General features: G+C 67.7%; 101 protein-coding genes, 2 tRNA genes and 1 pseudogene (1 of these 104 only partly in view). 58 read left to right on the top strand and 46 right to left on the bottom strand.

What is annotated here, in order from left to right; all coding sequences use genetic code 11:
* Positions 1-1,739 carry the 5' portion of an autotransporter outer membrane beta-barrel domain-containing protein gene (locus tag FBZ88_RS20650; protein WP_145619034.1) on the bottom strand. It extends 1,258 nt beyond the left edge of the window, so 1,739 of the gene's 2,997 nt are visible here — the first part of the coding sequence; its start codon is at positions 1,737-1,739; its stop codon lies beyond the left edge, outside the window.
* 334 nt (positions 1,740-2,073) lie between these two features.
* Between FBZ88_RS20650 and FBZ88_RS20645 the strand changes: the two genes are divergently transcribed.
* On the top strand, positions 2,074-2,427 hold the full coding sequence (locus FBZ88_RS20645; RefSeq protein WP_145608244.1) for a hypothetical protein: 354 nt from the start codon (positions 2,074-2,076) through the stop codon (positions 2,425-2,427).
* 155 nt (positions 2,428-2,582) lie between these two features.
* Here the strand turns inward: FBZ88_RS20645 and FBZ88_RS20640 are convergent, their stop codons facing one another.
* Positions 2,583-4,445 carry a flagellin N-terminal helical domain-containing protein gene (locus FBZ88_RS20640; RefSeq protein WP_145619076.1) on the bottom strand — a complete coding sequence of 621 codons (1,863 nt, stop codon included), beginning with the start codon at positions 4,443-4,445 and terminating at the stop codon, positions 2,583-2,585.
* A gap of 686 nt (positions 4,446-5,131) precedes the next feature.
* Here FBZ88_RS20640 and FBZ88_RS20635 point away from each other — a divergent pair.
* The 4 genes from FBZ88_RS20635 to FBZ88_RS20620 all read left to right on the top strand — a co-directional run bounded on the left by FBZ88_RS20635 (position 5,132) and on the right by FBZ88_RS20620 (position 7,812).
* Positions 5,132-5,208 (top strand) — tRNA-Pro (locus tag FBZ88_RS20635).
* 70 nt (positions 5,209-5,278) lie between these two features.
* The gene (locus FBZ88_RS20630) at positions 5,279-5,584 is read left to right on the top strand and encodes an ETC complex I subunit (protein ID WP_145619033.1); all 306 of its coding nucleotides are present in this window, start codon (positions 5,279-5,281) and stop codon (positions 5,582-5,584) included.
* A gap of 50 nt (positions 5,585-5,634) precedes the next feature.
* Positions 5,635-5,711, top strand: a tRNA-Arg gene (locus tag FBZ88_RS20625).
* 142 nt (positions 5,712-5,853) lie between these two features.
* Positions 5,854-7,812 carry a cytochrome c/FTR1 family iron permease gene (locus FBZ88_RS20620; protein ID WP_246138777.1) on the top strand — a complete coding sequence of 653 codons (1,959 nt, stop codon included), beginning with the start codon at positions 5,854-5,856 and terminating at the stop codon, positions 7,810-7,812.
* A 30-nt stretch (positions 7,813-7,842) separates the two neighbouring features.
* Here FBZ88_RS20620 and FBZ88_RS20615 read toward each other — a convergent pair whose 3' ends face one another.
* Positions 7,843-9,597, bottom strand: a complete 1,755-nt coding sequence (locus FBZ88_RS20615; protein WP_186464519.1) for a DUF885 domain-containing protein — start codon at positions 9,595-9,597, stop codon at positions 7,843-7,845.
* 266 nt (positions 9,598-9,863) lie between these two features.
* On the opposite strand from FBZ88_RS20615, the gene FBZ88_RS20610 reads away from it, so the two are divergent.
* The 4 genes from FBZ88_RS20610 (at position 9,864) to FBZ88_RS20595 (ending at position 13,127) form a co-directional block, all read left to right on the top strand.
* Positions 9,864-10,373, top strand: coding sequence for a nuclear transport factor 2 family protein (locus FBZ88_RS20610; protein WP_145619031.1), 510 nt, complete (start codon positions 9,864-9,866; stop codon positions 10,371-10,373).
* A gap of 335 nt (positions 10,374-10,708) precedes the next feature.
* On the top strand, positions 10,709-11,527 hold the full coding sequence (locus tag FBZ88_RS20605) for a class I SAM-dependent methyltransferase (protein WP_145619030.1): 819 nt from the start codon (positions 10,709-10,711) through the stop codon (positions 11,525-11,527).
* A gap of 159 nt (positions 11,528-11,686) precedes the next feature.
* Positions 11,687-12,142, top strand: a complete 456-nt coding sequence (locus FBZ88_RS20600) for a VOC family protein (RefSeq protein WP_145619029.1) — start codon at positions 11,687-11,689, stop codon at positions 12,140-12,142.
* A 112-nt stretch (positions 12,143-12,254) separates the two neighbouring features.
* Positions 12,255-13,127 carry a class I SAM-dependent methyltransferase gene (locus FBZ88_RS20595; RefSeq protein WP_145619028.1) on the top strand — a complete coding sequence of 291 codons (873 nt, stop codon included), beginning with the start codon at positions 12,255-12,257 and terminating at the stop codon, positions 13,125-13,127.
* 152 nt (positions 13,128-13,279) lie between these two features.
* Here FBZ88_RS20595 and FBZ88_RS20590 read toward each other — a convergent pair whose 3' ends face one another.
* Together FBZ88_RS20590 and FBZ88_RS20585 are read right to left on the bottom strand one after the other, a co-directional pair.
* Entirely contained in the window at positions 13,280-14,197 is a 918-nt protein-coding gene (locus FBZ88_RS20590; RefSeq protein ID WP_246138776.1) for a DMT family transporter, read from the bottom strand.
* 181 nt (positions 14,198-14,378) lie between these two features.
* On the bottom strand, positions 14,379-14,747 hold the full coding sequence (locus FBZ88_RS20585) for a hypothetical protein (protein WP_145619026.1): 369 nt from the start codon (positions 14,745-14,747) through the stop codon (positions 14,379-14,381).
* Between the two features lie 271 nt (positions 14,748-15,018).
* On the opposite strand from FBZ88_RS20585, the gene FBZ88_RS20580 reads away from it, so the two are divergent.
* Positions 15,019-15,591 (top strand): flavin reductase family protein, encoded by a 573-nt coding sequence (locus FBZ88_RS20580; protein ID WP_145619025.1) that lies wholly within the window; start codon positions 15,019-15,021, stop codon positions 15,589-15,591.
* A gap of 187 nt (positions 15,592-15,778) precedes the next feature.
* Entirely contained in the window at positions 15,779-15,985 is a 207-nt protein-coding gene (locus FBZ88_RS20575; RefSeq protein WP_088873568.1) for a hypothetical protein, read from the top strand.
* Between the two features lie 41 nt (positions 15,986-16,026).
* On the opposite strand, the gene FBZ88_RS20570 is transcribed toward FBZ88_RS20575, so the two are convergent.
* Positions 16,027-18,081 carry a TonB-dependent receptor plug domain-containing protein gene (locus FBZ88_RS20570; protein WP_145619024.1) on the bottom strand — a complete coding sequence of 685 codons (2,055 nt, stop codon included), beginning with the start codon at positions 18,079-18,081 and terminating at the stop codon, positions 16,027-16,029.
* A 211-nt stretch (positions 18,082-18,292) separates the two neighbouring features.
* On the opposite strand from FBZ88_RS20570, the gene FBZ88_RS20565 reads away from it, so the two are divergent.
* Together FBZ88_RS20565 and FBZ88_RS20560 are read left to right on the top strand one after the other, a co-directional pair.
* Entirely contained in the window at positions 18,293-19,159 is an 867-nt protein-coding gene (locus FBZ88_RS20565; RefSeq protein ID WP_246138775.1) for a ferritin-like domain-containing protein, read from the top strand.
* A gap of 115 nt (positions 19,160-19,274) precedes the next feature.
* Positions 19,275-21,137 (top strand): DUF885 domain-containing protein, encoded by a 1,863-nt coding sequence (locus FBZ88_RS20560; protein WP_246138774.1) that lies wholly within the window; start codon positions 19,275-19,277, stop codon positions 21,135-21,137.
* Positions 21,138-21,402: 265 nt separating this feature from the next.
* Here FBZ88_RS20560 and FBZ88_RS20555 read toward each other — a convergent pair whose 3' ends face one another.
* Positions 21,403-22,005: a hypothetical protein gene (locus tag FBZ88_RS20555; protein ID WP_145619022.1), complete on the bottom strand. Its 603-nt coding sequence runs from the start codon at positions 22,003-22,005 to the stop codon at positions 21,403-21,405.
* 147 nt (positions 22,006-22,152) lie between these two features.
* Here FBZ88_RS20555 and FBZ88_RS20550 point away from each other — a divergent pair, with 147 nt between their 5' ends.
* Both FBZ88_RS20550 and FBZ88_RS20545 read left to right on the top strand, forming a co-directional pair.
* The gene (locus FBZ88_RS20550; protein ID WP_211102740.1) at positions 22,153-22,695 is read left to right on the top strand and encodes a GNAT family N-acetyltransferase; all 543 of its coding nucleotides are present in this window, start codon (positions 22,153-22,155) and stop codon (positions 22,693-22,695) included.
* Between the two features lie 124 nt (positions 22,696-22,819).
* On the top strand, positions 22,820-23,407 hold the full coding sequence (locus FBZ88_RS20545; RefSeq protein ID WP_145619020.1) for a class I SAM-dependent methyltransferase: 588 nt from the start codon (positions 22,820-22,822) through the stop codon (positions 23,405-23,407).
* Between the two features lie 134 nt (positions 23,408-23,541).
* Here FBZ88_RS20545 and prfB read toward each other — a convergent pair.
* The 4 genes from prfB to FBZ88_RS20525 form a co-directional block, all read right to left on the bottom strand.
* Positions 23,542-24,664, bottom strand: a protein-coding gene (gene prfB, locus FBZ88_RS20540) for a peptide chain release factor 2 (protein ID WP_145619019.1) whose coding sequence is annotated in 2 segments (ribosomal slippage) — positions 23,542-24,594 and positions 24,596-24,664 — 1,122 coding nt in all. Because the reading frame shifts where the segments join, the coding sequence is not laid out codon by codon here.
* Between the two features lie 187 nt (positions 24,665-24,851).
* Positions 24,852-26,348, bottom strand: a complete 1,497-nt coding sequence (locus tag FBZ88_RS20535; protein WP_246138773.1) for a methyl-accepting chemotaxis protein — start codon at positions 26,346-26,348, stop codon at positions 24,852-24,854.
* A 300-nt stretch (positions 26,349-26,648) separates the two neighbouring features.
* A complete protein-coding gene (locus FBZ88_RS20530; protein ID WP_145619018.1) occupies positions 26,649-27,302 on the bottom strand; it encodes an OmpW/AlkL family protein in 654 nt (217 codons plus the stop codon).
* Positions 27,303-27,417: 115 nt separating this feature from the next.
* On the bottom strand, positions 27,418-27,936 hold the full coding sequence (locus tag FBZ88_RS20525) for a hypothetical protein (RefSeq protein WP_145619017.1): 519 nt from the start codon (positions 27,934-27,936) through the stop codon (positions 27,418-27,420).
* A gap of 166 nt (positions 27,937-28,102) precedes the next feature.
* On the opposite strand from FBZ88_RS20525, the gene FBZ88_RS20520 reads away from it, so the two are divergent.
* Positions 28,103-28,489, top strand: a complete 387-nt coding sequence (locus tag FBZ88_RS20520; RefSeq protein WP_145619016.1) for a hypothetical protein — start codon at positions 28,103-28,105, stop codon at positions 28,487-28,489.
* Positions 28,490-28,500: 11 nt separating this feature from the next.
* On the opposite strand, the gene FBZ88_RS20515 is transcribed toward FBZ88_RS20520, so the two are convergent.
* Positions 28,501-29,193, bottom strand: a complete 693-nt coding sequence (locus tag FBZ88_RS20515) for a helix-turn-helix transcriptional regulator (protein ID WP_145619015.1) — start codon at positions 29,191-29,193, stop codon at positions 28,501-28,503.
* A 50-nt stretch (positions 29,194-29,243) separates the two neighbouring features.
* A complete protein-coding gene (locus FBZ88_RS20510; RefSeq protein ID WP_145619014.1) occupies positions 29,244-29,717 on the bottom strand; it encodes an OsmC family protein in 474 nt (157 codons plus the stop codon).
* A 147-nt stretch (positions 29,718-29,864) separates the two neighbouring features.
* Here FBZ88_RS20510 and FBZ88_RS20505 point away from each other — a divergent pair, with 147 nt between their 5' ends.
* Together FBZ88_RS20505 and FBZ88_RS30575 are read left to right on the top strand one after the other, a co-directional pair.
* The gene (locus FBZ88_RS20505) at positions 29,865-31,289 is read left to right on the top strand and encodes a sigma-54-dependent transcriptional regulator (RefSeq protein ID WP_145619013.1); all 1,425 of its coding nucleotides are present in this window, start codon (positions 29,865-29,867) and stop codon (positions 31,287-31,289) included.
* A complete protein-coding gene (locus FBZ88_RS30575) occupies positions 31,279-32,658 on the top strand; it encodes a sensor histidine kinase (protein WP_211102739.1) in 1,380 nt (459 codons plus the stop codon). Before FBZ88_RS20505 ends, FBZ88_RS30575 begins: the two co-directional genes overlap by 11 nt.
* On the opposite strand, the gene FBZ88_RS20495 is transcribed toward FBZ88_RS30575, so the two are convergent.
* The 3 genes from FBZ88_RS20495 to FBZ88_RS20485 form a co-directional block, all read right to left on the bottom strand.
* Positions 32,642-33,904 (bottom strand): MFS transporter, encoded by a 1,263-nt coding sequence (locus FBZ88_RS20495; protein ID WP_145619012.1) that lies wholly within the window; start codon positions 33,902-33,904, stop codon positions 32,642-32,644. The two genes, FBZ88_RS30575 and FBZ88_RS20495, sit on opposite strands and share 17 nt — an antisense overlap.
* Entirely contained in the window at positions 33,901-34,374 is a 474-nt protein-coding gene (locus FBZ88_RS20490; protein ID WP_246138772.1) for a MarR family winged helix-turn-helix transcriptional regulator, read from the bottom strand. Before FBZ88_RS20490 ends, FBZ88_RS20495 begins: the two co-directional genes overlap by 4 nt.
* A gap of 101 nt (positions 34,375-34,475) precedes the next feature.
* On the bottom strand, positions 34,476-36,254 hold the full coding sequence (locus FBZ88_RS20485) for a lysozyme inhibitor LprI family protein (protein WP_186464518.1): 1,779 nt from the start codon (positions 36,252-36,254) through the stop codon (positions 34,476-34,478).
* A gap of 162 nt (positions 36,255-36,416) precedes the next feature.
* Between FBZ88_RS20485 and FBZ88_RS20480 the strand changes: the two genes are divergently transcribed.
* From FBZ88_RS20480 to FBZ88_RS20450, 7 genes are all read left to right on the top strand, one after another.
* Positions 36,417-37,340: a hypothetical protein gene (locus FBZ88_RS20480; RefSeq protein WP_145619009.1), complete on the top strand. Its 924-nt coding sequence runs from the start codon at positions 36,417-36,419 to the stop codon at positions 37,338-37,340.
* On the top strand, positions 37,337-38,455 hold the full coding sequence (gene dprA, locus FBZ88_RS20475) for a DNA-processing protein DprA (RefSeq protein ID WP_246138771.1): 1,119 nt from the start codon (positions 37,337-37,339) through the stop codon (positions 38,453-38,455). The genes FBZ88_RS20480 and dprA overlap by 4 nt, the downstream gene beginning before the upstream one ends.
* 70 nt (positions 38,456-38,525) lie before the next feature.
* Positions 38,526-41,201, top strand: coding sequence for a type I DNA topoisomerase (gene topA, locus FBZ88_RS20470; protein ID WP_145619008.1), 2,676 nt, complete (start codon positions 38,526-38,528; stop codon positions 41,199-41,201).
* Positions 41,202-41,230: 29 nt separating this feature from the next.
* Entirely contained in the window at positions 41,231-43,567 is a 2,337-nt protein-coding gene (gene rnr / locus FBZ88_RS20465; protein ID WP_246138770.1) for a ribonuclease R, read from the top strand.
* Positions 43,568-43,960 (top strand): VOC family protein, encoded by a 393-nt coding sequence (locus FBZ88_RS20460; protein WP_145619007.1) that lies wholly within the window; start codon positions 43,568-43,570, stop codon positions 43,958-43,960.
* Between the two features lie 188 nt (positions 43,961-44,148).
* A complete protein-coding gene (locus FBZ88_RS20455; protein ID WP_246138769.1) occupies positions 44,149-44,532 on the top strand; it encodes a DUF983 domain-containing protein in 384 nt (127 codons plus the stop codon).
* A gap of 24 nt (positions 44,533-44,556) precedes the next feature.
* Positions 44,557-46,185, top strand: a complete 1,629-nt coding sequence (locus tag FBZ88_RS20450; RefSeq protein ID WP_145619005.1) for a S41 family peptidase — start codon at positions 44,557-44,559, stop codon at positions 46,183-46,185.
* A 6-nt stretch (positions 46,186-46,191) separates the two neighbouring features.
* Here FBZ88_RS20450 and FBZ88_RS20445 read toward each other — a convergent pair whose 3' ends face one another.
* Positions 46,192-46,554, bottom strand: coding sequence for a RebB family R body protein (locus tag FBZ88_RS20445; protein ID WP_186464517.1), 363 nt, complete (start codon positions 46,552-46,554; stop codon positions 46,192-46,194).
* 1 nt (position 46,555) lies between these two features.
* Positions 46,556-46,807, bottom strand: coding sequence for a RebB family R body protein (locus FBZ88_RS20440; RefSeq protein ID WP_145619003.1), 252 nt, complete (start codon positions 46,805-46,807; stop codon positions 46,556-46,558).
* Positions 46,808-47,144: 337 nt separating this feature from the next.
* On the opposite strand from FBZ88_RS20440, the gene rpmG reads away from it, so the two are divergent.
* Together rpmG and FBZ88_RS20430 are read left to right on the top strand one after the other, a co-directional pair.
* Complete coding sequence (gene rpmG, locus FBZ88_RS20435; RefSeq protein WP_040845325.1) at positions 47,145-47,312, top strand: 50S ribosomal protein L33; 168 nt, start codon at positions 47,145-47,147, stop codon at positions 47,310-47,312.
* 186 nt (positions 47,313-47,498) lie between these two features.
* The gene (locus FBZ88_RS20430; protein WP_186464516.1) at positions 47,499-48,269 is read left to right on the top strand and encodes a glycosyltransferase family 25 protein; all 771 of its coding nucleotides are present in this window, start codon (positions 47,499-47,501) and stop codon (positions 48,267-48,269) included.
* Positions 48,270-48,326: 57 nt separating this feature from the next.
* Here FBZ88_RS20430 and FBZ88_RS20425 read toward each other — a convergent pair whose 3' ends face one another.
* From FBZ88_RS20425 to FBZ88_RS20415, 3 genes are all read right to left on the bottom strand, one after another.
* A complete protein-coding gene (locus FBZ88_RS20425; RefSeq protein ID WP_145619001.1) occupies positions 48,327-49,775 on the bottom strand; it encodes a PleD family two-component system response regulator in 1,449 nt (482 codons plus the stop codon).
* A 64-nt stretch (positions 49,776-49,839) separates the two neighbouring features.
* Positions 49,840-50,223 carry a response regulator gene (locus tag FBZ88_RS20420; protein WP_040845322.1) on the bottom strand — a complete coding sequence of 128 codons (384 nt, stop codon included), beginning with the start codon at positions 50,221-50,223 and terminating at the stop codon, positions 49,840-49,842.
* A gap of 278 nt (positions 50,224-50,501) precedes the next feature.
* A complete protein-coding gene (locus FBZ88_RS20415; protein WP_186464515.1) occupies positions 50,502-52,376 on the bottom strand; it encodes an FUSC family protein in 1,875 nt (624 codons plus the stop codon).
* Between the two features lie 219 nt (positions 52,377-52,595).
* On the opposite strand from FBZ88_RS20415, the gene FBZ88_RS20410 reads away from it, so the two are divergent.
* Positions 52,596-53,504 (top strand): LysR family transcriptional regulator, encoded by a 909-nt coding sequence (locus FBZ88_RS20410; RefSeq protein WP_186464514.1) that lies wholly within the window; start codon positions 52,596-52,598, stop codon positions 53,502-53,504.
* Positions 53,505-53,513: 9 nt separating this feature from the next.
* Positions 53,514-54,410, top strand: coding sequence for a LysR family transcriptional regulator (locus FBZ88_RS20405; protein WP_145618998.1), 897 nt, complete (start codon positions 53,514-53,516; stop codon positions 54,408-54,410).
* On the opposite strand, the gene FBZ88_RS20400 is transcribed toward FBZ88_RS20405, so the two are convergent.
* From FBZ88_RS20400 to FBZ88_RS20385, 4 genes are all read right to left on the bottom strand, one after another.
* Positions 54,407-55,831, bottom strand: coding sequence for an efflux transporter outer membrane subunit (locus FBZ88_RS20400; RefSeq protein WP_145618997.1), 1,425 nt, complete (start codon positions 55,829-55,831; stop codon positions 54,407-54,409). The two genes, FBZ88_RS20405 and FBZ88_RS20400, sit on opposite strands and share 4 nt — an antisense overlap.
* 3 nt (positions 55,832-55,834) lie before the next feature.
* Entirely contained in the window at positions 55,835-56,770 is a 936-nt protein-coding gene (locus FBZ88_RS20395) for an efflux RND transporter periplasmic adaptor subunit (protein WP_411861217.1), read from the bottom strand.
* Positions 56,767-56,955, bottom strand: coding sequence for a DUF1656 domain-containing protein (locus tag FBZ88_RS20390; protein WP_088873598.1), 189 nt, complete (start codon positions 56,953-56,955; stop codon positions 56,767-56,769). The genes FBZ88_RS20395 and FBZ88_RS20390 overlap by 4 nt, the downstream gene beginning before the upstream one ends.
* A gap of 210 nt (positions 56,956-57,165) precedes the next feature.
* Positions 57,166-57,522 (bottom strand): hypothetical protein, encoded by a 357-nt coding sequence (locus tag FBZ88_RS20385; RefSeq protein ID WP_145618996.1) that lies wholly within the window; start codon positions 57,520-57,522, stop codon positions 57,166-57,168.
* A 317-nt stretch (positions 57,523-57,839) separates the two neighbouring features.
* Between FBZ88_RS20385 and scpC the strand changes: the two genes are divergently transcribed.
* Complete coding sequence (gene scpC, locus FBZ88_RS20380) at positions 57,840-59,357, top strand: succinyl-CoA:acetate CoA-transferase ScpC (RefSeq protein WP_145618995.1); 1,518 nt, start codon at positions 57,840-57,842, stop codon at positions 59,355-59,357.
* On the opposite strand, the gene FBZ88_RS20375 is transcribed toward scpC, so the two are convergent.
* Positions 59,346-60,911, bottom strand: coding sequence for a tryptophan halogenase family protein (locus FBZ88_RS20375; RefSeq protein WP_145618994.1), 1,566 nt, complete (start codon positions 60,909-60,911; stop codon positions 59,346-59,348). The two genes, scpC and FBZ88_RS20375, sit on opposite strands and share 12 nt — an antisense overlap.
* A 21-nt stretch (positions 60,912-60,932) precedes the next feature.
* On the bottom strand, positions 60,933-62,300 hold the full coding sequence (locus FBZ88_RS20370; RefSeq protein WP_145618993.1) for a cation:proton antiporter: 1,368 nt from the start codon (positions 62,298-62,300) through the stop codon (positions 60,933-60,935).
* Between the two features lie 132 nt (positions 62,301-62,432).
* On the opposite strand from FBZ88_RS20370, the gene FBZ88_RS20365 reads away from it, so the two are divergent.
* Positions 62,433-62,654, top strand: coding sequence for a type II toxin-antitoxin system Phd/YefM family antitoxin (locus FBZ88_RS20365; RefSeq protein WP_145608332.1), 222 nt, complete (start codon positions 62,433-62,435; stop codon positions 62,652-62,654).
* Entirely contained in the window at positions 62,654-63,145 is a 492-nt protein-coding gene (locus FBZ88_RS20360; protein ID WP_145618992.1) for a type II toxin-antitoxin system VapC family toxin, read from the top strand. Before FBZ88_RS20365 ends, FBZ88_RS20360 begins: the two co-directional genes overlap by 1 nt.
* Positions 63,146-63,166: 21 nt before the next feature.
* On the opposite strand, the gene FBZ88_RS20355 is transcribed toward FBZ88_RS20360, so the two are convergent.
* A complete protein-coding gene (locus FBZ88_RS20355) occupies positions 63,167-64,087 on the bottom strand; it encodes a cell envelope integrity EipB family protein (protein ID WP_145618991.1) in 921 nt (306 codons plus the stop codon).
* A 364-nt stretch (positions 64,088-64,451) separates the two neighbouring features.
* Here FBZ88_RS20355 and FBZ88_RS20350 point away from each other — a divergent pair, with 364 nt between their 5' ends.
* Complete coding sequence (locus FBZ88_RS20350; protein ID WP_145618990.1) at positions 64,452-65,129, top strand: GGDEF domain-containing protein; 678 nt, start codon at positions 64,452-64,454, stop codon at positions 65,127-65,129.
* Between the two features lie 25 nt (positions 65,130-65,154).
* Here FBZ88_RS20350 and FBZ88_RS31595 read toward each other — a convergent pair whose 3' ends face one another.
* The 4 genes from FBZ88_RS31595 to FBZ88_RS20330 all read right to left on the bottom strand — a co-directional run bounded on the left by FBZ88_RS31595 (position 65,155) and on the right by FBZ88_RS20330 (position 69,182).
* The gene (locus FBZ88_RS31595; protein ID WP_145618989.1) at positions 65,155-65,418 is read right to left on the bottom strand and encodes a ParE family toxin-like protein; all 264 of its coding nucleotides are present in this window, start codon (positions 65,416-65,418) and stop codon (positions 65,155-65,157) included.
* Entirely contained in the window at positions 65,418-65,642 is a 225-nt protein-coding gene (locus FBZ88_RS20340) for a hypothetical protein (protein WP_145618988.1), read from the bottom strand. The genes FBZ88_RS31595 and FBZ88_RS20340 overlap by 1 nt, the downstream gene beginning before the upstream one ends.
* A gap of 69 nt (positions 65,643-65,711) precedes the next feature.
* Complete coding sequence (locus FBZ88_RS20335) at positions 65,712-66,194, bottom strand: DUF1579 family protein (RefSeq protein ID WP_145618987.1); 483 nt, start codon at positions 66,192-66,194, stop codon at positions 65,712-65,714.
* 30 nt (positions 66,195-66,224) lie between these two features.
* Positions 66,225-69,182 carry a M16 family metallopeptidase gene (locus tag FBZ88_RS20330; protein ID WP_145618986.1) on the bottom strand — a complete coding sequence of 986 codons (2,958 nt, stop codon included), beginning with the start codon at positions 69,180-69,182 and terminating at the stop codon, positions 66,225-66,227.
* Between the two features lie 317 nt (positions 69,183-69,499).
* On the opposite strand from FBZ88_RS20330, the gene FBZ88_RS20325 reads away from it, so the two are divergent.
* Together FBZ88_RS20325 and FBZ88_RS20320 are read left to right on the top strand one after the other, a co-directional pair.
* Positions 69,500-71,656 carry a TonB-dependent siderophore receptor gene (locus FBZ88_RS20325; RefSeq protein ID WP_186464513.1) on the top strand — a complete coding sequence of 719 codons (2,157 nt, stop codon included), beginning with the start codon at positions 69,500-69,502 and terminating at the stop codon, positions 71,654-71,656.
* Between the two features lie 694 nt (positions 71,657-72,350).
* A complete protein-coding gene (locus FBZ88_RS20320; protein WP_145618984.1) occupies positions 72,351-72,956 on the top strand; it encodes an Nmad2 family putative nucleotide modification protein in 606 nt (201 codons plus the stop codon).
* A 7-nt stretch (positions 72,957-72,963) separates the two neighbouring features.
* On the opposite strand, the gene FBZ88_RS20315 is transcribed toward FBZ88_RS20320, so the two are convergent.
* From FBZ88_RS20315 to FBZ88_RS20300, 4 genes are all read right to left on the bottom strand, one after another.
* A complete protein-coding gene (locus FBZ88_RS20315; RefSeq protein ID WP_186464512.1) occupies positions 72,964-74,634 on the bottom strand; it encodes a MazG nucleotide pyrophosphohydrolase domain-containing protein in 1,671 nt (556 codons plus the stop codon).
* A gap of 89 nt (positions 74,635-74,723) precedes the next feature.
* Complete coding sequence (locus FBZ88_RS20310) at positions 74,724-75,734, bottom strand: nucleotide kinase domain-containing protein (RefSeq protein ID WP_186464511.1); 1,011 nt, start codon at positions 75,732-75,734, stop codon at positions 74,724-74,726.
* Between the two features lie 112 nt (positions 75,735-75,846).
* On the bottom strand, positions 75,847-77,667 hold the full coding sequence (aspS, locus tag FBZ88_RS20305; protein ID WP_145618982.1) for an aspartate--tRNA ligase: 1,821 nt from the start codon (positions 77,665-77,667) through the stop codon (positions 75,847-75,849).
* 152 nt (positions 77,668-77,819) lie between these two features.
* A complete protein-coding gene (locus FBZ88_RS20300) occupies positions 77,820-79,967 on the bottom strand; it encodes a TonB-dependent receptor (RefSeq protein WP_145618981.1) in 2,148 nt (715 codons plus the stop codon).
* Between the two features lie 311 nt (positions 79,968-80,278).
* On the opposite strand from FBZ88_RS20300, the gene rnd reads away from it, so the two are divergent.
* Positions 80,279-81,430 carry a ribonuclease D gene (gene rnd / locus FBZ88_RS20295; RefSeq protein ID WP_145608359.1) on the top strand — a complete coding sequence of 384 codons (1,152 nt, stop codon included), beginning with the start codon at positions 80,279-80,281 and terminating at the stop codon, positions 81,428-81,430.
* A gap of 156 nt (positions 81,431-81,586) precedes the next feature.
* Here rnd and FBZ88_RS20290 read toward each other — a convergent pair whose 3' ends face one another.
* The 4 genes from FBZ88_RS20290 to FBZ88_RS30350 all read right to left on the bottom strand — a co-directional run bounded on the left by FBZ88_RS20290 (position 81,587) and on the right by FBZ88_RS30350 (position 87,336).
* The gene (locus FBZ88_RS20290; RefSeq protein WP_145618980.1) at positions 81,587-82,309 is read right to left on the bottom strand and encodes a hypothetical protein; all 723 of its coding nucleotides are present in this window, start codon (positions 82,307-82,309) and stop codon (positions 81,587-81,589) included.
* Between the two features lie 366 nt (positions 82,310-82,675).
* Positions 82,676-85,201 (bottom strand): protein translocase subunit SecD, encoded by a 2,526-nt coding sequence (secD, locus tag FBZ88_RS20285; protein ID WP_145618979.1) that lies wholly within the window; start codon positions 85,199-85,201, stop codon positions 82,676-82,678.
* Positions 85,202-85,399: 198 nt separating this feature from the next.
* Positions 85,400-86,986: a RimK family protein gene (locus tag FBZ88_RS20280; RefSeq protein WP_186464510.1), complete on the bottom strand. Its 1,587-nt coding sequence runs from the start codon at positions 86,984-86,986 to the stop codon at positions 85,400-85,402.
* A gap of 62 nt (positions 86,987-87,048) precedes the next feature.
* Complete coding sequence (locus tag FBZ88_RS30350; protein WP_186464509.1) at positions 87,049-87,336, bottom strand: hypothetical protein; 288 nt, start codon at positions 87,334-87,336, stop codon at positions 87,049-87,051.
* 90 nt (positions 87,337-87,426) lie between these two features.
* Here FBZ88_RS30350 and FBZ88_RS20275 point away from each other — a divergent pair, with 90 nt between their 5' ends.
* Positions 87,427-87,945 (top strand): GNAT family N-acetyltransferase, encoded by a 519-nt coding sequence (locus FBZ88_RS20275; RefSeq protein ID WP_145618977.1) that lies wholly within the window; start codon positions 87,427-87,429, stop codon positions 87,943-87,945.
* Here the strand turns inward: FBZ88_RS20275 and FBZ88_RS20270 are convergent.
* The 4 genes from FBZ88_RS20270 to FBZ88_RS20255 all read right to left on the bottom strand — a co-directional run bounded on the left by FBZ88_RS20270 (position 87,897) and on the right by FBZ88_RS20255 (position 92,208).
* On the bottom strand, positions 87,897-88,781 hold the full coding sequence (locus FBZ88_RS20270; protein WP_145618976.1) for an alpha/beta hydrolase: 885 nt from the start codon (positions 88,779-88,781) through the stop codon (positions 87,897-87,899). The genes FBZ88_RS20275 and FBZ88_RS20270 overlap by 49 nt on opposite strands.
* Positions 88,782-88,808: 27 nt before the next feature.
* Positions 88,809-90,626: an ABC transporter ATP-binding protein gene (locus tag FBZ88_RS20265; RefSeq protein WP_246138768.1), complete on the bottom strand. Its 1,818-nt coding sequence runs from the start codon at positions 90,624-90,626 to the stop codon at positions 88,809-88,811.
* A gap of 157 nt (positions 90,627-90,783) precedes the next feature.
* Entirely contained in the window at positions 90,784-91,401 is a 618-nt protein-coding gene (locus tag FBZ88_RS20260; RefSeq protein WP_145618975.1) for a hypothetical protein, read from the bottom strand.
* 90 nt (positions 91,402-91,491) lie between these two features.
* On the bottom strand, positions 91,492-92,208 hold the full coding sequence (locus tag FBZ88_RS20255) for a fumarylacetoacetate hydrolase family protein (protein WP_145618974.1): 717 nt from the start codon (positions 92,206-92,208) through the stop codon (positions 91,492-91,494).
* A 195-nt stretch (positions 92,209-92,403) separates the two neighbouring features.
* Between FBZ88_RS20255 and FBZ88_RS20250 the strand changes: the two genes are divergently transcribed.
* The 3 genes from FBZ88_RS20250 (at position 92,404) to FBZ88_RS20240 (ending at position 94,697) form a co-directional block, all read left to right on the top strand.
* The gene (locus tag FBZ88_RS20250; protein WP_145618973.1) at positions 92,404-93,420 is read left to right on the top strand and encodes a patatin-like phospholipase family protein; all 1,017 of its coding nucleotides are present in this window, start codon (positions 92,404-92,406) and stop codon (positions 93,418-93,420) included.
* Positions 93,421-93,716: 296 nt separating this feature from the next.
* Complete coding sequence (locus FBZ88_RS20245) at positions 93,717-93,926, top strand: cold-shock protein (protein WP_040849967.1); 210 nt, start codon at positions 93,717-93,719, stop codon at positions 93,924-93,926.
* 192 nt (positions 93,927-94,118) lie between these two features.
* The gene (locus FBZ88_RS20240; protein WP_186464508.1) at positions 94,119-94,697 is read left to right on the top strand and encodes a MarR family winged helix-turn-helix transcriptional regulator; all 579 of its coding nucleotides are present in this window, start codon (positions 94,119-94,121) and stop codon (positions 94,695-94,697) included.
* A gap of 66 nt (positions 94,698-94,763) precedes the next feature.
* Here the strand turns inward: FBZ88_RS20240 and FBZ88_RS20235 are convergent, their stop codons facing one another.
* Complete coding sequence (locus FBZ88_RS20235) at positions 94,764-96,443, bottom strand: glycosyltransferase family protein (protein ID WP_145618971.1); 1,680 nt, start codon at positions 96,441-96,443, stop codon at positions 94,764-94,766.
* Between the two features lie 463 nt (positions 96,444-96,906).
* On the opposite strand from FBZ88_RS20235, the gene FBZ88_RS20230 reads away from it, so the two are divergent.
* The 18 genes from FBZ88_RS20230 (at position 96,907) to FBZ88_RS20145 (ending at position 113,405) form a co-directional block, all read left to right on the top strand.
* Positions 96,907-97,572, top strand: coding sequence for a flagellar hook assembly protein FlgD (locus tag FBZ88_RS20230; protein WP_145618970.1), 666 nt, complete (start codon positions 96,907-96,909; stop codon positions 97,570-97,572).
* Positions 97,573-97,633: 61 nt separating this feature from the next.
* The gene (gene flgE, locus FBZ88_RS20225) at positions 97,634-98,905 is read left to right on the top strand and encodes a flagellar hook protein FlgE (RefSeq protein WP_088873624.1); all 1,272 of its coding nucleotides are present in this window, start codon (positions 97,634-97,636) and stop codon (positions 98,903-98,905) included.
* A 12-nt stretch (positions 98,906-98,917) separates the two neighbouring features.
* Entirely contained in the window at positions 98,918-99,280 is a 363-nt protein-coding gene (locus tag FBZ88_RS20220; RefSeq protein ID WP_088873625.1) for a hypothetical protein, read from the top strand.
* Positions 99,277-99,804, top strand: a complete 528-nt coding sequence (locus tag FBZ88_RS20215) for a hypothetical protein (RefSeq protein WP_145618969.1) — start codon at positions 99,277-99,279, stop codon at positions 99,802-99,804. The genes FBZ88_RS20220 and FBZ88_RS20215 overlap by 4 nt, the downstream gene beginning before the upstream one ends.
* Positions 99,805-99,818: 14 nt before the next feature.
* A complete protein-coding gene (gene flgK, locus FBZ88_RS20210; RefSeq protein WP_145618968.1) occupies positions 99,819-101,555 on the top strand; it encodes a flagellar hook-associated protein FlgK in 1,737 nt (578 codons plus the stop codon).
* An 11-nt stretch (positions 101,556-101,566) separates the two neighbouring features.
* Positions 101,567-102,481, top strand: a complete 915-nt coding sequence (locus FBZ88_RS20205) for a flagellin (RefSeq protein WP_145618967.1) — start codon at positions 101,567-101,569, stop codon at positions 102,479-102,481.
* Between the two features lie 141 nt (positions 102,482-102,622).
* The gene (locus tag FBZ88_RS20200) at positions 102,623-103,450 is read left to right on the top strand and encodes a flagellin (RefSeq protein ID WP_004273368.1); all 828 of its coding nucleotides are present in this window, start codon (positions 102,623-102,625) and stop codon (positions 103,448-103,450) included.
* A gap of 73 nt (positions 103,451-103,523) precedes the next feature.
* A complete protein-coding gene (gene fliD, locus FBZ88_RS20195; RefSeq protein ID WP_145618966.1) occupies positions 103,524-105,233 on the top strand; it encodes a flagellar filament capping protein FliD in 1,710 nt (569 codons plus the stop codon).
* Between the two features lie 80 nt (positions 105,234-105,313).
* Complete coding sequence (locus FBZ88_RS20190) at positions 105,314-105,694, top strand: flagellar export chaperone FliS (RefSeq protein ID WP_145618965.1); 381 nt, start codon at positions 105,314-105,316, stop codon at positions 105,692-105,694.
* A 232-nt stretch (positions 105,695-105,926) separates the two neighbouring features.
* Positions 105,927-106,622, top strand: a complete 696-nt coding sequence (locus FBZ88_RS20185) for a sigma-70 family RNA polymerase sigma factor (protein WP_186464507.1) — start codon at positions 105,927-105,929, stop codon at positions 106,620-106,622.
* Entirely contained in the window at positions 106,612-107,037 is a 426-nt protein-coding gene (locus FBZ88_RS20180; protein ID WP_145618963.1) for an anti-sigma factor, read from the top strand. Before FBZ88_RS20185 ends, FBZ88_RS20180 begins: the two co-directional genes overlap by 11 nt.
* Positions 107,038-107,421: 384 nt before the next feature.
* Positions 107,422-108,723, top strand: coding sequence for a Xaa-Pro dipeptidase (locus tag FBZ88_RS20175; RefSeq protein WP_145618962.1), 1,302 nt, complete (start codon positions 107,422-107,424; stop codon positions 108,721-108,723).
* Positions 108,724-108,914: 191 nt separating this feature from the next.
* Positions 108,915-109,346 carry a protein tyrosine phosphatase family protein gene (locus FBZ88_RS20170; protein ID WP_211102737.1) on the top strand — a complete coding sequence of 144 codons (432 nt, stop codon included), beginning with the start codon at positions 108,915-108,917 and terminating at the stop codon, positions 109,344-109,346.
* A 49-nt stretch (positions 109,347-109,395) separates the two neighbouring features.
* Positions 109,396-109,719: a hypothetical protein gene (locus tag FBZ88_RS20165; protein WP_145618961.1), complete on the top strand. Its 324-nt coding sequence runs from the start codon at positions 109,396-109,398 to the stop codon at positions 109,717-109,719.
* 168 nt (positions 109,720-109,887) lie between these two features.
* Positions 109,888-111,102, top strand: coding sequence for a molybdopterin-dependent oxidoreductase (locus tag FBZ88_RS20160; protein ID WP_145618960.1), 1,215 nt, complete (start codon positions 109,888-109,890; stop codon positions 111,100-111,102).
* Between the two features lie 16 nt (positions 111,103-111,118).
* Entirely contained in the window at positions 111,119-111,454 is a 336-nt protein-coding gene (locus FBZ88_RS20155; protein ID WP_145618959.1) for a c-type cytochrome, read from the top strand.
* An 85-nt stretch (positions 111,455-111,539) separates the two neighbouring features.
* Positions 111,540-112,871 carry a lysozyme inhibitor LprI family protein gene (locus FBZ88_RS20150; protein WP_145618958.1) on the top strand — a complete coding sequence of 444 codons (1,332 nt, stop codon included), beginning with the start codon at positions 111,540-111,542 and terminating at the stop codon, positions 112,869-112,871.
* A 135-nt stretch (positions 112,872-113,006) separates the two neighbouring features.
* Positions 113,007-113,405 carry a hypothetical protein gene (locus FBZ88_RS20145; RefSeq protein WP_145618957.1) on the top strand — a complete coding sequence of 133 codons (399 nt, stop codon included), beginning with the start codon at positions 113,007-113,009 and terminating at the stop codon, positions 113,403-113,405.
* 71 nt (positions 113,406-113,476) lie between these two features.
* Here the strand turns inward: FBZ88_RS20145 and FBZ88_RS20140 are convergent.
* Positions 113,477-113,610, bottom strand: a pseudogene (locus FBZ88_RS20140) (ISAs1 family transposase); the annotation flags it as partial.

Genomic DNA, 113,610 nt, shown 5'->3' with positions numbered 1-113,610 from the left:
ATCTTGGTGCCCGACGCCAGCGAGGCGGCGCCGGAAACGTTGAACAGGGTGTTGGTGTTGTTGACCGGGTCGGCGGTGAAGTCGATCTCGCCGCTGGACCCCACGGTCAGGGAGCGCATGGTGATGGTGCTGGTGCTGCTGTTGCGCAGCTTGCCGTTGGTGACCGTGGCGGCCAGGGTGCCGTCGCTGGTCAGGGCGCCGGTGTAGACGGCGCCGCCGTCGATGGTCAGCGTGTTGGTGCCGCTGCCGAAGGACAAGGCGCCCGTGACCTTGCCCCCCGTCAGGTTGACGGTTGCGTCGCCCGAGCCCAGCAGGATGTCGCCGGTGATGGTGCCGCTGCTGGTGATGGTGACGCCGACGGTGTTGGCCCGCAGGTCCAGCGCCGTGGCCGTGCCGGTGATGCCGGTGTTGTCCGTGGATTCCGTAACGGTGGCCGAGATGGTGCCGCTGTTGGTGATCTGCGTGACGGTGCCGGACCCGTCGTAAATGGCCACGGCGTTGCTGCCCACGGCGGTGGTGGCACCGGCAAAGCCGGTGGCAAAGGCCGCGACGGTACCGCTGATGGTCAGGCCGTTGACGTTGGCGCCGCTGGCGATGGAAATGGCGGTGGCCTTCGAGGACTGCGAGGACACCGTGGTGCTGATGGTGCCGGACACCGTGATGTTGTCGGGAATGGTGGCGCCCGACCCGACCGACAGGCCGGTGGAATCCGCCTTGTAGGACACGGTGGTCACGGTACCCGTCAGGTTGATGCCACCGTCCACCAGCACCGTCCCGCCCAAGCCGCCGATCTGGACGCCGGTCGTGCTGAACCCGTCATAGACGCCGTTGGCGACGATGCCACCGGCCAGCAGCAGGCCGTGGGTATCGCCCGGAACCACCCCCAATTCGACCTCGCCGTTGGCGCTGCCGATCACCACCGCCGGGGCCGACCCGTAGGAGGTGATGGAGGAGGTCGATTCCAGGTTCAGGCCACCCGTCGAGGTCGAGGCGATGCGGAAGGCGGCACCGCCCTGCAACTGGTCATTGGCGGTCAGCGCCGCGAAGCCGGCCGTGGTCGTGGGACGCGTGGTCGAGAGGTAGCCGGTGGACGTAATGCTGCCCGAGACGCTCACCTCGCCCTGCGTGACACCATCCACCGCCACGCCGACCGAGCCCGTGCCCAGCACGCTGACCGTCCCGGAAATGAAGAGGTTGCCGGTCGTGGCCGTGGTCCGGATGCCGTAGGAATTGTTGCCGGTCACGGAAACCGTGCCGCTCATCGTCAGGTCGCCATCCATCTGGGACGCGACCAGGATGCCGGCGCTGTCGTTGCCGCGCACCGTCAGGGTGGCCGAGGTGTTGATGGCGCCGGTGAACACGCCGTCGCCCGAGACCCAGATGCCATAACGCCGCTCGGCCGAGGTCAACGGGATGGTGGAACTGACACTGCTGTCGGTCAGCGTCAGGGTGCCGCTGACGGCGACGCTGCCGGTGGTACCGCCCTTCACCAGGATGCCGGTGGTATCGTCGCCGCCGGTGATGGAGATGGTGCCGGAACTGCTGACGGTGTTGTTACTGTCCAGCGTCACCGCGGTGCCGCTGGATGGGCTGACTGTGCCCGTGATGGTCAGGTCGCCGGCCGAAGAGGTCGCCACCCCGGTGGTCCGGGTGTCGGAAATCGTCGTCGCCGCGTGAAGATCGGTCAGGGCGGCGAGGCACAGGGGCGCTGCGGCCACCGGCGCGAGAAGGCGCTTCATTTGCTGGAAAATCCTGCCTGTTCAGACGAATAACGGACATTTGGCCGGGGGACCGGCGGGAAGGGACGGAACTGGGCCGGGTTGTGGACGGCCGGGTTGCGGGCGGGGGAATGCGGCCCATACGGACCTGGTTACACGGCCCGGTCGTCCAAACCCGGCGCGCCATTTTGAGAAAAATTCCCGCCGTCACGGTGATCGGCCAATTTGCCGCAGCCCGGCCTGCGCCTATCCTTCCGGACGGCGGGACGCGATGGGCCTGGGATATTTGCAACTGGCGGCGGCGCGCAGACCTGGCGTAGAGTTCCCGCGCCCCAGCCTGCCGGAACGCGAGCGCATGAAGGAACTACGCTGCATCGTCTTCACCGACCGCGAGGTGGTGAGCGCCATCACCGAACGGCGACGCAAGCTGAACGACGCCTTCCCCGACGGGGATGTCACCAGCCTGGAATACACGGTCAACCGCGGCGTCAGCGCCCGCCTGTCCGTGACCCTGAACGGTGCCGCCAACGACGTCACCATTCCGGAACAAGAGCTGCAGGCGGCCCTGGTGGGCTATTGCATGTCCCGCAACGTTCCGCTGCCCGTCGTGGCCGACAAGGCCCTGTACGTCATCAAGGGACGGGCCACCCTGATGATCACCATGAATTTCAAGAAGCCGGCGCGCCTGGTCGTTTTGGGAGTGGAATGACCCAAGCGATTCCTCAGGCTTGAGCGCAAAATGAAAAAGGGCGGCCCGCTGGGGACCGCCCTTTTCCTTGTGCCCGCCGCTGTCCGGGACCGGGGCGGCGGGAGGGGCATCGGGTGGCCTTTTGCCACGCCGCCGCCCGCCCCCGCCGTCGCCGATTAGAACAGCTTCAGGATGGCCTGCTGGCTCTGGTTCGCCAGCGACAGGGTGGTGACACCCAGCGACTGGCGGGTCTGCAGGGTCAGCAACTCCGCGCCGGCCTGGTTCTGGTCGACCTGCACCAGGCTGTCAGCACCGTCCGACAGGACGTTGTTGAAGGCGTCGGTGAAGTCGGACCGGGTCTGGATGACGTTCAGGTTGGTGCTGAGCGTCTGGCCGGCGGACCGCAGCTGGGTGGTGGCGTAGGTCAGCTGGGCCACCGCGGCATCGATGTCCGACCGGTCCAGGAAATCGTTCTGGGCGTAGTCGAGACGCAGGCCCTGGCCGTCGGTGGTGACGTTGGTGGATTTGACGCTCAGCGAGTTGGTGTTGGTCTCGTTGAACTGCACCGACAGGTCGTTCTGGGTGTTGGCCGGCGTCTGCTGCGACGTCGTCATGTTGGCGGACCGGTTGGCCGAGGCCGCCTGCATGATCTTCGTCGAGTCGACGTTGATGCGCACCGTGCCGGTGGTGAAGGACATGGCGTTTTCGCCATCCGTCAGCTTGCCGCTGCCACGATCATTGGCGCCCGACCGGGTGATGGACACGCCGTTCAGGTCGGTGGCCGTGACGGACAGATCCACATCCTTCTCGATGGTGGAGGTGCCGTTGCCCGCCGTGCCCAACCCTTCCAGCGTGGAACGGTCGACGGTGAAGGACACGACCGAGCCCGAGGAGAAGGACACGGAGATGTCCTTGGTCAGGGCGTTTACGGTCGAGCTGCCCAACGTGAAGCTGTTGGACGTGCCATAGGGGCTGGCCGCGGTGATCTGGAAGGTGCCGGGCGTCGAGGAACTGACGGTGAAGCCTGAGATCGAGCTGCCCGGGACGGAGATGGAGTTGGTGATGAGGTTCTGCAGGTTGGTCGCGATGGCGGTCTGGCGCGACGTGGGCGACGGGTTAGCCACGTCACCGGCCGAGGCGGTGTAGCTGAACGTCCGGCCATTGATGGTGACGTTGAAGGTATCGCCCTCATCGATGTTGCCGGTGATGTTCACCTGCGATATCTGCGGCGTGCCCGAGGTGCCGGCGCTCACCAGGCTGTTGGTGGCGCTCTGGGTATTGTCGAAGAAGGTGATGGACCGGGACTCGCCGCCTTCGGTGACCACGGCCGTGCGGGTCTGTCCCACGGCGCCACGGATTTCGATCGACACGTCGGAGAAGTTGCCGGCCGTGCTGCTGAGCTTGCCGGACACCTTCAGGCCGAACAGGCCACGGGCGTCTTCCGCAGAGGCGATGTCGCCGGCGTTGCCGGAGATGTCGCCCGTGCCGGATACGCGGATGGAATAGGTGTCCGAGGTGGTGACGTTGGTCACGCGGCTGTTGGACAGGCCGGTGATGGAGTTCACCGTGGACCGCGACGTGGAGGTGGCGTCGAAGGTCTGGCCGCTGCCGGCCAGCAGGTTCTTGCCGCCGTAGCCGCTGTCGGCGGCCAGCTTGTCGATCTGGTCCTTGATGTCGTTGAACTGGGCGGCCAGCGACTTGCGGGTCGCGATGGCGCTGGGGTCATTGCCCAGGTTGGAGTAGGCCGAGGTCGTCAGGCCCTTGGCCTGGTCGATCAGCTTCTGGATGGAGGTGATGCCCTGGTTGCCCGCCTTGATGGTGCTGATGGCCTGGCCCATCGCGTCCTTCAGGGTGGACAGGTCGCTGGCACGCTGGTTCAGACCTTGCGCGGCGAAGAAGGCGGTGGGGCCATCCAGCGCGCTGTTGACCTTGTTGCCCGTGGACAGTTGCGCCTGGAGCTTGTCGATCGAGCTGTTGGTGTTCTGCAGCAACAGCAGGTTGGAACGCATTGCCGAAGAGAGGGCGACTTGAGAGGACATCATCTATCTCCTTTTGAGCTGCCGGAGGGCGGCCGTTTGGGCCGGTCTGATCCTTCTGGCGAGAGCAAGCTGCTGGTCCCATGCCATCGAAGAGCACCACCCGCCCGCTGCCGGGGGGGCCTAAGTCCCCGTCTCCGGGCGGCAACCCGTTCCTGCCGGGATGGCGGGACGGATTGGTCCGGGGTTGCCCGGGGGCGCTACGCTGGCATGGTCGCCATCAACCTCCTCTGATGGACGGTTAGGTTCGGCCGGCTAACCGCAGAAACCGTGCCAACAGCCCGTGGCGATATTTACACGTCTGTAAATAAAGGAATTTTTTGGTCTCGGACCGCTGGCCGCGACAGGAATGCGAACAATTGGGGCGGTCGGAATTTCCCGCCGCCCGGTCAAAATTGCCGGGTGAAGCAGCCCAAGGCGGCCGGGATTTCCTGGTTGCCGGCCCGGAATTGGCGCCGCATGCGCCCTGTCGGGCCCCGGATAGGCCGTGGTCCCGGGGCCTGTGGCCGGCCACCGGCCGTCGCCGTGGCGCTTTTTGCCGGGCACATCACCACTCTCTCGTGCGTTGAGTAGCCGGGATTTCAGCTGGAAAGCCGGGCGCGCGGCGGGTCAGGGTTGCCGCGCGCCGGGCCGCTTTCCTGATTGACCATGGCCCCGCGAACCGCGTAAACCCTAGCTCGCGATGGTTTCGGGGCGTAGCGCAGTCTGGTAGCGCGACGGTTTTGGGAACCGTAGGCCCCCGGTTCGAATCCGGGCGCCCCGACCATCGCCCGGACCGGCGCCGGCACGGCGACGGCAGGCAACAGGTGTTTCGTTCAACCGGGGACGTTCCAGAGATGCAGGTTCGTATCTATCAGCCGGCCAAGACGGCCATGCAGTCCGGCCGGGGCAAGACCCATGCGTGGATCCTGGAATATGAACTGGCCACCGCCCGCCGGCCGGAGCCGCTGATGGGCTGGACCAGCTCGGGCGACACCCTGAACCAGGTGAAGCTGACGTTCGACAGCGCCGAAGAGGCCATCGCCTACGCGACGCGCAAGGGGTGGACTTATGAGGTCATCACCCACAACGACCGCATCGTCCGGCCGAAGAACTACGCCGACAACTTCCGCACCGACCGTCCCCGCGTCGGCCGCTTCTGATCCCCTCCTGATATCGGGCGCCCCGGTCCTCGGGCCCGGGGCCGCCTCCGGGCCCCATAGCTCAGTTGGATAGAGCAACCGCCTTCTAAGCGGTAGGTCGCTGGTTCGAATCCAGCTGGGGTCGCCAACCCGCCGGACCCGCCCCGCATACCTTGCGCGGCGGGTCTTGTCGTTTCGGGCCGCTGCAGTGAACGGGCCCATGGCGCATCCACAGGGCAGACGCGCGCTCACCAATGCTTGCAAAGAGGCCGGCGGCGGAGTTACTGAGAATGACTCGCACTTCTCAGCCGGGCCGCACCATGGTCAGACCGCGCCACCTCTTCACCGTCGCCTTCATGCTGCTGGGCCTGGCTACCGCCCTGCCTGCCCGGGCGGCGGAACCGGCCCCGGCGCAGACCATCTGGCGGCTGCTGGACTATGTGGCGGTGGATTACGCCGGCGCCGTGACCGACGGCCGGGTGACCAGCGAAAGCGAATATGCCGAACAGGCGGAGTTCGCGGCTAGCGCGCGGGAGCGGATGGCCGAGCTGCCGCCCACCCCCGCCTTGCCCCGCTTGCAGGCCCAGGGCGACGCGCTGAAGGCCGCCATCGCCGCCAAGGCGCCACCGGCCGAGGTGGCAGGCCTGGCCCGCGCCCTGGGCCGGGATCTGCTGGCCGCCTACCCCGTGCCGCTGGCGCCCAACACCCCGCCCGACCTGGCGCGGGGCCGGGCCCTCTATGCCGAGAACTGTGCCGCCTGCCATGGCGCCACCGGCCATGGCGACGGCCCGGTGGGCGTCACGCTGGACCCCAGGCCCGTGGCCTTCAGCGACGCCGGGCGCGCACGGCAGCGCAGCGTCTTCGCCCTGGAACAGGTGATCGAGCAGGGGCTGGACGGCACACCCATGGTCAGCTTCGCCCACCTGCCGGCCGACGACCGCTGGGCCCTAGCCTTCATCGCCGGCGGCTTCGCCTTCACCCCCGGCGACATCCAGGCGGGTGAGGCGCTGTGGCGCGCGCGGCCGGACCTGCGCGCCCTGTTTCCCAATCTGGAGGCCCTCACCCAGACCTCGCAGGCCGCCCTGGAGGAAAAGGTGGGCGCTGGCGACGCCCAGGCGCTGCTGGCCTATCTGCGCGCCCATCCCGACGCGGTCATGCCCAAGGCCAACGACAGCCTGGCCATTGCGCGCGCCAAGCTGGGCTTGGCCGTGAAGGCCTATGAGGCCGGCGACGCCAAGGCGGCGGGCGACCTGGCCCTGGCCGCCTACCTCGACGGGTTCGAGCCGGTGGAGCCCATCCTGAAGGCGCGCGACGGCGGCCTGATGACCCGCGTGGAAAGCGCCATGGGCGCCTTCCGGGGCGTCATCGGCCAGGGCCGGCCGGCGGACGAGGTGCGGGCCCAGGCCCAGGCCATCACCGGCCTGCTGACCGAGGCGGAGCATGCGCTGTCGCCAACCGCCGCCAGCGACGCCTCCACCTTCGTCGGCGCCTTCACCATCCTGCTGCGCGAAGGGCTGGAAGCCTTGCTGATCGTGGTGGCGATGATCGCCTTCCTGCGCAAGGCCGGGCGCGCGGACGTGCTGCGCCATGTCCACCTGGGCTGGACCACCGCCCTGGCGGCCGGCCTGGCGACGTGGGCCGTAGCGACGTACCTGGTGTCCATCAGCGGCGCCAGCCGGGAACTGACGGAAGGCCTGGGCTCGGTGTTCGCCGCCCTGGTGCTGCTGTCAGTGGGCGTGTGGATGCACGGCAAGTCCCAGGCCGGCGCCTGGCAGCTGTACATCAAGGAGAAGCTGTCCCACGCCCTGTCGCGGCAGTCGGCCTGGTTCCTGTTCCTGCTGACCTTCGTGGTGGTCTATCGCGAGGTGTTCGAGACCATCCTGTTCTACATGGCGCTGTGGGCGGAGGGGGCGCACATGGCCGTGCTGGCCGGCGCTGGGGCGGCCGTGCTGCTGCTGGCCGCCATCGCCTGGGGGCTGCTGCGCTACAGCCGCCGCCTGCCCATCGGCGCCTTCTTCGCCTGGAGTTCCGGCCTGATGGCCGTACTGGCCGTGGTGCTGGCCGGCAAGGGCGTAAAGGCCCTGCAGGAGGCCGGCTGGCTGGACGTCATCCCCCTGGCCCATGTGCCCAGCGTGGAGATCGTGGGCCTGTTCCCCACGGCGCAGACCGTGGCGGCGCAGGCCGCGATGGCCGCCGCCCTGGCCGTCGGCTTCGCGTACAACGCCCTGCGGGCTGGTCGGAAAGCCTAAGGCTTTCCCCCTCAAGCGCCGGGCGGCGGGTTACGGCTTCGCCCCCTGCCGGGCCAGCCAGCGGCCCATCTGGTCGTGCAGGATGTCCATGGGCATGGGGCCGTCGTCCAGCACGGCGTCATGAAAGGCGCGGATGTCGAAGCGGGCGCCCAGCGCCTGCTCCGCCCGTCGCCGCTCCGCCAGGAACTTCAGCTCTCCCACCTTGTAGGCCAGGGCCTGGGCCGGCCAGGCGATGTAGCGCTGCGTCTCACCCAGCACCACGCGTTCCGGCAGGGCCGTGTTGTCGCGCAGGCAGTTGGCGGCCTGTTCCGCACTCCACCCCTTCCAATGGATGCCCACGTCCATCATCAGGCGGCAGGCGCGCCACATGTCGAAGGACAGGCGGCCGAAACGTTCGTAGTCCGTGCGGTAGACGCCCATGTCCTCGCCCAACTGCTCGGCATACAGGGCCCAGCCCTCGATGAAGGCGGTGGGTTCGTCCTTGCGGCGGAAGGCCGGCAGGTCCGTGCGCTCCTGCCCCAGGGCGATCTGCAGGTGGTGGCCGGGCACGCCCTCATGCAGAATCCAGGACGGCAGGCCAAACAGCGGGTCGCCGAAGGATTTGGCACCCACCACCACGCGGCCGGGCACGCCCTTCACCGGGTCGCCCAGGTCATAGCCGCTGGACGAGCCCTCCTGCTCCGGCGGCTTTTGCCGGATGGTCCAAGTCAGGCGCGGCAGCTTGCCGAACCACAGGGGCAGCAGGCCGTCGATGCGCTTGCCGATCTCGCTGGCCTTTTCCACGTAGGTCGCCAAGTCCGGGGCGTAGAACTGCTTATCCGTGCGCAGCTTGGCGATGAACTCGGGCAATGTGCCGGTGAAGCCGGTGGCCCGCATCGCGGCCTCCATCTCACCCCGGATGCGCGCCACCTCCCGCTCCCCCAGCGCGAACACGGCATCCGGTGTCAGGTCCGTGGTGGTGGAGCGGCGCACGGCGTAGGCGTAGTACTCCCGCCCGTCCGGCAGGCTGCTGGCGCCCAGCGTGTCGCGCGCATGGGGCACGTAGTCCTGCTCGAAGAAGGCCACCAGCTTCGCCTGCGCCGGCTTCACCACCTGGGTCACCGCCGCCAGGGCATCGGCACGCAGGGCCGCCTGACGCTCGGCCGGAATGGTCGCGGGCAGGACCTTCAGCGGCCCCAGCAGGGGGCTGGCCTCAGCCGGCTGGTCAGCCGCGATCTTCAGGATGTTGAGGACGGACGTGGCGGTGGGGCGCGGCTGGACGAAGCCGGTTTCCAGCCCGCGCCGCATGTTGGCGATCTGCTGGTCATAATAGGTTGGCAAGGCCCTGAGGCGCGCGATCCAGGCCTGGGCATCCGCCTCCGTCCGGATGACGGTGGTGGCGGCGGCGTAGTTGGCGGTGTTGAAGAAGCCGTCGCCATTGTCGAAGGGAATGCGATCCTCATCGAACCTGGCACCGTCCACCAGTACGCCCAGACGCCAGTCCAGCAAGCGGCGGGTCAGCGCCTCCTCCCCATCGGGGGCCGAGGGCGGCAGCCTGTCCAGGCGGGCCTTCAACGCGGCATAGCCCTGGGCGCGGCGGTCGGCGGCGGCCTTGCTGACGTCCGGCCAGCCGGGCCCGTCGGTGCCGTCCGTCTGACGGGCCAGCGCCTCATAGTCGGCGATGACGGCGTCCACGCCGCCGGCGGGCTTGGCGATCGGGATGCCGGGCTTGGCCCAGGCGGAAAAGCAGACGGGAGATACCGCCGCCAGAGTGAACACCAGCGCCACCGCGGTACGGTTCATCATCGCCCCCTGCTGCCCGTCATTTCCCCGCAGGGTCGATGATGGGATATTGTATGTCAAATATTTTATACTATCGTGCGACGACGCGCCCAGGCCCGGGCCCGATGCATCGATCCGTATAAGCGGCATGGCCCCAACCCTTCCACGCCACCACCCCAGAGTCGCCACAATGCCCGTGCAGGTAAAGGGGCGACGCGGGGACGGGCGCGTGATGGGAATCGCCCTGCCCGCCCGCCTTCCCCCGTCGCCCAGTCCCCGATGAGGAAGAGATGCGCCTGACACTCCGTGCCCTGGCCCTGGGCGTCGCGCTGGCCGGTTCCGGCCTGGCGTCGTCCCAGGCCGCCCCACCCCCGGCCAACCAGGCGGCCGGCGCCACCAATACCCGCATCCCCGACAGCGCGGCGGAAGGCGAGGCCAACCGCCAGACGGTTCTGTCTTTCTACGACGCCTTCTTCAACAGGCACGACCTGTCCGCCGCCGACCGCTACGTCGCCCTGGACTGCCGGGAGCATACTCCCGGCCTGGCCGATGGGCGCCGCGCCCTGCAGGACAGCTACGCCACGTTCTTCCAGCATCATCCCGACGCCAAGGTGGAGGTCGTTCGCAGCATTGCTCAGGGGAACCTGGTCGTGCTGCATGTGCACGCCATCCCCGGCCCGGATACCCAGGGCACGGCGGTGGTCGACATCTTCCGGGTGCTGGACGATAAGGTGGTGGAGCACTGGTCCGTCAGCCAGCCGGTGCCGGCCAGCGACCCCGACGGCAAGGGCGTGTTCTGAAGCCCACCTCTCTTGCCCCTACCCAGCCTGCCCGAGGCGACCCGCGTCTGGGCCCGCATCGGCCTGCTGCCCACCGTGGCCGCCTGCGCCACGACGGGCGTGCTGCTGAACGCTTTAGGCATATAGCCGTACATTCGCGTCAAGATTGGGAATAGCCATCTCGTGGTAGTGCCGATGAGGCCTATCTCAACCGTCCGTCTTTCCATCCCTCCGGCCATGCCGTAGCATCTCTGTTAGGCAGGAGGCGCCCATCGCCCGCCGGCTCAGCCGCCGCTGATTACGGGAAGCAGCGCCCGCGCCCAGCAGCTTTTCCTCAATAGGAACAGTGGGTGAAGATGCCGAATACGGAGATCCCGCGCGCCAGCTTGGCGGGCCAGCAGGTTTTCCCCTTTTCGCCACGCGACAGCGGGTATCACGAAACGATCGACGGGCGCCTGATTGCCGTGTGCAACGTATGCGGGACGCATGGGGATATTGTCGGTTTCCGTGTGGATGACCAGCGGGAGTCGGGGTTCTGCACCGCGTGTGGCTCATTCTGCCGCCAGCGCCAAATGATGAAGGTCTTCCGCGCCCTGACAGGACAAAGCGAAAGCGGGCCTCTTGATCTGCCCGAATTCTTCACCGTTTATAATACCGAGTCCCGGCGCGCCATGCATGACCTCTTGAGCCGCCTTCCCGGTTACGTCTGTTCGGAATATTTCGGCCCTGACATCCCCGGTGGACCTCATGTCGGCGCTGTGCGCCATGAGGATCTCCAGCATTTATCCCTGCCATCCGGCGCCTTCGACGTGGTCCTGTCCAGCGACGTCTTTGAGCATATTCCCGACCCCTACGCCGCCCATCGCGAGGTTTTCCGAGTGCTGAAACCGGGCGGGAGGCACATCTTCACCTTACCTTATCATGTGGGCGAACCGCTCGACGACGTGCGGGCCTTCGCGGCGGGTGGGCATGTCACGTACCTGAAAGAGAAAATATTCCACGGTGATCCGGTTCGGCCCGACGAAGGCGTGCTGGTTTGGACAATTCCCGGCCTGCAGATGTTCGTCAAATTGGCCGAAATCGGCTTCCGGCCGGCCATGTATCATCTTCACGACCCCCAGCACGCCATCATCGGGCCATGGTCCCTGGTGTTCGTCGCGGAAAAGCCCCGCTGATCGCCCGCTCGCGCCCGCATGGTTTCCTTTCGCGGACGATGGGGCCGCAATCAGGAAAGGTGCCCGCGTGAGGGGGCTGACCCAGCACGTGTTTCCTGATTTGACAACAGTTTCCGTTGATGGAAACTGTCAGCCATACCGTGATGGCGGAGGCCTGTGATGGCGGCCCATGACCGCGGCGGCATCATCCCCGCCCTTTATTACCGGGACGCGACCGCAGCCCTGGGGTTTCTTGAGGCCGCCTTCGGCTTTGCTGTGGAGGTGCGCGTCACCGACACCGGGGGTCGGGTGCAGCATGCCCAGATGGTTTTGGGCGAAGGGCGCATCCGACTGGGTCCGCCGGGCTGGGACGACTGGGTGAAAAGCCCGTCGCAGGTGGGCGGCGCCAACACCCAAAGCGTCCATGTGGCGGTGCCCGACGCCATTGCCCATTGCGCGCGGGCCCGGGCCGCCGGCGCGGTGATCGTGGCGGAACCGGCCGAGCAGTTTTATGGCGACTTCACCTACCGCGCCCGCGATCCCGAGGGGCACGTCTGGACCTTCTTCCAGCCCGTGCGCGACGTGCCCATCGCCGAGATGGAGGCCAACAGCGGCCTGAAGATCACCACGCGATGAGCGGTGACGGCGCCGCCGGCGACGACGCCCGCGCCCGCCCGTATCGCCTACGGGCCGGTCCCTTCGACGACTTGGCCGACTGGCTGCACACCATAGCCGGAAACTCTGCTTCATGAGCCCTGACAGTCCGCCACCCAAGGCGCCCAAACCGCCCCCCGGGCTGACCCATCCGGGCCTGACTGGCGTGCCGGAGACCATGCTGTGGACCCTGCACAACCGGGCGGCGGAGGCGATGCGGCCCAACGCCCGTTTCCACGACCCGGAGGCGGTGCGCATCTACCAGGCCCTGGCCTACGACTATGAGCGCCACTTCGGCCGTGCCGACGGGTCGCACGCCATGCGCGCCGCCGCCATCGATGCCATCCTGCGCCGCTGGCTGGAACGGCATCCGGACGGCACCATCGTATCCTTGGGCGAGGGGCTGGAGACCCAGCGCCACCGCGTGGACAATGGGCGCCTGAATTGGCTGACGGTGGATTTGCCGGAGGGCATCGCCCTGCGCGACCATTTCCTGCCACCCGCCCCCCGCGTGCGCCACCTGGCGGCCGACGCGCGCGACCCCGCCTGGATGGACGCGGTGACAGGCGATGGCCCCGTGCATATCGTCGCCCAGGGGCTGTTCATGTACCTGCCCGAGGCCGACGTGCGCCGGTTGGTGGCCGCCCTGGCCCGGCGCTTCCCCGGCGGGCAGCTGGTCTTCGACACGGTGCCCGTCTGGCTGTCGCGACTGACCCTGCGCGGCCTGCACCGCACGCCGCACTACCGCATCCCACCGATGCCCTGGGGCATCGACGCCGATGCCGTGGTCCCCACCCTGCGCGGCTGGTCGCCCCAGGTGGCGGTGGTGGAGACGCTGGACTATCGCATGCCGCGCGGCCTGCCCCGCCTGATGGACACGCTGTTCCGCCTCACGCCTGCCCTGCGCCACAAGCTGCCCGGCCTGGTGCGGGTGGAATTTGCTGGTTATAACAGCGGCACGAGATAGCGACTCGTGCCGCTGTAGCCTGCGACTGCGGTGCCGGAGATTTCTGGGGAGCCGAAGGCGGACTGGAAATCGAGGACAAGCCAAGGCCACGGATGTGGCCGCCCGGCGCCTGAGGGGCGCATTTGAGCGGTCACGATCAAATGCCGCACGTATTAGCTGGCCGTCGCCGGGGCGGCGTCCGCCTCTGGCTTGCGCCAGGTCTTAGGCCCCAGCACCAGCAGGTTGCCGGCCACCGCCAGCGCCAGGCCGATGAAGGCCGCCGCCGACCAGTGATAGCCCTCGAAAACGGTGGAGATGATCAGCGCCAGGATGGGGATCATCACGGCGACATAGCCGGCGCGGTCCGCCCCGATGCGGCCAATCAGGGAGAAGTAGGCCAGGAAAGCGATGACCGAGCCGAACAGGGCCAGGTAGCCCAAGGACGCGGCGTAACTGAGGCTGGCCGGAAAGCTGAAGACGGCGCCCCGGGCCAGGGCCACCCCCACCATGAGGACGGCGCCGAACGCCATGCTCCACGCCGTGGCCGGCAGCAAGGGAACGCCCAGCTTGGCCCCGCGCTGCACACAGATGCTGCCCAGCGATGAGCTGACGTTGCTGAGCATGACCAGGGCCAGGCCCACCGCCGCCTTGCCCGTCAGGCCGTCCACCCGCAGTTCAGGCAGGAACAGCAGCACGACCCCGCTCATACCGACCAGCCCGCCCAGCAGCACCAGGGGGCGGATGGGCTGGCGCAGGAAGATGCGGGCATTCAGCACGTTCATGAGGCTGAGGGCCGAGCCCGCCACGGCCACCAGGCCGGACGGCAGCCGTTCGGTCGCCAGGTAGACCAGCAGGTAGTTGGTGGAGAAGGTGAAGGCGCCGACCAGCGCCACCTGCCGCCAGGCGTGCCGGGGCGGGATCACCTTCTGCCCCCGCGCCACCAGCCAGCCCATGAGCAGCACGGCCGCCAGGCCGAAGCGATAGGCCACCGACACGGCCGGATCCACGGCCCCCAACTGGAACTCGATCACATACCAGGTCGATCCCCAGATGAGGACGGCGGTCAGGTACAGGCCCAGGATGGGGGACATGGCGGCAACCCGTGAACGGCGATGCGGCCGGCCACCGCCGGCGCGGGCGGCAACGTTAGAGCGAGGGGGGCGCCCGGCCAATCCGTTTCTTGTGCCGGTGACATTTTTAAAAGCGGGAGATGCCGGCACCGCCAAACGGCGCGGCCGGCACCCCGATCCCGTACTGTACGATACGAATGGATCAGCTGCCGCAGCTGGGCGTCACCGCACCCGTCGCCGAGACCTGGCGGTTGGTGGTGACCCTCACCTGCCCACCCGAGGCGATGGACATGTAGCCCGGAACGGCGCCCGCCCAATGATAAGCGCCGTCCTTGAGCGGCAGGTTGGTTCCCAGCCGCACCGACGCGCCACCGCCCGGCGGCAGGTAGTCGATGGTCACGGCGGTGGCTGGCAGCTTGGGCGTGGAGGTTACGGTGCCGTCGACGGACAGCAGGCAGGATGCCGCCGCCGTCGGCGCGTTGACGACGATGTCACTGTCGGCCGCCCAGCATGCGGCCGGAACAAGGAACGAGGCCGCGGCGCAAACCGCGGCGAATACCGATTTCCGCATAATTATTTTCCTTCCATATCCTGCCGGGAATAGGGCTTCGTGAACCCCACCCTGTGTCGGCATGTTATCCATACCTATCCGGCGGCAGAGGCCCCGTCGCCGGCCACACAACCGTACGGTAGGGGCCGCTTATTTCCTTCTTCCCTTATTCTTCCGCCCGCCTTTGCGCAGATTCCCGTTAAGCGCGCAGCGGCGCGCCCATCAACGATGACGTCGGCCATCGGATGGGTTACCTCTGGCGTGCGCAGCCCACCGCCAGAGAGGCAGACCCTTGGAAATCGCCCCCATCCAGCCCGTCGATCTCGCCAAGGCCTATCGCCTGCTGAACCACGGCCCCACCGTGCTGGTCTCTGCCCACCATGGCGGTACGGACAACGTCATGGCCGCCGCCTGGGCCTGCCCGCTGGATTTCGACCCGCCCAAGGTGACCCTGGTGCTGGACAAGGCCACGGCGACCCGGACCCTTGTGGAAGGCAGCGGCGTCTTCGCCCTGCAGGTGCCGACACGGGCGCAGGCGAGCCTGACTCGCGGCGTGGGCGGCGAAAGCCTGGCAGACGCACCCGACAAGCTGGCCCGCCATGGGGTGGAATTGTTCCGCATGGACGGTCATGTCCCGCCCCTGGTCGCCGGCTGCGCCGCCTGGCTGTCCTGCCGCGTCATTCCCGAGCCGCACAACCAGCAAACCTATGACCTGTTCATCGGCGAGGTCGTGGCCGCCTGGGCCGACGCCCGCGTCTTCAAGGACGGGCACTGGATGTACGAGGTGGCCGATCCCGCCTGGCGCAGCCTGCACCACGTTGCCGGCGGCCATTTCTACGCCATCGGCGAACCCGTCAGCGGGTGAGCCCTGCACCCGCGCGATGGCTTAACCATTACCACTTGCGAAAAATTCAAAGAGACCCGCCCGGTCGTTAGCGACCTGTTCATCTTCCCGGGCGTAAAAATAACGTCATGAGCCGCAACGCGCTGCTTCCCGCCTTAATCCTTCCACAATAAAGGACGATGGTTAGGGAAGTTTAGGAGTAAGGACCATGACCGCCGTGTTCAATAAAGATCGCCTGGTCACTTTGAGCCTGTGGGTGCTGCTGTTGAGCATCGCCTGGTCCCTGCCGGTGATCAGCTACATGCGTTCGGAACACGAACGCGCCCTGGTCAAGGCCGGCCACTACTATAAACCCGCCTTCCCGGCCGAGTTCTACGTGAACCAGCAGCCCTCCAGCGCCGTCACCCCGCGCTAAGTATTCTCCCGCGCCCCGACAGTCCTTTCAGTTGACGCGCACTACCAGGCAACACGGGCTCCGGCGGAGATGATCCGCCCCGGGGCAATCGCCACCAGGCCATCGATGCGGCGTCCTGATTCCACCGTGCGGTCGAACAGGTTCTCCGCCGTGGCGAAAACCGCCAGATAATCCGATATCCGCCAGGTGCCCGACAGGTCCACCGTGACCGTGGGCGCCAGCGAGCGGCTGTTCAGTCCATCTTCATATTGCTGGCCGCTGGCCTTCACCCGCAGCGCCGTGGTGAAGGCGGACGACGGCGTCCAGGTCAGGTCCGCCGTGCCGGTGTGCAGCGGGCTTTGCGCCAGGCGCTTGCCCACCAGCGCCGCGAAACCGTCGGCGCGCAGCACCGTCGACCTGCTCCACAGATAGCCCAAGGTGGCATCCAGCGTGGGGTCCAGGGCCCAGGTCGCCCGCATCTCCGCCCCCTCCGCGCGCACCCGGTCCAGGTTGCGGCGCTGGGCGAAGGTGCCACCAGCCGGCACCACCACGCCGAAACCCGGCACCGTTCCCGGCTTGGTGGTGATCAGCACATTGTCCACGGCGTCGGTCACACCGTCGTGATACGCGGTCAGGCTGACCGTGGGACCATGCGACGGCGCCCAGGTGACCCCCGCCTCCGCGCCCACCATGCGCTCCGGCTTCAGCTGGGCGTTGGCCTCGATGATGTCGTTGCCCACGCGATAGGGGCGGTAGAGTTCATTGATGGTCGGCAGGCGAAAGCCGGTGTAGGCGGCTGCGCGCAGGGTCCAGTCCGGGCCGGGCCGCCAGTCGGCGCCCAGCCGCGCCGTGGGCAAGGCGCCGCCCCGGTCGTCGTACTGGTCGTCGCGCGTCAGGGCGCCCGTCTGAATGGAGCGCTCCACCCGGTGGCCGTCGCCCGTGCTCCAGCCATCCAGGCGCACGCCGCCGTGCAGGTCGACAACTGGCGTCAACGGCCACGTCTGCTCGGCATAGACGCCGCCCACCACCTGGTCGCCGCCGGCATCGCGATCGCGCTGGAACACCCCGGCCACGGGCTGGAAGCGCTCATGCGTCGCCCCCTCGGCCCAGCGCAGGTCGGCGCCCAGCACGGTGCGGCGTCCCCCGCCCTCCTCAACCGTGGTTGACAGCGATCCACCGGCGGCCGTGGCCGGCACGCGGTACTGGTCCAGGGCGGGCGTTTCCGCCGTGCGGGTGGCGTTGACGGAGGAGAACATGTTCTTGAAGACATAGCGGCGCAGGTACAGCGTGCCGTGCCAGGGCAGGCCCAGGGGGCCATCCTCATCCGCCAGGCGCAGGCTGCCCTCCAGCGCGTCGGTGCCGTTCTCCTGCAAGGGCGTGCCGTTGCCGCGGTGCTCATGGAAGGCGGAGAGGGTGCCGGCCAGCGCCAGCGGCCCGGCATCGCCTTGCGCCTTCACATCCACCCAGGCGTCATCCCAGCCGGCCTGGGTGTCGATGGGGCCGCGCTGGTCGGATCGCACGAGATAGCTGCCGTCGCTGCGGCTGGCATGGGCCACGACCGAGACGCCGCCGCCGGCGGCGCCGGCCGTTCCCTCCGCCAGGCCATTGCTGCCGGCGCGAACCTCGCCTCCTTGCAGCGGCTTGGTGGTGATGCGGATGACGCCGTCCAGTGCCTGGTTGCCCCAGGGGCCGGCGCCGCTACCCTCGGTCACCGCCACGCTGGCGATGGCGGCGGTGGGCAGGCGGCTCCAGTACACCCAGCCGCCGAAGGGGTCGTTGACCGGGATGTCGTCGACCAGCACCAGGGTGCGCCCGGCGCCGTTGGGGCCCAGGGCGCGCAGGGAAATGCCCTGTGATGTGGGGTGGGCGCTGGTGCTGCCCGTCCGGCGAAACAGGGAGAAGCCGGGCACGCTACGCAGCGCCTCATCCAGCCGCCGCTCGGGTGCCGCGTCCAGCCAGGTGCCGTCCAGCTGCAGGGTGCCGTAGATGCGCTCGGTGGCGGCGTCGGGCGGCACGCGGCCGGTGACGATGATGGTGGGCAGCTGGTCCGCATCCCCCGCCCCCCAAGCAGCCGCCGGCAACAATGCCGCCGCCAGCGCGATCCCCGCCCGCCTCATGACGATTTACTCCCCGCATTGTCCCCCCATGTCCGGGGCTCGACGGCTTAAATGCCGCCCGGGGCCCTGTCAAATCCCGACGGGGGGCGCGGACCCCTTGACTTCCCCCCACCGGATGGCGTCCAAAAACGCCATGGCACCCTACCATGTTCCAGACCCCGCTTCGGCCGATACTTTAGAACCATTCCAATATGGTTCAGCCGAGCAACCGTTGCCCTCCAGCCTCGCAGCGGCCGCCATCCATGTGCTGACCACGGCGGCGCCGACGGAAAAGGTGCGGCTGACCCGGCTCTATGCGGCGGCCTGGCGCGGCGGATCACTGCCGGATCTTCCCGGCCCCACCCCGCCGGACCGGCCGGCGCGGCCCGGGCGGCCGGAACTGAAGCTGCCCCGCGACATGCCGAAGCGGCGCAAGGCCGGCAGTGTGGCGGGCCGCGTGGCCCTGCTGCACGCCCTGGCCCATATCGAGCTGAACGCCATCGACCTGGCCTGGGACATCGTCGCCCGCTTCACCACCTTCCCCGACGGCACGCCGGTCCCCCGCGCCTTCAAGGACGACTGGGTGACGGTGGCGGATGAAGAGGCCAAGCACCACGCCCTGCTGGCCGCCCGCCTGGCCACGCTGGGCGCGGCGTACGGCGACCTGCCGGCGCATGACGGGCTGTGGCAGGCCAGCGAGGTCACGGCCCACGACCTGGCCGCCCGCCTGGCCCTGGTGCCCATGGTGCTGGAGGCGCGCGGCCTGGACGTGACCCCGGCCATGATCGCCAACCTGAAGAAGGTGGGGGACGAGGACAGCGCCGCCGTGCTGCAGATCATCCATGACGAGGAGATCGGCCACGTCGCCGCCGGCCGCCGCTGGTTCGGCGTCATCGCCGCCGCCGCAGGCGACGACCCGGCGGAACACTGGCGCGCCCTGGTACGCCAGTATTTCAAGGGCGACATCAAGCGCCCCTTCAACGACGCCAGCCGCATCCGCGCCAACTTCCCGCCCGACTGGTATGAGCCGCTGGCGCCCCTGGAGACCATCCTGGCCGGCGGCCCCCCCCAGACTGAACGCCCCGTTACCATTCGGTAACAAACTCATCTTGGGCGACGCCCACCGCCCTTGCTACCATCCGCGCCATTCGACCGCCCTCGCGGTTCCCGCCATGTCCGCTGCCCGACAGCCCCATCACGGTATCAAAACCCCCATGACCGCTTCCTCCTCCCGTGAGACCATGACCCGCCGTACCCTGCTGCGCCGCGGCCTGATGGCCGGTACCGCCCTGGTGGCCCTGACGGCCGCCCCTGGGCTGATCGCCCAGCCCGCCGCGGCGGCCGAGCCGTCGGAGACGGAGAAGGCTCTGAACGCGTTCTTCGAGGATTGCTGGAACGAGGATCTGGCCCGCGACCCGCAGCAGCGCACCGTGCTGGGCCTGCCGGGCCCGCACGACAAATGGACCATTCCCGACGACGCCCATCTGCTGGAGAACTTCCACCTGGCCGAACAGCGGCTGAAGACCCTGAAGGGCTTCAAGGTGTCGGAGCTGTCGCCCGGCGCCCAGGTCAGCGCCCGGCTGTTCGAGAATGAGCTGCAGCAGACCATCAGCCAGTATCCCTGGCGCAACCACAGCTATGTGATCAGCCAGCTGACCGGCCCGCACACCGACATCGCCAGCTTCCTGATCACCTACCACGCCGTCGGCAGCGCGCAGGACGCGGAAGACTACGTGGCCCGCCTGGTGGGGATCGCCCCGCTGATGGACGCCTACATCGCCCGCATTGGCAAGCAGGCCGACATGGGCGTGCTGCCGCCGGCCTTCGCCTTCAAATCCATCCTGGAGGCGGCGCGCAACGTCATCACCGGCAAGCCGTTCACGAACGGCGCCACGGAAAGCAGCCCCCTGCTGGCCGACTTCACGGAGAAGGTGACCGCCCTGAAGCTGGCCGACGCCGAACAGTCCCGCCTGATCGCCGCCGCGGAAAAGGCCCTGACCGGCCAGGTCCAGGCCTCTTTCCAGAAGCTGATCAGCACCGTGTCGGCGCTGGAGACCAAGGCCACCACCAGCAACGGCGTCTGGGCCCTGCCGGATGGCGAACGCTTCTACCGCTCGCAAGTGCAGCTGATGACCACCCTGCCCCTGGACCCGGCGGCCGTGCACGCCCAGGGCCTGAAGGAGGTGGCGGCGCTGCAGGATGAGATGCGCGCCATCATGACCAAGGTGGGCTTCAAGGGCGAACTGCGCGCCTTCTTCGATTACCTGCGCACCGACAAGCGCTTCTTCGATCCGGCCACGCCGGAGGGCCGCGCCACCCTGCTGAAGCGCGCCACCGACATCATCGACAAGATGCGGTCGGACCTGGACCGGTTCTTCCTGACCAAGCCCAAGGCCCCCATCGTGGTCAAGGCGGTGGAGCCCTTCCGCGAGAAGGCCACGGCCAGCGCCTTCTATGAGCCCGCTTCACCCGATGGGTCACGGCCCGGCGTGTTCTACACCAACCTGTACGACATGTCGGTCAACCCCATCCCCATGCTGGAGAGCCTGGCCTATCACGAGGGCATTCCCGGCCATCACATGCAGATCGCCATCGCGCAGGAAATGGCCAACCTGCCCACCTTCCGCCGCTTCATCTGGAACAGCGCCTATGGTGAGGGCTGGGCCCTGTATGCCGAGCGCTTCCCCAAGGAGTATGGCTATTACCAGGACCCCTACTCCGACGCCGGCCGCATCGCCTCGGAACTGTTCCGCGCCGCCCGCCTGGTGCTGGACACCGGCATCCACCTGAAGCGGTGGACGCGGGAACAGGCCATCGCCTACATGAACGACAACACGGCCAACCCCGAGCACGACAACATCACCGAGATCGAGCGCTACTTCGTCTGGCCGGGCCAGGCGCTGGCCTACAAGATCGGCATGAACAAGATCCTGGAACTGCGCGAGGCCGCCAAGACCAAGCTGGGCACCAAGTTCGACATCCGTGCCTTCCACGACACGGTGCTGACCTCGGGCTCGGTCAACCTGCCGGTGCTGGAGGCGCTGGTGCAGGATTGGGTGAAGCGCACGGCCGCCTGAGACCGATTTCAGGCGCCCCGGATTTGGGACGGCCATGCCAAACAGCCCGCCGTCCCGGCCATATCCGGTATGCGTTATATTATCACATGAATTAATGGCACTGGGCGCCGGGTCAGGGCACGGTGCCGCGTAATAGGGGAAAGGGCAGCCCAACCAAACGTGGCGCCCGATCCGACGAGAGCTTTGGCAGTTCACGGCATGCGTGGGGGCGGCATCCCGATCCGGGGCCGCCCCTTCGTGTTCTGGCCCTGGCCGCTGTCGTGCCCTACAGGCAGGGGTTGGAAACCGGCGGCCGGGGCACCGACAGCGCCGCCGCCAGTTCCGCCCGCAACTTGTCCAGCGACGCGGACCGCAGACCGCCCAGCATACGTTGGGCGTCGCCACCACCACATATCTTGGCCTGGGCCTCCGGTCCCCGCAAGGCGGCAGCGTCCCGCTGCTTTTTCAGCCGCGCCTCTTCCGTTGCCTTCAACGCGTCCTTGGTGATGGGCGTCAAGCTGTTGGCGACCACGAAATCGTCGAGCTGGTCCAGGCCCTCATCCATGAAGCGGCGCAGCGCGTCATCCCCGTCCTGGCGGCAGGTATCCAGACCCTCGCGCAAGGCGACATAGATTCCCCGCAGGCACAGCACGGCACCGTGGCCGCTGCGATCCTCCACCATCGTCTGCGGCTTGCCGCTGCCATCCCGCCATTGGCGGGCGACGACACCGCCGGCATAGGTGATTTCCCGCGTCTCATTTCCCCTGGCGTCCCGCCCCAAGCGCACGGTGGCACTGGCGGGAACCGGAACATCCCCCCAATCATCGGACGGCGCCGTCCCCGCCTGTGCGATCGTCGATAGGCCGACACCCAACAGTATGGTCAACATCAGAGCGCGCACGGTTTCCTCTCCACCCCAAGACGAAAGACTTCTTCGCCTGCGCCTGGTTTGTGTCGGTAAGATGGTGATCCCATCCAGCTCTGCCCGCGTCATTTTGTATCGTATGCCCAGAGGTCCCGCCCAAAGATGGATGCCATGCCTGAGATCCCGACACTCAAGACCGGACGCCTGCTGCTGCGCCCTTGGCGGCCGACCGACCGTGACGCCTTCGCCGCCCTGGCGGACGATCCCCGGGTGATGGAATTCCTCACCCCCCTGGACCGCGCCGGCAGCGACGCCCTAGTCGACCGCGTGCAAGCGCACTTCGTCCACCATGGCTTCGGCTATTGGGCGGTGGAGGTGCCGGGGGTGGCGTCCTTCATCGGCTTCGTCGGGCTGGGCACCGTGGGGTTCGAGACCGCCTTCACCCCGGCGGTGGAGATCGGCTGGCGGCTGGCCAGCGCGCATTGGGGCCGAGGTTATGCCACCGAAGCGGCGCGGGCGGTGATGCACGCGGCCTTCACCCGCTTCGGCCTGGACGAGGTGGTGGCCCTGACCGTGCCGGCCAACCGCCGGTCGCGCGCCGTCATGGAACGGCTGGGCATGGCCCATGACCCGGCGGAGGATTTCGACCATCCCCGCCTGGCCGAGGGCCACCCCCTGCGCCGCCACGTGCTGTACCGCAAACGCCGCCCTTGAACCGCCGGCTGGCTGGCCGCCGGGGGTGGCGCCGACAAGATCCTGGACGCGCCGCCGCAACCGGCGTAAGCGCTCTCCGTCCGCTGCGGCATACCGCTGCATCGGACGCCTGGGAGGGAATGGGATGGATCAGCGGACACTTGCCGCCTACGACACCGCCGCCGGGGCCTACGCCGAGGACTGGCACAGCCAGCCGGCGCCATCGGACCTGCACGACCTGATCCGCCGGCACTTCGCGCCCGGCCAGCCAACGGTCGACATCGGCTGCGGCAGCGGACGGGAGGTGGCGTGGCTGGCGGCCAACGGCTATCCGGCCGTGGGCTATGACGCGTCGGAAGGCTTGCTGGCGCAGGCGCGGGCCCGCTACCCCGGGCTGGATTTTGGCGCCGCCCGCCTGCCCGACCTGGCCGGGCTGCCCGACCGCGGCTATGCCAACGTGCTGTGCGAAACGGTGATCATGCACCTGGACACGGCGTTGATAGACGCGGCCGTGCGTCGCCTGGCCAGCCTGGTACGTCCGGGCGGCACCCTCTACCTCAGTTGGCGGGTGACCCGGGGCACCGACGCGCGCGACGGCGCCGGGCGCCTCTATGCCGCGTTCGACAGCCACCTGGTGCGGGACGCGTTGGCCGGTGCGTCGCTGCTGCTGGATGAGGAGGCGACCAGCGCCTCCTCCGGCAAGACCATCCACCGTCTGGTCGCGCGGTTCTGAAAAGGGCGCCTTTGAAAATGATAAGGGCCGGTGGATCACTCCACCGGCCCTTCATTACGCACTCAAAACAACAACAGCGAGCAGCGGCTTACGCCTCCGCCTCATCGAACCTTTTCCCCTGGGCGGGCGGCGGCTTACGCCTCCGCCTCATCGCCCTGCCCCTTGATGCGGTGGGCCAGGGCGGCCTGCAGGAACTCATCGATGTCGCCATCCAGAACGGCGCCGCTCTGGCTGGTTTCCACGCCGGTGCGCAGGTCCTTCACCATCTGGTAGGGTTGCAGGACGTAGGAGCGGATCTGGTGGCCCCAGCCGATCTCCGTCTTCTGCGCTTCCAGGTTGGCGGCGGCCTCCTCCCGCTTGCGCAGCTCCATCTCATAGATGCGGGCGCGCAGCATGTCCCAGGCCTTGGACCGGTTCTTGTGCTGGCTGCGTTCCTGCTGGCAGGCGACCACGATGCCCGTGGGCATGTGGGTCAGGCGCACGGCCGAGTCCGTCTTGTTCACGTGCTGGCCGCCCGCGCCCGAGGCGCGGTAGGTATCGACGCGAACGTCCTTCTCGTTGATCTCCACCACGATCTTGTCGTCGATGACCGGGGTGACGGAGACGCTGGAGAAGCTGGTGTGCCGGCGGGCCTGGCTGTCGAATGGACTGATGCGCACCAGGCGGTGCACGCCCGATTCCGTCTTCAGCCAGCCATAGGCGTTGTGGCCCTTGATCTGGATGGTGGAGGATTTGATGCCCGCCTCTTCACCGTTGGTCTCGTCCAGCAGTTCCACCTTGAACTTATGCTGTTCGGCCCAGCGGCTGTACATGCGCAGCAGCATCAGGGCCCAGTCCTGGGCCTCGGTGCCGCCGGCGCCGGCGTTCACTTCCAGATAGCAGTCGTTGGCGTCGGCTTCGCCTGACAGCAGGCTTTCCAGCTCCAGGGCCGCCGCACGCTTCTGCAGGGCGATCAGGCTCTGCTCGGCGTCGGTGATGATCTCCTGGTCGCCTTCCAGCTCACCCATCTCGATCAGCTCGATGCCGTCGTTCAGGTCGCGCTCCAGCGCGCGATAGCCTTCGATGGCGGTTTCAAGCTGGGTCTTTTCCCGCATGATCTTCTGCGCGCGGTCGGAATCGTCCCACAGCTTGGGGTCTTCCGACAGGGCGTTCAGTTCGTCGTAGCGGCGGAGGGCATTCTCCCAGTCAAAGATGCCTCCTTAGCAGCGTCAAGGACTGTCGCACAGCCTCGACGACCGCCTCGATCTCGGCCCGCATCGCGGTCCTCCTCGTCTCGGGTCATGAAATGGTCTTGTAACGGACCGCTTAGATAACCGCTTGGACGCCCGATTAGAACCCTGCATTTCGATGGGGGGGCTTGCGACGCCCGCCCCCTGGTGACGTGCAAAAAAGGGCGCCCCCGGGGGGACGCCCTTCAAGGTCCGGATCAACCAGGTGGGTCCCGTCAGGCGACCATGGCCAGCGAGGCCTCGTTGATCCGGCGGGTCAAGGCGTTGGCGCCATTGGTGGCGTCGGCGATCTTGGTCAGGCTTTCGCTGATGCTGGAAACGCCGTCGGCGGCGGTCTGCATGTTGCACGAGATGTCGCGGGCCACCGCGTTCTGTTCCTCCACCGCCGCCGCCATGGCGCCGGAGATGGCGTTGATGCGGTTGATGATGCCGCCGATGCCCTGGATGGCGCTGGCGGATTCCGTGGTGGCCAATTGCACCGTGCTGATCTGCTCGGCGATCTCGCCCGTGGCCTTGGCCGTCTGGTTGGCCAGGGCCTTGACCTCGCTGGCGACGACGGCGAAGCCTTTGCCGGCCTCACCGGCGCGCGCCGCCTCGATGGTGGCGTTCAGGGCCAGCAGGTTGGTCTGGCTGGCGATGTCGCTGATCAGCTTCACCACCTCGCCGATGCGCTGGGCGGCGCTCAGCAGGCCGGAGACGGAGGCGTTGGTCAGGTTCGTCTGATGCACCGCGTCCTCGGAAATCTTGGAGGCTTCCGCCATCTGGCGGCTGATCTCCTCGATCGAGGCCACCAGCTCGGTGGCGCCGCCGGCGATGGCCTGCACGTTGCCCGAGGCGATCAAGGCGGCGTTGGAGGCGTGGCTGACCTGCTCATCGGTGACGGTCATGGCGCCGGCCAGGCCGTTCAAATCCTGGGAAATCACCTTCTGCGTGGCGGCGCGGCGGTCGCGCGCCTCGACCTGCTCGGTGATGTCGGTGGCGAACTTGACCACCTTGTAGGGCTTGCCGCTGATGTCGAAGATGGGATTGTAGGTCGCCTGGATCCACACGGCGCGGCCGCCCTTGCCCAGGCGCTTGTATTCGGCCGACTGGAACTCTCCGCGCTCCAGCGCCGCCCAGAAGCGACGGTACTCGTCACTGGCCTTGCAGGCCGGGTCCACGAACATGCTGTGGTGCTGGCCCTGAATCTCCGCCAGGCTGTAGCCCAGGGCGTTCAGGAAATTCTCGTTGGCGGTCAGGATGGTGCCGTCCATCTTGAACTCGATGACGGCCTGGCTCTTGTGGATGGCCTTCAACTGGCTGCACAGGTCGTCGTTCCGCGACCGGCGCTCGGTGATGTCCGTCGCCAGCTTGATGACCTTCACCGGCTTGCCGGTGACGCCGAATACCGGGGTGTAAGTTGCCTGCAGCCAGACCTCGCGGCCGCCCTTGGCCACGCGCTTGTACTCGGCGGTCTGGAATTCACCGCGGGCCAGGCTGGCCCAGAAGTTCCGATACTCGTCGCTGTTCCGGTAGGTCGCGTCCACGAACATGCTGTGATGCCGGCCCTGGATCTCCGCCAGGGTATAGCCCATGGTCTTCTGGAAGTTCTCGTTGGCCGTCAGGATGGTGCCGTCGAGTTTAAATTCAATGATGGCCTGAGAGCGGTTGACGGCATCCAGAATGGACTTCAGATCAGAGCCCGCACCCTGTGAAAACAACCCGTTCATCATGATCGACCCCGATCTTCTCATTATTGCGCGTGGCCAGGATTTCCCGACCGGACATGCAGAAATTAGGGCCGTATCCTTAAGTTTCTCTTAAATGCACAAGACTACAAACACCCTGCATAATTATTTAAAAACAACGACTTAGCACGTCGTTCACATGCCATTCATTACTAACCTGAAGGATTGGGTCGCCTTACGGTTGAAGTCGTTTTACTGCTAACGATCTGCGCCAAAAACGGCTGGGCCGCCCCACGCTTGGTGGGACGGCCCAGCCTTTCAACAACCGATAGGGTGATGCGCGCGTCAGAAGCGATAGCCCACGCCAAAGCCGACCAGCCAGGGGTTGATGTCAACGTCCGCCTTGATGGGCGTGCCCAGGCCGGCGTTCACCGTGGCCGTGGTGTTGAGCATCAGCTTCTTCAGGTCCAGGTTCAGGGACCAGTGGTCGTCCAGCTTGTAATCGACGCCGGCCTGGAAGGCGTAGCCGAAGGTGTTGTCGTACTTCAGGCCCAGGGCATCGCCCTTGTCGACGCCGTAGAACAGCGTGTAGTTCACACCGACGCCAATATAGGGGCTGATCTTCTCATGCGGCATGAAGTGGTACTGGAAGGTCAGCGTCGGCGGCAGCAGCCAGACATTGCCCAGGTCCACCTTGCCCAGCGGCGTGCCCGACGCCTTCACATTGTGCGGCGTGGTGCCGGCGATCAGTTCCGCCGCGATGCTGTCCGTGAAGAAGTAGCTGAAGTCCACTTCCGGCACGATGGCCGTGCTGAGGTCGGTGTGGCCGGGAATGCCGGCGCCACCCAGCGACAGGGAGCTGCCGACGTCCGGCGCCACCACAAGGGCGCGACCGCGGATCAGAAAATCACCAGCGTCGGAGGCATGAGCCGCCGGGGGCACACCGTAAATCCCAGCCAAGAGCGCAGCGGCAGCCACCGTGACGGACAAGAACTTCATCACTTACCCCTCCTTGAACAGTGCGGCCGGCGAATGTTCCACCACCTTGACGCCGCACTTATTTTTCAATGAGAGGAGTTTTATTGGACTTCTGGCCGCCTATCCCTGACCTGTATCAATCGGCATCTTCCAGCGACGCAATACGGACCGGCGGAAAGGCCATGACTGGATCATCGCCTGCGCCGGCAACCAGGGCCGCCGCGATGGCGTCCAGGTCGGCGCCGTCCAGCCGCGTCAGCCCGACGGGCAGGCTGAACCCCCAGCCCATGGCCGCCAGCGCCCCGTCCAGCACGGCGGCCAGCGGCACCGGCCGCGACGGCAGATAGGCGACCGGCACGCAGGCCCACGCCCGGCCGGCGGCGTCATGCTCGACATACATCCCACCGGGCAGGACATGGCCCACCGCCAGGAAACAGGAGCCGCCCAGGGCGTCAGGGGCGAAGCAGGCCACACGCTGCCCCGCCGCCACGCGGCGCAGCACGCCGTCGTGGCGGACCGGCAGACGCACGTCCCCGGCCGCCCGGCCCCGGCCGATGGCACCGACGGAGGCCACCCACACCCAACCCGGCATACCGGTAGCCAGGGACATGGCAGGCGGCAGACAGCGGGAAGCGGGGGCGGTTTCGGGGGTCATGGCGGCGCTCCATCGACGGATAGATCTGCATTCTAACGCCGCCCCCTGACAGATCCTGTCAGCAGCATCGCCACCCTCGCCAAACCATTCGGCAGACGGTAGGGTCCCTGCCTTTCGCGCACCCGCTCGATACGCGCCTAGCTTGATACCCGCCTGGGGGAACAGCATGCTTTTCCGGATCCCAATACTGGCCGGCCTGGCCGCCGGCGCCGTCACCCCCGCCTGGGCCCATGATTGCCAGCCCTACCAGCCGGAGCCCGTGACCCTTACGGGGGAGATCACCCTGCAGCACGGCACCCGCAGCGGCGCCAAGGGCGTGACCAATGAAGACTACTACGTGCTGACCCTGCCGCAGATGATCTGCGTGGCGGGCGGCACAGCGGAAACGGATGAGGACGTGGAGTCCATCGACGCCCTTCAGCTGAAGCTGCCCCAAGGCGTCAAGCCCCCGCTGGGCCGCCGGGTGGCCGTGACCGGCACCCTGTTCCACCGCCTGGCCGATGGCCATACCGAGGTGCTGCTGACCTACGACAGCGGCAAGCCCGCGCCGTAAGGGGGGCCGGCCTACGTCTCCTCCGCCGCGTCCATCTCCGCCTTCCAGTCGGCCAGCAGGGCGTGGCGGCGGCGGGGATAGCGGTCGGCCTGCACCGTCACCTCGACGATGCGGTCGGTGCGGAAATGGCGGAAGGCCTGCCGCGTCTCGCACCACGCCGCCACCATGCGGATGCGTTCCATGAAGGCCAGGGCGAAGGGCCAGATGGTGCGGTCGCTGGCCCGCCCCTGCCCGTCGGTGTAGGCGATGCGCAGCTTGCGCTCCGTCCGGATGGCGCGGCGGATTTCCGTCAGGTCGCGCGGCTCCGTCACGCTGGGCTTCAGCGACACCGGCACCAGGCCGCTGTCCTCCGCCAGTGCCTTCAGGTCGGCGGGCAGCACGGCCGTGATCTTGGCGGTGGCGTTCTGCGCCGCCAGGCCCAGGGGGCCGTCGCCCCGCTGCGCCACCCAGCGCAGGCCCAACACCAGGGCCTCGATCTCGTCATCCCCGAACATCAGGGGCGGCAGCAAGAAGCCGGGGCGCAAGACGTAACCCAGGCCGGCCTCCCCCTCCACCGGCACGCCCTGAGCCGCCAAGGTGGCGATGTCGCGATACACGGTGCGGATGGAAATCCCCAGCTCCCCCGCCAAGTCGGCAGCCGTCACCGGCCGGCGATGGCGGCGCAGGGCCTGGATAAGGTCGAGCAGGCGGGCGGAACGGGACAAGGCGGCGGGTCCAAAGGGTCAGGGTCGCCGCCAAGATAGCCCGCCGGCCCTCAGGCCGTCTGCACCAACCCGTCCGTCACCACCGGGAAATTGACGGAGTTGGCGATGAAGCAGAAATGGTGAGCCTTGTCGTGCAGCGCCTGGGCCAGCGCCGCATCGCCACCGGCGGCGATGGTCACCGTGGGGCGCAGGGTGACCTGGGTGAAGTGGCCGTTGCCGTCCGCCGTCTCCACCATCGTGCCCTCCGCCTGGTCCTGGTAGGCGGTGACGACCAGCCCGGCGTCGGCCGCCAGGTGCAGGTACCACAGTTTGTGGCAGGCGGAGAGGGAGGCGACCAGCATCTCCTCCGGATTGTAGCGGGTGGCGTCGCCCAGGAAGGCGGGGTCGGAGGAGCCGGGGATGACCGGCTTGCCCGCCGCCTGGATCTCATGGTCGCGGGTGTAGGCGCGATAATTGGCGGTGCCCTGCCCCTTGTTCCCGGTCCAGGTGACGGTGACACGATAGGTGTGTTGCTTGCCGGCCATGATGTCGCTCCCTTTGGCTGATGGTTGTTGCCGGCATTGGAGGGGAGCCATTCCAGGGGCGCCAGAGGGAACCACCGCAGAACGGACATGCGCTCTGACCCTGGGCGGTGTACGATTTCGGACAGTATTGGGGGGGACTTTGCATCGATGACACAGAAAAGCGGCCGTATCCTGATGGTGGACGACGACCAGGACATCCTGGTGGCCGCCCGCCTGCTGCTGAAGCGGGAAGGCATCCTGGTCCATACCGAGAGCCAGCCGGATCGCATCCCGCAGCTGTTGAAGGATGAGGTGTTCGACGCCGTCCTCCTGGACATGAACTTCGCCATCGGCGCCAACACGGGGCGCGAAGGCTTCCAGTGGCTGAAACGCGTGCTGGAGATCGACCCCACCCTGTCCGTCATCCTGATGACCGCCTATGGCGACGTGGGCACGGCGGTGGAGGCGATGAAGCAGGGCGCCTGCGACTTCGTGCTGAAGCCCTGGTCCAATGAGCGGCTGGTGGCGACCCTGATGAGCGCCATGACCCTGACCGCCTCCCGGCGGGAGGCGGCGCAGCTGGGTGCGCGCAACAAGGAGCTGGCGGCAGCATTGGACCAGCCGGGGCAAACGCTCATCGGCAGCAGCCCGGCCATGGCCCGGGTACTGACCCTGGTGGACCGCGCCGCCCCCACCGACGCCAACGTCCTGATCCTGGGCGAAAACGGCACCGGCAAGGAGGTCATCGCGCGCGAGATCCACCGCCGGTCCCGCCGCGCGGATCAGGTGTTCGTGGCCGTGGACCTGGGCGCCATCGCCGAGAATTTGTTCGAGAGCGAGCTGTTCGGCCACAAGAAGGGCGCCTTCACCGACGCCAAGGAGGACCGCGTCGGCCGGCTGGTGGCGGCCAACGGCGGCACCCTGTTCCTGGATGAGATCGGCAACCTGCCCCTGTACCAGCAGAGCAAGCTCTTGTCGGTGCTGGAACAGCGGGTGGTCATTCCCGTGGGCGGCAACCGGCCCATCCCCATCGACGTGCGCCTGATTTCCGCCACCAACATGCCGGTGGAACAGCTGGAAAGCCCGGACACCTTCCGCCAGGATCTGCTGTACCGCATCAACACGGTGGAGCTGCGCCTGCCCCCCTTGCGCGACCGGGCGGACGACATCCCGGCGCTGGTCACGCATTTCATGGGACTGTACGCCCGGAAATACGCCATCCCGCCGCGCCGCCTGTCCAACGACGCGCTGGCGCGGCTGAAGGCCTATCACTGGCCGGGCAACGTCCGCGCCCTGCGCCACGCGGTTGAGCGCGCCATGATCCTGGGCGCCGGCGACGTGCTGGAGGCGGAGGATTTCTCCCTGCCGTCCGCCCCCGGCGGCGCCCCCCGGCCGGCGGCACCACCACCCATGGCACTGGCGGCGGTGGGCGATGACGGCTTTACCCTGGGCACGCTGGACCTGGAGACGGTGGAGGCGCAGGTGATCCGCCGGGCGCTGGACAAGCACCAGGGCAACATCAGCCACGCCGCCAATGAGCTGGGCATCACCCGCACCTCCCTCTACCGCCGGATGGAGAAGCATGGTCTTTAAGTCGTCGTTCAGCACGGCGCTGACCCTGCGGGTGACCCTGCTGTGCCTCAGCTGCGTGGCCCTGGGCCTGCTGCTGCAGGCCACCGACTACCACGCCACCGAGGCGCTGGTGCTGTTCCTGATCGCCTTCCAGATCGGCGGCGTGGTGCGGGTGGTGAACACCACCAACCGTGAGCTGGCGCGCTTCCTGAACGCGCTCAGCCACTCCGACTTCACGCAGAGCTTCAGCTATCGCGCCATGGGGCCCAGCTTCCAGGAACTGGGCCACGCCTTCGCCGGAGTGTTCGACAAGTTCCGCGACGCCCGCGCCGATGCCGAGCGCAAGGCCGATTACCTGAACGTGCTGGTGGAGCATGTGCCCGTGGCCCTGGCGGAGGTGCATCCCGATGGCCGCGTCAACCTGCTGAACAACGTGGCCCGCCGCCTGATCGGCCATGATGACCTGAACCGTCGCCTGGTGGACGGCGGCACCCTGGATTCGGCGCTGCGCGTGCTGGAACCGGGGAAAAGCGCCCTGCTGAAGGTGGCGGGCGGCATCACGCCCCTGCACCTGACGGTGCGCGCCACCCAGCTGACCCTGGCCGAGGGGCCGCGCCTGCTGATCAGCCTGCAGAACATCGGCGGGGAGCTGGAGGCGACGGAGGTCAAGGCCTGGTCGGACCTGGTGCGGGTGCTGACGCATGAGATGATGAACTCGCTGACGCCCGTCTCCTCCCTGGCGGGCACGGCGCAGTCGCTGCTGGCCGATCTGCGCACCCAGCTGGAGACCATCCCCGGCCTGCCGCCCGCCGTGCTGCTGGACGCCGCCGACGCGGGCGAGGCCATGGACACGGTCACCCGGCGCGCCGGTGGCCTGCTGCGCTTCGTCGAGCGCTACCGCCGCTTCACCCAGATGCCTCGCCCCAAGGTGGAGCGGCTGAAGGTGCGGGAGCTGTTCGGCCGGGTGGAACGGCTGATGGGCCCGGCGATGGCGGAGCATGGCGTGGCGCTGGAGGTGGTGGTGCTGCCGCCCTCGCTGGAGATCAGCGCCGACCCCGACCTGATCGACCAGGTGCTGATCAACCTGGTGAAGAACGCGGTGGAGGCGCTTGACGAGTGGAAGGTCGGCGGCACGGCGACCCGCGCCCCCGCCATCACCCTGGCGGGGCACCTGGACGTGACCGGCCACCTGAACCTGCTGGTACGCGACAACGGCCCCGGCATCCCGCCCGACGTGGCCGACAAGATCTTTGTGCCCTTCTACACCACCAAGCGCGAGGGCAGCGGCATCGGCCTGCCGCTTGCCCGCCAGATCATGCTGGCCCACGGCGGCACCATCGCCGCGTCGCCCGTGGAGGGCGGCGGCACGGTGTTTACTCTGCGGTTTTAACCCCGCCCCAAAGCCGCCAGCCGGTGTGCCTGATCAGGTAACGCACCCCCACCAGCGCCGCCAGGAAACCCGATGCCGCCCCCACGCCCAGGGACCAGCGCGGGCCGGCCACGTCGGCTACCCAGCCGACGATGGGGGCGCCCAGCGGCGTGCCACCCACGGCGATGGCCAGCAGCAGGGCCACCACCCGGCCGCGCATGGCGCTGTCGGTGGAGAGCTGCACCAGGCTGTTGGTGGAGGTGGTGAAGGTCTGCGCCGCCACGCCGACCACCACCAGCAGGATGCCGAACGCCCAGGTGGTGGGCATGACCGCCGCCAGGGCACATCCCGCGCCGAACAGCAGCGCGGCGCCCGTCAGCAGGGACACGGTGGGCGTGGCCCGCTTGGCCGCCAGCAGCGCGCCGGCGACGGAGCCGATGGCCATGGTCGAGCTGAGCACGCCGTACTCGTCCGCGCCGGCCCGGAATACGTGCACCGACATGGTGGAGATGAAGATGGGGAAGTTCAGGCCGAAGGTGCCGATGAGGAACAGCATCAGCAGCAAGGCCCGCAGGTCCGGCCGGCCCCAGACATAGCGGAAGCCGCCGACGAAACTGCCCCGGCTGCGCACCGCCCGCGCCCGGGGATGGATGTCCGCCGCCCGCAGCAGGCAGAGGGACCCGATGACGGCGACGAAGGAGGCGGCGTTGATCAGGAACACCCAGCCGGTCCCCACCGCCGCGATCAGCACGCCCGCCACCGCCGGCCCGATCATGCGCGCCGCGTTGAAGGAGGTGGAGTTGAGCGCCACGGCGTTGGCCAGGTCCGCCTCCCCCACCAACTCACCGATGAAGGTCTGGCGGGCGGGGGCGTCGAAGGCTGCCACGCAGCCCAGCAGAAAGGCGAAGACATAGACGTGCCACAGCTGCACCAGGCCCAGCACGGTCAAGAGGCCCAGACCCAGTGCGAGCAGGCCAGAGGCGAGCTGGGTACAGAACACCAGGCGCCGCCGGTCGAAATAATCGGCGGCGAAGCCGCTGAAGGGCAGCAGCAGGGCCAGGGGCCCGAACTGCAGGCCCATGACGATGCCGACGGCGGAGGCGCCGTTGACATGCGCCAGTTCCGTCAGCACCAGCCAGTCCTGCGCCGTACGCTGCATCCAGGTGCCGACGTTGGACACGATGGCGCCCAGGAACCACAGGCGGAAATTGCGGTTGGCCAGGGACCGGAACGTGCCGGTCGAGGCCGGGTTGGCAGGCGCCGTCATGACGCGCCCCCGTCCGGGGCATCCGCCACCAGACGCTTCAAAAGGTCGATCGCGCGGCCCAGTTCCGCCCGCTCATCCGGCGTCAGGCGGGCGCGCATGGCGCGGAACAGCCAGTCCTCATGCAAGGCACGGCCTACCCGCACCCGCTCGCGGCAGGCCGGGGTCAGATCCCACAAGGTCTGGCGCCCATCGGCGGGATCGGGGCTGCCCATCACCAGGCCCGCCGCCTCCAGCGCCGCGACGGTGGCGCCCATGGACTGTGAGCGCACCCCCTCCGCCTTGGCCAGGGCCGTCACCGTGGCCGGCCCGCCGTCCAGCCGGCGCAGCACGGCGAGTTGCGAGGGCGTCAGGTCGCCGACGTTGGCCTGCTCACGCAACTTGCGCCGCAGCTGGCCCATGACCACGCGCAGTTCCACCGCCGTCGCCATGACGGCCGGGGCATCGGGGTCGCCCGCGCCGGGCCTTTCCAAGGGATCGTTCATGCCCTGGGTTTAGCAGATACGAAGGTAAACTACAAAGCCTTCCTTCATATATCGGCGCCGCGGCGGCGGTGGCTGCGCGGCGGCAGGCATCAATGTCTGCGCGGGATCAGCAATGTCTGCGCCGTGGCCAACTCGGCACCCGTCAGCAGGGGATTGGCCGGCACCGGGCCCCGCCCCTCCAAATAATCCAGTGCCGTCAGGCCGGTGCTGTCCTTCAGGGCGGTATCGGCGCCGGCGGCCAGCAACGCCTCGATCACCGGCAGGCCGGCGTTGGCGGCGGCATACATCAGGGCGGTGCGCTGGCCGTGGGTGATGGCATAGGTGCCGCAGCCCCCGGCCCCGGTCTGATCATTCAAAGGGGAGTTGTCCGTGATCCGATCCGGCGCAAGGCTTTGCTGGTTCACCGCCGCCTTGGCCGTCAGCAGGGCCCGCACCACGTCCGGCGCGTTGAATTGGGCCGCCGTCATCAGGGGCGTCTTGCCAAAAGCGTTGACCGCGTCCACCGGGGCACCGGCCGCCAGCAGGGGCGCCAACGCCGCCGGCCGGATGACCGCAAGGGACAGCGGCGGCTCCGCCCCCGCCGCCTGTGGCGGCAAGCCGGAGGCCAGCACCTCCGCCAGTGACGGCCGCGCGTCGGCGTCCATGATGGCCACGGCCAGTGGTTCTGGCCGCGCCCGCGTCGTCCATTCAAATCGTTCGTTCATGCCAATCTGGGCGGCCTGCCGCGCCTCCTCCAGCGTCAATCCGTAGCGCGCGCGATAATGTTCCGCCAAATCACCCCGGGCTTTCAGGAAAAGCGCCTGGATGTGATCGAATTGCCGCCGGTTCCAAGGGCTGAGATAGGCCCAGCCCTGCAGGGGCGTGGTTGCCAAGTCGTGGTCAGCATTGGGTGTCGCCGTCCTGTCCAACAGGCGTCGGGGCGCCACCAGCAGAATCGCCTCCATCATGGCATCATGGCGGCCGTAAAAGATCCGCAAGCTGCCGGTGCAACGGTCGAAGCCACCGCCATCAAAGACGGACAAGGCCTGAGCCAAGGCGGCAACACTGGACGGCATAACCTCCCGCCCCATGCCGCAACGGGCGCTCGGCAGGAAATTGTCACGCCCGCCGCCCCACATGGGCCGCACCGCCAGGAACAGATCCGGCTCGCGTTCAAATAAGCCGCAAGGCAGTTCCACCGGGCCGGCGGCCGCCCGCACGAAAGGTGCCAGGCTAGCCACGCTGCCATCGTAAAATTCCTGGTCGAGGTGAAAGTCCTCCGTCTCCTTCGCTGAGGCGATCTCATCCAGCAACTGCTGAATCTCAGCCTCGTAGGCCGAGGGATCCTGCGTTGTCAGCCGCAACACCAGCACCAACCCAGCCTTGGCCTGGGCCGTCTGGAACTTGCGGAACAGCCCCTCCGCCAATCGGGGGGCGGCCAGCATGCCGGCATAGGTCCATTTCACGACCATGGCCGTAGCCCCCTGTGACCCCGGATCATCGCGGATGACAATCGCGAAGGCCCGCAGCGAGTCCAGCCTGGCGGCATACTCCCGCGCCAGGCAGGTGATGCCCGGCCCATCGGGCACGGCGACCGCCGAACCGGCAAAGCAATCGGCGCGTTGGCGCAGCCAGAGCCGCTGGGTCAGGGCCAGATCGTCCTTCCACTTCCCGGCAGTTGCCAAAAGGGTGCGATAGGTCGCATCCACCTGCCTGTCCAGCGCGGCCAAAGGCGCATCTCCGCAAATGGCCTTTTCCACCGTCGTGGCGGCAGCGGCACAGTTGAAACTGGGTCCCTCACCCGCGTTTACGGCGGCCTGCACGCCAAGGGGCGCGCACATCAGCAACAGGGCGGCGGCCAGCGGGGCGAGACGGGCGAGCATCGGCATCGGGCAGCTTTCTAGGAACCAATCGGATGGACCCAAGGTATCCCCCGCATGTCGCCACATGCCACCACTTTACTGCGGCGCGCTGTTTGGTCGTTCCCTCAATAGGTGTGTCGCGATAGATTTACCGCTCTCAGGCGGGGCCTTGCGGTTGGGGAGGGGCATGTGCGCAGGATGTTTCTGGTGACGGCGTTGCTGGCGCTGCTGGGCGCCGGGTTCCACATGATGGCGGCCACGGCCGACGCGCAGACGGCGCCGCCGGTGACGGTCACGGAAACGCCCGTCACCACTACCCCGGTCCCGGGCATGCCCCCCACCAGCGGCGTCACCCAGATGATTCATGTGGACGACCCCGAAGGGGCGGCGGCCATGGCGAAGGCGGCCCGGGATGCCAGCCTGGCGCTGGCGTGGAAATCCTTGCCGCAAAGCCAGAAGACCCTGGCGGTGGGCAGCGTGCTGATGCTGGTGGCGGTCACCGCCGCCCTGCTGTACCTCGCCATGTCCACCGACATGCTGCGCGACAACACGCCCCCCACCTTCGCCGGCGTCACCAGCGCCACGGGCAAGCCGCTGCGCCGCGCCTTCAGCCTGGCGCAGAGCCAGATGGCCTGGTGGTTCGTCATCGTGCTGGCGGGGTACCTCTACCTGTTCCTGGTGACGGGGGAGCTGGACACCCTGACGGGCCAGGCCCTGTGCCTGATGGGTCTGGGCACCGGCACCGCCATGGGGGCGGCGATGGTGGAGCAGAACAAGACGAACCCCATCCTGGCGGCCTACCAGGCCGTGCTGGCGCAGATGGCGGACCCGGCCACGCCGCCCGCCGACCTGCCCACCCTGACCGCCACCCGCGACACCCTGGCCCGTCAGCTGGCGTCGCGGGATTACGTCCATGACATCCTGACCGACGCCAACGGCATCAGCCTGCACCGCTTCCAGACGGCGGTGTGGACGGTGGTCATCGGCGTGCTGTTCCTGATCGAGACGGTGGTCCACCGCAAGATGCCGGACCTGGACCCTTATAGCCTGGGCGTATTGGGCATCAGCGCCGGCACCTATCTGGGCTTCAAGATCCCGGAACAGCCCAATTGAGGGGCACGCGCGCCCTTTCCCCTGTCGAGCGCCTGGACTGGCTGCGCCTGACGCGCACGGAGTCGGTGGGGCCCGTCACCTTTCATCGCCTGATGGAGCGCTTCGGCACCCCAGCCGCGGCCCTGGAGGCTCTGCCCGACCTGGCTCGCCGGGGCGGGCGCGACCGTCCCCTGAGCATCGCGCCGCGCGCCGCCGCCGAACGGGAGCTGGCGGCGCTGGACCGCATGGGCGCCCGCCTGCTGTGCTGGTGTGAGCCCGATTATCCTGCCCAGCTGGCCGCCATCGAGGACGCGCCGCCCGTCATCACCGTGCTGGGCGACCCCGCCCGCCTCAGCCGCCCGGCCGTCGCCGTGGTGGGGGCCCGCAACGCCTCCCTCACCGGGCGCAAGCTGGCGGCCATGATTTCCCGTGACCTGGCGGAGGCCGGCATCACCGTCGTTTCCGGCCTGGCGCGGGGCATCGACACGGCGGCGCACGAGGCGGCCCTGCACCGCTGCACCATCGCGGCGCTGGCCGGTGGCGTCGACGTCATCTACCCGCCGGAAAACGCGGAGCTGCACCGGCGCATCGCCGACCAAGGCGCCCTGGTGGCCGAATCGCCGCCGGGGACGGAGCCGCAGGCCCGCCACTTTCCCCGGCGCAACCGCCTGATCTCCGGCCTGTCGCGCGGCGTGCTGGTGGTGGAGGCGGCGCTGAAGTCCGGATCGCTGATCACCGCCCGGCTGGCGCTGGAACAGGGCCGCGACCTGTTCGCCGTGCCGGGGTCGCCCCTGGACCCGCGCGCCCAGGGCTGCAACCGCCTGCTGAAGGACGGCGCGGTCCTGGTGGAGACGGCGGACGACATCCTGGCCTATCTGGGGCCCCAGGGTTTGGCCACGTTCAATGCCCCGCCTGCGGGCGGCGGGCCGGTCCCGCCCCCCGCCGATCCCGGGGAAAAGGAGGTGGAGGCGGCCCGTCCCCGGGTCACCCTGTGCTTAAGCCCGACCCCGGTACACATTGACGAAATTGTCCGGGACTGCCAATTGTCTGCGGCGGTGGTGCTGACCATCCTGCTGGAAATGGAGCTGGCGGGCCGTCTGCATCGCCACCCCGGCGGCCGCGTGAGCCTGGCGTGAAGCTGGACAGCGCCGTCCCGGGATCAAGGTTTTCGGAAAACATCGCCACCTATTGCAGTGCGGGGTCCCCTTGTCGGGCAGCAACGTCCTCATCGTCGAATCGCCGGCCAAGGCGAAGACCATCAACAAGTACCTGGGCGATGATTTCACCGTTCTCGCCAGCTACGGCCATGTGCGCGACCTGCCGGCCCGCGACGGTTCGGTGAAGCCGGAAGAGGATTTCTCCATGGAGTGGGAGCTGGGCGACCGCTCCAAACGCCATATCGACGAGATCACCCGCGCCGCCAAGGGCGCCACCCGCATCTACCTCGCCACCGACCCGGATCGCGAGGGGGAGGCCATCGCCTGGCACGTCAAGCAGCTGCTGGACGAAAAGCGCATCACCGGCAAGGTGGACGTGAAGCGCGTCACCTTCAACGAAATCACCAAGAGCGCCGTCCTGGACGCCATCGCCCATCCGCGCGACGTGCACCAGGAACTGGTCGACGCCTACCTGGCGCGCCGCGCCCTGGATTACCTGGTGGGCTTCACCCTGTCGCCGGTGCTGTGGCGCAAGCTGCCAGGCTCGCGCTCCGCCGGCCGCGTGCAGTCCGTGGCCCTGCGCCTGATCTGCGAGCGTGAATCGGAGATCGAGGCCTTCCGCCCACAGGAATACTGGACCATCGAGGCGGAGTTCCGCACGCCGGCCGGGTCGCCCTTCACCGCCCGCCTGGTGGGCCTGAATGGCAAGAAGCTGGACAAGTTCACCCTGGGCAACAAGGGCGACGCCGACGCGGCCCTGGCCACCATCCGCCCGCTGTCCTTCATGGTGCGGTCGGTGGAACGGCGCCAGGTGCGCCGCAACCCCTTCCCGCCCTTCACCACCTCCACCCTGCAGCAGGAGGCCAGCCGCAAGCTGGGCTTCGGCGCCACCAAGACCATGCGCATCGCCCAGAAGCTGTACGAGGGCGTGGACATCGGCGGCGAGACGGTGGGCCTGATCACCTATATGCGTACCGACGGCGTGCAGCTGTCGAACGAGGCCATCGACGGCGCCCGCCGTCTGATCTCCTCCGCCTTCGGCAACGAGTATGTGCCCAACGCCCCGCGCGTGTACAAGTCCAGCGCCAAGAACGCGCAGGAAGCGCACGAGGCCATCCGCCCCACCGACATGTTCCGCCGGCCGGACCAGATGGGCCGCTTCCTGGACAAGGATGAGCAGCGCCTGTACGAGCTGGTGTGGAAGCGCACCATCGCCTGTCAGATGGCCAGCGCCGAGCTGGACCAAGTGTCGGTCGACATCGCCTCGCCCAAGGCGGAGGCTCAGTTCCGCGCCACCGGCTCCATCGTCACCTTCGACGGCTTCCTGAAGGTCTACCAGGAGGACCGCGACGATGCTGGCGATGACGAGGACAAGGACACCCGCCTGCCGGCCATGAAGGACGGCGACGACCTGGCCAAGGGCGAGGTCAAGTCCGACCAGCACTTCACCCAGCCACCACCGCGCTACACCGAGGCCAGCCTGGTGAAGAAGATGGAGGAGCTGGGCATCGGCCGGCCGTCCACCTACGCCAGCATCCTGCAGGTGCTGCAGGACCGGAACTACGTCCGCCTGGAGAAGCGCCGGTTCGAGCCGGAGGACCGCGGCCGCCTGGTCACGACCTTCCTGGAGAATTTCTTCAACCGGTATGTCGAGTACGGCTTCACCGCCGACCTGGAAACCAAGCTGGACGACATCTCCGGCGGCCGCATCGACTGGAAGACGGTGCTGCGCGAGTTCTGGCAGGCCTTCTCCGCCGCGGTGGAGGGAACCAAGGACCTGACCATCACCCAGGTGCTGGACGCCCTGGACGAGGCGCTGGGCCCGCACTTCTTCCCCGCGCCGGCCGAGGGCGGGCGCGACCCGCGCGTCTGCCCGGTCTGCGGCGAGGGCCGGCTGTCGCTGAAGCTGGGGAAGAACGGCGCCTTCATCGGCTGTTCCAACTACCCAGGCTGCAAGTACACCCGCCCCCTGAGCGTCGAGGGCGGCGAGGAGGGCAACGCCGACCGCGAGCTGGGCAACGATCCGGAGACGGGCTACCCCGTGTCCATGAAGCGGGGCCCCTACGGCGTCTATGTCCAGACGGGCGCGCCGGACGAGCCCAAGCCCAAGCGCGTGTCGCTGCCGCGCGCCATGAACCCGCAGGACGTGGACCTGGACATCGCCCTGCGCCTGCTGGCCCTGCCGCGCAGCCTGGGCCCGCATCCGGAGACGGGGCAGGAGATCACGGCCGGCATCGGCCGCTTCGGCCCCTATCTCAAGCATGGCGACGCGTACAAGAACCTGACGCCGGACGACGACGTGCTGACCATCGGCCTGAACCGGGCTGTGGTGCTGCTGGCCGGCGTGGCCGCGCGCAAGACGGTGGCGGGCCGTGAGTTGGGCAACCATCCCAAGGACGGCAAGCCCATCACCCTGGGCAGCGGCCGCTTCGGCCCCTACGTCAAGCACCTGAAGCTGTTCGCCAGCATCCCCAAGGCCATCAACGCCGACACCATCACCCTGGAACAGGCGGTGGAGCTGCTAGCGGCCAAGGCGGCCAAGGACAGCGGCAAGAAGCCGGCGGCAGCTGAGGGCGAAGAGAAGCCGAAGAAGGCGGCGGCCAAGAAGGCGCCCGCCAAAACGGCGACCACCAAGGCGGCGGCGGAAAAGAAGGCCGCCGCGCCGAAGAAGACCACCACGGCCGCGAAGAAACCCGCAGTGAAGAAGACGGCGGCGGGCGACTGAGCCCGCCACCCCCGGTTCAAGGATTGATCATGCCGAAGCGTCCGGAGGGCCCCCGGCGGGCTTTGCCCAGGCCGGTGCCGGCCCGCCGCGCGGCCGACGCCCCCTTCCCCACCCGGGAAGAGATCATGGACTATATCCAGTCCAGCCCCGTGCCCGTGGGCAAGCGGGAGATCGCGCGCGCCTTCAACATCACCGGCGACGGCCGCATCGTCCTGAAGGAGCTGCTGAAGGAGCTGGAGGGCGAGGGCAGCATCGAGAAGGGCGAGGGCCGGCGCGTCGCCGTGCCGGCGGCCCTGCCGGAGGTGGCGGTGCTGATCGTCAGCGAAGTGACGCCGGATGGCGAGGTGCTGGCCCGGCCCACCAGCTGGGCGCATGAGGCGCCGCCGCCCCGCATCTACATGGCCGCCGAGAAGCGCGGCCATCCCGCCCTGGCGGTGGGCGACCGCGTGCTGGCCCGCCTGTCGCGGCAACCCCAGGCCGGCGGCGGGGAAGACGTCTATGAAGGCCGCACCATGCGCAAGCTGGACAGCGGCACGGCCACCCGCATCGTCGGCATCTATGACCGCGCCCGCGACGGCGGCCGCCTGAAACCCGTGGACCGTCGCGCCAAGGCGGAATTCGCCGTGGCCGACGCCAATGCGGAAGGGGCGCAGCCGGGCGAGCTGGTGGTGGCCGAACTGCTGCCCGCGTCCCGCCTGGGCCTGAAGCAGGTGCGGGTGGTGGAGCGGCTGGGCAGCATCGAGGAGCCGCGCGCCGTCAGCCTGATCGCCATCGCCCAGCACGCCATCCCCACCCAGTTCGCCAAGGCGGCGATCGAGGAGGCGGAGGCCGCCCCCGAGCCCACGGTGGAGGGCCGCACCGACCTGCGCGACTTCCCCCTGGTGACCATCGATGGCGAGGACGCGCGCGACTTCGACGACGCGGTGTTCGCGGAACCCGACACCGACCCCAACAATCCCGGTGGCTGGCACCTGCTGGTGGCCATCGCCGACGTCAGCTTCTACGTCCGGCCCGGCATGGCGCTGGACCGCAACGCCTTCGACCGGGGCAACAGCGTCTATTTCCCCGACCGCGTCGTGCCCATGCTGCCCGAGGCGCTGTCGAACGAGCTGTGCTCCCTGAAGCCGGAGGTCAACCGCGCCTGCCTGGCGGTCCACATGTGGATCGACGCGCAAGGGCGCCTTAAGCGCCACCGCTTCGTGCGCGGCCTCATGCGCTCCGTCGCGCGCCTGACCTACACCCAGGTGCAGAAGGCCCGCGACGGCGAACCGGATGACCTGACCGGCCCGCTGATGGACACGGTCATCACCCCGCTGTACGGCGCCTTCGCCGTGCTGCAGAAGGCCCGCGACGCGCGTGGCACGCTGGAACTGGACCTGCCGGAACGGCTGGTGAAGCTGGACGAGGCCGGCACCATCCAGAGCATCGGCGTGCGCCCCCGCCTGGACAGCCATCGCCTGGTGGAGGAGTTCATGATCGCCGCCAACGTGGCGGCGGCCGAGGCCCTGGAGGCCAAGCACAGCCCCTGCATGTACCGCGTGCACGCCGAGCCCGCGCGCGACAAGCTGGAGGCGCTGCGCCAGTTCCTGGGCTCCTTGGGCTACACCCTGGCCAAGGGCCAGGTGATGAAGCCCATCCTGTTCACCCGCATCCTGAACAAGGCGGCCGAGACGCCAGAAGCCGACTTGGTGAACACCGTCATCCTGCGCAGCCAATCCCAGGCGCTGTACCAGCCGGAGAACATCGGCCATTTCGGCCTGGCCCTGCCGCGCTACGCCCATTTCACCTCCCCCATCCGGCGTTATGCCGACCTGGTGGTGCACCGCGCCCTGGTGAAGGCCTACGGCCTGGGACCGGGCGGGTTGGATGAGGAGGAAGCGGGCCGCCTGGTGCAGGTGGGGGAGCATATCTCCGTCACCGAACGCCGCGCCGCCACGGCGGAACGCGACGCCCTGGACCGCTATGTCGCGGCCTATCTGTCGGACAGGGTGGGCGGCACCTTCACCGGCCGCATCGGCGGCGTCACCCGCTTCGGCCTGTTCGTCACCCTGGACGAGACGGGCGCTGACGGGCTGGTGCCCATCTCCACCCTGCCGGACGACTTCTATGACCATGACGAGGCCAACCACCAGTTGGTGGGCCGCCGCTGGGGCCGCACCTACCGCCTGGGCACGGTGGTGAAGGTGCGCCTGGTGGAAGCCGACCGCATCTCCGGCAGCATGGTGTTCGCCCTGTTGGGCGAGGACACGGACGACGCCCCCTGGCTGGCGGGCGGCAAATCCGACGGCAAGGGTGGCCGCGCCCGCCTGACCAGGAAGACCGTCACCAAGGCCCGCGTCAAGCGGGCGCCGCTCAAGGATAAGTGAATGCCTCAATTCATCGGCGGCGTCGCCCTGGTCGTGCGCGACTATGACGAGGCCAAGGCCTGGTACCGCGACGTGCTGGGCTTCGACGCCGTGGAGGACACGGACCTGGGCGGGGGCAAGCGCTGGGTGGTCATGGCGCCGCCCGGCTCAGCTGAAACGCGGCTGCTGTTGGCCAAGGCGGCGGGGCCGGAGCAGGAGGCCGCCATCGGCAACCAGGCCGGCGGCCGCGTCTTCCTGTTCCTGCGCACCGACGATTTCTGGCGCGACCACGCCCGCATGAAGGCGGCCGGGGTCACCTTCTGCGAGGAACCCCGGGTTGAAGCCTATGGCACCGTCGTGGTGTTCCAGGACCTCTACGGCACCCGCTGGGACCTGTTGCAGCTCAACGCCTGATGTTCCCGGCGCACAATTCGCGCAAATCACAACAAGTGTAGATAGCAGGGCTGTACCCTGTGAAACGCGTCTGGACCATGGCCCGGGCCGTACCCATCATCTAGGCCATGACGACCGACCCCGTCCCCCCTGTTGACCCGCATCCGAGGGCAGTCCGCGAGGCCAGCGTCGCCGAGATGGAGGACACCATGACGGACACGCACGAGGAAATCATCGCACCGCCCAAGGGCATGGCCGGCACGGCCATGATGCGCGGCATCCGCCGCTGCTGCCCCAACTGCGGCGCCCACACCCTGTTCGTGGGCTATACCAAGGTGGCGCCGGTCTGCACCAACTGCGGCCTGGAATTGGGCAAATTCCGCGCCGACGACGCGCCGCCCTACTTTACCATCTTCGTCGTCGGTCATATCGTGGTCGGCGCCGCCTTGGCGGTCGAACAGAATTTCCACCCCGCCCTCTGGGTCCACGCGGCCCTGTGGGGGCCGTTGACCGTGGGCCTGTCGCTGGCCTTGCTGCCCCTGTTCAAAGGGGCCGTGATCGGCGTGCAGTGGGCCATGGGCATCCGCGGCTAGGGGAACAACAAACCGGGAGGCGCCGTGGCCCAGGCCACATGCCGGGCACACCGCGCCCGCTCCACCCATATTGGGCCCGCCCATATCAGGCCAGCCCACGTCAGGCCTGACCGCACCCGCCGGGGCGCCGCCCTGGCCCGGACGGTGACGGCCTTGGCTGGCGCGCTGGCCCTGGCGGCCTGCGCCGGCGGCCCGGGAGATCGCGGCAGCGTCACCGCCGAACAATTCTACCAAAGCGCCTACGGCAAGATCGACGAGCTGTACCTGGAACCGGTGGACATGCGCCGCCTGGTGATGGACGGCCTGGTCCACGCCGGCGTTGTCGTGCCCGACCTGACGGTGACGATGCAGCCAGGGGGCGGGGCCGTGACCCTGGCGGTGGCCCGGCGGGCGCCGCGCACCTTCGCCCTACCCGCCGGCCACGACGCGGCATCCTGGGCCCACCTGGCCGCCCTCACCACCGACTGGACGGTGGCGCAAAGCGCGGAGGCCGGTCCCGGCGACCAGACGCGGGAGACCCTGTTCCGCGCCATGCTGGAGGGCGGCACCGCCGACCTCGACCCCTACAGCCGCTATTCCGTGCCGGCGGCGGCGCGGACGGAACGGTCGCGCCGCGAAGGTTATGTCGGCATTGGCGTGACGCTGGAGGAAACGCCGCGCGGCTTCCGCATCATCGCCGTGGCCCCGGGCAGCCCGGCGTCCGCCGCCGGCCTGCTGGTGGGCGACGTCATCACCGCCGTGGGCGGCGTGCCCATCGACGCCACCGGCGGGGGCGGCCCCGCCATGACGGTGGAGGCCGTCATGACCCGCCTGAGCGGACCGGAGGGAACCGGCGTGCCGGTGCGGGTGTCCCGGACCGGCGGCATGGTGACGGTGCTGATCGGCCGCCAGCGCATCATCCTGCCCACCGTGACGGCGGAGCGGGCGGGTGCCGTGGGCGTGCTGCACGTCAGCCGCTTCAACGCCGGCACCGCCGACGCCCTGGCCGCCGCCATCCGCCATCTGCGCGACGCCGATGGCCTAGGCCGGCCCACCGGCTGGGTGCTGGACCTGCGCGGCAACACCGGCGGCCTGCTGGACCAGGCGGTGGCCGTGGCCGACCTGTTCATCACCAGCGGTCCCATCCTGAACACCGTGGGCCGCCATCCGGACAGCGTGCAGCACTACGACGCCACACCGGACGACATCCTGGACGGCGCCCCCTTGGTGGTGCTGGCCGACGGGCAGACCGCCTCCTCCGCCGAGATCGTGCTGGGCGCCCTGGTCGACAGCGGCCGGGCCCTGGACGTGGGCACCACCAGCTTCGGCAAGGGCGTGGTGCAGACCGTGGCGCCCCTGCCCAACGGGGGGGAGCTGTTCATTACCTGGTCGCGCATCCTGACGCCGGCCGGCCGCATGTTCGACCACCACGGCCTGGCGCCCGCCCTGTGCACCGCCGGCCTGACCGACGCCGCCGCCATCCTGGCCCCCCTGCGCGCGCAAGCCCGGCCCGCCGGCACGCCCGCGGCCTGCCCGGCAGAGCGCAACCGCCCGGCGCCGGTGGACCTGACGGTGGCGGAGACCCTGCTGACCAGCCCTCCCCTGCTGCGCCGGGCTCAGCTCGCGGGCCAGACGCTGCTGGCCGACCAGCCGGCGACGGAAGGGCGGCCCTAAGTAAGGCTAAGGCCGCGGCAGCAGGCCGAACTCACGCGCCAGGCCGCCCAGGGCCGCCAGTTGCTGCACCGTCGTGTCCACAGGCTTCAGCGCCGCCACCTCGTCCAGCCAGGCCTTGGGTGGCGTCTCGCCAGCGGCGGCCAGCACCAGGCTCAACGCCTTGGCGGTAATGGCGTTGTTCACGGTGTTCAGCGCCTGCTGCTGCGACACGACGTTCTGCATGGCCAGGCCGATGGCTTGGGCCAGGAGTGTCGTGACGACCGCGATCGCCTCGGCCGGAGCGGATATTGAACCCGTCGGGGCCGGCGGCACGGTGGTCGCCAGGTCAAAATCGGTGGCGCCCGTGTCCGCTACAGCTTCCACCGCCATGTCAGCCCTCCACCGGTTTGGACGGGGAACCCGCGCCATAAATCAGGGTGACCCCCTGCGTCGTCGCGGCCTGGGCCAATATCGCCTGCTGCTGCTGCTGCGAGACGGCGTTTTCCATCAGGATGCCGGTGGAATGGGCCAGCGCCTGCATGACCTGGCCGATCGCCTGGGGCGGCGCCGGATCGATCACCTTGGTATTGGCCTGGGTGACCGAATCAGTGATCTGATCGTTGACCGCGGTGGGGAATGCCATGGCCCACTCCTCTTCTCGTGATGCGTCGAACTACACGCACAGGGAGCATTATATATATTGCACATCCCCCATGGTAGTGCCGCGTTCCCCAGCCGGCGGCATCGCACTGACCGCGGCCGGCTACCCAGGGTGGCGAGGGCCTCATGCACGGCGCGCATCCCCTGTCCCAACCGTCGTTCCCGGAGCGTATGGCTCTTTGGCCTTGACTCTCAGGTGCCGCTGACTAAAGTGCCGCGACGCCGTGCCCCTGAGGGCCACGGTACGGAATTGTTTTTGACCGCCCCCGACCCGCCGAGTTGGCGACCGAACGGGGTTGTCGTAGGTGGGATTAAAGGTCATGGCCAAGCAGAATACCGTGCTGATCCGTCTGATCAGCTCCGCTGAAACCGGCTTCTTCTACGTGAAGAAGAAGAACCCGCGCAAGACGACCGAGAAGCTGGAGTTCCGGAAGTACGATCCGGTGGCTCGCAAGCACGTGCTGTTCAAGGAAGCCAAGATCAAGTAAGTCCCGCGCGCCCGTATCGGGCGCGCCGTTCCGGAAAGCACGTCCCGCCCGCAAGGCTGGCGGCGAGCGACCGGAGCATGAGGACACTGGTCAGGCGAAGGGCCGCTCCTGGAGCGGCCCTTTCCTATTGGCATGCCTGGCGTCCGGCCTTCCCTTGGGCGCCCAGAACCCTGGGACCCTCCCCCCATGGCCGCCTCCCCATCCCCCTGCCCCATCTTCGTCATCAACCTTGAGCATGACGGGGTGCGGCGCGCGCATATGACCGAGCAATGTACGCGCCTGGGGCTCGCGGTGGAGTTCATAGCGGCGGTGAACGGCCGCGCGCTCAGCGAGGCCGACCGCGCCGTCTATGACCGCGCCCGGGCGCTGCGCGTCTATGGCGTGGAGATGCTGGACACGGAGATCGGCTGCTACCTTAGCCACTATCGCCTCTATGAGCGCATGGTGCGGGAAAACATCCCCGCCGCCCTGATCCTGGAAGACGATGTGGAGCTGAGTCCGGCCCTGCCCCGCATCGTTGAGGATCTGCTGGCCGATCCGGCGCCGGAATGGCAGGTGGTGCGGCTGGAATCCCTGCGCCCCCGCGTGCGGGAACCCAAGACGCCCAAGTTCCGCGGCCGCACGGTCAAGGCCCTGCGCGATGGCGAGCTGGTGCGCCTGGGCACCCACGTCCTGGGTTTCGGCGCCTATCTCATCCGCCTGGATGGGGCCCGGCGCATGCTGGACTACGGCCGGCGCATCTTCATGCCGGTGGACCAGACCATGGACCGCTATTGGGACAACGGCATCGCCCCCTACCTGGTCCGCCCCATCCCCGTGCGTCAGCGCACCGACATGGACTCGCGCATTGGTGCCCGGCCCGCCGGCCGGCATGAGGGCCAGCCCCTGGCCATCCAGGTGGCCCGCCGCTGGCAGCGCCTGTCGGACAGCGTGCGCAAGCGCCTGTACCGGGGCTGAACATCCCCCTTAACCCGAAGCGATCAAGGCTGGCGGCGTCCGGCGCTTGGGGGAAAATCAGCGTGGCAGGCTGAGATCCGGCGCGTCCGCGTGGCTCAGCGGTGCGGCGTCCAGGCTGCTGTCCGTCACCACGCGGTTGCGGCCCGCGCGCTTGGCCTCATACAGCGCCATGTCGGCCCGGCGTAGCAGGCTGTCGCCTGTCTCCATGCGGCCGTCCGGACTCAAGGCGCCCGCGGCCACGGCCACGCCGACGGAAATGGTGACCGTGATCTCCCCGCCGTCGGTGGTGACGTTGAACGGCGTCTCGCCGATGCGGCGGCGCAGGCGCTCCGCCACCAGCACGCCGGCGGCCAGGTCGGTGTCGGGCATGACCACGACGAATTCCTCGCCACCCAGCCGGGCCACAAGATCGAAGTTGCGCAGGTTGCGGCTGGCGCGCAGCGCCACTTCTTTCAGCACCTCGTCACCCACGCCGTGGCCGTAGGTGTCGTTCACCACCTTGAAATGGTCGATGTCGAACAGCAGGGCCGCCACCGGCTTGTGGTTGTCCCCGCCCCGGTCCAGCAGGCGCGGCAAGTGGGCGCTGAGGTAGCGGCGGTTGAACAGGCCGGTCAGGCTGTCGGTCAGGGCCAGCGACAGGCTCTGCTCATAATTGGCGCGCAGCCGGTCCTGATAGCGTTTGCGCCGGATCTGGGTCCGGGCGCGGGCCATCAGCTCATTCCGGTCGATGGGCTTGATCAGATAGTCGTTGGCGCCCAGCTCCAGGCCCTTGGCCACGCGATCGATGTCGGTCTCGTCGGCCACCAGCAGCACGGGCACCTGGCGCGTCTTCTCCTGCGAGCGCAGCTGGGAACAGAGGCGCAGGCCATCCTCGCGCATCAGCGTCAGGCTGATGACGATGAAGTCGAAGTCGCCGGCCAGCGCCCGCTCCAGCCCGGTGGCGCAGGTGTCGGCAGCCACCACGCGGCCCCGGTCGCGGCCCAGCGTCTCGGTGATCTTGTCCAGGTCGATGGAGCTGTCCTCCACCACCAGGACGTTGGCGCCCTCCGCCGACTGGTTGTGCATGCTGTCGGTGGAGACCAGCATGCCCAGCTGGCCGGACGTGCTCTCGCGCAGGCGCCATTCATCCATCATCATCTTGAGACGGACGAGCGAGCGCACGCGGGCGAACAGCGCCACGTCGTTCACCGGCTTGGTCAGGAAGTCGTCGGCGCCGGCCTCCAGCCCCCGCACGCGGTCGGCGATGTCGGACAGGGCCGTCACCATGACGACGGGGATGTGCATGATGGCGGGGTCGCTGCGGATGCGCTCGCACACCTCGAAGCCATCCATGCCGGGCATCATGACGTCCAGCAGGACGATGTCGGGCGCCTGCGCCTTGATCTTCTCCAGCGCCTCCGGCCCGCTGCTGGCGGTGATGACGTCGAAGTACTCGCGCGTCAGCTTTGCCGCAAGCAGCTTGACGTTGGGCAGGACATCATCAACGACCAGGACGCGAGCCGACATGACACCACTTATTCCGGCCGCGTCGGGGGAAGACGCGGCTTATTCCAAGGTACTACTGCGCACCCTAATCCAGAAAGCGCCGAACTGTCCGGATGAAAGTGGCAACCGAGATGGGTTTGGCGATGTAGTCATCACAACCGCCTTCCCGGATACGCTCCTCGTCACCCTTCATGGCGAAGGCCGTGACGGCGATGACGGGGATCGACCCAAGCTCTTGATCCTCCTTCAACCAACGCGTCACGTCCAGACCGGAAAGCTCCGGAAGCTGTATGTCCATAAGTATAAGATCCGGACGGTGTGTCCGCGCCAGTTCCACGGCCATGCCGCCATCGCGGGTCTGCACCGTGCGATAGCCGTGCGCCTCCAGCAGGTCGTTGAAGAGCTTCATGTTCAGCTCGTTGTCCTCGACGATGAGGACACATTTTTTTGCGGCGGCAACCGTGGCCATGAGGTGGTCCATGACGATGTGGCGGCTACACTAAGGGACAAGCCGGGCGGGTACAACCGGCATCCGGCGCACTCGCGGGTTACGCCCCCGCTGTTCGATGTCGCGTCGCCATGGCGGCGCCATTCTCCTGTTCTAGGCGTTGTGGGTACCCCCGTGGCGCCCCTGCCCCTCCAACAGGTAATCCGGAAATCTGGTTAAACCAGGGAGAATCGGCAGCGCTGTCATTCACAGCGCCGGCGAATCCGTGAATCGGCCAGCCGAAGCGCCCACCCTGGGTCTCAGCCGGCCAGCTGCCGGCACCACGCGGCCAGATCCAGCAGGCCGTGACGCCGGGGACCGGACGCGTCGGCGGCGGCGATCTCCAGCCGCCGCCCGGCGCGCCGCGCGAAGGCGGCCAGGCGCGCCGGCTCCTCGACCAACCGCCCCAGTGCCCGCATGACCGCGTCGCCCCGGCGGCGATCCTGGGGCGCCAGGGCGGGCAACAGGGCCCGCATGGCGATCAGGGCGCGGCCCACGTCCATGCGGGCGCGCGCCGTGGCCAAGGCACGGTCGTCCCCCCGCCCGCCCCATGCCGCCAGCCGCGCCAGCCGGTGATGATGGCGATATTCCCACGCCGCGATGTCCGCCGGGGGGGCCGCGCCGCCGGCCAGCGTCCGCACGCTGGCGGTGAAGCTGCCCAGCAGGCGCCGCACCTCCCCCCGCCCGTCCACCGGCAGGATCAACCGGTAGGTCAGCAATATCCACACGGCGGCCAGCACGATGGCGGCGAAGGCGTTGAGGAAGCCCTGGAGGTCGTAGCTCATGGGGTTGGTGGGCGCGACCAGGGTCAGGAACAGCAGGGGCATGAAGGCGCCGAAGTCACCGCGCCCAGGCCGCTGGGACATCAAGGCGGCCACCAGGATGACCGGCGCCAGCACCAGGGACAGGCCCCAGAACTCCGACAAGGCGGGCAGCGCCAGGAAGGTGATGGGCAGGGCCAACAGCCCGGCCCAGAGAGCCGCGCGGAACACCTGGAGGCTGACCTGTTCAGGGTTGGCGCGGCTGGCCAGCAGGGCGCCGAAAGCGCTGGTCCAGCTGACCATGACGGTGCCGGCCGGCCATTCGGTGGCGACCCAGAAGCCCGCCGCCAGGCCGACGGAAATCAGGGTGCGCAGGGCGGCGATGATCGCGCTGCCCAGGGGACCATCCGCCGGCTCAGGCAGGGTGAAGGACAGGCGTCGCGTGGGGTCGCGCGCCACCGCCACCTGCACCATGAGGTCCAGCATTTCCCCAAGTTGGTGGGCCGCCGCGATGGACGCCGGATCGGCCGACCGGCGGGCCAGGCGCAACGCGGCGCGCAAGCGGCGGCGGGCGGCGGCGGCGGCCACGCGGAAGGCCGGCCCGTCGCCCGCGCCCAACGGCGTCAGGCAAGCCAGCAGCGGCCCGGCGGCCGGCAGCACGGCCAGCGCCCGCCGGGCGGCATCCACCCGGGCCAGCAGGCCAAACAGGGCGGCGGCCGCGACCCGGGCGCCGTCGGCCTGGCGGCGGAAGGCGACCGACTCGACGGCGGCGTAGGTCGCCAGGTCGTCCAGTCCCTGAAGCTCCGCCAACAGGTCCCGGTGGCGGCCGGGCGCGCCGGCGCCGGCCAGGTCCTGGGTCAGGTCCTGGGCCAGCGCGCCGGTCACGGCGGCGGTGACCCGGCCCACCCGGCTGTCCAGCCGCCGGGCCGCGGTCACCGGCCAGACGATGCCCGACACCGTCATCTTGGCAAGCACCCCCACGACGATGGCGGCGACGCGGGCGGCCGCGATGTCGAAGGTGCGCAAGGGGTCGTCCACGGCCCCCAGCGCCACCAGGGCCAGGGTGTAGCCCGCCAGCACGGCGGCGTAGGACCGGAAGCGGCGCAGGCGGGTGGCCAGCGCCACGCAGCCCGCCAGCCATAGGCTGTAGAGCAGCAGGAAGGCTTCCGGCGACTGGCCGAAGCCCGCCATCAGGGCCAAGGCCGCCGCCGCCCCCACCAGGGTGCCGGCGATGCGCCACACGCTCTTGGCGATGACGGCACCGCTCATGGGGTGGCTGACGATCAGCACCGTCACCGCCGCCGTCTGCGGGCTTTCCAGCTGGAGGGCATAGGCAAGGTAGAGGGCCAGCAGGGCCGCAACCGCCGTACGCACGGCGTGGCCCAACGCCCCCCGGCTGGGAACCAGGGTGGCGATAGACCGTATTGGGAAGGCGAGCGGCACGGGTGGAAACGCCAAAGGAAGGGCGCCGGCCGTTCCCATGAGCGGAACGCCAGCCAGTTCATCGATTTGGATGATGCTCCACACCCCCACCTACGGTCCAATATATGGCTGGATGCCTTTCGATATCCAAAACCGACAGGACGCGCCGCCTTGGACATCCGCCACCTGCGCTATTTCACCGCCGTCGCCGAGGAACTGCACTTCACCCGGGCCGCGGAAAAGCTGGGCATCCGCCAGCCGCCGCTCAGCCAGCAGATCCAGCAGCTGGAAAGGGAGATCGGCAGCCCCCTGTTCCATCGCCTGTCGCGCGGCGTGGAGCTGACGGCCGTCGGCGCCACCTTCCTGCAGGACGCGAAGGTCATCCTGGCGCACATAGACCAGGCTTTGGCCAACGCGCGGCAGGTCGCGCGCGGCGACAAGGGCCGCCTGCGCATGGGCCTCAGCATGTCGGTCACGGCCCATCCCTGGATCGCCCGGCTGATCCGCGATTACCGCGATCAGCATCCGGGGGTACAGCTGACGCTGGAGCTGAACGACTTCGGCCAGCTGACCGACGCCGTGCGCGACGGTGCCCTGGACGTGGCCCTGGTGCGGGGCCGGACGGCGGAAATACCGGGCCTGACCACCTATGCCGTGGTCGAGGAAAGGCTGTTGGCCGCCCTGCCCATGGGCCACCGCCTGGCCGGGGCCGCCGCCCTGGACCTGGCGGAACTGGCGGATGAGGATTTCCTGATCATCCCGCGCACGGCCGGGCCCAACATCTATGACATCATCATCGCCGCCTGCCGCGAGGCAGGGTTCAGCCCCCGCATCGTCCAGGAGGTGCCGGCCTTCCCCCCCTTGCTGAACCTGGTGGAGGCGGGCCTGGGCGTGGCGCTGGCCCCCGACAGCATGCGCAACATGCGCCTGGAAGGCGTGCGTCTGCTGGACCTGAAGGGCGGCTATGACACGGCCCCCATCATGTTGGTCTACCGCGCCAACGAAGGGACGGCCGCCGTGCGAGCGCTGGTCACCCAGGCGCGGCGCGCCGCCGCCGTCCGCACCACCCCCACGCCCTGAGGCACGGCCATGCTGGAACTGAAACTCTTGCGTTCCTTCGTCCTGCTGGCCGAAGAACTGCACTTCGGCCGGGCGGCCGAGCGGCTGCATATCGTCCAGCCGGCCCTGACCCAGCAGATTCAATCCCTGGAACGGCAGATCGGCACGCCCCTGCTGAATCGCGCGCGCGGCCGCATCAGCCTGACCGACGCCGGCGCCCTGGTGCTGGCGGAGGCACGCAAGACCTTGGAGCAGGCGGCGCGGACGGAGGCCATCGGCCGCCTGGCCGGCCGGGGAGAAGTCGGCAAGCTGGAGGTGGGCTTCGTCGGCTCCGCGGGTGTCGGCGCCCTGATGCCGGCGGTGCTGCGTGATTTCCGGCGCAGCCATCCGGCCGTGGAGTTGCACCTGGTGGAAATGGCGGTGGGGCCGCAGCTGGCCGCCATCGCCGCCGGCACCCTGGACATCGGTTTCGTCCGCCTGCCGCCGCTCAGCCTGCCGTCTGGGGTGACGGTGCTGCCCCTGCGGCCGGACAGCCTGGTGGCGGCGCTGCCGGCCGGCCATCCGCTGGCGGCACTGGATGCCATCCCGGTGGCGGCGTTGGCGACGGAGCCCATGGTGCTGCACCACCGCGCCGGGGCGGCGGAGCTGCGCAGCCTGATCGACGACCTGTGCGGCCGCCATGGCTTCACCCCCCAGGTGGTGCAGTCGGTGCCGCAGATATCGCTGACCGTCCGGCTGGTGGCCGCCGGCCTGGGATTGTCGCTCCTGCCCGGGTCCATCGCCTGGCTGGCCGTGGAGGGCGTGGTCTATCGCCCCCTGGCCGATGCCAACATCCAGTACACCCTGGCCTTGGCCCACCGCCCCCAGGATCCGGCACCGGCGGTGCGGGCCTTCGTCAGCCTGGCCGGCGCGGCGGCGGAGGCCTAATCGGCCCCGTCAAGATCGACGCCTTGCCAGCCGCCGCCCAGCGCCTTGTAGAGCGTGATGACGTGCTCCACCCGGGCCAGGCGGCTTTCCGCCTCCCGGTCCTCCGCCTGGTAGGCCTGGCGCTCGCTGTCCAGCACCTTCAGGAAGTCGGTGAGGCCGGCGCTGTACAGGCGGGTGGCGTGATCCAGGGCTTGGCCCGCGTCGTCGCGGGCGGCGGCCAGGGTCTGCTGCCGCCGGGTTTCCGTCTGATAATTCACCAGCGCGTCCTCAACATCGCGCAGCGCCTCCTTCACCGTGCGCTCATAATTGATGCGCGCGGCCTCGGCCTCCGCCTTGGCCATGGTGATGCGGGCGTCGTCGCGGCCGCCGTTGTAGACGGGGCCCGTCACCTGGGCCCCCAGGGAATAGGTGAGGCTGGCCAGGCTGAACAGCTTGCCCAGGTCGGCCGCCTGGGGCAGCAGGGTCAGCGGAATGGCGAAGTGGGGCAGGCTGGCGGCGGTGGCCACGCCGATGCGGGCGGTGGCCGCCGCATAGCGCCGGTCGGCCTGGCGGATATCCGGCCGGTTGGCCACCACCTCGGACGGCACGGACACTGGCAGGCTGTCGGGGAGGGACAGCAGGGGCGCCGGCTGGCTCAATTCCGCCTCCAGTTCCCCCGGGTAGCGGCCCAGCAGAATGGCGATGGCGTGGCTCATGCGCGCCACTGTGGCTTCCAGCGGCGGGGTGGCGGCCTGCACCGTCTCCAGTTGCGCCTTGGCCTGCGCGATGTCCAGCACCGTGCCCAGGCCGCGCTGATAGGCGCGCTGCGCCAGGTCCAGGGCCTTGGTGGCAACGTCGATGTTGTTCCGGGCGATGGTCAGGCGCAGCTGGGCGGCGCGCAGGCGGGCGTAATCGGTCGCCACCTCCGCCAGCAGGCTGACCAGGACGGCGCGGCGGCCTTCCTCGGTCGCGGCGATGTCGGCGTCGGCCGCCTCCACCGCCCGGCGGGTACCCCCGAACACGTCTATCTCCCAGGTCGCGTCCAGTTCCGCCTGCCAGGTGTGATAGCTGCCGATGCCGGCCGGCCAATCCACACTTTCACTGGATCGTTGCAGGGCCGGATCGATACCCAGCCGCACGTCCGGCAGATCCGCGGACTTGGCGATGACCCGCGCTGCCCGGGCCTGCACCAGGCGCTGGCGCGCGATCTTCAAATCTTCGTTATCCGTGATGGCCACCTGGACCAGGCGGCTGAGCGTGGGATCACCGAAGCTGTCCCACCAGGCGCGCATGGCGTCCACGCCGGCCGCCGGCGGCAGCTGTTCGGTCCAACCCTTGGGCAAATCGTCCAGCGGCACGGGCTTGTAGTCTGGGCCGACCACGGAACAGGCGGACACCATGCCGCCCAGCATCAGGGCGGCCAGGGCCTTACGGCGGATCATGGCTCAGATCCTCGATTCCAGACGGGCCAGCACCCGGCCCACGACGCCCTGCGGACGTGCCGCCTCATCCCCCACCGACACGGTGCAGGTCATGCCGGCGGCGAGAACCACGCCGGGCGGCACGGTGTCGATGCCGATGCGCACGGGGATGCGCTGCGCCAGCCGCACCCAGGTGAAGACCGGGTTCACGTCCTGCAGGCCATAGGCGTTGGGCGCGCTGTTGCGGTCGTTAATGCCACGGGCGATGGTCTCGACATGGCCGGTCAGGGGCGCGGCGTAGCCCATGAGCTTCATGCGGGCCGGGTCGCCGTCATGGATGCGGGCCAGCTTGGTTTCCTCGAAATAGCCTGAGACCCAGAAGCTGTCGGTGTCGATGACCGCCACCCGGGGCTGGCCCACCGTGGCGTAGTCGCCCACACGCAGGCGCAGGTTGGTGACGTAGCCGTTGACCGGCGCGCGGATGATGGAGCGTTCCAGGTTCAGGTTGGCCAGGTCCAGCGCCGCCGTCGCCGCGTCCAGCTGGGCATTGGCCACGCTGGCGGTGCTGCGGAACCGATCCTGCTCGGCCTCGGACACCACGCCGGCCAGGCCCTGGCGGCGCTGCGCATCGCTGAGCTTCAGGGCCCGGTCATCGCGCGCGGCGGCGACGGCGGCGCGGGCCTGGGCCTGGGCGATGCGGAACCGCACCGGATCGATGACGAACAGCACGTCGCCCTTGTGGACCAGTTGGTTGTCGTGCACGGGGATTTCGACGATGGTGCCGGGCACCTCCGGCGCCACGTCCACCACCTCCGCCCGCACGCGGCCGTCGCGCGTCCAGGGCGCCAGCATGTAGCGCTGCCAGAGGGCGCCGATCAGCAGGATGGCCAGCGCCACCAGGGCCAGGGTGGAAGCCCCGCGTCCCAGGGCACGCACCAGGATCAAGAGGCGGGCGTTCACAGCAGCACCAGGCCGGCGAGCAGGATGGAAAACAAGGCCGCCTCGACCAGGGCGGGGTGCCAGACGGCGCGCCAGAAGCCCAGGTGGGCCAGCAGGCCGCGCAGCAGCAGGAAAAGCACCAGGGTGGCGGCGACATAGCCGACAATGGGGGCCATGAAGATGCCGGCGACATCCAATTCGGCCATGACGGAAAGAACCTCGTTGGAAGTGTGGAAAAAGAAAAGGACGCGGCCCGAGGGTGCTCCCCTTGCCGCGTCCTTTCCCTGAGCGTGAGGTGCCCGGCAACCCGATGGGAGGGGGGCCGGCGGGCACCGTCACGAAGGGGGCGGAGGGGGGCGGAACCGGATCAGCCGCCCCTGGACCATTTGGTCCTCCCCCGCCCCGTTACGACCCTGTCAGTTGGCCGACAGGGCCTGCGCCGTCAACGCCGCGTCCAGATTGTCGACGCAGGCATTGAAGTCGGCGGAACCGGGGGTGGCGCCGGCGGCGGCACAGGCCTGCTGCTCGCGACCGACCTGGGCCGACACCTGGGCATGCGCGCCCTTCACATGGGTCAGCACGTTGGTGCAGGCGGCGAAGTCGGAATTGGCCGGGTGCAGGCCCATGGCCTGGCAAGCCTGGCTGACCGCCGGGGTCACCACCACCTCGGTGCCTGCGGCATTCGCGCCCAGCGGCGCGGACAGGGCCAGGAAGGACAGGGCGGCGGCGGCAACGGCAACCTTCCGGGACACATTCTTCAGCGGGGCGAACATTCAAACATCTCCATCAATCAACCGGGCCGCGTCCTGTCAGGTACATCGCCTTCAGTCGGCGCGGTCGTTGGTGAGATGAACTATGCGCCCGGCTGCTGCGGTGCGTCTAATATATCGAGATGGCATCTTCGATATCTATTCGATATGGCAGAGACCCGGGCCCACGATCAGAATCCGTGATCGTCGCGCCCTTGAGAAACTATTGGAGGGGCAGCGGCGCAGGGCCCCAAATATTCGGTGCCCGCACGCCGCAGGGACCGCAATGACCAAGGGTCCTTGGCCACCCAGGCGGCCGGTGACGAACAACGGACAAGAACATGGTTAGAGAGCGAATTCGTCTGAGCAGCTTGCACGACCGCGTCATGAGCGCGGAACAGGCGGCGGCCCTGATCCAGGACGGCATGACGGTGGGCATGAGCGGCTTCACCCGCGCCGGCGACGCCAAGGCCGTCCCCCTGGCCCTGATCAATCGCGGCCGAACCGACCCGCTGCACATCAACTTGCTTACCGGCGCCTCGCTGGGCAATGACCTGGACGGCATGCTGGCCGACGCCGGCATGCTGAAGCGCCGCCTGCCCTTCCAGGCCGACGCCCGCCTGCGCGCCGCCATCAACCGGGGCGAGGTCATGTTCATCGACCAGCATCTGTCGGAAATGGTGGAGCAGCTGCGGTCCGGCGCTTTGGGGCATCTCGACTGCGCCATCATCGAGGCCACCGCCATCACCGAGACGGGCGCCATCGTCCCCACCACCAGCGTGGGCAATTCCGCCAGCTTCGCCATCCTGGCCGACAAGGTGATCGTGGAGATCAACCTGGCCCAGCCGGCGGATCTGGAGGGTCTGCACGACATCTACATCCCCAAGCGCCGCCCGGCGCGCGAGCCCATCGGTCTGACCCGGGCGTCGGACCGCGTGGGCACGCCGGCCATCCCGGTGGATCCGGCCAAGATCGCCGCCATCGTGGTGACCAACCAGCCGGACAGCGCCACCACCCTGCAGCCGGCCGACGCCGACACCGCCGCCATCTCGCGCCACCTGATCACCTTTCTGGAACAGGAGGTGCTGGCCGGCCGCCTGCCCCGGCACCTGCCCCCGCTGCAGGCCGGCATCGGCGCCATCGCCAACGCCGTGCTGGCCGGCCTAAAGGACAGCCCCTTCACCGACCTGGAGCTGTATAGCGAGGTGCTGCAGGACAGCGCCTTCGACCTGTTCGACGCGGGCAAGCTGGCCTTCGCCTCGGCCTCCAGCATCGTGCTGACGGCACCGGTCATGGCCCGCGTCATGCCCAACATCGCCAGCTACCGTGACCGCATCGTCCTGCGCCCGCAGGAGGTCAGCAACCATCCCGAGGTGGTGCGCCGCCTGGGCCTGATCGCCATCAACACCGCCATCGAGTGCGACATCTACGGCAACGTGAATTCCACCCACGTCAACGGCACGCACATGATGAACGGCATCGGCGGATCGGGCGACTTCGCCCGCAACGCCCAGCTGTCGGTCTTCGTCACCAAGTCGCTGGCCAAGGACGGCCGCATCTCCAGCATCGTGCCCATGGTCACCCACGTCGACCATACCGAGCATGACGTGGACGTGATCGTCACCGAACGCGGCCCGGCTGACCTGCGCGGCCTGGCCCCGCGGGAGCGGGCGCGGGTGATCATGGAGAACTGCCTGCACCCCAGTTATCGCGGGCAGATGGCCGACTATGTGCGCCGGGCCGTGGCCCGGGGCGGCCAAACCCCGCATGTCCTGGAAGAGGCGTTCAGCTGGCACATCCGCGCGCGCGAAACGGGCAGCATGCTGGCCGAAACCACGCCGGAAGCGCTATCGGCGTGAGGCCACCCGGCCATCCGGAGCGCTGATCTGGTTCATGCGCCGGATCAGCGCCCGGTGGGCGGGCAAGTCCTTGGTGGCGTGGTCACCATAGGCCCGGATGCGGGCGAAGGTCTTCTGCGCCGCCTCTGCCTGGGGAAAGGCGGCGCGGGCCGCCGACAGGTCGGTCTCGAACCCCATGCCGTACAGGATGTACTGGTAGTTGAAGAAGGCGAAGGCCTCCAGATCCAGCGCGAAGTCGAAGCGGCTGGGCGGCCGGGTGCGCCACTGCGCCAGCAGGTCGCGCAAGGCCGGCGGGATGGAGGCGGGATCGCGGTTGTCGCGCCAGAACGGTTCTTCCCGCTTGCTCAGGCAGTAATGCAGCTTCAGGAAGTTGACGATGTTCTCGAAGCGCCGGGTCATCAGCTCGTTGAAGCGGGCGGCCGGCGCGTCCCATCTGCCGTCATGGGGGAACAGCTCCGCCAGCATGCCCACCGCCACCTCGATCAGCACCACGCTGGTGGACTCCAGCGGTTCCAGGAACCCGCCCGCCAGACCGATCGCGACACAGTTCCTGACCCAGGGCGTCTCGCGATAGCCGGCGTCAAAGGCGGTCTTTCGCGGGGCCAGCTCGACACCGGAGCCTAAGTGAGGGGCGACATAGGCGCGCAGAACCTCCTCGGCCTCGTCGTCCGACATGTGGTCGCTGGAATAGACGCAGCCCACGCCGCGGGCACCCTCCAGCCCGATCTCCCAGGTCCAGCCCGCCGCGTGCGCCGTGGCCACGGTGCAGCTTTCCAGGGGGGTGTCGGCCGCCTCATAGGGCACCTTGCAGGACAGGGCGCGGTCGGTGAACAGGATGGACTTCACCGATTTCTGCGGCACGCCCAGGGCGCGGCCGATCAGCTCCGCCCGTAAACCGCTGCAATCCACGTAGAAATCGGCGGCGATCGCCCCGTATTCCCGCGTGACCAGGTGGGCGATGGCGCCGTCGGCCGCCAGCGCCACATCCGTCACCGTGCCCCGCAGGTGCCGGACGCCCAGCTCCCGCGCCCGAGCGGCCAGGGCCTGGGCGGCCTTGGCCGCGTCGAAGTGATAGGCGTAGTTCAGCGGCGCCTCGAAGTCACCCTCCGGCCCGCGCTTGGGCGCCCGCCGGGCATCGGTCACCTGCTGCTGAAAGGTCATGGCCTGGGCGAAGGGCGGGCGGCGGTCGCCGTCCTGCAGCAGCCAATAGGGCACCAGGCCGGCGCCATCCGTGGGGAAGGGCGCCTCGAAGGGATGGAAGAAGCTGTCGTCCTCGCCCCCGTCCACCCAGCGGGCGAAGCGGATGCCCTGCTTGAAGGTGGCGGAGGTGTCGCGCATGAACTGGGCCTCGTTCAGGCCCAGGAATCGCAGAGTGCCGCGGATGGTGGGGAAGGTCCCCTCCCCCACCCCGACGATGCCGATGTCCGGCGCCTCCAGCAGCGTGATGCCGATCGGCCCCCCTTCACGCACGCCCAAGTATTTGGCGAGGTAGGCGGCGGCCAGCCAACCGGCCGTGCCGCCACCGACGATCAGGATGGTTCGCTCGACTGTCATCAACTCTGCTCGGTCATCCACTCAGCTCAGGGCTTGCTCCGGCACGGCCCCCAGCTCACCACTCAGCCGGGCCTTGCGGCCATAGACCAGTTCGAACAGCGGGGACGCCATCATAGTCGTGACGATGGCCATCAGCACCAACATAGAGAACAGCGTGGGGCCGATGATGCCCTTTTGCAGACCGATGTTGATGATGATCAGTTCCATCAGCCCGCGCGAGTTCATCAGGGCGCCGATGCCCAGCGCCGTGCGGTTGTCCTCGCCGCACAGGCGGGCCGCTGCGTAGCAGGCCACACCCTTGGCGGCGATGGAGGCCACCAGCACGCCGAGGGCGATCAGCAGCAGCGAAGCGGAATTCACCATGTCCATGCGGGTGTTGAGGCCGGAGTAGGTGAAGAACATGGGCAGCAGCAGGACCACGGTCAGCGGCTCCACCTTCTTCTTCAGCTCTTCCACGAACTTGCCGCGCGGCATGGCGGTGCCGACGATGAAGCCGCCGAAGATGGCGTGGATGCCCACCGCGTCCATGATGAAGGCGGACAGGCAGAACACCATCAGGGTGATGGCCAGCACGGTGTGCGTCATCTCCCCCCGCCGTTCCACCGCGCGGCCCAGGGGCGCCAGCAGGCGGCGGCCGAACAGGATGACCAGCAGGGCGTAGGCCACACCGCCACCGATGGCCAGCACGGCGACCCCGGGGCCGGCGCCGAAGATGGCCAGCACGATGGCCAGCACACACCAGGAGGCGGCGTCGTCGAAGGCGCCGGCCGTCAGGGACAGGGTGCCCAGGGCGGAGTTGTTGAGGCCGCGCTCATTGATGATGCGGGCCAGCATGGGGAAGGCGGTCAGGGCGATGCAGGCGCCCATGAACAGGGTGGCCTGGCTCTGCGGCAGGCCCTCGGCGAACAGGCCCGGCACCTTCAGCAGCATGGGCGTGATCAGCACGGCGATCAGGAAGGGGGCCGCGATGCCGGAGAAGGAGACGGCGAAGGCGCTCTTGCCGTTGGTGCGGAAATGGTCGCCCCGGAAGGTCGTGCCCACCAGGAACATGTAGAGGCCGACGCCGAACTGGGCGCCGACGTACAGCACGCTTTTGGTCTCCTTGGGGAACAGCTCGGCGGCGAGGCCGGGGAACAGCAGGCCCAGCAGGGACGGGCCCAGCACCACACCGGCGATCATCTCACCCACCACCTGGGGTTGGGCCAGCAGCTTCTGCCCCAGCCAGCCGACGACGCGGCAGGCCAGGATGATGGCGGTGATCTGCAGGAAGAAATGGACGCTGAAATCCGTCGGCGTCAGGGTCCCGTTGGGGCCGTGCGGCGACAGCATGTGGGTCGCCGTGTCGACGATGTTTTGCACCGTGTCGGCGGAAAAAAGATCGGAAGCCATGACGCGATTCCACCCTGTTCTTAGCTTTTGTGCTTGTTAGCGATACCAGGGTTAGGGTGGGCTTTCCGGCGTTGTCAAAAGATAAAATATGTAGGAATGTAGCAACATTCTGAAGACGGGAAATGTAGCAACATGGCCACAATGAGCAGCCGGGATTTCAACCAGGACGTGGGCGGTGCCAAGCGTGCGGCCCTGAGCGAGCCGGTGTTTATCACCGACCGCGGCACCCCCACCCATGTGCTGATGAATTTCGAGACTTTCCTGCGGCTTACCGGCGACGGGCAGAGCATCGTCGATCTGCTGGCCATGCCCGAGGACGTGCCCCTGGCCCCAGCCCGCCTGGACATCGCCTGATGTTCCTGCTGGACACCCCCGTCATCCTGGAACTGCGCGGGGCGAAGGCGGACGACGGCGTGCGCGCCTGGGCCGCCGATATTCCCCGCCAGCAGCTGTTCCTGTCGGCCCTCAGCCTGATGGAGCTAGCGGAGTCGGTCGCCAAGGCGGAGCGGACGGACAAGGCCGCCGGCGCGGCGCTGCGCGCTTGGCTGGACGACCGGGTGATGGTGGCGTTCGAGGGGCGCATCCTGCCCGTGGACGCGGCCGTGGCCCTGCGCCGCACCGGCGTCACCCTGCCCAACAACCGCGACGCCCTGCTGGCCGCCACCGCCCTGGTGCACGGCCTGACGGTGGTCACGCCCAACGTCGCCGCCTACCGCACCGGCCGGCTGAAGGTGTTCAACCCCTGGGGCTACGCCGCCGGGGAGGCGGAGGAGGATATCGCCGACTGGCGCCAGGCGGCCAAGACCAGCCCGGTGTGGCTGAAGAGCCTGTTCCTGCGCTTCTGAGCGCGACGGCGGGTCCGGCTCTCAGCAGGCGGGCCTGGGCAGGGGTTCCAGCGCCACCAGTTCGGCGCGCACCTTGAAGTCGCCGTAGTCGATCAGCATGGACTGCACGATGCCGTTGTCCATCAGCATCATGGCGGTGTCGTAGTCGGGCAGCGCCTGCTGCTCGTCGTTGGCGAAGAAGGCCAGGTGCACCGGCCAGGCCTTGTCCTTGTGCAGGGCGGCCACGACGATGGCATCCTTGGCCAGGGGCTTGGCCTTGCCGATGACGGCGGAGACGGGGCCCGCCTCCTCCGCCTCCGACCCGTCGAACACGGGGCGGACGTAGACCGGCGTGTCGCCGTGGCGGGCCTGGTTGATCAGCAGCAGGGTGTGGGCGGTGGGGAAGACGGTGCCGGGCGCCAGTTCAATGTCCTGGGGCTTGGGCTTCTCGAAATGGGCGACGCCCCCATCCTCGCCGTTCAGGGTCGCCACCCCCTTCATTTCCTCATCCGGTTGGCCGGTGGTCTGCTTGCGGACGTTGAAGCGGTAGACGCTGCCGTCCTTGGCCTCCCACGTCGTGTAGCTGGTGGTCATCTCCTGGTCGTCGGCTTCCGAATAGAGGAAGCGGATCTGGAAGCGCTGTTCCGTGGTCCAGCCGCGGCAGACATCGTTCCAGGCGAAGTTCATGGCGCCGACCACGCCGGTGACGCGGCTGCCCTCACGCGAGGAGGCCAGGGTCAGGCGATAGGCGGCGCGATGGGGGGACATCTGCGCGCCCACCGCCATGACCGTACCGGCCATGGGGCCACCGTTGGAGGTGGGGGCGACCGTGGGCGGGGCGGCAGACGGCGCCGCAGGGGCGGGGGCTGCCGACGATGGGGGCGTGGCGCCGACAGCCATCGCCATCGGCAGGGCCAGAACGGCCAGGGACGCCAAACCCATGCTCACCAGACGTGCGCGCATTCTTATCGTCACTCTCGCTACCTCAACCCGGGCCAAGCCCGAACTCTCAGCATGCCGTGTACCGGGGGCCGACGCCAAGCTTCTTGTCGTCACAGGGCGCCGCACGCCGGCCACCCACCCGGGCCCTTCCGGTGATACGGGCACCGCCGGCCGCTGTCGTCGCCCCCGGTCCCCAGCCTTTGGAATAGGGGGCAGACATTGCCGGTGAAATCTGCCGAAAGGGGGTCGGCAAAAACTGCCGCAGCTGGACTGCAGCCTACCGCTGCAAAACGCAAATCCTTTAATTTCAAAGGTTTATGCGGCGGCACGCCCCTTGCGATCTCCGTCACGCGTCATCCCCGACGCCCCAAACGGAGTAGCGCCCATGACCCCGCCGGACACCGCCCTGCCCCTGATGCCCGCCATCAACCTGACCCTGCCCCGGGGCCAGATGCCGGTGGGCCTGCGCGGTCCCGAGGCGGCGGCCAGCCTGAACCAGCTGCTGGTGCAGGAACTGGCCATGCGCCTGGCGGACGCGGAACGCATCATCACCGAACAGCGCGACCGTATCGACTACCTGGAAACGCTAAGCACCACGGATGAGCTGACCGGCCTGTTGAACCGGCGCGGCTTCCAGATCGCCTTCCGGCGCGAGCTGGCGGGGGCGCGGCGCGGCGGCCGGGGCGGCGTGCTGGTGATGGTCGATCTGGACGGCTTCAAGCGCATCAACGACGTGCACGGCCACCAGGCCGGCGACGCCTACCTGCGCATGGTGGCCCGCACCCTGGCCGACCATGTGCGCGCCCAGGACATCGTCGCCCGCCTGGGCGGCGATGAATTCGCCGTGCTGCTGACCCGCGTGGCGCCCGACCAGGGCATGCAGCGCGCCGAGGCCCTGTCCGCCACCCTGCACCAGATGGCGCTGGACTGGCAGACCCACAGCCTGCCGCTGAAGGCCAGCTTCGGCTGCCAGGCCTACGGCGCCGACGACCGCGAGGATGAGGTGCTGCACCGCGCCGACGTGCTGATGTACCAGACCAAGGCGGCTTCTAAAGCGGCTTGACGCCGCCCTGCCCTGCGGGCCCTTGCTATCGTATCAGTGTATCGTAATCGGCGTGCGTGCCGATCCAGAACCAATAGATCGTGTCGCCTTCGGAAAGCCCAAGCGCCCGGTAGTGCAGACCCACACGTATTGAATACATCGGCTCTTTTGTGTTCAGCCGCTTGAAATGGAGCGCCGCGTATTGCGGATCCATTTTCCACATGACGTATGCACGCTTGGCCGACTTTCGGATGTTTCGCGGCAACTGACGGTATAGCCGCCAGAAGCCCTTGGTCGCCCGCGACTGCATTATTCCGGCAATTCGTCCGGTATGAGGGGCAATGTTTCGCCGTGCAGGATCTGCGCCCGCACATCTCTTGCGATCTCATCCAGCTTCACGGTGTCCCGGCTGAATTTCGCCTGCCATTCCAGCTCATCCTCCATCTCATCGAGCATGAGCGTGGCAATCTGGTCCTGCTCAGCAGCCGGCAACTTCGCCGCTCGTTCGAACGCTTTTTCCAGCAGCGTGGCCATGGCGCGGTTCCTTAATTCTGTCTTCACAATGTAGGCACCGGGGATGGATGCGTCAAACGACCCGAGCCACTACCCCTGCCGCCGGTAGCTGCCCTTGAGGAAGGGCGTCCAGGTCTGGCCGCCGTCGATGGAGCGGTCGATGGCGGTTTCCATGTGATCGGGCACGGGCCACCAATAGCGGTGGCGGGCGCGGCCGCGCGGGGAGGTGCGGATGAAGGTGTAGCCTTCGGCGCCCGGTTCCTCCACCCCCTCCACCGGCCCCCACAGGCCGGGCGCCGGGGTGGCCGGCACATAGCCCATGTCGTCGAACCAGAACAGCAGATGCACCGCCACGTCGGAGTCCCAGGTCAGGACGCCGTGCGCGGTGAAGGTGCCGGCCTCCCCCCGGTCGAAGACATAGTCCAGCACCAGATGATGGGCATTGAGCGCGGGGCGCACGGTCATGCGCGCCACGCCCGGGCCCCCGGTGCCGAAGGGGCTGGGCAGCACCGCCTCCGTGCCCGCCCAGTCGCCGGCGAAGGCGGCGGTCAGCCGCCGCATCTCCTCCTGCATGACCTTCTCCTCGGCTTACGGCCCCCCGGCTTACGGCTGTCCGGCCTTGGCGTCGGCCTTGCCCGCATCCTTCTTGCCCACCTCCTTCTTGGGCGCCGCCGCCTTCAGGCTGCCGCTATCCAGGTTCAGCTGGGCGGCGGGGATGACCTGCACCTTGGGGTATTTCTGCTTCAGGGCGGGCAGGAACTGGGCGCTGTCGCCCACCACCACCAGGCTGCTTTGGGCCGGCGACAGGGTGCGGGCGGCGGCAGCCTGCACCTGGGCGGGGGTCACGGCCTGGACGCTGCTGATGTAGCGGCCGATTTCGCCCAGGTCGACGCCCTGCAGGGCCAGGCTGCCCACCAGACTGGCCACGCCGTGGGTGGTTTCCACCGTGCGGCCGAAATTGCCGATCAATACGGCCTTGCGGCCGGCCAGCTCCGCCTCGCCCGGCGCCTGGGTGCCCAGCTTGCCCATCTCCGTCATGATCAGGCCGGCGACCTCAGGCGCGGAGGGGTTCTTGGTCTGTGTGCTGGCGACGAAGGGCCCCGGCACCCGGCGGAAATCCAGGGCCGAGCCGGCGCCGTAGCTCAGGCCCCGCTTGATGCGGATTTCCTCGTTCAGGCGCGAGGAATAGCCCACGCCCAGCACGGCGTTGGCCACGCTGGCCGGGTAGTAGTCCTTGTCCGACCGGGCCAAGCCCGGCCGCACCACCAGCACCGCCGCCTGGCCGGCCTTGGGCAGGTCCACCACAACGGCGCGCCCGGCGGGTTGCGCGGGCGAGGCGGGCAGCGCCGGCAGGGGCGTCGCCGGCTTCGCCCAGTCCCCGAACAGCTTCTGGGCGATGCCGAAGCCCTGCTCCGCCGTCAGCGGGCCGGCCAGCACCAGGGTGGCGTTATCCGGCCGCCACCAGGTGTGGTGATAGGCGGAAAGGTCGGCGGGCTTCAGCGCCGCCAGCGATTTGGGCGTGCCGGTCAGTGGGTGGCCGTAGGCGGCGTCGGCGTAGAGCACGCGCGGGCCCACCAGCTTGGCGATCCCGGCGGGGTCCTTCAGCGCGACGGACAGGCCGTCCAGCGCCTGGTGCCGCTCCCGCTCCAGCTCGTCCTTCTGAAAGGCCGGGTTGCGGGCCACGTCGGCGAAGATCTCCATGGCCGGGGCCAACACGTCGCCCTTCACCAGCAGCGACAGCTCCGACCCGTCCCAGCCGGCGGCGGCGTTCAGGGTGCCGCCCAGCGCCTCGACATCGCGCGCGATCTCCGGGGCGGAGCGCTTGGCCGTGCCCTTGGTCAGCACGCTGGCGGTCATGGCCGCCGTGCCGGGCAGGCGTGCCGGGTCCACCGCCCCGCCGCCGCCGATGCGCAGGCTGGCCTGGATCAGCGGCACGCCGTGGGTGGGCGCCACGATGACGCGCAGGCCGTTGGCCAGGCGCTTTTCCACCGGCTGCGGCAGGGCCGCGTCCACGGCCGGGCCGGCGGTGGGCGGGGCCTGGCGCTGGTCGGCCGGGGCCGGCTGCACCACCTTCAGGTCGGCCGGCACCACCAGCGGGGCCGCGTCGATGGCGGGGGAGGTCGCCACCGTGTCGGTGCCCTTCTCGGCTCCCTCCGCGGGAACATAACGCACGGAAATCTTGGTCTCGGGCTTCAGCCAGGTGGCCGCCACCCGCTTCACATCGTCGGCCGTCACCGCCTGCACGTCGGCCAGCAGGGTGTCGGCACGCTTGGGATCGCCGAAGATGACGGCGGCGCGGGCCAGCAGGCTGGCGCGGCCGTTGGCCGTCTCCCGCTCCTCCAGTTCATCGGTCACCAGCTGGTTGCGGGCGGCGGCCAGCTCGGCCTCCGTCACGCCGTCCTTGGACACCTTGTCCAGTTCCTCCAGCAGGGCCTTCTCCCCCGCCTCGGCCGTGGCGCCGCCGGCCAGGATGGCGCCGATGGCGTAGGCGCCCGGCTGCTGGTTCACCTCCTGGAAGGTGAAGACCTGGCTGGCCACCTGCTTCTCATAGACCAGGGACTGGTTCAGGCGGCTGCTGTCGCCATGGCCCAGGATGCTGTCCAGCACCAGCAGGGCCGGCAGGTCCTTGTCCGTCGCCTTGGGGAAGGGATAGCTCAGCAGCACGGCCGGCAGGGGGGCGTTGGCCTCCGTCACCGTCAGGGTCTGCGGGGCGGTGCGCGCCGGCTCCACCGCCGTCACCCGCGGGATGGGCGTGGCCGGATGGGTCAGGGGGCCGAAATACTTGTCCACCCAGGCGTTCAGTTCCTCGGGCTTGAAGTTGCCCACCACCACCAGGGTGGCGTTGTCCGGCCGGTAATAGGTGGCGTGGAAGGCCTGCACGTCCTGCAGGGTAGCGGCGTCCAGATCCTCGATGCTGCCGATGCCGGGGCGGCCGTAGGGATGCACCTTGAAGCTGACCTGCGGGAACATGAGGTAGAACAGCTTGCCGTAGGGCTGGGCCAGCACCCGCTGCCGCAATTCCTCCTTCACCACGTCACGCTCGGACTTGAAGTTCTCCTCATCCACGACGAGGGAGCCCATGCGTTCCGCCTCCGCCCACAGGATGCGCTCCAGGTGGTTGGCGGGCACGGTCTCGAAATAGTTGGTGTAGTCGGCGTTGGTGGAGGCGTTGTTGTAGCCGCCCACATCCTCCGTCAGGCGGTCGAACTGCTCCGCCGCCATGTCGCGCGTGCTCTTGAACATCATGTGCTCGAAGAGGTGGGCGAAGCCGCTGCGCCCCTTGGGATCATCCTTGGAGCCGACGCTGTACCACACCTGCACCGACACGGTGGGCGTGGTGGTGTCCGGCAGGGCGATGACCTTCAGGCCGTTGGCCAGCGTGCGCTCGGTGATGGCCAGCGGCGGCACCGACACCTTGCCCCCCGGTACCTCCGCCCCCGGCACGATGGGCGTGTCGGCCGCCCCCATCCCCCCTGCCAGCGCGGGCAGGCTGGAGCAGAGGGCCGTGGTCAGGGCCAGGGCCTTGGCCGCGGCCGTGAACGTGCGGGTGAAGCGCATCATGGGTGCCGTCTTCCTTCTTGGGCTGCCGGCCGCGCGACTGCGGCGTCCGGGAATGGGCCTGGTTCCTACATAGCCCAAAACCGCCCGGCTGAGGCGGGGCATTTGGTTAATTCGTTGTAACAAAACGATCCCCACCACGTTCGCGCCCCCGCCCAAGCCCTGGCCCCGCCCACTGTCACGCCCATGCGGGCGACAGGCGGGCCCGGCATGCGGCGGAAGGCTGCCATGCAAGAATGAAAGTCACTTGCATTCACAATTCCCGACGCATAACCATCCCGTTAGAAATGATAATAATTATTAGTTGCTGGAGCCTTTCCATGTCCAACCTGCGGCAGTTCCTCTCTGTGTATCCCCTGGCCTTGGCCTCGGCCGTCTCCATGGTCGCCCTGAGCGCCGGCGGCGCCTGGGCGGCGGACGACGCGGCGCCTGACGCCAGCCCCTCCAGCGAGGTGGTGATCATCGGCCAGCGTTCCGCCACCGATGCCGCCAGCGCCCTGAAGGCCGCGGCCCCGCTGGTGGAAACGCCGCAGTCGGTCAGCGTCATCAGCCGGGATGAGCTGAACCTGCGCGTGGCGGAAAACCTGAACGACGCCCTGAACTACACGGCCGGTGTCGCCACCGACACGCGCGGCAACACCGCCGGCCGCTATGACCTGATGACCGTGCGCGGCTTCAACGCCGACCAGTACCTGGACGGCCTGCACCTCATCAGCTCGGTCAACGGCTACGCCACGCCGCAGATCGACCTGTCCTTCCTGGAGCGGATCGAGGTGGTGAAAGGCCCGGCCTCCGTGCTCTACGGCAACGCCAACCCCGGCGGCATCGCCGCCCTGACCAGCAAGCTGCCCACCGGCCAGACCTTCGGTGAGGTCAGCGTGACCGCCGGCAGCTTTGGCACCGTGCGCGAAACGGCGGACATCGGCGGCACGCTCGACCCCAACGGCGTGCTGAGCTATCGCCTGGTGGGGGTCAACGACCGCTCCGACACCCAGATCAGCCACACCGAGTCCGAACGCTTCGGCGTCAGCCCCAGCCTGACCTACCGCCCCGACGACAAGACCAGCTGGACCGTGCTGTACGTGCACCAGCAGGACCCCCGGAGCGGCGCCTATGGCTCCGTGCCCGTCCAGGGCTCGCTGCTGCCCAACCCCAATGGCCAGGTCGCGCGCGACTTCTATGATGGCGAGCCGGATTTCGAGCGGTTCAACCGCACCGAAAACATGGTCACCTCGCTGTTCACCCACAAGTTCGACGACGACTGGGCGGTGCACCAGAACACCCGCTACATGCACCTGACGACGCTGTACAACAGCGTCTACAACGCCGGCTACTTCACCGACGCCAATGAGACCAAGCTGGCCCGCGCCCTGGCCGTGGCGCGGGAGGAGCTGAACAACGTCACGCTGGACAACAACGTCACCGGCGTGGTGCGCACCGGCGCCCTGACCCACAACCTGATCTTCGGCGTCGACTTCCAGAACACCGTGCAGACGGAGGCCTCGGGCTTCGGCGGCAGCGTCGCCGACATCGACGTCTTCAACCCCGTCTACGGCTCCGCCTTCACCCTGCCGGCCACCAGCTTCGACGTGCGCCTGCACATGAGCCAGACCGGCGTCTACGCCCAGGACCAGATCTCCTACGGCGGCTTCCGCCTGGTGCTGAGCGGCCGCAACGACTGGCTGGACATCAGCCAGCTGGACCATCTCAGCAACGGCACGACGTCGAAGGATGAGAGCAAGTTCACCGGCCGCGCCGGCCTGCTCTACCTGTTCGACAACGGGGTGGCGCCCTACGTGTCCTACGCCACCTCCTTCCTGCCGCAGACCACGGTGGACCGGAACGGCAACGTGCTGGCCCCGACGGAGGGCAAGCAGGTCGAGGTGGGCGTGAAGTACCAGCCCAAGGTGTGGAACGCCCTGCTGACCGCCAGCCTGTATGAGCTGCGCGAGACCAACGTCGCCACCACCGACCCCAGCTTCCCCACCGCCTCCATCGCGGCGGGTGAGGTGCGGTCGCGCGGCGTGGAGCTGGAGGGCTCGGCCCACCCCATCACCGGGCTGACCCTGCACGCCAGCTACACCTACATCGACAACCAGGTGACCAAGGACAATTCCGGCCTGGAAGGCACCCGCCCCTACGCCGTGCCGCAGACCACGGCCAACGGCTATGCCAACTACATCCTGCAGGACGGCCCCCTGGCCGGCCTGGGCTTCGGCGGCGGCGTGCGCTACATCGGCCGCGGCTACAACGGCGTGGCCGGCAGCGGCAGCCTGACCATCCCCGGCGCCACCCTGTTCGACCTGATGGGCAGCTACGACTTCAAGCACCTGGCCCCGCAGCTGGACGGCCTGACCCTGAACATCGACGCCACCAACCTGCTGGACCGCCGCTACATCTCCTCCTGCTACAGCAGCATCTGGTGCTGGTACGGCCCGGGGCGGGACGTGAAGGCGAACGTGGCGTATCGGTGGTGATGCGCTGAGGTAGGAGAGTACTGGACGCGCCAGCCCGGGGCGGGAGCTTCGGGCTGGCGCGTCCAGGGTGAATTGAGGCTATTGTTTACCACTATAGCGGCGCATTGGGGGACCCAACGCCGAGCAGAGCACTTTACGCGCCAAGCTAATGTCGCGTCGAGGCGAGCCTCCCTTGCGACATGGATCTTATTGCGAATTGAAACCTATAGTGGTTTTATAGGGCATCGCCTCCATGTCGTTCAGCGGCGGGACACTTCTGACCTGAGATAGTGGGAACGAATTGTGCCTTCAATCACTCTCTACCAAGACTCGGCCGCCGATGTTCAAATGGTTCGCTCTCTGCTCACTGCTGCGGGATTGGCGCTTGACGGCGATGCGCTACCTTCAGGTTCCCCAGTCTGCCTAAATCCCAGTCCGGCGATCCTTGTCCTGCTATACGAGAGCTTAACTGATGATAAGATATTTGAAGCCGCAATGACAGCGGCGGCTAGCGAAGGACGTAGAATAATTGGAATCTGGCCCAAAAGCGATGCAGCCAAGGAAGTACCGGCCACATTCAAAAAGTATAGTTCTGATCAGGTGATTTGGGATGCAGCACGCGTCCGGCAAGCAATTTGCGGGCTGGATCAACCAGCCTATGACACTTTAGACGGATCGCCACAGGTCGCACCTTTTACGGCGCGAAATTGCTAAATTGAAATTACACACCTACGTCATCGAACACGATCTTGGGTTTGCGCCGAATCCATTCTTCGGCGCCTGTACATTAGCGTGTTGCAAAGCCGATATTCGTAAATACGCAAAAGTTGGCGATTTTGTTATAGGAACCGGTAGCGTTAAAGTGGGCCGCCAGGGGTATTTGACCTATTGGATGCACGTCGAAGAAATCATTACCTTCGATCAATTCTGGAATGATCCACGCTTCACATTAAAAAAGCCGGCTATGCGAGGCAGCGCAATGCAACGCCATGGCGATAACATTTATTTCCGTGACCTACATACAGGTGAGTGGCGCTGGGTAGATTCGTTTCATAGCGAGATTGATGGACAGCTAAGCCTCTATAATCTTCGAAAGGATACTAGCCGCACGGACCGCGTGCTGGTTGGCCATGAATTTGCGTACTGGGGTTCAGCTGGCCCTAAGATTCCACAATCTCTATCGGATTTTGTCGTAAAGTTCCAAGGCTGGAAGTGCAATTTCCAGCCGGATCGGCTGGCAGCCATGCTTGCTTGGCTTAGCCAACAGCCCGAGCGAGGGTATCTAGGTGAGCCTGCTGACTGGGCGCATATCGACCTTTAGCAAAGGTTTACCCGGCAGGATCAGCGACACCAAGGGCGGTGCAATGCGTTGCAACACTTGAATCGGCAAGTGTTGTTCGGAATCTTATAATATTTCGCCGGCGAAGCTGGTGCGCAACCTCTCCCCTTCCACGAACGCTAATGCGATGGGCATCAAGCGGTGTCACGTCAAGCTCAGCGTACAGCGCTTCTAATCTATCTCCGAGACTAAGAGCATTAAGTATTGCAGCTTTTCGCGCGATCTGCACACGAACGCTTTTATCATCTGGAAATATAGTACGGACTTTCTCAACTTCAGTGAGAAGCAAGCGCAATTGCTCGGCGCTCGCCGTAAAAGGGATAGCAGCCGACCCAAAAGCCGCAACTGAACCGTTAATGTCGACACACACCTCCGGCCGAAAAGAAAGATATTGCTTTTCTAGATCGACAATGATCGTTCCTTGTCCTTCTTGGCGAAGAAGATGAAACATCTCGTGGCCAAGGAAGATCGCCTCTTCCCACTCCCAGAATAAGTTCCTCCTTGCTTCGAGATCAGAAACAAAAGTTCGAACCAATTGCAAGAATCGGAAACTAACGTCATTGCGATGGGGAAAAAGTCTCTCTGGCTCAGAACGCTTTCGCATCCTCGAACGAGCAAGGCGCACACCTTCCGCATGTATTGCTTTGATGACGGCCTCTTCTACGATCTGCGCACGAGCACCGTCCTCAACCTCATCGATTCTCCGGTCACTTCGCCGCTTGCAATCCAATAGCTTACGAAGCACGGGCGACCAGCCAAGAACTGCCGCATTTGCCAGATGCATTACGTCATGATAGCGGTAACCATCATCGTCATAATTATTATCCGTAAGTGGATCGCCTAACTGCCTTCCTTCAAAATACATACGAGCCTTATTATTGCCTAGAGTGACAAATGACACTTCGAATTTTCTTGGTATTTGTTCCGCTATTTTGTAATTACGATCGTGCAATGGGGTTCTTCGCCCCCTCTTTTGCCTCATCATGACTTTTTTAATATTTTTTGCGGCGACTTTACTGAGTTTTATATTATAAAGGCTCGCCAAGGCTGACAGATGCCAAATAATCTCCCCTAGAACCTGATTCATATCACGATCTGGAAGAGTTCTATTCAGCTCACGCTCGATCTCTGGTAGCTTCTGCCTCAAAAGTTCGGCATTTAGCTGCCAAAGCACTGCAAGGCAAACTTCAACCAACGTGGCATCGCTGGTCCGCGCTGTCAGGAATGCCAATTTCTGATAATCATCAAACTTAATTTCCGACGCTGAGATAGGAAATACCTGCGCAGCCTCAAGGAACTGAGCACTTCTCTCAGGGGTCAACGCTCCTTTGATGCGCCGAGCCCGGTCGTTATCGGCCCCAATTTCGTCCTTCAGATTCTTGATATCGAGCGCAAGAATGTTAATTTCCCGCGTCGGTGCGATCACCTTATCCACATAGAAGCAATACCACAACGCATCACCAAGCTCCTCTTCTATCTCTTCACTCTTCCCTCGCCAGTTGACTTCTTTAGGACCAAGAAGCCGCTTTTTGATAGCTGCAACAACCGACCCTACCTCGCCTGCCAAACCATATAAAGCAATATCAAGACGCACAGAATGCTTGCGGTCAGCAAACTGATCGCTTTCTTCGACAAATGCCTGATATTCTGAAACGAGCATTTGGCCCTCCCGATCTCCCCACATGATCAAACAATGGCCAAAAGCGCAAGATAAAGTTGTGGCTCAAGCCTCAGCTGGCACAGCTAAAGTTAAAACAAGGACGGTTGCTGTTTGCTAACATCACCCCATCGGACGTCGGGTATCTCAGGAGAATGCGAGATCTGAAGCCCCCACTTGGGCGGAAAAAAAGGAACACTGATTGGCTTTCTAGCCGAACGATAAACCTGCTTGATACGCTGTCGATTAGCGATACCTTTAATATCGGGATGCGCAGCACGCGCATATTTGGAAATTTCACAGAACAAATTCTGACAGTCGATTGGCTGTAGGGGGCGCCCAAAAAGACCCGGAAAATTGATTCCACGCTCCGCGAACTCATCGGCCTGGCGTTCTGTGATCTTCATGATCACGCGTTCAGCATCAGCAAGCGAAGCAGATGGAAAGCATTTCGAAATGCCATCCAAAGCACCTGGCCCCGCAACAACAAACTCACCCTCATCGAAATCCAGCATCGACGAGTAGTTGAGATCTATTGTAAATTGGAAGGCTAGAAACTTTCCAATTCCAGGATAAGACAAAAGAAGATTAAATACAGAGCGAAGACTATCCGCTCTACATATTCGCGCAGGAAGCCTATCGTTCATCATCGATTTCAATAAACGTAGGTGGTTTGTATGCTTGCGCTCCGCACCATAAGAAGGCGAAGGCATTATATAAGCAGCAGAATAGATACGGCCACCGCAACCAATGATTTTATGAAGCGCCCGATCTAATAAATCAAAATCAGCGCCCTGCCATGAAATAGGACCAACCTCGCGCTCCAGCGCTTCCCAGGTCTCTATTTTATTGAATAGCTTAAAAAGTATAGTACGAAAGAAGAGTTCATCAACCGCCTGCGAGCGGTGGCCATGATATTGGACTTCACGGATAAGATACTGACTTACCCTATCAGAAGCTCGATAAGTATTGGTAAATCTATGTTCTTTTAGTATTCGATCGGACGTCCACGGCGAGGGCTTACCCGCAAGCCGCCGATAGTATATGAAGAGGCGCTCAGCTGCAAACTGCCAATAAGTGTCAAAAACAGGGGATCTATCCATGTATCACCAATATGGCGGAACAGCTTTGCTTAAACTAGCGGTTAAATCAAACGGGCGGCGCCCTTCCAGACGCCGCCCGCCTTGACACTCCGCCTCAGCGACGGTCCCGGCCTCAGCCTTCCTTGGCCTCGGTGGTCACCTTGGGCTTGGGCAGGTCGAGCTTTATGTGCAGTTCCTTCAGCCGCGCGGTGTCGACGGCGTTGGGGGCCTGCATCAGCAGGTCTTCGGCGCGCTGGTTCAGCGGGAAGACGATGACCTCGCGGATGTTGGGCTCATCGGCCAGCAGCATGACGATGCGGTCGATGCCAGGCGCGGAACCGCCGTGCGGCGGGGCGCCCAGCTTGAAGGCCGAGAGCATGCCGCCGAAGCGGGTCTCGAGGTCTTCGGCCGTATAGCCGGCGATCTCGAACGCCTTGTACATGATCTCGGGCTTGTGGTTACGGATGGCGCCCGAGGACAGTTCGATGCCGTTGCAGACGATGTCGTACTGGAAGGCCTTGATGTCCAGCGGGTTCATGCTGGTCAGGGCCTCCAGGCCGCCCTGCGGCATGGAGAAGGGGTTGTGGGAGAAGTCGATCTTCCCCGTCTCCTCATCCTTCTCGTACATCGGGAAGTCGACGATCCAGCAGAAGCGGAAGGCGTCCTTCTCGATCAGGTCCAGTTCCTCACCGATGCGGGTGCGGGCCTGGCCCGCCAGCTTGGCGGCGGGGCCTTCCAGGTCGCAGACGAAGAACACGGCGTCGCCGTCCACGGCGCCGGTCAGCTCGCGCAGCACACCTTGCGCCGCCTCGGGCACGAACTTGGCGATGGGGCCCTTGCCGGTGCCGTTCTCGAACAGGATGTAGCCCAGGCCGGGCGCGCCCAGGCCGCGGGCCCAGTCGTTCAGCTTGTCGAAGAAGCTACGGGGCTTGTCCCCCACGGCCGGCGCCTTGACGCAGCGGACCACGCCGCCCTTGTCCAGCACGCCGCGGAAGGCCTTGAACTCCACGTCGTCGCGGCGGAACACGGCCGACACGTCGGTGATCACCAGCGGGTTGCGCAGGTCCGGCTTGTCGTTGCCGTACTTCAGCATGCTCTCGGCATAGGGAATGCGCGGGAACGGATAGGGGCTGACGGTCTTGGCCACACCGGTGAAGTCGCGGAACTCGGTGAAGATGCCGTGGATGACGGGCTCGATGGCGGCGAACACGTCGTCCTGGGTGACATAGCTCATCTCGAAGTCGAGCTGGTAGAACTCGCCGGGGGAGCGGTCGGCGCGGCTGTCCTCGTCACGGAAGCAGGGGGCGATCTGGAAATAGCGGTCGAAGCCCGCCACCATCAGCAGCTGCTTGAACTGCTGCGGCGCCTGCGGCAGGGCGTAGAACTTGCCCGGATGGTTGCGCGCCGGAACCAGGAAGTCGCGCGCACCCTCCGGCGAGGACGAGGTCAGGATGGGGGTCTGGAACTCGGTGAACCCGGCCTCGATCATGCGGCGGCGGGCCGAGGCGATGACGTTGGAGCGCAGGTGGATGTTGCGGTGCATCTTGGTACGCCGCAGATCCAGGAAGCGGTAGCGCAGGCGGATGTCCTCGCCCGCGTCCTGGTCGGAATTCACCTGCAGGGGCAGCTGGTCGGCCAGGCTCTGCACCACGATCTCATCCGCCTTCACCTCGATGTGGCCGGTGGGCAGCTTGTCGTTGATGGTGTCGGCCGTGCGGGCCACCACGCGGCCGGTCACGGTGATGACCGATTCCAGGCGGGCGGATTCCAGCACCTTGAAGCCGGGATTATCGATATCGATCACGCACTGGGTCAGGCCGTAATTGTCGCGCAGGTCGACGAACAGCAGTTGGCCGTGGTCACGCTTGCGGTGGATCCAGCCGGAGAGGCGGACGGTCTGGCCGGCGTCTTCCTGACGCAGGGCGCCGCAGGTGTGGGTACGATAGGGATGCATGGGGCCGGGCCTTGACGAGTGCGGGTTGGGCAATAGCGCCGCCGATCCGCGAAAACGCGGACTGACGGACCGGCGGACACTAGGGCCGGACGGGGGCGGATTGTCAAGACGGCCGGGCCGATTTGCCCGGCGCCCGGCCGCCTTGGTCCCCCTTAATAACTGATCTTGACGCTACCCATGACCGACCGGGGGCTGCCCGGCAGGTTCAGGTTGGCGTTGGAGCCGTGGGCCGAGACGATGTAGCGCTCATCCGTGATGTTGTAGACGTTGACCTGCAGGGTCACCGGCCCCTGACGGTACCAGGCCATGGCGTCCACCGTGACATAGGACGGCAGGGTCACGGTGTTGCCCGGGTTGGCGTAGCGGTCGCCGACATAGTTCATGCCGCCACCCAGGCCGAAACGGTCGCCGAAGGCCTTGGTCAGCCACAGGTTGGTGCTGTGGCGCGGCGTGATGGTGGCGCGCTTGCCCTGCACATTCTGGCCGGCGTCCTTGGCCACGGATTCCGTGACGCGGGCATCCAGATAGGCATAGCCGGCGATGGCCTTCCACCCGTCCGACAGGTCCAGCGCCCCGGTCAGCTCCACACCATCCGTGCGCTGCACGCCGATGGGCAGCAGCTTCTGGGTCACCGGGTCGGTGGTCTTGATGCCGCTGCGTTCCAGGCGGAACAGCGAGGCCGTGGTGCTGAGCCGGCCCTGCCAGAAGTCCAGCTTGGCGCCCACCTCGACATTGCGGGTGCTTTCCGGCGCGATGTCGGCGTTGTTGGCGGCAACGGAGAAGGCCTCGCCCGAGGGCTGGAACGAGCGGCTCCACGACACGTAGTAGGACTGGGCGACCTCGGCCTTGTCGTCCGTCGGCTGCCACACCAGGCCGGCGCGCGGGCTCCAGTTCCGATCCGTGCGGCTGAGGTTGGCCAGGTTGGCGAGATGCTGCAGCGTGCGCTGCTCGAACCGGTCGAATCGCATGCCCACCAGCGCCTTCAGCTGCGGCAGCAGGGTCACCATGTCCTGGGCATAGACGCCGGTGGTGTCGAACAGGCCGCGGTTGTTGGCGGTGATGGTGCCGAAGGTGCCGGGGTTCAGGGTCGGCAGCACCGGGTTGAACAGCGCGACGGTGGCCACCGTGCCCTGGGAATAGGTGATGGCGTCCTTGGTCTGGTGCCCGACCTCCAGCCCCAGCAGCAGCTGGTTGTCGATGCCCGCCAGGCTGAACTTCTGCACCGCCTCGCTCTGGTTGAACCAGCCGTGCTCATACCGGCCGACGATGGAGCGGGTGAGGGCCGCCGTGCGCGCCGCCTCGTTGACCGAACCGACCAGCGTGTTGCGGCGGTCCAGGTTGTAGCGGTAGTAGCGGAAGGCGTTGCGCAGCGACAGGCTGTCGTTCACCTCATGCGTCAGCGTCTCGGTGGTGGAGCGGACGCGGGACTGGCTGTAGTCCGCGTCCCGGGCGTTGGCGGCGCCGTAATAGGTGCCGGGCGCCACGTCCACCGGCAGGCCGTGATAGGCCGGGATGCCGAAATCGGTGACGCGCTTGTCCTCCAGGTAATCGGCCTGGACCAGCAGCTTGGTCTTTTCATCCAGGTTGAATTCCACCGAGGGCGCCACGGCCTTGCGGTCCAGGAACTGCTGCTGGCGATAGCTGTCGGCGGCCTCGATGGCGCCGGTCAGGCGCAGGGCGATACCGGTGTCGGGCAGCACATGGGCCAGGTCCACCTCCCCCCGCCGGTCGTCCCAGCCGCCATAGCGGAAGCTCGCCTCCGCCAAATCGATGCCCGGCTTCTTGGTGATGCGGTTGATCAGGCCGCCGGAGGAGCCGCGGCCGTAGAGGACGGAGGCCGGCCCCTTCACCACCTCGACCGATTGCAGGTTCGACAGGTCGCGGAAATAGAGGGCGTCGTCGCGCAGGCCGTCGACATACTGGTCGGTGATGGCGGAGAAGCCGCGGATGGAAACCTGGTCGCGCTGGCCGTCGCCGGTGGACAGGCCGATGCCGGGGATGTTGCGCATGACGTCCTGCAGCGACAGGGCGCCCTGGTCCCGCATCACCGCCAGGGGCACCACGTTCACCGTCTGCGGCACGTCGCGCAGCGCCATGTCCATGCGCGTGGCGCTGACCGCGTCCTTGGGGTTGTAGCCCATCGCCGCCTGGCGGTCGGCGCTGACCACCACCTCGGGCAGGGCGCCGCCGGACTTGGCCCCCTCGGCGGCGGCATCGGCCTCATCGGGGCCGGCGGCGAAGGCCGTGAGGGGCAGCAGGGCGGTGAAGAGGCAGGCGGAAAGCAGCAGGCGGGCGCGCATCACAGAGGTCCCCTTTGTTCTTATGCGAATGTTTTTGATAATCACTCGCATATTAAGCCTGCGACATTCTGTCAAGCGAACCCTCCCGGCCCCCGGCCACCCTTGCCGGCGGGTAACGCCGTATCGATGGCAAAACTGCGATTTTCAGGATGCGAATGGCTGCCATGCGTGGGGATGGTCCGCGGCGCCCAGGCGGGGCGACGGAAACACCGTCCCATCCGTCCCGACTCGATGCCCGGCGGCCCTATTCCCGGGCGGCGGGACAGCAGGCCCTATGCACGCGCGCTTAGCTATAGTATGTGAAGAACCCCATGACGCTGATCACCAATACCGCCGACCTCTCCGCCTTCTGTGACCGCCTGGCCTCCGCCGCGTACGTCACCGTCGATACCGAATTCATGCGGGAGAAGACCTACTACCCGCAGCTTTGCCTGGTGCAGGTGGCCGGCCCCGACGAGGCCGCCGCCATAGACCCGCTGGCCGACGGCATCGACCTGTCGCCGCTGTTCGCGCTGCTGGCCAACCCGGCCGTGCTGAAGGTCTTCCACGCCGCCCGCCAGGATCTGGAGATTTTCTTCAACCTGACCGGCACCGTGCCCACCCCCCTGTTCGACACCCAGGTCGCGGCCATGGTCTGCGGCTTCGGCGACAGCGTGGGCTATGAGACGCTGATCACCAAGCTGACCAACGCCCGCATCGACAAATCCAGCCGTTTCACCGACTGGTCCAACCGGCCACTGACCGACCGGCAGCTGACCTACGCCCTGTCGGACGTGACCCACCTGCGCCCGGCGTATGAGAAGATCCGCCGCCGCCTGGACAAGACGGGCCGCGAGGAATGGCTGGCCGATGAGATGGCCATCCTGACCAGCCCGGACACCTACCGCCAGGACCCGGACGAGTCCTGGCGCCGGCTGAAGCCGCGCACCGACAAGCCGCGCTTCATCGCCGTGCTGAAGGAGCTGTGCGCCTGGCGCGAGCGCGAGGCCCAGCGCAAGGACATCCCGCGCAACCGCGTGGTGCGTGACGAGACCCTGATGGAGATCGCCGCCCACACCCCCAGCACGGTGGATGACCTGGGCCGCACGCGTGGCCTGGGCCCAAGCATGGCCGCGGGTCGTTACGGTACCGAAATCCTGGCGGCCATCGAGAAGGCGCGCAGCCTGCCCGACAGCGCCCTGCCCCGGACGGAGCCGCGCGCCGAACTGCCCGCTGGCATCGCCCCCACGGTGGAACTGCTGCGCGTGCTGCTGAAGCTGGTGTGCGATGACGAGGATGTGGCCAGCCGCCTGGTGGCCAATGCCGCTGATCTGGAGGCCATCGCCGCCGACGACAACGCCAAGGTGCAGGCCATGACCGGCTGGCGCTTCGACCTGTTCGGCCGCCAGGCCCTGGCGCTGAAGCACGGCAAGCTGGCCCTGGCCATGGAGAACCGCAAGGTCAAGCTGGTGAACCTGGACTGAGGCTGCAGGCCGGGTCCAGGGTTGCGCCGGCGTCGGCCGGCCAGGACATATTCCGCGAAAGGACACGCAGGCGCGCATGGTTTCATGCGCCGCCGCGCGACATCGTCAAACTGGAACGCCCACCCCTTTGGGCGGCGGCGTTGCCCCATGCCCGCCTCAGGCGGCCATCAGGGAACCCTGCAACTGGGCCATGAAGGCGGTGGACGAGCCGGCAATCGGCGTCGTGCTGTTCAGCAGGCTCAAGAAATCGCTGCTGGCCGTAGTGCCGGTGGACGTGCCGTTGCCGCTGCCATCGGCGCTGGTGCCGGTGGTGTCGGTGGTGTCGGTGCTGGCAGTAGTGGTGCTGGTGGCCGTGGTGCTGGACGTCGCCGGATCGCCGAACAGGCTGTCATCCGCCTTCATCCCGCCACCGCCGTGGTGGCCATGGTGGCCGCCGTGATGGGCCTTGGGCGCGCCCTGGGATGCTCCCTGGGATGCGTCGGTGCCATCGGCCCCCGTACCATCCGTCCCAGTGCCATCCGCGGACGCCGTCGTGATCGGCAGGCCGGTGGCCGGGTCAATGGGCTGGCCCGTGACCGGATCGATGGTCGGGTCGGTGCTGCTGGCATCAGCGGTCGTACTGCTGTCGGCCGCGGCCGTCGTCGTCCCCTGCGTGGGCGTGACGCCCTGAAGGGCCGACAGCAGGTCGCCGCTCAGCTGGAAGCTGAAGGGATTGCTGGTGCCGTTGGTGGTGGTGCCATCACCGCCAAGCAGCGAGGCGGCGGAAGAGGTGGAGTCGGTGGACGAGGTGTCATCGGTGCTTGAGGCCGATGACGCCTGCTGGGCCTTCCAGGCGCCGTAAGACGCCTGGGACGAGCCCACGGAGGATATGGAACTCATGGAAGGGTTCTCCCCGGTGGCCATGAACCCTGGGCGGGGCCGGCCTTGGGCTGCCCCCCGGCCAGCCGCGCCCACGGGTGGCGCAATGGCGCGCGCACCGGCGGCCCGTCGCAAGCCCGGGACCAGCCGGCAAACACTTGAGAAGCCTTGATTTTTAATGAAGTGGCCAGAACAGGCCAACAAACCTGCGATTAAATCGGCAGGAATGCACCGGCATTTTCTGCCGGTCACCAGGAATCTTATTCCCGATTAGTTGCAAATCGGTTCAATGCGATTTTGCAACCATCTGTTTTTATTATCTTTTTATTCTGGCACGCCGGTTGCCAAGGGCGCCGCCCCGGACAACCGGCCACCAGGTACGATCCTTTACTCCGCCGGGGCGGGCGGGGCGGCGGAACCATCGGCCGGCGTGGGCCGGCGCAGGCTCTTTTCGCCCAGGAACAGCAGGATGGGGGCGGCGATGAAGATGGACGACGACGTCGCCAGCACCACGCCGAACAGCAGCACCCAGGCGAACTCGCGCAGCTGCTCGCCCGCCAGCAGGGCCAAGGGCACGGTCACCAGGAAAATGGCCAGCGAGGTGCCGATGGTGCGGCTCAGCGTCTCATTGATGCTGCGGTCGATCAGCTCGCGCAGGGGCATCTTGCGGTAGAGGCGCAGGTTCTCACGCACACGGTCATAGACCACGACCTTGTCGTTGATCGAGTAACCCATGATGGTGAGGATGGCGGCGATGGAGGTCAGGTTGAACTGCATGCCGGTGATGGCGAAGAAGCCCACGGTCTTCGTCACGTCCAGCAGCATGGTGACCACGGCGCCGATGCCGAACTGCCATTCGAAGCGGAAGGTGATGTAGACCAGCATGGCGATGGAGGCCAGGCCCAGGGCCAGCATGCCGTCGTGGAACAGCTCGGCGCTGACCGAGGCACCCACGGCTTCCTGGCGGCGGATGACGGCGCCGGGGAAGTCCTTGTTCAGCTCCTCCTGCACGGCCTTGACCGCCCCCTGCTGGGCGGCGTCGCCGCCGGCCTGCTGCTCCAGCCGCATCAGCACGTCGGAGGGGGAGCCGAACTGCTGCAGCTGGACGGGGCCCAGGTGCAGGCTTTCCATCTTGGAGCGCAGCTTGCTGAAGTCGGCCGGACCGTCGGTGCGGATCTCGATGACGACACCGCCGGCGAAGTCCACGCCGTAGTTCAGGCCGGGCTTGAAGAACAGCACGACGGAGGCCAGCGACAGGAACACCGACAGGCCGATGCCCATGTAACGGCCGCGCATGAACTGGAAGTTCGTGTGGTCCGGCGCCGGGCGCAGGCGGGTGCCCACCACCAGCGCCTTGGGCCGGAAGCGGCGGAACCAGCTGGCGGTGATGGCGCGCGCCACCACGGTGGCCGTGAACATCGAGGTCAGGATGCCCAGGCTGATGGTGACGGCGAAGCCCTTGATGGTCCCGGTGCCGACCGAGAACAGGATGGCCATCTTGATCAGCGTGGTCAGGTTGCTGTCGGTGATGGTGGCGTAGGCCTTGGAGAAGCCGGCCTCCAGCGCCGCCAGGGGCGTGGCGCCCTTCCGCAGTTCCTCGCGGATGCGCTCGTTGATCAGGATGTTGGCGTCGACGGCCATGCCCAGGGTCAGCAGGGCGCCGGCGATGCCGGGCAGGGTCAGCGTGGCCTGCAGGATGCCCAGCAGGGCCAGGGTCAGGAACAGGTTGCACAGCAGGGCGATGTTGGCGAACACGCCGAAGATGCCGTAGCTGATCAGCATGTAGGCCACGACCAGGACGAAGCCCACGGCCACGGCGGTCAGGCCGGCATGGATGCTGTCGGCGCCCAGCTCCGGCCCGATGGTCCGTTCTTCCACCACCGTCAGCGGCACCGGCAGGGCGCCGGCGCGCAGCAGCACGGCCAGGTCGTTGGCCGTCTGGGCGGTGTAGCTGCCGCTGATCTGGCCACGGCCACCGGTGATGGGCTCCTGAATGACGGGGTCGCTGATGACCTTGTCGTCCAGCACGATGGCGAAGGGCTTGCCCACGTTGTTCGTGGTCGTCTCGGCGAAGCGGCGGGCGCCGATGCTGTCGAAGCGGAAGGCCACGACCCAGCGGCCGTTCTGGTCGGTGGTGGGGCTGGCGTCGGTCAGGTTGGCACCGTCGACCTCAACCTTCTTGCGCACCAGGATCTTGCGGTCGCCCCGGCCGTCCATGACGGGCAGGACCTGCGTGCCCGGGGGGGCGGCGCCGTCGGCGCGCGGCGCCTCATCCGTCACCACCAGGCGGAAGGTCATCTTGGCGGTCTGGCCGATCAGGCGCTTGATGCGGCCCGGATCTTCCACGCCGGGCAGCTGCACCAGGATGCGGTCGCCGCCCTGGCGGGCCACCACCGGCTCGTTCACGCCCGTCTCGTCGATGCGGCGGCGGACGATTTCCTGCGACTGCGCCATCGCCTTGTCGATGCGGTCCTTGAAGCCGGCGTCGGTCAGGGTCAGCACGATGGCCTGGCCGTCGGTGCGCAGGTCCACCTCGGGCACGCCGCCGCCGGTGGTGGCCGTGGCGATGGGGCCCAGGGCCTTGCGCGCCGCGTCCACGTCGCCGCCGTCGGCCACGGTGATGGTCACGGACCGGCCGGCGGGGGTGACGCTGCTGGTCTGGATTTTGGCGGTACGCAGGGCGGTGCGCGCCTCATCGACCAGGCTCTCCACCCGTTCCTTCGCCACCGCGTCGCTGTCCACCTGCAGCAGCAGGTAGGAGCCACCCTTCAGGTCCAGGCCCAGGTTGACGTGCCGGTCGGCCATCCAGCCGGGCAGGTAATCCTTGGATATCAGACTGGGCAGGGAGAAGACCACGCCCAGGAAACAGACCAGGGCGATCAACGCGGACTTGAGCGGTGAAAAGCGCAGCATAGGGTACGACGTCCTTGGAACCTGGCACGGGGCCCCCCTCATGTGGGGACGTCCGCCGCAGGGAACAGGCGGCCCGGCGGAACACCCACCACGGGCCGGTTAAACCAAGCGCCTTGAATACCCGCACCCCCGCACGCTTCCAACCAAAAAAGCGAAATGACCCCATCGGCAGATGGAGCCATTCCGTCCCTGGCATCCTCACATCCGGCGGGTCACGCCACCGCCGCCCGCACCGCTGCGGCGCGCCAGGGCCGCGCGTTCGGCGGCGGGCTGGCTGCCGGCCGGCAAATCAGCGGCGGACACGGCGGTGCTGCCGGGGATGGGCGCGCGGCCGGCGGCCGTCAGGAAATGGCCGATGACGCGGCGCCACAGCAGGGGGCCAGCGGCGCGATCCTCCGCCCCCACATCCAGGTTGGGATTGTCGTTCACCTCGATCACCACGACCTCGCCCGAGGGCAGTTGCTTCAGATCCACGCCGTAAAGGCCGTTGCCCATCAGACGGGCGGCGGCCGTCGCCGCGGCCAGGACAGCGGGCGGGGTGTCGGCCACCGCCACGGCGCGGGTGGCACCCTCGTCATGGCTGCCGTCGGCGGCGTGGCGCACGATCTGCCAATGCCGGGGGCACATGTAATATTGCGCTACGAACAGCACCTCACCCCCCAGCAGGCCCACCCGCCAGTCGAAGGCGGTGGGCAGGTAGTCCTGCGCCAGGATGATCTGTGACCGCGCCAGCAGGGCCGCCGCCACACGGTGGAAGGCGTCGATGTCCATCACGCGCTCCACCCCCCGGCTGAAGGCGCCGTCCGGCACCTTCAGCACGGCGGGGAAGGTCAGCGCGGCCCCGACCTCCGCCACGGTGGCGCGGGTCACCAGGCGGGTGCGCGGGGTGGCCACGCCGTGGCCGGCCAGCGTTTCCGCCAGGAAGACCTTGTTGGTGCAGCGCAGGATGCTGGTTGCGTCGTCCACCACCGGAATGCCCAGCGCCTCGGCCTTGCGGGCGAAGCGGAAGGTGTGGTGGGGCACGGCCGTCGTCTCCCGGATGAACAGGCCATCGAATTGCGCCAGGTGGCGGTAGTCGCGGCGGCCGATGACCTCCACCCGCACACCCAGGTCTGCGCCCACCCGCGCCATATGCGCCAGCGTGCTGGCCTTGCTGGGCGGCAGGGGATCGGCCGGGTCGTGCAGCACCGCCAGGGTGAAGGACGCCGCCGCCGGCCCCCGGGGCCGCTGCCAGCGCCGGCGGGCGTACGTCTCCAGCGCGTTCAGGAAAAAGACGTCGTGCATCCGGGGCACGGCGTCGGTGCCCATGGCCGCCACGCTGGCAATGCGCCACCCCCCGTCCTCATACGCCAGGGTCAGGCGCATCAGCGGGCAATCCAGCCGCTGGAACAGACGGGCGGCGACCTCCGTCAGGCCGACATCGGGCGTGCGGCCGAAATAGATGTTGGCGGCGTGCCGCGTGGCGCCGGCCGGCGGGGGTGGCAGGTGCGCCAGGCCGGCGTTCAGATCCGCGAGGCTGTCGGCCAGGTCGGCTTTGCCAGTCAGGTCGGCGAGCGTGCGCAGGGCGGGCGTCACCCGGTCGCCGCGCGCCTCCGCCAGCAGGGAGGCGTAATAGCCGGCGGACAGATAGTCGGCGTGGCGGCACAAATTGATGACGCGGCGCGGGCGGCCCGGCCGGGCGGCGACATAAGCGCCGGCGGTCATGACCCGGCCGTCAGGATCGGGCCAGCGGAAATCCTGCCGCCGCTCCACCACCACGACCAGGTCGGATACGGTCCGCGCCAAGGGGCGCACGGGAACCGAAGGGGAAGGGACGGCTGTGGCGCAGTCCGGCATGGCGCCCCCCCTCAAAAACGCGTACTGGGAAAGGGCGCGGCCGCCACACGGCCCTTCGCGCCTGCCGGACCCGCCCCACCGGCGCGCAGCAGCACGGTGGGGTGGTCGGGCTGGAAGGTGGCGAAGGTCACGGCCGCGCGGCGCTCGGTGAAGACGCCGCCGATGAGGCCGGCGCTGTCGTGGGCGGCCCACAGGCCGCCGGGGCCGCGTTCGATGACGATGATGCGTGCCATGGTGCGTTCCTCTGGAAAGGCCACGGCACCCAAGTCCGCCGTGGTGCCCCAGTGTCCGGGCGGCACGCATTAAATCTCCATGCCAATGCCGGGGCCGGAAGATTAAGGGTTTTTGATTTGGCGCCCCGACGCGCGGCCCCGTACCTTCACGGCATCATGCCGACGCCCCCCGCCACCGCCGCTCCCCCGCCCCGCCCCGCCACCCCGGCCGACCTGGAGGCGCTGCTGGCGCTGGAGAAGATCTGTTTCGAGTTCAACCGCATGGGCCGGCGCAGCTTCCGCCGCCTGCTGGAGCGGCCGTCCGCCCACATCCTGGTGATCGATGGTCCCGACGGCGGCCTGGCGGCCAGCGCCGTGCTACTGTCCCGCCGGGGCACCCGGGGCGTGCGCGTCTATTCCCTGGCCACCCACCCCGACCGGCGCGGCCAGGGCCTGGCCAAGGCCATGATGCGGGCCGCCCTGGACCACGCCCGCGCCACCGGCCACCAATGGCTGTCGCTGGAGGTGCATCCGCAGAACGACGCCGCCCGCGCGCTGTACCACCGCCTGGGTTTCCATCAGACCTCGGTGGAGGAGGATTATTACGCCGACGGCTCCCACGCCTTCCGGCTGCGGCGGTATGTGGATCAGGACCTGACGGCGGGCAAGCCCGGCGCCCGCCACGGCGCCTCCTGATCCAGGGTCGGCGCAGGGCCCTTGCGGCCGGCCAGGAAGTCCAGCAGCGCATCGGTGCCGCCCTTGTCCCACAGGTCGGCGTGGCCGGCGCCCTTGATCCAGGCGGCCCGCTTGGGCTCCGGCGCCGCATTGAACACCGCCCGGCCCATGGCCGGCGGCACCACGCGGTCGGCCTGGCCATGCAGCACCAGCAGCGGGCAGGCGGGAGGGGCGATCTTCAAGCGGCCCACCACGGCCAGCGGGTTGCTGGCCAGGCCCGCCAGCGCCGACAGATGCCAGCGGCCGACCAGCAGATCGGCGCCTGCGGTTGGCGGGGCCGCCAGCACCACGGCAGCCGGGCGCCGCTCCCAGGCCATCTGCAGGGCCAAGGCCGCCGCCGCCGACACGCCCAGAATGACCAGGCGGGAACCGGAGACGCCCTGCGCCGTCAGATAATCCAGGGCGGCGCGGGCATCGGCCAGCAATGCCGTTTCCCCCCAGTCCCCCATCGTCAGGGACAGAGGACGGCGACAGGTCACCATGACGCCATAGCCGGCGGCCACCAAGGTCGCTGCCAGTCCTGACAGGTCCGCCCGGCGCTGCCCCGGTCCCGCCAGGATCAGGACCACCGGCTTGGTGATACCCGCTGGCTGGGCCAGCCAGGCCGTTAGCGTGACACCATCCGCGGTGGGATAAGCGATCGCCCGGAGACCCGATCCATCGGGCGGAGCCCCTGAGTCGGGCAGGCGCGGATGAACAAAAAGGGCGGCACCTCCCTGGCGCGCCAGCATCAGCACCAAGCCGCCGAACACGGCGCCCAGCGTGCCGACGATGATCAGGAGAAACAGGGCAACCATGGTCGTGATCACCCCGCGCCCATTGGCTCAGCCGGCCGCCGAGAGCGGGGCCGCGTCCAGCTCCGCCACCGCCCCGGGACCGCCGCCGGCCTGCAGGGCGTGGAAACGGGCATAGGCGCCGTCGAGCGCCAGCAATTCGCCATGCGTGCCGGATTCCACCACCCGGCCGCCATCGATGACATAGATGCGGTCGGCGTCGATGATGGTGGACAGGCGGTGGGCGATGACCAGGGTGGTGCGGCCCTGCTGCAACCGGCGCAGAGCGTCCTGCACCAGGCGCTCGGACTCGCTGTCCAGGGCTGAGGTCGCCTCGTCCAGCAGCAGCACGGGGGCGTTCTTCAGCATGGCGCGGGCGATGGCGATGCGCTGGCGCTGGCCGCCGGACAGCTTCACGCCGTTCTCGCCCACCCGCGTGTCATAGCCCTGGGGCAGGCCCAGAATGAAGTCGTGCGCCGCTGCCGCCTTGGCCGCCGCCTCGATCTCCTCCTGCGTGGCGCCCACGCGACCATAGGCGATGTTGCCGCGCACGGTGTCGTCGAACAGCCCCGTCTCCTGGCTGACCAGGCCGATGGCGCTGCGCAGCGAGGCCAGCGTCACATCGCGGATGTCCTGGCCGCCCAGGGTCACGGACCCGCCGGTGACGTCGTAGAAGCGGGGGATCAGGTTCAGGATGGTGGTCTTGCCCGAGCCGCTGGACCCCACCAGGGCCACCGTCTTGCCCGCCGGCACCTCCAGCGACACGCCATCCAGGGCCACCGTGCCGTCCTGGTAGGCGAAGCGCACGTCGTTGAACCGGATGGCGTGGGAAGCGACGGCCAATTCGGCGGCGTCCGGCCGGTCGACGATGCGCGGCGGCGTATCCAGCAGGGCGAACACCCGCTCCGCCGAGGCCAGGCTGACCTGCAGCTGGGTCTGCAGCTTGGACAGGCGCTTCAGCGGCTCGAACGCCAGCAGGAAGGCGCCGGTGAAGCTGGTCAGCGTGCCGGCGGTGCTGTGCCCCGCCGCCGCCTCCAGCCCGCCATAGATGATGACACCGACGAAGATGACGCCGCTCAGCACCTCATTGATGGGGATGAGGGAGGAGGAAACGCGGAAGGACTTGTTGGTCAGCTTGCGCAAATCGTCGGCGATGCCGGCCACGCGCCGCATCTCATACTCTTCCATGCCATAGGCCTTCACATGGCGGGCCCCCTGGAAGGTCTGGGTCAGGATGCTGGCGAAGGTGCCCAGCGCCGCCTGCGTGCGCCCCGCCACCCGGCGCAGGCGCCCGGTCATGCGGCTGAGCATGAGGGTGGTGAAGGGCACTACGGTCAGCGAGATGGTGGCCAGCAGCCAATCCTGCTGGAACATCACGCCCACCAGGAAGATGAGGGTCAGCACGCTCTGGCCGTAGTTGGTCAGCACCTCCGCCGTGCCCTGGCGCACCTGGTTCACGTCGTTCACCAGGCTGGAAACCAGCTGGCCCGACGGCAGGGAGTGCAGGTAGGCCAGATCCGCCTTGATCAGGTGGTTGTAGAGCTGCTTCTGCAACGCCGCCACCAGCCGCTGGCCCACGTTGTTCATCAGCACGGCGGAGAAGTAGCCGGAGAAGCCGCGCACCACGAAGGTGGCGAAGACGATGACGGCGAAGGTGCGCAGATAGCCGGGGTTCTTGCCGCTCAGCACCTCATCGATCAGGGGCACCAGCTTCTGCGCCAGCACGGCGGAGCTGCCGGCGTTGATGGCGATGAGGATGCTGGCCAGCAGCACCATGCCGATATAGGGCCGCAGGTAGTTGCCGGCCAGGCGCCTCACGAGCGGCAGGGTGGCGGTGTGGCGCGGCTGGGACTTAGGCTTCTTGGACAAGGGACCGGCGAACCTCGGACTGCGGGCTCGGGGCGCCCGGCAGGGGAAAAGACGGGGCCATGCTTAGCACGAAGGCGGCCCGGCCAGCCAGAACCGGCGGGCACGGTGCTATCCAGATCCCCGTTTCGGCGCCAGTCCCCAATGGGCGGGCTACATCTCAGGAATCAGACAATATACGTCGCCCAACCACATCCCATGTGCCGTCCCTCATTCTGAGAAAGACGATGCCGTTGCTGCCGCCCAATCCCTTGATCTCTCCAACATCATAAAACACAAGAGCCTGCGTTCCTTTATAATTTATAATTGGCGCGGCAATTCTCACTTCCAATGGCCCATAATTTGTAACATAGGGCGCGACCGTTGGCTTATATAAAGCATAACGTTCATTTCGAAGGCTGCCGATCGGGTGTGGCTTCGTGCGATCTTTTATGCAGCGCTCCGCCAATGCCCGGTGTTTTGAAGCATACGACACGTGAATTATTTCCGGGGTTGGAGCTTCTCCTTTCCAACCCAGTTTCCAGAAGTCGCTCTTCTCCCTAAGAGGAAGCGTCTTGTAGTTTTCGGGGCCAACCTTCTCTAGAACATAGGGAAAATCTGGGGCGCCGTTGGCAAGAACGTCGGTCAACTGGGCCGTGCCATAGAGCGCGGCATAGGCCACATCAAACTGCTTCCGACATGACTCCTTATCAGATTGGAGAGGTCCGGCAGACGCCTGGCCGGAAAGCCCAAATACCAGCAGAAAAGCCGATGCCGATACCCACACCCGGGAAGTCATGGCCACCTCGCCAGAATTGAAATCGCCGAGGGTCGATGTGCGCCCCTCGGCGAACCACAGGGTAACGGTACACCACTCACCGCCGGGTGCTTACCCCCGGTCGGTGATGCGCAGCGACAGGTCGGGCAAACCGTCGATGTGGGCGGTGATGAGGTCGCCCGGCACCACCGGGCCCACATTCTCCGGCGTGCCGGTGAAGATCAGGTCGCCGGGCAGCAGGGTGAAGGCCTGGGACAGGTTGGCGATCTGCTCCGCCAGCTTCCACGTCATCTGATCCAGGGTGGAGGACTGCTTGACCTCGCCATTCACCGCCAGGGTGATGGGACCGGCGGCCAGGTGCCCCACCTGGGACACGGGGTGCAACGGGCCGATGGGGGCGCTGTGGTCAAAGGCCTTGCCGATCTCCCACGGCTTCTTGATGTCGCCCATGGCGCGCTGAAGGTCGCGGCGGGTCATATCCAGGCCCACGGCGTAGCCGAAGACGTGGGTGAGCGCCTGGTCGACCGGAATGTTGCGCCCGCCCGCGCCGATGGCGGCCACCAGTTCCACCTCATAATGATAGTTGCTGGTCAGCGTGGGATAAGGGTGGTCGGCGATCGTGCCCGGCATCACCACCTGCACGGCGTCGGCCGGCTTCTGGAAGAAGAACGGCGGCTCCCGCGTGGGGTCGGAGCCCATTTCGCGCGCGTGCGCCGCGTAGTTGCGTCCGATGCAATAGATGCGGTGCACGGGGAAGACGGCATCAAGCCCGGCCACGGGCACGGTGGGCTGCGGGACGGGGAACAGAAGCCGGGGCGCGCTGGTCATGGCCTGGTCATCCGGGCGGTAGCAAGGGGCCGCCACCATAGCAGAGCGGCGCACGCGCGCCAGCCCGGCCCCATTTCGCCCCCAGGCCGGCCCACCCCGTGCCACTTTCACCGTCTAACAGAAGCCGGTACGCTGTGCCGCCCGGCCCAGCCCCCTAGTTTAATGTCGTCCCCCGCCGACAGAGAGATGATCGCCATGCCCGACCGCCATCCTGAGCGCCACGCCCCCCGTCCCACCTTAGGCCTGGCGCTGGGCGGGGGCGTCGCCCGGGGGTGGGCACATATCGGGGTGCTGCAGGCCCTGGCCCACCACGGCATCCACCCCGACGTGGTGGCGGGCTGTTCCATCGGCGCGCTGGTGGGCGGCGTCTATCTCGGCAACCATCTGGAAACGCTGGAGCACTGGGCGCGCAACCTGACCAAGATGCGCATCCTGGGCCTGCTGGACCTGCGGCTGCGCAGTGGCGGCGGGCTGATCGGCGGCGAGAAGCTGCTGGCCGAACTGAACCAGCACCTGGGCGATGCCACCTTCGACGACCTGTCCAGCCCCTTCATCACCGTCGCCACCGACCTAGCGACGGGCAAGGAGGTGTGGCTGCGCCGCGGCTCGGTGGTGGAGGCCATGCGCGCCTCCTACGCCATGCCGGGCATCTTCCCGCCGTCCCACGTCGATGGCCGCTGGCTGGTGGACGGCGCCCTGGTCGACCCCGTGCCCGTGGCCGCCTGCCGCGCCATGGGCGCCGCCATGGTGGTGGCGGTCGACCTGAACGCCGACATCATCGGCCGCACCCGGGGCCGCCACGATGGCGAGGCGGGCGCCGCCGCCCCGCCCGATGCCGCCCCGGCGACCGAGGACATGGAGGCACCGGCCGACCTGGGCGGCGAGGTGCCGCAGAAGCATAACTTCGAGTTCCTGTCCGCCTTCCTGCAATCCCGCCGCGCCCGGCCGCAGCCGCCCAAGTACGAGGGGCCCAGCATGTTCGGCGTCATGGCGACCTCGCTGGGCATCGCGCTGGACCGCATCACCCGGTCCCGCCTGGCGGGCGAGCCGCCGGACATTCACCTGAAGCCCCGTCTGGGCCACATCGGCCTCTTGGAATTCGACCGGGCGGAGGAGGCCATCGCCGAGGGCAAGGCCGTGGTGGAGCGGGCCCTGCCCGAACTGCGCGAGGCCCTGCGCGTCTTCGGCATCCCGGTGCGAATGGCATCTTAATATCCGCCGACCATCCACCGGGTGAATGGCGGCCTATCCCCCTCATCCGAAAGGCCAAAGGTCATATACGGGCACTGGCTCTCCTCATCCATCAGTACAGCTCGCCAATCACTTTAAGTATTGTTCAGATTTTCTTGCTTGTCCTCGGGCGAGTTGGATTCCATGACTATGGCATCGAATTTGTCGCGGAGCCCTGCCCGGTCCACCGGTTCGCTCCCGTCATGATTTGATGCCCGCCGTCGCATACCCGCGGCCGGGCGACATTGGACCGGGAACTACCCGTCTAAGGAGACACCATGTCTATCGGCACCGTTAAGTGGTTCAACAGCACCAAGGGTTACGGCTTCATTCAGCCGGAGGATGGCACCGCCGACGTGTTCGTGCACATCAGCGCCGTCGAACAGGCGGGCCTGCGCTCGCTGAACGAGGGCCAGAAGGTCAGCTTCGACCTGCAGCACGACCCCCGCAAGGGCAAGTCGGCCGCCGGTAACCTGCGCACGCTGTGATCCCCCGGGGGACCTTCGGGCCCCCGTGTCACGGTTGGTTTGAGAACGGGCGGCCGCCCCAGACGGCCGCCCGTTTTGTTTTGAACCCCTCCCTTCGGATAAGGCGGCGCGTGATTGATCCTGGTCAATGCCGGGGTGGGTCGGAGGGATCATGGTGGGGGCGTGAAAACAGTTATGTGGGGGTTCCATTCCATGCCCGACGCCCTTGCCCATTTCCGCGCCGAAGACGCCATCGCGCTGTGCGTCATCGACGTGGCCAACGCCCTGGTGCGCCACAGCGAGCCCCTGCTGGAAGAGGCCGGACTGACGGCGCCGCAGTGGACCGTGCTGATGAACGTGGCGGGTGACCGCAACTTCAACGACGGCCCCACCCAGCCGGCCAACGACCCGCATGCCGACGCCTACGCCGGCGCCGACCTGGGCCGTGCGGGCTGCATCTTCTCGTCCGAGATCGCCGCCGCCCGCGGCCTGTCCCGTCCGCACATCAGCGCCACGGTGACGGAGTTGCTGCGCAAGGGCCTGATCCGGCAGGAGGACGACCCCAGCGACCGCCGCCGCAAGCTTCTGTCCGCCACCCCGGAAGGCTTGGCCGTGCTGCGCCGGCTGCAGCCGCTGCGCCAGGCGGTGAACGATCTGCTGCTGGCCGACCTGGACAGCCACCAGCGCCGCACTCTGCTGGAGGCCCTGCGCATCATCCGCGACCGGTCCCGCCGGGCGGAGCATGTGCGCCCTTACGCCGACCGGCCGCACGCCCTGCGCCACGCGTCCTGAACGGCCTGACGCCAAGACACGCCCCCGCCGCCAAGAGGCCGGGGCGTGTCTTGTCGTGCCTGGTGATCAGGGGGCGCCGGCGATCTGCCGGACCATGTCGCGGATCACATCCCGCCGGTCGCGTGCGCCGGTGCGGAAGACCCGCATGCTGGGAAACCAGGGCCGCGCGCCCGTGCCCAGGCAGGTCACGTCCAGCTCCCCCGCCAAGCGCCAGACCGGTACCCCCAGGGCGCCGGCCAACTCACCCGTGGCGGTGGGCGCGGTAATCACCAGATCGAGGCAGGAGAGCAGGGCGGTCAGCCCCTCCAGGTCGTCGCGCTGGTCCAGGTCCGGGAAATGGCACGGCGCCAGGGCGCCCAAGGCCGCCCGCTCCCCCGCCGTGTCGCCATACATCAGCGTAATGGTGGTCACCCCTGGCAGGGCCAGCAGCGGCGTCCAATCCGCCAGATCCGACTGCCGTCCGGCGCGGCTTTCGATCGCCAAGCCGCTGCGCCAGCACAGGCCCACCTTCAGGGTGCGCGGCCCATCCCCATCCAGGTCCGCCAGGCGGCGGCGCCAGCGGGCCACCAGATCATCCCGCGCCCGCAGGTAGCCCGCCGGCCCCCTGAAATCCGGTCCCATGAAATCCGCCCTCATGAAATCCGGCAAGTGGCCGCGCAGCAGGCCAGGCAAGGAGCCCGCCGCCGCCTGGGCCACGGCCCGGCCTTCCGCCGGATCGGGCGCCGCCCCCGCGCCCCGCGCCTCCGCCACCACCTGGGCGCCGGGAAAGGCCCGGCCGAACAGGCCCACCAGGCGGGGATCGCAGCGCACCACCGCCGATCCGGCGGCCGTGATCGCGGCGGCGTAGCAGGTCGCGAACATCAGCTCATCCCCCAGGCCCTGTTCCCGCCAGATCAGCAGGGGGCCGTCCAGCCGCTGGCCCCGCCAGGCCGGCAGGGCGGGAGCGGCACGGAAGCGCTGCGGCTCGGCGGCCAGGCGGACACCGTAGCCTGCCCAGCCATCGGCCAGATCCCCCCGCGCCAGGTCCAGGTTGGCCCGGCCGAACACCAGGCGGGCATCGTTGGGATGGGCCTGCACGGCGGCGGCCCAGGCCTCGGCGGCACCCCTGAGGTCGCCCAGCGCCTGCAAGGCCGCCGCCTGGGTGTACAGCGCCTCCGCCTGCGCCGGCTCGGCCGCCAGGGCCCGGCGGCTGGCGGCCAGCGCCAGGCCGGGGCGGCCCTGGGCCATGAGGATGGACGCCAGGTTGACATGGCCGTTGACCAGGCCGGGGTCCAGGGCCAGTGCGGCGCGGGCCGCATCCTCCGCCTCCGCCAGCCGGTCCAGCGCGCGCAGCACCGCCGCCAGGTTGCTGTGGCACACGGCGTCCCCGGGCGACAGGCGCAGGGCCATGCGCAGCACAGGCTCGGCCTGGGGCACGCGGCCCAGGCGGCGCAGCGCCACGCCCCACAGGGTGAACAGGCCCAGGTCCGCCGCCTCATCCGGGCGCGCCCTGGCGGCGGCCAGGGCCAGCACGGGCTCCGCCTCCGCCGGCCGGTCCAGCGCCAGCAGCACGCGTCCGGCCAGCGCCAACCAGCCGGGCGTGCGCGCGCGCGCCGCCAACGCCGGGCGGCACAGCACCCAGGCCGCGTCCGCCCGCCCCGCCGCCAGCAGGGACGCCGCCGCGGCCAGGGACGGGTCGTTCCCGCCCCCGTCGTCGCTCAGCCCTTGCTTATTCTGCCCAACGGGGCGCGGTCGCGTCAGGTTCATGGATGTGCCGCCCCTTGTCATCAGTGCCCACTTCCCCTCACGAGCGGCGGCGGGCAAGCCGTCGCGGGGCCGTATGCCGCCGCCCGGCCCCCTGGGGTGGGCAAAATGTGCCGGGCGCGCCTGAAACCACGCGCCGCCGGAAACCCCAGGGTTTCCGCCAGTTTTGCGAACGTCACCGACGCGGACCGCCTCTCGACTAGGAAAAATCTGCCGGCAGGCAATACATGACCAGTAAAATTCTGCCCAGTTAAATACTCGACATCTTCATGTTCGAGATTAACCAAACGACGGTGAAGCATATAAGCCGGCCCACGACTTCCTGGCCCGCAACTTTTTTTTGGAACCGTCAAAAAAAGTGCGCCCGCTTCTGTGAGGGCCGGCGTTGAACCGATCGAAAGCCAATTCCGGCCCGAGGTCCCATTCCAGGGCCCGGCGCACTGGCGGAGGACGGAGAGGTCGGATCATGACGACGGTCAGCAGCACCAGTTCCAGCAGCAGCGCCAGCACGACGGGCACCACGTCGTCCTCCTCGTCCACCAGCTCGCTGGGCGACTTCACCACCATGCTTACCCTGCTGCTGAAGGAGTTGCAGACGCAGGACCCGACCAGCCCCATGGACACCAGCACCTTCACGACCCAGCTGGTGCAGATGTCCAGCCTGGAGGCGCAGCAGGCGTCCAACACCCTGCTGGAAGGCATCAGCAGCTCGCTCAGCAGCTTCACCGGCAGCTATCCGGCCTACAGCTACCTGGGCCAGACGGTGTCGACCGACAGCGACGAGGCGCCCTTGCAGGATGGCTCCGCCATCTGGAGCTACACCCTGCCGTCCGACGCCGACAGCGTCAGCTACACGGTCAGCGACAGCAGCGGCAACGTCGTCTACTCCGGCACGGGCAGCACCAGCGCCGGGACCAACTACATCACCTGGAAGGGCACCGAGACGGATGGCGGCACCGCCACCTCGGGCACCTATACCCTGTCCCTGACCGCCACCACCGACAACGCCGCCAGCAGCGTCAGCGCCTACGGCGTCGGCAAGGTCACGGGCGTCGACACCTCCACCGGCACGGCCAAGCTGACGCTGGGAAGTTACGAGATCGCCATGGACGACGTGACGTCAATCCTTTGATCCATAACGACTTTCCCAGCTGCCGGCCGCACCGCCGCCTCGCCCGCAAGGAAACACGGCAATGAGCATCTTCAGCGCCCTGAACACCGCCACCTCGGCCCTGTACGCCCAGTCCAAGGCGTTCACCTCCATCTCCAGCAACATCTCCAACTCGTCGAGCACGGGCTACAAGGCGACCGACACCTCGTTCACCGCCCTGCTGACCGACAGCCAGACCAGCTCCGCCGACTATGGCGGGGTCATCGCCGGCACAACGCAGACGGTCAGCAGCCAGGGCGACATCACCTCCACCGACGTCACCACCAACCTGGCGCTGGATGGCGACGGCATGTTCGTGGTGAACGACGGCAGCAGCACCCAGGCCTACTACACCCGCGACGGCAGCTTCAGCGAGAACAACAGCGGCTACCTGGTGAACACCGAGGGCTTTTACCTGGAAGGCTGGGCCACGGACGACAGCGGCAACATCCTGGCCACCAACCGCAGCGACACGGCCAGCCTGGAAAAGATCAACCTGGACGACATCTCCGGCTCGCCCAAGGCGACGACCAAGGTGACCAGCAGCCTGAACCTGCCCTCCGACGCCACGGTGGGCAGCAGCTACACCACCGATACCGAGGTGTACGACAGCCTGGGCAACAGCAGCACGGTCACCATGACCTGGACCAAGACCGGCACCAACACCTGGGAGCTGGACGCCTCCAACCCCGTGTCGGCCACCGACGGGTCCACGGTCACCGGCACCACCAGCGGCACGCCCGTCAGCCTGGTGTTCAACAGCGACGGCTCGCTGGCCTCGCCCACCACCGACATCCAGTTGGGCATCACGGGGTGGAGCAGCGGCGCCACCGACAGCACCATCACCCTGGACTATGGCGAGAACGGCGGCAGCGGGTCCATCACCCAGTATGCCAGCGGGTCGACCACCCCCAGCGTCACCACCACCGGCACGCCCAAGCAGGACGGCTACGCCAAGGGCACGCTAAGCAGCGTGGACATCAACACCGACGGCAGCGTCGTCGCCAACTTCGACAACGGCCAGTCCAAGACGGTCTACAAGATCCCGGTGGCCACCTTCGCCAACGCCGACGGCCTCACGGCCGTGTCCGGCCAGACCTACGCCCAATCCACAGCGTCGGGCACCTACTCCCTGAAGGAAGCGGGCAGCGACGGCGCCGGCACCATCGAGTCCAAGTCGCTGGAAAGCTCCAACGTCGACGTGTCGGATGAGCTGAGCCGCATGATCTACGCGCAGCAGGCCTACTCGGCCGCCGCCAAGGTGGTCTCCACCGCCCAGGACATGATGGACACCCTGCTCCAGGCCAAGCGGTAAGGGGAAGGCGCCATGAACCCGTACGTCCCCCTCGTCGCCCAGTCGATCCACCAGCCGGCGGCGGACGGCCCCGCCGCCGGCTCTTCCGCCTTCGACCCCACACGCCTGGACCGCCTGCTGCGCGAGGGCAAGCGGCTGAACGCGGCCGTGCGCTCCGCCCTCACGCCCGGTGTGCGGGTGGGCGGCCATATCCGCCGCGCCGCCCAGCTGGCCCTGATCGACGACCTGATCCGCTACCAGGAACGGCTGGAGCGGGCCCTGGCCGAGCTGCGACCCCTGATCGAGGTGCAGCAGCAGCGGGCTCGGGCCCTGACGCTCTATTCGCGCGCGCTCAACAACGCCTACCTGCCCTCCTACCGCCGGGGTACGCGATGAGCAGCTTCCTGTCCCGCCTGTTCGCCACGCCGGCGCCCGAGCCCGCCATCACCGTGGCGGAACCGGTGCCGCAGACGGCTCCCGCCCTGCCCACCCCGCCGCCCGGCGGCACGCAGTTCCCGGTGGCGCTGATCGAGGCCTTCGCCGCCTTCCAGGCCGCGGCAAGCCAGCCCGAGGCCAGCCTGGAGCGGCGGCGCGCCATGTATACCGCGCTGAAGCACCTGCGCGAGGCGGAGGCCGTGGCCCGCGTGACCCTGTCCCAGGTGGCGGCCCAGAAGGGCGGCCAGGGCCGCGCCGCCACCGGCCGCCACTGGGCGCCGCAGCTGCAGGGCCTGATGGCGGAAATGGCGGCGCTGCAGGCCGGCATGGCGGCGGAGCTGAAGGGCCGCCGCTCGCGCCTGCAGGGCCTGCTGCACGTGACGCGCGAACGGACGCAGGACGTGCGCGGCTATTACCCGGGGCGCGGCCGACAGGTGCGCGTGGACGCCTACCAGGCGCGCCACTGCGTGCAGTTCACCGCCTGAAAGGACGCCATCCCATGTCGCTCCGCACCGCTGGATCCATCGCCCAATCCGCCCTGACCGCGACGCAGACGGCCATCACCGTCACCAGTGCCAACACCGCCAACGTCAGCACCGACGGCTATACCAAGAAGACGGCCAACCAGACCGCCGTCACCGTCAACGGCCAGGCGTCCGGCGTCAGCGTCAGCAGCGTCACGCGGGATGTGGACCAGTACCTGCTGCGCCAGGTGGTGTCCTCCACCTCGGCCAACAGCCAGGCCAGCACGCTCAGCAGCTATATGGCCAGTGTGGACAGCGCCTACGGCACCGTGTCGGGCAGCACCTCCATCGCCGACGTTATCGACAGCGTGACCAGCGATCTGTCCACGCTGGCGTCCGGCAACGGCACCGACACGGACAAGGCGTCCACCGTGACCGCGCTGGAAACCATGGCCAGCACCATTTCCGAGGCGTCCAGCACGGTACAGGGCCTGCGCGCCGAGGCGGACGGCGACATCGCCAGCGATGTGGACGCGGCCAACACCGCCATCACCACCATCGCTAGCCTGAACAAGCAGATCGTCGCCGCCAAGGCCGCCGGCCAGTCCACCGCCGATTTGGAGGATGAGCGCGACACCCAGCTGAAGACCCTGTCCAGCTATCTGGGCGTCAGCTACACGGTGGATGACACCGGCGCCATGCAGGTGTCGACATCCTCCGGCCAGGTACTGGTGGGCAGCACGGCGCACACGTTGAGCTACACCGCGGCCAGCAGCGTCGACGCCAGCACGACCTATCCCACGGGCTTCAGCGCGCTGAGCGTGGACGGCACCGACGTCACCGGCAGCGTGAAGTCCGGGGCCATCGGCGCCCTGATCACCCTGCGCGACGACACGCTGGTGGACCAGCAGACCCGTCTGGACAACTTGGCCAGCACCCTCATCAGCACGGTCAACACCGTGTCCAACCAGGGCACCAGCTATCCGGCCGCGACCTCGCTGACCGGCACGGCGACGGTGAGCGCCAGCGACAGCCTGTCGGGCACCGGCACGCTACGCCTGGTGGCGGTGGACAGCGGCGACGACGCGGCCGCCGTGCTGGACGTCGACCTCAGCGGCGTGTCCACGGTGCAGGACCTGCTGGACACCATCAACGCCAGCGGCAACTTCACCGCCAGCATCACCAGCGACGGCCACCTGACCATCGCCGCCGCCGACAGCAGCGACGGCATCGCCGTGAACGAGATGGACAGCAGCGTGGGCGCCGGCAAAGAGGGCGCCTCGCTTTATTTCGGGCTGAACGACGTGCTGACCGGCACCGGCGCCAGCGACATCGCCGTGAACAGCAGCCTGGCCGCCGACAGCTCGCTGCTGCCCACCGGCACCCTGTCGGACAGCAGCAGCCTGGCGGTGGGCGACAGCGCCATCACCTCGGGCGACGTCAGCACCATCACGGCACTGGAGGACGCCTTCACCGGCACGCAGAGCTTCAGCAGCGCCGGTGGCCTGGCCAAGGCCACCACCACCCTGTCGGGCTACGCTTCCACCATCATCAGCAGTGCGGCCACCGCCGCGGCCACGGCCAGCACCAAGGCCGACACCGCCAGCTCCACCCTGGACGACGCCACGACGGCGCTCAGCTCCCAATCCGGCGTCAGCCTGGATGAGGAGACGGCCATGGTCTCAACCCTGGAGCAGGCGTACCAGGCGGCCGCCAAGATCATGTCGACGCTGCAGGAAATGTTCACCGCCACCATCGAGATGGTCAACTGAGGGGCCCGCCGATGAACCGGATATCGACCGCCGGCGCGCACGCCGCCCTGGTCCAATACATGCTGAAGAACGAATCCGCGCTGAACAGCGCGGAGGTGCAGGAGGCCACCAGCGCCAAGGCCACGACCTATGCCGGCCTGTCCACCGCCGGGGGCAACGTCAAGCTGCTGGTCAACCTGGAAAGCGAGGTCAGCTATTCCAGCACCCTGATCACCAACGCCGACAACGCCGTCACCAAGATCGACGCCATCGCGTCCGACATCACCAGCATCTCCAGCATCGCCACCAGCCTGAAGACGGCCATCAGCGAGGCCATGTCCACCGACCAGACCAGCCGCTCGACCTATCAGGAGGAGGCATCGGGCTGGCTGACCGACGTGGCGTCCATCCTGAACGACACCTATGGCGGCCAGTACCTGTTCGGCGGCAGCGACACCAACCACGCGCCCGTATCGGTGGACAGTTCCACCTACCCTGCCCAGACCTCATCCAGCAGCGCCGACACCAGCTATTACAGCGGCAACGACACCCTGGCGACCGTGCGCCTGTCGTCCACGCAAAGCGTCAGCTATGGCGTCACCGCCGGCGACCCATCCATCGAGAAGCTGATGCGGGCCATGAGCATGATCAGCAACACCAACCCGCTGGACGACACCACCCTCACCACCGCCCTGGACCTGGTGAACGATGCGTCCGACGGCTTGAGCGACATTGGCCAAACATTGTCCGATACATCGTCCAGAATACAGAAGGCATCAAGCCATCTATCCGATATAAATTCCTTCGCCACCACACAAAGCAGCGACTTGAAAAGTGTCGATCTGGCGGAGGTGTCAACAACGGTGACGACACTACAGACGTCATTAGAGGCGACGATGCAGGCTATTGCCGCCTCACAGAAAATGAGTCTCGCGAACTACCTGTGATGACTCAAAATTTTTCGCAAAATAGCGAAAAAAAGTGCGCCCGCTTTCATCTGACCTGCCGTTGAACCGTGTGAGGGGGAGTACGGCCCGGCCGCAAAAGGCGACCGCCCCACGAACCTCTCGCCAACCACATGGAGGTCCATGATGCCTGTCGTCACCACCAACACAGCGGCGAATTCCGCCCTGCGCTACCTGAACACCAACTCCGAGGCGGAATCGTCCTCGGTTTCCAAGATCGCGTCCGGTTCCCGCATCACCAAGGCGTCGGACGACGCCGCCGGCTTGGCGGTCGGCACCAAGATCCAGTCCGACGTCACCATGCTGAACCAGGCATCGACCAACGCCTCGAACGGAGAGTCCATCCTGCAGGCGGCGGACGGCGGCATGGCCCGCATCTCCGACATCCTGCAGCGCATGGAATCGCTGGCCACCGAATCCGTCTCGGGCACCGTGACGGACACGGAGCGCGGCTACATCGACGCCGAGTACCAGCAGCTGACGGACGAAGTGGACAGCATCTCCACGGGCACCCGCTTCAACAGCCAGAGCCTGCTGGACGGCACCGGCTCATGGTCCTCCGGCGTCACCTTCCTGGTGGGCACGGCGACCACGGACACGATCACCATCACCCTGACCACGGTGGACAGCAGCGCCCTGGGCCTGACCGGCTCCAGCGTCTCGACCTCCGACGGCGCCACCTCGGCCATCACCACCATCAAGTCGGCGATCAGCGCGCTGTCGACCGCCCGCGCCAAGGTGGGCGCCCAGATCTCCCGCTTCGAATACCAGGGCGAGATGATCTCCACCTCGATCGAGAACCAGGAGGCGGCCCAGTCCGCCATCATGGACGTCGACGTGGCGTCGGAACAGACCAAGCTGTCCAACGAGGACACCCTGGTCCAGGCCGGCATCAACGCGCTGGCCAAGGCCAACCAGCTGCCGTCCGAGCTGCTGAAGCTGCTGCAGTAAGGACTGAACGGGGGCGCCCTCGCCGGGCGTCCCCCGTTTCCCAAGGGGTGAAAGGAAGGCCAGGGGGCAAGTCATGACATCGGTGTCCACCATCGGCAGCAGCACGTCGAGTTCGTCGACGGCCAGCACGTCCTCATCCGCGTCGTCCGTCACCGGGCTGGACTATTCGGCCCTGGTGGCCGCGGCGGTGGCCGCCAAGGAAACCCGGGCCGACACCATCGATAGCGAGATCTCGGACAACGAGTCCAAGATCTCGGCCTATGAAAATTTCCAGACGCTGCTGAACACCCTGGCGACGGCGGCGGAGGCCCTGTCCAACCCGGTTGACAGTTCCAGCACCAACCTGTTTTCCGAACGCACGGCCTATCTGTCAGGCGGCAGTTCCAGCGTCTCCGCCGACGACATGCTGGGCGTGTCGGTGGACGACGGCACCGCCACCGGCACCCACACCATCGTCATCAAGCAACTGGCGACGGCGGAAAAACTGGGCAGCAGCACCCAGACCAGCCAGACGGGCGCGCTGAACCTGTCCGGCACCTTCACCCTGGGCCTGGCCGATGGATCCACCGCCACCATCAGCGTGGCCAGCACCGACAGCCTCAAGGACATCGCCGCCGCCATCAACAAGCAGACCAGCAGCACCGACGTCTCCGCCAGCATCATCCAGGTGTCCGACGGTGCCTATGAACTGGTGCTGACGGCCAGCGACACCGGCAAGGCCATCGAGTTCACCAACGACAGCAGCGGCATCATGACCTCGCTGGGCGTCACCAACAGCGACGGCAGCTACGCCGACGAGCTGACGGCGGCGCAGGGATCGGAAATCGAGGTCGACGGCATCGACATCCAGCGCACCAGCAACGTCATCAGCGACGTGCTGTCGGGCGTGACGCTGGACCTTTATTCCAGCGACTACGACAGCAGCACGGGCACCGGCTCCACCATCACCATGGAGCTGACGGCCAATCTCAGCGCCATCAAGAGCGGCATTTCCACCTTCGTCACGGCCTACAACGCCGTGCGCAACTTCATCTCCACCCAACAGGCCACGGCCACCGACGGCAGCCCGGCCAGTTCCGCCGTGCTGTTCGCCGACAGCCAGGTGCGGTCCATCTCCACCGCGTTGCAGAACGCCCTGAACCTAACCGACGGCACCTATTCCATCTCGTCCCTGGGGCTTTCCTTCAACAGCGACAACACCTTGGCCATCGACAGCACCACGCTGGACAGCGCGCTCAGCGACAACCTCGACGATCTGGAGACCCTGCTGGGCTTCAACTACTCCACCTCCTCGACCGAGCTGTCGATGCTGCGTTCCCCCGACAGCACCGACAGCCTGAACTTCAATCTGGACATCACCATGAACGACGACGGCAGCATCGCGTCCGCCGGCGTCGGGGGCGACACCTCCCTGTTCACCATCAGCGGCTCCCGCATCATCGGCAACGATGGCACGGCATATGCAGGGATGACGCTGGTCTACCTGGGCTCCCAGAGCCAGACGATCAGCGTCAGCACCAGCAGCGGGCTGGCCGACCTGATCTACACCACTTCAGACAACGCGGGGGACACCGACAGCGGCACCCTACAGAACCAGATCGACACCCTGACGGACTACGACACGGATCTGACCAGCAAGGCCGACGACATCCGCAGCCAGGCGGAGGCCTACGGCACCCAGCTGGCCACCTACTACGCCCAGCTGGAAGCCCAGGCGCAGACGGCGGCCACCTTGCTGAAGACCCTGAAGGCGTATTCCGACGCAAGCAACAGCAGCAGTTGACGCGCCGGCGGTTCCGCCGGCGCCGGCCGGAGGGACATCCCAGCACCCACCCTTCCCACCAGAGAGTGAAAAGAGCGGCCATGAACCACACCGCGTACCAGCGTGCCTCCAGCGCCTATGGATCGGCCAAGCAGACCCTGCCCCCCCACAAGCTGGTGGAGGCGCTGCAGGACCGCGCGCTGCAGTTGTGCACCTCCGCCGAGCGCCACGCCACCGCCGGCCAGTTCGACCGCTTCCATACCGACATCGTGCATGCGATCCGCATCTACACCGGCCTGCAGGTGGTCATGACCAACCAGGTGGGCGGCCCCAGCGGCAAGGCGCTGAGCCAGCTCTATGGCGCCTTCATCCTGGCGCTGGGCCGGGCGGCGGGCGGCCGCGACGTGCCCGGCCGCGTGCGCCGCATCCAGGAACGCCTGGCGCTGCACCGGCGGCTGTGGGCGAAGCCGCCCAAGAATTGAGGAATATGCGGCCAGGGTATGCCGTTTCGGGGAACAACCGACGGGCTTCCGCCCCGTTTAACCTACACCATCCGCAGGTCCGCGCAGGGCGCGCGGGCCGTCGGATGGGGCCCCGGGGACCATGGGGACCGCGTTCGGACAAGGCGTGTTGAGCAATGTAAACCCAGGGGCGGCGGCAGCGGCCCCCGGGCGGGCCAAAAAGACGGGCCAATAAGAAGAGATGGCGGTGACGATGACAAGCTCCCCTTACTCGCGCGGCGGCACCGCCGGCGCGGTCCTGAACCCAGGGACCTTGGACGCACGCGGCCGGGACGCTGGCACCCTGACCGTGCTGACGCCCATCCTGGACGGCGGCGACTTGGCCAACGCCACGGATGAGACGCTGATGGCCCTGTTGAAGACGGGGAACATCGACGCCTACCGCCTGCTGATCCGCCGATATTTCCGCCGCCTGTACGCCGTGGCCCGCCGCATCCTGCCCAACGACAGCGACGCCGAGGACGTGGTGCAGGACGCCTTCCTGCAGGTGTGGAACCATCGCGAGACCTGGCAGCCCATCAGCGCCAAGTTCACCACCTGGATCCACCGCATCGTCATCAACCGCTGTATCGACTACCGGCGTCGGCCAGCGGAAAACACGCTGGAACTGACCGAAGACATCATGGACGACAGTCAAAGCTTTGATGAAATCGTCCTTGAAAAGGAATTGGCGACAGTTTTGCACACAGCGCGGCAACGACTTCCGGCTAGTCAGCAAGTGGCGCTGGCCCTATATTACGACCAATCGATGTCCGCCGCCGAAGTGGCGGCGGCCATGAACACCACCGTCGTGGCGGCGGAGGCCCTGCTGAAGCGCGCGCGCCAGCGCCTTCGGACCGCCTTCCGCAAGACCGCCATACGGCCCCGGGATGCTTTTGATGACGCCTGAGGAACTCGACGACCTGCTGTGCCAGTACGGGGCCCAGCTTCGCGCTTGGCCGGTCGAGCACCAGCGGGCCGTCACGGCATTGCTGCGGGCCTCCCCCCAAGCCAGGGAGCGCGTGCGCGAGATGCGCCGCCTGGAGGCAATGATCGCCGACGACGCGCCGGCGCTGGAACCGCCGCCCGGCATGCTGGAGCGGGTGGAGCGGACGCTGATGGGCGCCGCACTGAAGGACTGGAAGCCAGCTGCGTCCCAGCCATTGCCAAGGGCATCGGCCCCGGGCGCGTCCGCATCGGTTTTTTTTGGGCCTTCCGGGGCGGCACGCGCCCAGCCGCCATCGTCCGCCGCCGCCAACAGCGACACGGATCAGATCCCACCCGCCCGAGGGCGGCGGCAGGTCCCCGAACCCCATCGCGACTGATCCCCGGCGCCCCGGGGCGCCACCCGCCCGGCCCTCTCGCCACTGGCCGGTCGGTGGAATGCCCCGTCGCGCCCGGTCGCGCCGCTGCGGCATCCGGACGGATATGGAACCCCAATTTGGGAGGAGGAAGGTGAGCCCGCGCCTTTGGCGCCGGGCTTTGCCGGGTGATCGTTTTGCCAAGTGGCCGTTTCGAACACCACGACCCTTGCACGCGCGGACGTCGCCATCCTGTCGCCGCTTCCTGACATTTTTTTAATGCGACGGTTTCATCAGATCCCCCGGGGCGCCGCACCCCTTGATTGTCACGTTGACGTGGGCCTGCGGCATGGGCACCTTCCGGCCCAACGCTTTATCCAAAATCCGAAGAATGGGGGCTTCGAAACCATGTCCAAGCGCGCAACCGCCCTGGCCCGCCGTCTGCTGGCCGGCCTCAGCCTCGGCGTCCTGATGGCGGCGGGTGCCGCCCAGGCCGACACCGTGCTGGTGACGGCCGACCATCTGGTCGACGTGCTGGCCGGCAAGGTGGTGGACCGCCCGGCGGTGCTGATCGTCGACGGCCGCATCACGGCGGTGGGCGCGCAGGGGACGGTGACGGCGCCGGCCGACGCCCGCACGGTGGCCCTGCCCGGCCTGACCCTGCTGCCCGGCCTGATCGACATGCACACCCACATGACCAGCCAGCCCACCTGGAACGGCTATGAATCGCTGGGCGTCACCACCGCCGACAAGGCCATCGCCGGGGTCGCCAACGCCAAGGTCACGCTGATGGCCGGCTTCACCGCCGTGCGCAACGTGGGCGCCGACGCCTTCACCGACGTGGCCCTGCGCAACGCCATCGACAGCGGCCTGGTGCCCGGCCCGCGCATGAAAGTGTCCGGCCCCCTGCTGGGCGCCACCGGCGGCCATTGCGATGAGAACCTGCTGCCCGCCGACTATGGCCGCGTGGGCGAGGGTGTGGCCGACAGCCCCTGGGGCATGGTGCAGAAGGTGCGCTGGGTGAAGAAGTTCGGCGCCGACTTGGTGAAGGTCTGCGCCACCGGCGGCGTGCTGTCCAAGGGCGACAGCCCCGGCGCGCAGCAGCTGTCGCAGGAGGAGCTGGACGCCATCGCCAAGGAGGCCCACGCCCTGGGCATGAAGGTGGCCGCCCACGCCCACGGCACCGACGGCATCAAGGCCGCCATCCGCGCCGGCATCGACACCATCGAGCATGCCAGCCTGATCGATGACGAGGGCATCGAGATGGCCAAGAAGCGCGGCACCTGGCTGGGCATGGACATCTACAACGACGACTACATCCTGGCGGAAGGCGCCAAGGTGGGCATGCTGCCGGAGAGCCTGGAGAAGGAGCGCAAGATCGGCCGCGTCCAGCGCGAGAACTTCGCCAAGGCGGTGAAGGCCGGCGCCAAGATGATCTACAGCACCGACGCCGGCGTCTATCCGCACGGCGACAACGGCAAGCAGTTCGCCAAGATGGTGCAGTGGGGCATGACCCCGCTGGAGGCCATTCGCACCGCCACCCGCAACGCGGCCGAGGCCATGGGCACCGCCCAGGACATCGGCGCCGTGGCCGTGGGCCGCTACGGCGACCTGGTGGCGGTGAAGGGCGACCCGCTGGCCGACGTCACCCTGCTGGAGCACATCCCCGTGGTGATCAAGGGCGGCGAGGTAGTTAAGGACCAGCGCTGAGTTTTTTGGTTCCCTCAGGCGGCGGGCGCGGGCATCCGCCCGCTTGCCTCACGGGCCCATTTACGAGACAGGGCCGGCAGTCGCCGGCCTGAGATGCGCGTAAGAGGATATAAGCCGACACTGGCACCGGGTGGGCGAATGGGGGTAGCTTCTCCCCCGACCCCCGCCCGCTTATCCGGAGCCCCAAGCCCATGCTGACCCCCCGTCCCCTGACCGACAGCCTCAGCGTCGCCCCCCAGATCGAGGAGGCGGACTTCGCCCAGGCCAAGGCGCTGGGCTTCCGCACCATCATCAACAACCGCCCCGACGGGGAAGAGCCGGGGCAGCTGACCTCCGCCCGGGGGGCCGAGCTGGCCAAGGAGGCCGGCCTGGACTACGTCTACCTGCCGGTCAACCAGTCGAACCTGGGCCCGCAGACGGCGGCTGCCTTTGCCGAGGCCCTGGCCAAGCTGCCGGGCCCCGTGCTGGCCCACTGCCGGTCCGGCACGCGCAGCACCATCCTGTGGTCGCTGGGCGCCGCCGCCAACGGGACGCCGGTGAACGAGATCATCGAGGCCGCCGGCCGCCAGGGCTACGACCTGAGCCCCTATGCCGGCGCCCTGGAAAGCCTGGCGCGCGGCTGAGCTTGATTCCATCCGCCGATTAATCGTCAACATTGATCAACATAGACACATGACCCGCCGCATCCCCCTGGCGCTGGCCGCCCTGCTGGCCGCCGCCCCGATCGTCGTAACCGCCCTCTGCGTCACCGCCCTGCCGGCGGCGGCGCAAGGTTCCGCCTGCACCCGCCCAGACCGCCCCAAGCTGCCCCCCGGCAAGAAGTCCAAGGGCCCGGAGATGGAGGCGGCGGAGAAGAAGGTGGGCGACTACACCACCAAGATGACCGCCTACCTGAAGTGCCTGGACAAGGCCAAGACTGACGCCATGACCGAGCACAAGGGCGTGATCGAGGAATGGAACGGCGTCATCGACGCCTACAAGAAGAACCCCGGCTGAAAGTCGGGCCCGCCGCCAGCCAGGCCACGACCGTTCCTTTAGACCGAACGGTACAATGCCAACAAAGCGTTGGATAGATCGGTCATCCTGCTTCTCAATAGGCCGGACAACCATGCCGGGACACACGGTCCCGGCCATGGCGCCATCCATTGAGGAGGGGTCGGAACCATGGACCAAGGCCATCGGGTTCCCATGATCGGCAGGCGGGGGTTCATCGCGGGTGCCGCCGCCCTGGGCGCGCTGCACCACCCCACCGGGGCGCTGGGCGCCATGGCGCGCGACGCGGATGAGGCCGTGTTCACCACCGCCTTCCCGCAAAAGGGGCGGATGATCCTGCAGCGGACCCGCCCGCCCTTGCTGGAAACGCCGTTCGAGGTGTTCGACCAGGGCGTCTTCACCCCCAACGACCGGTTCTTCGTGCGCTGGCACTGGGCGGGCATTCCCGAACAGGTGGACGTGGCCACCTTCACGCTGAAGGTGCATGGCCATGTGGACCGGCCCCTGACCCTGGGCCTGGGTGATCTGTTGGCCATGCCCCGCATCGAGTACGCGGCGGTCAACCAATGCTCCGGCAACTCCCGCAGCCTGTTCAGCCCCCGCGTCGGCGGGGCCCAGTGGCGGCACGGGGCCATGGGCAACGCCCGCTGGGTGGGCGTGCCGCTGAAGGCCGTGCTGGACCGGGCCGGCGTCAAGGCCGGCGCCGTGGCCATCCGCGCCCGGGGCCTGGATGAGCCCGTCGTGCCCGACGCCCCCGGCTTCGCCAAGTCCCTGGCCATCGACCACGCCCGGGATGGCGAGGTCATGATCGCCTTCCAGATGAACGGGGAGCAATTGCCCCTGCTGAACGGCTTCCCCCTGCGGCTGGTGGTGCCGGGCTGGTATTCCACCTACTGGGTCAAGATGCTGAGCGACATCGAGGTGCTGGACGCGCCGGATGACCAGTACTGGACCAAGGTCGCCTACCGCATCCCCGACACGCCGCACGCGTCGGTGGCGCCGGGGCAGGCCGGCTATGCCCAGGTTCCCATCAACCGCATGGTCCCCCGGTCCTTCATCACCAACCTGGTGGACGGCGCGCAGGTGGCGGCGGGCAAGCCCCTGGCCCTGCGCGGCCTGGCCTTCGGCGGCGACCAGGGCGTGGCGGCGGTGGAGGTGTCCGCCGACGGCGGCGCCACCTGGCGCCGGGCGCACCTGGGCCAGGACGAGGGGCGCTACAGCTTCCGCCAATGGCACCTCACCACGATCAACCCAGCCGCAGGCCCAGTGCGGCTGATGGTCCGCTGCACCAACACCGCCAGGGAGGTCCAGCCCCTGGAAGCCAACTGGAACCCCAACGGCTTCATGCGCAACGTGGTCGAGACGACCACGCTGACGGCCGCCTGACGGAGGAGGTCGCACGATGAATCGCACCTGGATTTTGGCCATCGCCGCCGCCGGCCTTGCCGCGCCCGCCTTCGCCGCATCCGACGCCACCACGGTCACGGGGCCCGGCGGCGTCACCCTGCGGTCCGTGACGGTGGATTTGCCCCAATCGGACCGCGAGTTCCCCGGCACCGACGCGGCGGCCATCAACAACAACTGCCTGACCTGCCATTCGGCCGGCATGGTGTTGAGGCAGCCCCCCTTCCCGCAGGAGAAGTGGGCGGAAATCGTGAACAAGATGATCCAGACCTACAAGGCGCCCATAGACGCCGCCGACGTGCCGGCCATCGTCGATTATCTGGCGAAGCGGTAGGACGGCCAGGCCAACGATCCTGTGGCAATCGCGGGCGTGATGCCTGATCTTGTCGGCCCCGCCGCCGACCCAGGTTGCCAGTACCGTGATTCGACACCGTGTTCTGCCCACCATCGCCACCGCCCTCCTGCTGGCATCCCCGGCCCTGGCGGCCGCCCCATGCGCCACGGCGGGCAAGCGCACGGAACGGATGATCTGCGCTAGCCCGGCGCTGCGGGCCGAGGATGCGGAGATCGCGCGCCTGTACAAGCGAGCCCTGGCCAAGGCGGGCGCGCACGCGGCAGCCGTGATCGCCGAGCAGGCGCGCTGGCTGGCGACGCGTGACCGGCTGTGTGGCGACCTGGCGCCAGCGGATGATGAACGGGCGCGCACCTGCCTGGCCCGCGCGCTGCCCCTGCGCCGGGCGGCCCTGGCCGTGCGGGCGGCCAAGCCGGACCAGCCCTTCTGCGACCGCGCCGCCGCCACCCTGGCCACCGCGCGCGGGCTGGACGGTGGCCCGCCCGTGGGCGATCTGGATGAGCAGCTCATCGGCGCCGGCCTGCTGACCCCGGCGCCGGAGCAGGAACTGACCCAGGCGTGGCGTGACCGGCTACCGCCGGAGGCGACGCAGGACGCCGGCGACCAGATGGCCGTGGTGCCCTTCGGCCGCGCCCATGTGGCGGTGACGGCGCTGGACGATGCCGCCTCCTGCACCAGCTTCAGCGTCCATTGGCTGGACACGGCCGGCAACGGTGGCCCTGCCCTGCCGCCGCCCGAGGCCCGCCCGGCGGACAAGCCGGCCTATTGCTGGTCGGAGACCGCGGGCTTCGGCCAGGACGCCACCGGCGCCGCGGTCTTCTTCGCCCAGGATTCCGGGCCCAGCCGGCCCATGGCCCGTCCCATCCATGCCGAGGTCCGCATCCACCCCGTGCATCGCGACCGCTGGGGGGCGGCCTGCCGCATCGAGGCGACCTACCAGACCGAGTTCCGCCTGGGCGACGGCCGCTGCGCCGCCGACGCCGCGACCTGCAAGGCCCTGGCCGAGGCCACCCCGCGCTGGGCCACCGCCCTGGCCGCCAGCCCCTGGTCCATCGGCGCCGACCATCCACCGGGCCGCCCCGACTATCCCGCCCTGGACGGCCTGGTGCCCTACACCGGCCCCTTCGTCCCCGCCTTCCTGACCATCCCCAGCGTCAAGGGCTGGACCTACACCGGCCTGCCCAATTTCGAGGAGGAGGCGCCCCTGCTGCACTGGCAGAGCCCCGGCGGCCCCCTGATCCTGCGCCTGTCGCCCGGCATGCTGAACTGGCGCCCCGGCCCCATGATCCTAGGCGCCTGGCGGCGGGAGGGCGACACCCTGACCCCGGTGGCGGCCTACACCATCAACCAGGTGCGGGTGGGGAAGCAGAACGTCGCGGCCACATCGCCGGGACGTTAGATGCCCCTCAAGCCCATTGGTGGCTCAAATCCAATGAATGACTCTCCCGGTAGTTGTGGCACTGTAATCGACCTCTTTGGTTGCGGCGGATCGCGGATAGCTCGCCCGACTATGTAAAACCAGGTGGAGATTTTTATGGCCAATCAAGGGAAATACATAAACGTTCCGGTGCTAGCCGACCAGTTACCGATCGTCGAGAAAGTCGTGCGTCCGGTCAAGATTGGCGAGAAGGTCGAGAGAGTTAAGAAGCACTTGCTCAGCAGCGAGTATGAGGATGTCGTAAAGCCCATATTCGAGGATCAGGTCGTCGAAGTTCCAACGGGTGAAACGTCCGCCTATTGGGCCGACTACGTTGCTCTGTGCCAGTCCATGGATAAGACTATGAACAGTCTTGATGCCGAGGGCTATGATGTCGTGCAGATCACTCCCATAACCGTGGCCGGGCACCGCCACCGGGCTTATTCTGATTGCTCCACGGACTGGGGATATAGTTTCACCAAGGGCGCGATCATCACCGCGAAGCGGCGGGGCTGAAAGCGAGCCATTCGGTCGCCTCCAACCATTCCCCCACCGCCCCATTTTCCAGGGGAATCGCTTGAAGTGCCTCACCCCCGTTGTCGTATGACGGTTTCGAGGTAGTCGACATTCCAGGATGCCTTTTTTCGTCGGACAGTCAGGCTTTGTTTGCCGGGTGCATTGCGTATGAGGTTCATGGCCATGTGTTTGACAACAGCCATGT

Origin of the sequence: Nitrospirillum bahiense, from assembly GCF_007828025.1 — a bacterium.
In the GTDB taxonomy this organism is placed as follows: Bacteria; Pseudomonadota; Alphaproteobacteria; order Azospirillales; family Azospirillaceae; genus Nitrospirillum; species Nitrospirillum amazonense.
This window is presented reverse-complemented; position numbering and strand designations above follow the sequence as displayed.

Bases quoted from the DNA above. Each gene is read 5' to 3' on its own strand.
- FBZ88_RS20575 (WP_088873568.1), top strand. From the start codon at position 15,779: ATGACCGCCGTGTTCAATAAAGATCGCCTGGTCACTTTGAGCCTGTGG.
- FBZ88_RS20350 (WP_145618990.1), top strand. From the start codon at position 64,452: ATGACCCCGCCGGACACCGCCCTGCCCCTGATGCCCGCCATCAACCTG.
- FBZ88_RS20340 (WP_145618988.1), bottom strand. From the start codon at position 65,642: ATGGCCACGCTGCTGGAAAAAGCGTTCGAACGAGCGGCGAAGTTGCCG.
- flgK (WP_145618968.1), top strand. From the start codon at position 99,819: ATGTCGCTCCGCACCGCTGGATCCATCGCCCAATCCGCCCTGACCGCG.
- FBZ88_RS31595 (WP_145618989.1), bottom strand. From the start codon at position 65,418: ATGCAGTCGCGGGCGACCAAGGGCTTCTGGCGGCTATACCGTCAGTTG.
- FBZ88_RS20460 (WP_145619007.1), top strand. From the start codon at position 43,568: ATGCCTCAATTCATCGGCGGCGTCGCCCTGGTCGTGCGCGACTATGAC.
- FBZ88_RS20170 (WP_211102737.1), top strand. From the start codon at position 108,915: ATGCTGACCCCCCGTCCCCTGACCGACAGCCTCAGCGTCGCCCCCCAG.
- secD (WP_145618979.1), bottom strand. From the start codon at position 85,201: ATGCTGCGCTTTTCACCGCTCAAGTCCGCGTTGATCGCCCTGGTCTGT.
- FBZ88_RS20525 (WP_145619017.1), bottom strand. From the start codon at position 27,936: ATGACCCCCGAAACCGCCCCCGCTTCCCGCTGTCTGCCGCCTGCCATG.
- FBZ88_RS20180 (WP_145618963.1), top strand. From the start codon at position 106,612: ATGACGCCTGAGGAACTCGACGACCTGCTGTGCCAGTACGGGGCCCAG.
- FBZ88_RS20145 (WP_145618957.1), top strand. From the start codon at position 113,007: ATGGCCAATCAAGGGAAATACATAAACGTTCCGGTGCTAGCCGACCAG.
- FBZ88_RS20200 (WP_004273368.1), top strand. From the start codon at position 102,623: ATGATGCCTGTCGTCACCACCAACACAGCGGCGAATTCCGCCCTGCGC.
- FBZ88_RS20155 (WP_145618959.1), top strand. From the start codon at position 111,119: ATGAATCGCACCTGGATTTTGGCCATCGCCGCCGCCGGCCTTGCCGCG.
- FBZ88_RS20250 (WP_145618973.1), top strand. From the start codon at position 92,404: ATGCCCGACCGCCATCCTGAGCGCCACGCCCCCCGTCCCACCTTAGGC.
- FBZ88_RS20425 (WP_145619001.1), bottom strand. From the start codon at position 49,775: ATGTCGGCTCGCGTCCTGGTCGTTGATGATGTCCTGCCCAACGTCAAG.
- FBZ88_RS20620 (WP_246138777.1), top strand. From the start codon at position 5,854: ATGACTCGCACTTCTCAGCCGGGCCGCACCATGGTCAGACCGCGCCAC.
- FBZ88_RS20640 (WP_145619076.1), bottom strand. From the start codon at position 4,445: ATGTCCTCTCAAGTCGCCCTCTCTTCGGCAATGCGTTCCAACCTGCTG.
- FBZ88_RS20160 (WP_145618960.1), top strand. From the start codon at position 109,888: ATGGACCAAGGCCATCGGGTTCCCATGATCGGCAGGCGGGGGTTCATC.
- FBZ88_RS20550 (WP_211102740.1), top strand. From the start codon at position 22,153: ATGCCTGAGATCCCGACACTCAAGACCGGACGCCTGCTGCTGCGCCCT.
- FBZ88_RS20570 (WP_145619024.1), bottom strand. From the start codon at position 18,081: ATGAGGCGGGCGGGGATCGCGCTGGCGGCGGCATTGTTGCCGGCGGCT.
- FBZ88_RS20385 (WP_145618996.1), bottom strand. From the start codon at position 57,522: ATGTTCGCCCCGCTGAAGAATGTGTCCCGGAAGGTTGCCGTTGCCGCC.
- FBZ88_RS20310 (WP_186464511.1), bottom strand. From the start codon at position 75,734: ATGGATAGATCCCCTGTTTTTGACACTTATTGGCAGTTTGCAGCTGAG.
- FBZ88_RS20290 (WP_145618980.1), bottom strand. From the start codon at position 82,309: ATGAGTTCCATATCCTCCGTGGGCTCGTCCCAGGCGTCTTACGGCGCC.
- FBZ88_RS20185 (WP_186464507.1), top strand. From the start codon at position 105,927: ATGACAAGCTCCCCTTACTCGCGCGGCGGCACCGCCGGCGCGGTCCTG.
- flgE (WP_088873624.1), top strand. From the start codon at position 97,634: ATGAGCATCTTCAGCGCCCTGAACACCGCCACCTCGGCCCTGTACGCC.
- aspS (WP_145618982.1), bottom strand. From the start codon at position 77,667: ATGCATCCCTATCGTACCCACACCTGCGGCGCCCTGCGTCAGGAAGAC.
- FBZ88_RS20245 (WP_040849967.1), top strand. From the start codon at position 93,717: ATGTCTATCGGCACCGTTAAGTGGTTCAACAGCACCAAGGGTTACGGC.
- FBZ88_RS20215 (WP_145618969.1), top strand. From the start codon at position 99,277: ATGAGCAGCTTCCTGTCCCGCCTGTTCGCCACGCCGGCGCCCGAGCCC.
- FBZ88_RS20485 (WP_186464518.1), bottom strand. From the start codon at position 36,254: ATGCCGATGCTCGCCCGTCTCGCCCCGCTGGCCGCCGCCCTGTTGCTG.
- FBZ88_RS20270 (WP_145618976.1), bottom strand. From the start codon at position 88,781: ATGGTTGCCCTGTTTCTCCTGATCATCGTCGGCACGCTGGGCGCCGTG.
- FBZ88_RS20630 (WP_145619033.1), top strand. From the start codon at position 5,279: ATGCAGGTTCGTATCTATCAGCCGGCCAAGACGGCCATGCAGTCCGGC.
- fliD (WP_145618966.1), top strand. From the start codon at position 103,524: ATGACATCGGTGTCCACCATCGGCAGCAGCACGTCGAGTTCGTCGACG.
- scpC (WP_145618995.1), top strand. From the start codon at position 57,840: ATGGTTAGAGAGCGAATTCGTCTGAGCAGCTTGCACGACCGCGTCATG.
- FBZ88_RS20205 (WP_145618967.1), top strand. From the start codon at position 101,567: ATGAACCGGATATCGACCGCCGGCGCGCACGCCGCCCTGGTCCAATAC.
- FBZ88_RS20365 (WP_145608332.1), top strand. From the start codon at position 62,433: ATGGCCACAATGAGCAGCCGGGATTTCAACCAGGACGTGGGCGGTGCC.
- FBZ88_RS20560 (WP_246138774.1), top strand. From the start codon at position 19,275: ATGACCGCTTCCTCCTCCCGTGAGACCATGACCCGCCGTACCCTGCTG.
- FBZ88_RS20355 (WP_145618991.1), bottom strand. From the start codon at position 64,087: ATGCGCGCACGTCTGGTGAGCATGGGTTTGGCGTCCCTGGCCGTTCTG.
- FBZ88_RS20260 (WP_145618975.1), bottom strand. From the start codon at position 91,401: ATGACTTCCCGGGTGTGGGTATCGGCATCGGCTTTTCTGCTGGTATTT.
- FBZ88_RS20405 (WP_145618998.1), top strand. From the start codon at position 53,514: ATGCTGGAACTGAAACTCTTGCGTTCCTTCGTCCTGCTGGCCGAAGAA.
- FBZ88_RS20240 (WP_186464508.1), top strand. From the start codon at position 94,119: ATGCCCGACGCCCTTGCCCATTTCCGCGCCGAAGACGCCATCGCGCTG.
- FBZ88_RS20255 (WP_145618974.1), bottom strand. From the start codon at position 92,208: ATGACCAGCGCGCCCCGGCTTCTGTTCCCCGTCCCGCAGCCCACCGTG.
- FBZ88_RS20600 (WP_145619029.1), top strand. From the start codon at position 11,687: ATGGCGGCCCATGACCGCGGCGGCATCATCCCCGCCCTTTATTACCGG.
- FBZ88_RS20220 (WP_088873625.1), top strand. From the start codon at position 98,918: ATGAACCCGTACGTCCCCCTCGTCGCCCAGTCGATCCACCAGCCGGCG.
- FBZ88_RS30575 (WP_211102739.1), top strand. From the start codon at position 31,279: ATGGTCTTTAAGTCGTCGTTCAGCACGGCGCTGACCCTGCGGGTGACC.
- FBZ88_RS20360 (WP_145618992.1), top strand. From the start codon at position 62,654: ATGTTCCTGCTGGACACCCCCGTCATCCTGGAACTGCGCGGGGCGAAG.
- rnr (WP_246138770.1), top strand. From the start codon at position 41,231: ATGCCGAAGCGTCCGGAGGGCCCCCGGCGGGCTTTGCCCAGGCCGGTG.
- FBZ88_RS20495 (WP_145619012.1), bottom strand. From the start codon at position 33,904: ATGACGGCGCCTGCCAACCCGGCCTCGACCGGCACGTTCCGGTCCCTG.
- FBZ88_RS20315 (WP_186464512.1), bottom strand. From the start codon at position 74,634: ATGCTCGTTTCAGAATATCAGGCATTTGTCGAAGAAAGCGATCAGTTT.
- FBZ88_RS20530 (WP_145619018.1), bottom strand. From the start codon at position 27,302: ATGAAGTTCTTGTCCGTCACGGTGGCTGCCGCTGCGCTCTTGGCTGGG.
- FBZ88_RS20510 (WP_145619014.1), bottom strand. From the start codon at position 29,717: ATGGCCGGCAAGCAACACACCTATCGTGTCACCGTCACCTGGACCGGG.
- FBZ88_RS20165 (WP_145618961.1), top strand. From the start codon at position 109,396: ATGACCCGCCGCATCCCCCTGGCGCTGGCCGCCCTGCTGGCCGCCGCC.
- rnd (WP_145608359.1), top strand. From the start codon at position 80,279: ATGACGCTGATCACCAATACCGCCGACCTCTCCGCCTTCTGTGACCGC.
- FBZ88_RS20190 (WP_145618965.1), top strand. From the start codon at position 105,314: ATGAACCACACCGCGTACCAGCGTGCCTCCAGCGCCTATGGATCGGCC.
- FBZ88_RS20535 (WP_246138773.1), bottom strand. From the start codon at position 26,348: ATGATGAACGGGTTGTTTTCACAGGGTGCGGGCTCTGATCTGAAGTCC.
- FBZ88_RS20455 (WP_246138769.1), top strand. From the start codon at position 44,149: ATGACGGACACGCACGAGGAAATCATCGCACCGCCCAAGGGCATGGCC.
- FBZ88_RS20645 (WP_145608244.1), top strand. From the start codon at position 2,074: ATGAAGGAACTACGCTGCATCGTCTTCACCGACCGCGAGGTGGTGAGC.
- FBZ88_RS20175 (WP_145618962.1), top strand. From the start codon at position 107,422: ATGTCCAAGCGCGCAACCGCCCTGGCCCGCCGTCTGCTGGCCGGCCTC.
- FBZ88_RS20555 (WP_145619022.1), bottom strand. From the start codon at position 22,005: ATGTTGACCATACTGTTGGGTGTCGGCCTATCGACGATCGCACAGGCG.
- FBZ88_RS20615 (WP_186464519.1), bottom strand. From the start codon at position 9,597: ATGATGAACCGTACCGCGGTGGCGCTGGTGTTCACTCTGGCGGCGGTA.
- FBZ88_RS20505 (WP_145619013.1), top strand. From the start codon at position 29,865: ATGACACAGAAAAGCGGCCGTATCCTGATGGTGGACGACGACCAGGAC.
- FBZ88_RS20300 (WP_145618981.1), bottom strand. From the start codon at position 79,967: ATGCGCGCCCGCCTGCTGCTTTCCGCCTGCCTCTTCACCGCCCTGCTG.
- FBZ88_RS20235 (WP_145618971.1), bottom strand. From the start codon at position 96,443: ATGAACCTGACGCGACCGCGCCCCGTTGGGCAGAATAAGCAAGGGCTG.
- FBZ88_RS20520 (WP_145619016.1), top strand. From the start codon at position 28,103: ATGCTTTTCCGGATCCCAATACTGGCCGGCCTGGCCGCCGGCGCCGTC.
- FBZ88_RS20420 (WP_040845322.1), bottom strand. From the start codon at position 50,223: ATGGCCACGGTTGCCGCCGCAAAAAAATGTGTCCTCATCGTCGAGGAC.
- FBZ88_RS20590 (WP_246138776.1), bottom strand. From the start codon at position 14,197: ATGTCCCCCATCCTGGGCCTGTACCTGACCGCCGTCCTCATCTGGGGA.
- FBZ88_RS20445 (WP_186464517.1), bottom strand. From the start codon at position 46,554: ATGGCGGTGGAAGCTGTAGCGGACACGGGCGCCACCGATTTTGACCTG.
- FBZ88_RS20230 (WP_145618970.1), top strand. From the start codon at position 96,907: ATGACGACGGTCAGCAGCACCAGTTCCAGCAGCAGCGCCAGCACGACG.
- FBZ88_RS20370 (WP_145618993.1), bottom strand. From the start codon at position 62,300: ATGGCTTCCGATCTTTTTTCCGCCGACACGGTGCAAAACATCGTCGAC.
- FBZ88_RS20610 (WP_145619031.1), top strand. From the start codon at position 9,864: ATGCGCCTGACACTCCGTGCCCTGGCCCTGGGCGTCGCGCTGGCCGGT.
- FBZ88_RS20545 (WP_145619020.1), top strand. From the start codon at position 22,820: ATGGATCAGCGGACACTTGCCGCCTACGACACCGCCGCCGGGGCCTAC.
- FBZ88_RS20440 (WP_145619003.1), bottom strand. From the start codon at position 46,807: ATGGCATTCCCCACCGCGGTCAACGATCAGATCACTGATTCGGTCACC.
- rpmG (WP_040845325.1), top strand. From the start codon at position 47,145: ATGGCCAAGCAGAATACCGTGCTGATCCGTCTGATCAGCTCCGCTGAA.
- FBZ88_RS20595 (WP_145619028.1), top strand. From the start codon at position 12,255: ATGAGCCCTGACAGTCCGCCACCCAAGGCGCCCAAACCGCCCCCCGGG.
- FBZ88_RS20330 (WP_145618986.1), bottom strand. From the start codon at position 69,182: ATGATGCGCTTCACCCGCACGTTCACGGCCGCGGCCAAGGCCCTGGCC.
- FBZ88_RS20275 (WP_145618977.1), top strand. From the start codon at position 87,427: ATGCCGACGCCCCCCGCCACCGCCGCTCCCCCGCCCCGCCCCGCCACC.
- FBZ88_RS20335 (WP_145618987.1), bottom strand. From the start codon at position 66,194: ATGCAGGAGGAGATGCGGCGGCTGACCGCCGCCTTCGCCGGCGACTGG.
- FBZ88_RS20375 (WP_145618994.1), bottom strand. From the start codon at position 60,911: ATGACAGTCGAGCGAACCATCCTGATCGTCGGTGGCGGCACGGCCGGT.
- FBZ88_RS20430 (WP_186464516.1), top strand. From the start codon at position 47,499: ATGGCCGCCTCCCCATCCCCCTGCCCCATCTTCGTCATCAACCTTGAG.
- FBZ88_RS20400 (WP_145618997.1), bottom strand. From the start codon at position 55,831: ATGATCCGCCGTAAGGCCCTGGCCGCCCTGATGCTGGGCGGCATGGTG.
- FBZ88_RS20325 (WP_186464513.1), top strand. From the start codon at position 69,500: ATGTCCAACCTGCGGCAGTTCCTCTCTGTGTATCCCCTGGCCTTGGCC.
- FBZ88_RS20605 (WP_145619030.1), top strand. From the start codon at position 10,709: ATGCCGAATACGGAGATCCCGCGCGCCAGCTTGGCGGGCCAGCAGGTT.
- FBZ88_RS20585 (WP_145619026.1), bottom strand. From the start codon at position 14,747: ATGCGGAAATCGGTATTCGCCGCGGTTTGCGCCGCGGCCTCGTTCCTT.
- FBZ88_RS20390 (WP_088873598.1), bottom strand. From the start codon at position 56,955: ATGGCCGAATTGGATGTCGCCGGCATCTTCATGGCCCCCATTGTCGGC.